This is a genomic window from Alkalilimnicola sp. S0819, from assembly GCF_009295635.1.
Lineage (GTDB): Bacteria > Pseudomonadota > Gammaproteobacteria > Nitrococcales > WHIW01 > S0819.
The window spans coordinates 1-82,999 of sequence record NZ_WHIW01000012.1; the positions used below are offsets into that span (position 1 = coordinate 1).

The following is an 82,999-nucleotide window of genomic DNA, read 5'->3' on the forward strand; positions in this document are numbered from 1 at the left end:
CAAACGAGGCGGATACGGGGCAGAAAGACGCTGAAACGCCGTTTTGACGGCCGAAATAGGTCGAGGCGGTCATTTTTCGAACAATTGATGCTGTGGCGCTGGTTTGTTCAGCGTTTCCCTAGGGGGGGTATTCTGCTGATCCGTGATGCGCCACGAAAGGGTGGTTACTCCTTTAGACCATGCCTCGGCGCGCGGGTTCATTGGCCGGCGAGGCGCCCTCCATGCCGATACCCCCGGCCAGCTCCACGAAGGCGCGCAGATAATCGGTTCGGGCATCCGCCGTGCGGTAGCCGAGGAAGATCTGCTTGGTCACGCCGTCCGGCCCCAGTGGCACCGCCGCCACATCGAAGCGCGCCGCCTGCTCCTCCACCAGCCAGCGCGGCAGCGAGGCCACGCCCCGGCCGCTGGCGACCATCTGCAGCATGATATCGGTGGTCTCTATGGGCTTGTGGCGCCGGGGCGCGGCCCCCGCGGGGATGAGAAAGCGGGTGTAGATATCCAGCCGGTCGCGGGGCACCGGGTAGGTGATCAGGGTCTCTTCGGCGAGTTGTGCCGGGTGCACGCAGGCGGCACCGCGCAGCGGGTGGTCGGGCCCGACCACCAGCACCTGCTCGTAGTCGAACACCGGCTCGAAGGCGAGCCCCGGCTTGTGCAGCGGGTCGGGGGTGACGAGCATGTCGATGTCGTAGCCGATCAGCGCGGCCAGGCCGCCGAACTGGAACTTCTGTTTGACGTCCACGTCCACTGCCGGCCAGGCGGCGAGGTAGGGCGAGACGATCTTCAACAGCCATTGGTAGCAGGGGTGGCACTCCATGCCGATGCGCAGCCCGCCCCGCTCGCCGCGGGAGAACTGCCCCAGCCGCTCCTCGGCATGGCTGAGCTGGGGCAGCAGCCGATTGGCCACCGCCAGCAGGTACTCCCCCGCCTGGGTGGGGCGCAGGCGACGGCCTTCCCGGTGCCAGATGGCCAGCCCCAGCTGCTGCTCGAGCTTGCGCACCGTGTGGCTGAGCGCCGACTGGGTAAGGTGCAGCCGCTCGGCGGCCGCAGTCAGGGAACCGTGCCGGTCCACGGCGCGGATGATCTCCAGATGAGCCCGTTCCAGGGTTGCCATGAAGGGGTTATCCATGATTGCAGCTAATGGGTGGATGAAATAATGCCATTTTTATTCATGGAGTGCCGGCCATAGCCTAGGGAGACACGGCAAACCAACAAAAGGCGTAGATTCCATGACCACCACCCATAACCTCGGCTTTCCGCGCATCGGAGCCCGACGGGAATTGAAGTTCGCCCTGGAGTCCTACTGGAAGGGGCAGAGCGACCGTGAGGAGCTGCACGCCCTGGGCGCCGAGCTGCGTCGGCGCCACTGGCAGCAGCAGTCCGCGCTGGACCTGGTGCCGGTGGGAGATTTCAGCTTCTACGACCAGGTCCTCGACATGAGTTTCACCCTGGGGAATCTGCCCCAGCGGGTGCGGAATTTTGAGGGCGACCCCCTGGACAACTACTTCCGGGTGGCCCGCGGCCGCTCGGCGGAGCCGCCCGAGGCCCACGGCCCGTGCTCTGGCGCTGTGGCCGCCGGCGAGATGACCAAGTGGTTCGACACCAACTACCACTACATCGTCCCCGAGTTCGACGCGGATACCGCCTTCACGCTGGACGCCTCGCGGCTGCTCGAGCAGCTGGCCGAGGCCCGGGCGCAGGGTGTGCCGGCCAAGCCGGTGATCGTCGGGCCGGTCACTTATCTGGCGCTGGGCAAGGCCCGGGACGGCAGCGACAAGCTCGCGCTGCTGGCGCGGCTGCTGCCGGTCTACGCCCAGTTGCTGGAGGCGCTGGCCGATGCAGGGGCCGAGTGGGTGCAGATCGACGAGCCGCTGCTGGTCACCGAACTGGACGCCGACTGGCAGCATGCCTTCAACCTGGCCTATCACCAGCTCAAGAGCTGCCGGGTGAAGCTGCTGCTGGCGAGCTACTTCGGGCCGCTGGCCGAGAACACTTACCTGGCCGCCAACCTGCCCGTGGCGGGCCTGCATCTGGACGCGGTGTACGGCCGCGACAGCGTGCTGACCCTCATCGACCAGCTGCCCTCCCACAAGGTGGTGTCGCTGGGAGTGATCGACGGGCGCAATATCTGGAAGACCGACCTCACGGCGACCCTGGACTGGCTGGAGCCGCTGCATCGGCGCCTGGGCGAGCGGCTGTGGCTGGCGCCGTCCTGCTCGCTGCTGCACGTGCCGGTGGACCTGGCCGCCGAGCGGCAACTGGACGCCGAGCTTGCCGCCTGGCTGGCCTTCGCCCAGCAAAAACTCGAAGAGTTGCAGGTGCTGGCCGTGGCGCTGGATGAGGGCCGGGAGGCGGTGCGCGACGCGCTTTCCACCAACCGCGCGGCCTGCGACAGCCGTCGGCGCTCGCCCCGGGTTCACAGGCCGGCGGTGCGCGAAGCCGTGGCCGCCATCGACGCGGACCTGGCGCGGCGCCGCAGCCCCTACGCGGTGCGTGCCGCCAGGCAGGCCGAGCGCCTGCGCCTGCCGGCTTTCCCCACCACCACCATCGGCTCCTTCCCCCAGACCGCGGAGATCCGCCAGGCGCGCCGCCGCTACAAGGCCGGCGAGCTGGATGCGGCGGATTATCGTGAGGCCATGGAGGCCGAGATCGCCCGCTGCGTGCGCGAGCAGGAAGCCCTGGGGCTGGATGTGCTGGTACACGGCGAGGCCGAGCGCAACGACATGGTGGAGTACTTCGGCGAGCAGCTCGACGGCTACGCCTTCAGCCAGTTCGGCTGGGTGCAGAGCTACGGTTCGCGCTGCGTGAAACCGCCCATCCTGTACGGCGACATCGCCCGCCCCCGGCCGATGACCGTGGCGTGGACCCGCTACGCCCAGTCACTCACCGACAAGCCCTTGAAGGGCATGCTCACCGGCCCTGTGACCCTGCTCAACTGGTCCTTCGTGCGCGACGATCAGCCGCGCGAGGCCACCTGCCGGCAGCTGGCGCTGGCCATCCGCGAAGAGGTACTGGACCTGGAGCGGGCCGGCGTGCGGGTGATCCAGATCGATGAGGCGGCGCTGCGCGAGGGCCTGCCGCTGCGCCGGGCCCAGTGGCGGGGGTATCTGGACTGGGCGGTGGCGTGTTTTCGCCTCAGCGCCAACGGTGTGGCGGACGAAACCCAGATCCACACCCATATGTGCTACTCGGAGTTCAACGACATCATGGCCTCCATCGCCGCCATGGATGCCGATGTGATCACCATCGAGACCTCCCGCTCGGCCATGGAGCTGCTGGACGCCTTCGAGGATTTCCACTACCCGAACCAGATCGGCCCCGGCGTGTATGACATCCACGCGCCCAATATTCCGGATCAGGCGCACATCGTCGGCCTGATGGAGAAGGCCGCCGAGCGCATTCCCGCCGAGCGTCTGTGGGTGAACCCGGACTGCGGGCTGAAGACCCGGCGATGGGAGGAGGTGATTCCGGCCTTGCGGAGCATGGTCTCGGCGGCGAAGAGGCTGCGCGAGAGCATCGCCCGCGCCGCCTGACTGCGGCGAAGAGAGCCAAGGGCGGCCTTGGCCGTGTGTGCGCTGTATTGAAGGCTCATTTACGCCCAGGGCCGCTCCCACGGGGTTGGCGCAGGGGAGACTTCGCATAGCCCTACAAGGATAAGGAAAACCCCGCCAGCGCCCCGTGATCGAGGGTGATCCTCTCTTTCTCGGTGATCCGTCGCGCCGCCTTGGCGTGGCGCGACAGTTCCCGACGCTCACCAGGCTCCCTGTCCCAGCCACGAAAGACAGGGCTGCCGGGAAGGCGGCCATTCATCGAGCGGACCCCGTAGGCGTTGGCAAGCCTTACGGCCGGAGTCGGCTGCCATGGCCCATGCCTGGCGCTGATCGCACTATGCTTGGGGGGTACGCTCATCAAGGGATACGCCATGCCTGTCGAGACAACCCGGAGCTGTTGCGTCTGTTTCCCCCCGCCGGTATCCGGTGGTTTTCGGAGAGCCGGGTGAGCCTGCCAGCCGCCGGCGCCGCGGCCTGGTTCGCACGCCTCGGTTTCGACCCGGCGAGGCTGGGTTTTGGCCTGCGTACGGCGCTGGCTTCCTGTCTGGCCATGTGGCTCGCCTGGCTGGCGGGGCTGGAGCACCCACAGTGGTCGGCCATGACCGTGTGGGCCGCCTCGCAGCCGCTGCGGGGCATGTTGCTGGAGAAGAGCCTGCTGCGCGCCCTGGGTACGCTGCTCGGCATTGGCGTCGGCATCCTGCTCGTGCTGCTGGTGGCGGACAACACCTTGGTGCTGGTGCTGGGGCTGGCGTTGTGGGTGGGGCTGTGCGCCGGCGCCGGTAATGCCTTGAGTGGCCTTCTCGCCTACGGCGCGCTGTTGGCCGGGTACTCGGCGTCCATGCTGGCGCTGCTCCACACCACGGCGCCGACGGGGATCATGACGATGGGCCTGGATCGTCTGCTGACCGTGCTGCTGGGCATCGCCGTGGCGCTGCTGGTCGGCCTGCTGTTCGGCTCCCGCCGGGCCGAGGACGATATCGCCATCCGCGCGCGCCGCTCCACCGCGGTGCTGTTGCGCCACCTGGCGGCGCGGCTGTCGCCTCGGCATGAGGCGCCGCGCATCGATAAGCACGCCCTGCTCAGCGAGATCGCCGCCCTCGAAGAGACGATGGATATCCATGGGGCGGGCTCACGGCGCTCGCGTCATTCGGCCCGTTCCATCCGCGCGGTGCTCGCCGCGGAGGTGGCGGCGATACTCTGGTTGCAGCGGCAGATCGGCTCCCGGCTCGAAGACGAGGCCATCGCGGAGACGCTGGCGGCGGCGGCGCGGGCGCTGGAGGAAACGGCCCCCATCGATCAGGTGCTGCCGGTGTTGGCGCGGGCGAAGCGCGCCGCGCACCGGGTCCCGGGCCTGACCTCGGTCATCGGCCAGTTGTCCGGGGCGTTGGCTCAGCGCCAGCGCTTTCGCACCCGGGGCAGCACCGAGGCGGCCAAGCTCAAAAGACATTTCATCCTGCACCGGGACTGGGCCCACGCGCGGCGCGCGTTGATCAGAACCAGCAGCGTGCTGCTGCTGGTGGGGCTGATCTGGGTCGTCACCGGCTGGCATGCCGGCGCCTATGTGATGCTGAGCACCTCGGTGACGCTGTTCTCCACCTTCGAGAACCCGGCCTGGATCATGCGCATTATTTTCTTCTGGCACGCCGTCGGCGCGCTGGCGGCGTTGCTCTGCCAGTGGCTGGTCTGGCCCGCCGCCACGGCCCAGTGGCAGTTGGTGGCCATGCTGGTGCCGTTCGTGTTGCTCGGCGTGCTGCCCTTTGCCCATCGGCGCACCATGGTGGGTTCGATGGATTACGCCATGATCCTGCTGCTGCTCTCCCAGCCGGTGTATCCGCCGCGCACGGATTTCGGGGCATCCCTGGAAGTGGCGTTGGCGGTGGTGGCCGGGCCCGTGCTCGCCTTTCTCGCCTTCAAGCTGTTGTTTCCGGTGGATGCGCGACGGCGTCGGGACATGCTCAGGGCCATGATGATCCGCGAACTGCAGGCCATGGCGGCAGACCCCCGCGCCCCGGCGCGGGCCGGGATCTGGCGTGCCAGGCTGCATCATCGTGTGTTGAAACTGGTGCACTGGAGCAACCGCGCGGATCTGTCCATCCGGCCGACCACCGCGGGCAGTCTTGCCGTGCTGGAGGTGGGAGAGGCGATCATTGCCTTGCGGGAGCGTTTGCTCGGCCCGCGGCTTTCCTCCTGGCAGGCGCGCCGGGTGCGAGTCGTGCTGCGCCGTATCGAAGGCTTGCGCGAGGATCCGGTGGCCGCGGCGCAGGCCCTGGCACGACTGGCCGCCCGCCTGCGGCGTCAGGGGCTGCCCGCCGCCGAGTTGCTGGCGGGCGCGGCACGCGCCTTGCGCGACAATTGGGCTTTCTTCCGTGGCGATGGGCCGGGTCGGGAGAGCGGCACGCTGAGTTCGGCGCAGGCGAATTGATCGCCCCGGCAGCCTGCAGCGTTCGGTGGGGCCCTCAACGCAGCAGGAGTTTCTCCGCCAGCTGCAGCCATTTCCCCCGAAACGGCGGATACACCAGTCGCATGGGGTTGAAGGGGCCGCGGCGGAACACCGAGCGGGCGTGGGAGAAGGTGCGGAAGCCCTCCAGCCCGTGATAGGCCCCCATGCCGGAATCGCCCACACCGCCGAAGGGCAGGTCGTCCTGGGCGATCTGGACGATGGTGTCGTTCAGGCACACCGAGCCCGAGTGGCTCTGGGCGAGCAGGTATTGCTGCCGGCGCCGGTCCGGGTCGAAGTAGTACAGCGCCAGGGGGCGGGGCCGGGCCCGCACGTAGGCCAGCGCCTCGTCCAGGCTGCGATAGCCGATCACCGGCAGCAGCGGGCCGAAGATCTCGCTGTGGCTGATGTCCATGCTGTCATCGGTGTCCAGCAGCACGGTGAGCGGCAGCTTGCGGCTATCCTCGCGCACCTCGCAGGCGGGCAGTAGTCGCGCGCCCTTGGCCCGGGCATCCTCGCGCAGCGCGAGCAGCCGCTGGTGCTGGCGCTCGTTGATGATGGCGCTGTAGTCGGGGTTGCTGGCCGGGTCCGGGTAGAAGGCGCGAAACCGCGCCAATATGGCCTCGCTGAGGGCTTCTCTCTGGTCCTCATGGCAGAGCACGTAGTCCGGGGCGATGCAGGTCTGGCCGGCGTTCAGTGATTTGCCGAAGGTGATGCGTTCGGCGGCGAGGTTCAGGTCCGCGTCCGGGTGGACGATGGCCGGCGATTTGCCGCCCAGTTCCAGGGTGACCGGCACCAGGTTGTGGCTCGCCGATTCCATGATCTTTCGCCCCACGGCGGTGGAGCCGGTGAACAATAGATGGTCGAAGGGCAGGGCGGCGAAGGCCGCGGCGGTTTCCGCCTCGCCCTCGACCACGGCCAGCTCCGCCTCGTCGAAGGCCTCGGCCAGCGCCGCGCGCAGCGCGGCATTGGTGCGCGGCGTGTACTCCGAGAGCTTGAGCATGGCGCGGTTGCCGGCGGCAAGCGCGCCCGCCAGCGGCCCCAGCGCCAACACCACGGGGTAGTTCCACGGCGAGATGATGCCCACCACGCCCTTGGGCTGGTAGAACACCCGCGCCTGGGCGGGTTGGTACAGCAGGGCCACGCCACGGCGCGATGGGCGCATCCAGCGGCGTACATGGCGCCGGGCATGATCGATGGCCTGCAGCGCGGGCATGATGTCGGCGAACAGGGTCTCGTGGGGCGAGCGGCCGCCGAAATCCTGGTCGGCGGCGTCCTGCAGCGCCTCCCGGTGCTTGAGCAGCGCGGCGCGCAGGCGCCCCAGCGCGCCGCGCCGGGTGCGCCAGTCGGGGAAGGGGTGAGCGTCGAAGGCCTGGCGCTGGCGCACCAGCAGGGCGCGCAGGGTGTCGGGGCTGTGCTTCATGGGCCTGCTCCCAGCATGTAGACGTCGAATCGGGTGCTGCGCCCCTCGATGGCGTGGGAGGGGGCGGGGCCGCTCACCGGCGGCGCCTTGCGGGGGCGCTTGACCACCACTCGCCGCCTCGCACAGCCCAGCGCCGCCGCCAACAGCGGGGCGGGGTCCGTCTCCGGGCCCAGCAGTTCGCGAAACAGCTGCATGTCCTTCTTGGCCGCCGCCGAGCCCTTTTCGCCGGGATACATGGGGTCCAGATAGACCACCTGCGGCCGCTCCGCCGCCGGCAGAGCCGTCAGCCACGCCACGGCGTCCACCGCCTGCAGGCTCATGCGCGCGGCAATCTCCGCCAGCTCCGCCAGGCCCGCGGCCCGGCCCAGGGCATCTTCCAGCAGGGCGGCGATGATCGGCGAGCGCTCCAGCATTCGCAGCCGCGCCCCCAGGGCGGCGAGCACCAGGGCATCGCGCCCCAGGCCGGCGGTGGCGTCCACAATATCCAGCCCCGGCTGGCGGTGCAGGCCCACCGCCCGGGCGATGGCTTCCTTGCGCGGTGATAACTGGCGCAGGCGCCAGGCGGCTTTGCCGGCGGCGAATTCCGCATACACCGCGCCGGGGCCGCGTTCGCCGGCGCGGCGCAGCTCCAGGCGGGATGCGCTGAGGTGCAGGTACAGCCCGGCTTCCGGTGCCTGCGCCGCACGGGGCAGCGACCAGCGCCTGGCCAGTGCTTCGGCCTGATGGGCAAGCTCGGGCGCGGCGTACAGGGGCGGGGTGCCTGAATCGGGCATGGCGGTCTCGGGGCTCTTGCGGTGGCTTGCGTTAAGATACCTCAGGCCCGCGCTGTCGCGGGCCTTGTTCTTTCGGAGGAATCTGTATGTCGCCGCAACGGCGCAGCATGATCGAGCTGAACATTTCCTTGTCCTTGCTCGGTCTGGTGCCCTTGTTCGCCAAGCTGCTGCCGCTGGAGGCGGGGGGCATCATCTTCTACCGCTGCGTGTTCGGCGGCCTGGCGTTGCTGGCGTTCCTGGCCTTGCGGCGTACGCCGCTCGCCCTGCGCCGCCCCCGGGATCTGGGGCTGGTGGTGCTGGGCGGTGTGTTCCTGTCGGTACACTGGGTGACCTATTTCCAGGCGGTGCAGGTGTCCACCGTGGCGGTGGGGGTGACGGCGGTGTTCACCTATCCGGCCATCACCGTGCTCCTTGAGCCGCTGTTCAAGGGACGGCTGCCGGGGCTGATGGACACGGCGCTGGCCGTGGTCGCTCTGCTGGGGGTGGCGCTGATCGTGCCGGCGGTGGATCTGGGGGATGCCACCGTGCAGGGGGTGCTCTGGGGCGTGCTCTCGGCGCTGTTGTTCGCCACCCGCAATGTGATTCACCGTCACTGGCTGCGTGATTACCCTCCCAGCCAGATGATGGCTTGCCAGATGCTCGCCTCGGTGCTCATCCTCTGGCCCCTGGCGGTTTCGCCCGCGCAGATCGGCGGCTACAGCTGGCTGGGCCTGCTGGTGTTGGGCATAGGCTTCACCGCCGTGGCCCATAGCCTGTTCGTGGGCAGCATGCGCCATCTGCCGGCCAAGAGCGTGGCGCTGATCGCCAGCCTCCAGCCGGCCTACGGCATACTGGCGGCGGTGATCCTGCTGGGCGAGGTGCCCGGCGGGCGCACCCTGCTGGGGGCGGGCATCGTGCTCGCCGTGGCCATGGTGGAGGCGCGCCGGGCGCGCGCCTGAGGGGGGGAGTCATGCTCAATGAAGTGCGCTTCGGCCTGCGCATCAGCGCGGAGGAATACCTGCGCTACTACCGGGGGCAGGCGCGGGATGCGCTGGTCACGGCCACCGATGGCCGCAAGGTGCGTTTCCCCGCCGCGGCGCTACGCCGCCACGTGACCCGTGAGGGCATCAGCGGCTTCTTCGTGCTGCGCTACGACAACCGGGGGAAGTTCCACAGCCTGGAGCGGGAAGCTTGAGGAGCCTCCGCGACGGGGCGGCGCGGAGGCGGGAATCAGGCGCGGGTATCCAACAGGGTGCCCAGCATCTCGTCGGCGGCCTTGACCACCTTTACCGAGGCCTGGGCCTGGTGCAGCGCGCTTTGGGATTCCACCAGCGCGGTGTTGAGGTTTTCCGTGCGGTCCACCCGCGCGGTGACCTTGGCCACCGTGTCGGCATTGCGCCGCATGGCTTCGTCGGCCCGATGCAGGCCCTGCAGGCCGCTGCCGAAGGCTCCCAGTGCGTCCACCATGGTGTTCACGCTCCCCGCAAATGATTGAATAAGCGATAGTATAGACCACGTGCCGGCGCATGGCCCCATGCCGTCGGTGGAAAGCGCGAAGCAATTTCCTTGTTCGGTGGCGCGGCTTTCGGTACAAACCCGGCTTCGGCCGGTTTCGTGTTTTTTGGGCAGGTGACGATGGGCAAGCAGTATCTGATCGCCGATGACGGGGTGCGCATCCCCGTGCACGTGGAGGGCAGCGGCCCGCCGCTGGTGGCCCTGCCTGGCTGGACCGGCAGTTGGCAGGATTGGGGCCCGGCCGCCGAGGGGCTGCGCGAGCGGTTCACCTGCTATGCCTGGCACGCCCGCCCCTACCATGCCGACAATGGCGATATCGGCCGCATGGCCATGGATCTGCACAATCTGCTGGCGCAGTTCGAGCTGGAGAAGCCCGTGTTGCTGGGCCATTCCATGGGGGCGGTGAACGCCTGGGAATACATTCGCCGCTACGGCGATGGGGCCTTCTCGAAGCTGGCGCTGATCGATATGTCGCCGAAGCTGCTGGTGGGCGACGACTGGTCCATGGGCCTGTGGGGGCGCTTCACCGCCGAGGAGAACGCCCGCTTCATCCAGGCCTGTCGCGAGGATTTCGCCGAAGCCGTGATCGATCTCATCGCCCACAGCCGGGTGGCGCTGCAGGGCAGCGGGCCGGGCATTCCGAAGGACATTCTGCTGGCCCGGCGCCGGCGGCTGGAAAAGCTGGCCGGCGAGCGCTGGATCACGGCCTGGCAGAGTTTCGTGGGCGAGGATTACCGCCCGGTCCTGCCGCGTATCACGATCCCCACCTTCTGTGCCTTCGGCGCCAAGAGTGCCTACTATGGCCCGGCGGTGGCGGAATACGTGGCGGGGCAGATTCCCCACAGCCACCTGGTCATTTATCCGGAGGCGGGCCACGGCCCGCATGTGGAAGCCGCTGAGCAATTCCTCGCCGATCTGGACGCCTTTCTGGCGACGACAGGCTCGGCGGCCTGAGGCCGACGGTGCTAAAATAACGCGTTTTTCGGGAGCATGACGATGAGCGAGCAGCAGCCCCTGGTCGGGGTGATCATGGGCAGCAAGTCTGACTGGGACACCATGCGCGCCGCGCGCGAGGTGCTGGAGGAATTCGGCGTGGCCCACGAGTGCCGCGTGGTCTCCGCCCATCGCACCCCGCAGCTGATGAACCAGTACGCCGCCGAGGCCGTGGACCGTGGGCTCAAGGTCATCATCGCCGGAGCGGGCGGTGCCGCCCATCTGCCGGGCATGGTGGCCGCCCAGACCACCCTGCCGGTGCTGGGCGTGCCGGTGCAGAGCAAGGCGCTCAAGGGGCTGGATTCGCTGCTCTCCATCGTCCAGATGCCCGGCGGCGTGCCGGTGGCCACCCTGGCCATCGGCCAGGCCGGTGCCCGCAACGCCGGGCTGCTGGCCGTGTCCATTCTCGCCAACGAAGACCCGGCCCTGCGCGAGAAGCTGGATGCCTTCCGCCGCGCCCAGGCCGAGAAAGTCATGGGGGACAGCCTTGAATAAGCGCGCCCCCACGAAACCCATCCTGCCCGGCGCCACCCTCGGTGTGCTCGGCAGCGGGCAGCTCGGTCGCATGCTGGCCGTGGCCGCCCGGCGCATGGGCTACAAACTGCACACCTACTCCCCGGACCAGGGCACGCCCACCGGGCAACTGGCCGATCGGGAAGTGGCCGCTCCCTACGAGGATCTGGACGCGCTGGCGGACTTTGCCCGCGGCGTGGACGTGATCAGCTTCGAGTTCGAGAACGTACCCTACGCCGCCACCGAATGCGTGGCGCAGTACGTGCCGGTGCGCCCGCGGGGCGAGGTGCTGCACACCGCCCAGCACCGGCTGCGAGAGAAGACCTTTCTGCGCGAGCACGGCTTTCCCACCGCGCCCTGGCGCAAGGTGAACAGCCTGGAGGCCCTGCACCGGGCGGTGGCCGAGATCGGCGCACCCGCGGTGCTGAAGACCGCGGGCTTTGGTTACGACGGCAAGGGCCAGGCGAAACTGCGCGCCCCCGAAGGCGCCGAGGCCGCCTGGCGGGCGATTGGTGAAACCGAGGCGGTGCTGGAGGGTTTCATCGACTTCGAGATGGAAGTCTCGGTGGTGGCCGCCCGGGGGCTGGATGGCGAGTTCGTGCATTACGGCGTGCTGGAGAACCAGCACCACAACCATATCCTGGACGTGACCATCCCCGATGCCGAGCTGCCCCCCGAGCTGCGTGAGCGCGCCGTGGAGGTCGCCCGCGGCATCCTGGAGCAGCTCGACGTGGTGGGCGTGCTGTGCGTGGAGTTCTTCGTCACCCGCACCGGCGAGCTGCTGGTCAACGAGCTCGCCCCCCGGCCCCACAACTCCGGGCATTTCACCTTCGATGCCAGCGTCACCAGCCAGTTCGAGCAGCAGCTGCGCGCCGCCTGCGGGCTGCCGCTGGGTTCCACCACGCTGCTGCGCCCGGCGGCCATGGTCAATCTGCTCGGCGATCTGTGGAACGATGGCGAGCCGAACTGGGCCGCGGCGCTCGCCGACCCGGACGTGAAGCTGCACCTCTACGGCAAGGCCGCCGCCCGCCCCGGACGCAAGATGGGGCACATTACCGCCTTCGGTAACGATCGTATGGATGCCCGTGCTCGTGCCTTGGCGGCTCGGGCGCGGTTGGCTGGATAGGTTTTTTACCGCGGAGGCGCAGAGGACGCAGAGCTAAAGGCAATAACCACAGAGGCATGGAGTCACAGAGGGTCACAGAGTCGGGACTGTTCAAGAAGTGACTTCCTTCTTCCTCTGTGAAACCTCTGCGTCTCTGTGGTGATATCTCTTCTCCGCGTCCTCTGCGCCTCTGCGGTTCATCCCCCTTTGTCACACAAGGACCCCAACAACCATGTGGTTCAAGAATCTCTGTGCCTATCGCCTGCAGGAAGCCTTCACCCTGGAGGCCGAGGCGCTGGAAGAAAAGCTCGCCACCAAGGGCTTCGAGCCCTGCGGCCGTATCGACCTCAACAGCCAGGGCTGGGTCTCGCCGCTGGGGGCCGAGGGCGAGATGCTGGTGCACGTCACCAACGGTTATCTGATGCTCTGCCTCAAGGAGGAGAGCAAGATCCTGCCCGCCTCCGTGGTGCGCGAGGGCGTGCAGGAGCGCGTCGCCGAGCGCGAGGAGAAGGAGCAGCGCAAGGTGCGCAAGAAGGAGCGCGACCAGCTGCGCGACGAGGTGACGCTCGAGCTGCTGCCCCGGGCCTTCACCCGCAGCAAGCACATCTATGGCTATATCGACCCGAAGGACGGCTGGCTGGTGATCGACGCGGCCAGCTGGAAGCAGGCCGAGGCCTTCAGCGAATTCCTGCGCGAGACCCTGGGCAGCCTGCCCATCGCCCCGCCGGTGACGGTGGACGCCCCCCAGGCGATCATGACCGATTGGGTGGCCAAGGATCAGCCTCCGGCCGATGTGGAGCTGGGCGAAGAGGCCGTGTTCGAGGACCCGCGCACCGAAGGCTGCGAGATCCGCTGCAAGCGCCAGGACCTGCAGGCCGACGAGATCAAGGGCCACATTACTTCCGGCAAGCACATCCGCCGCCTGGGCGTGAGCTGGGATCAGCGCCTGTCCTGCGTGCTGGACGCCGACTACTCGGTCAAGCGCCTGAAATTCTCCGACCTGGTACAGGAAGAGCTGGGCGACCGTGACCCGGAAAGCGCCGCCGAACGCTTTGACCTGGACTTCGCCATCCTCAGCCTGGAACTGAGCCGCTTCCTGCCGCGGCTGATGGCGATGTTCGGGGGGGAGGAAGCTCGGGGCTGAACAGGGTTTTTACCGCAGAGGCGCAGAGGACGCAGAGTTAAAGGCAATAACCACAGAGGCACAGAGGGTCACAGAGAATCACAGAGGCGAGACGGTTCAAAAAGTGACGTCCCTCTTCCTCTGTGAAACCTCTGTGTCTCTGTGGTGATCTCTCTTCTCTGCGTCCTCTGCGGTCAATCACGTTTTATCGGGAGACGACATCCATGGACACCCTGCACGGTTACTACTTCGAGGACCTGACGGAAGGCCAGAGTGCTTCTTTCAGCAAGACCCTCACCGAAGCCGACGTCACCCTGTTCGCCGGGGTCACCGGCGACTTCAACCCGGTGCACATCAACGAGGAGTTCGCCGCCGCCTCGCCCTTCAAGGGCCGGATCTGTCACGGCATGCTCACCGCCGGGCTGATCTCCACCGTGCTGGGCATGAAACTGCCCGGGCCGGGCTGCATCTATGTCAGCCAGTCGCTGCGCTTCAAGGCGCCGGTGCGCATCGGTGACACCGCCACCGCCCGGGTGACGGTCAAGGAGCTCAAGCCCGCCCGGCGCATGGCGGTGCTGGAGACCGTGTGCCTGGTCGGCGGGCGCAAGGTGCTGGAGGGCGAGGCGGTGGTCATGGTGGATGCCCGCCCGGCATGATCTGAATCAATAATCACCTCGGGGGGCATGGTTAAACTTGCCCCCATGGCCTGCCGGCCCTAGTACTGAGGCAGGGCGCCAAGACACGGAGGTGAGCGATGTTCCGGTCCCTGCTCGGATCCCACGACAGCGCCGAAGTGCATCCGCTGGATCGCGCGCTGCACGGGGGTCTGGGCCGCTTCACCCGGGGGCTGTCGCCGGTGGCGCTCTATATGGCCTGGCTGGATTGGGCCGTGCATCTGGCCAGCTACCCGGGCAAGCAATGCGATCTGGTCGAGCGGGCCATGGGCAAACACGCCCGTTTCGCGGTGTACGCCATGAGTCATCGCGCCTGCGGCCCCGATCACTGCGTGAAGCCCAAGGCCGGGGACCACCGCTTCGATGCGCCGGAATGGCAGCATTGGCCCTTCAACCTCGTCCACCAGGGTTTTCTGCTCAGCCAGGAATGGTGGGAAAGCGCCACCACCAATGTGCGCGGCGTGCAATCCCACAACGAGGCCGTGGTGCACTTCGTCGGCCGCCAGATGCTGGACGTGCTCTCGCCCTCCAATTATCTGTTCACCAACCCGGAAGTGCTGCGCCGTACCTTCGAGGAGCGGGGCATGAACCTGCTGCGCGGCTGGCGCAATTTTCTGGAGGATCAGGAATACCGCTACAGCGGCGAGGGCGTGCCGGGGCGCGAGAACTTTCCCGTGGGCGAGGTGCTGGCCGCGACCCCCGGCAAGGTGGTGTACCGCAATCAATTGATGGAACTGATCCAGTACCGGCCAGCCACCGACAAGGTCCACCCGGAGCCGGTTCTCATCGTGCCGGCCTGGATCATGAAGTACTACATCCTCGATCTGCGTCCGGGCAAATCCCTCATCGAGTACCTGGTGGCCCAGGGGCACACGGTGTTCGCCATCTCCTGGAAGAATCCGGGCCCCGAGGAGCGGGACTTCGGCATGGACGACTATCGCCGCCTGGGGGTGATGGCCGCCCTGGATGCGGTGGGCGCCATCGTCCCCGAGCGCAAGGTGCATGCCCTGGGTTATTGCCTGGGCGGAACGCTGCTCAGCATTGCCGCCGCCGCCATGGCGCGGGATGGCGATGAGCGTCTGAAAACCATGACCCTGCTGGCCGCCCAGATCGATTTTCGCGAGCCCGGTGAGCTGGACCTGTTCATCGACGAGAGCCAGCTGGCGTTCCTGGAGGACACCATGTGGCGCCAGGGCTACCTCGGCACAGACCAGATGGCGGGCGCCTTCCGGCTGTTGCGCTCCCAGGATTTGATCTGGTCGCGCATGGTGCGTAATTATCTGATGGGTGAACGGGAGAAGCTTTTCGACCTGATGGCCTGGAATGCCGACGCCACCCGCCTGCCCTATCGCATGCACAGCGAATACCTGCACCGGCTGTTCCTGCACAACGACCTCGTGGAGGGGCGCTATGATGTGGACGGCGAGCCCATCCATTTCGGCGACATACAGGTGCCGATCTTCGCCGTGGGCACGGTGAGCGACCATGTGGCTCCCTGGGCCTCTACCTACAAGGTGAACCGTTTCGCCCGCACCGAGGTGACCTACCTGCTCACCTCCGGCGGACACAACGCCGGCATCGTTACCCGCCCGGGCCACCCGCGGCGTCAGTACCAATGCCATACGCGACATCCCCGGGAGCCGTTCATCCACCACGATCAGTTTCGCAGGGAGATGGAGCGCCACCGGGGTTCCTGGTGGCCAGCCTGGCAGGGCTGGCTGGCCAAGCGCTCCGGTCAGCCGGTCAAGCACCCGGCCATGGGCGCGCCCGACGCGGGTTACCGGCCTCTGGCCGATGCCCCCGGCGAGTACGTTCTCGAACAATAAGCAGCCATACAGGAAGCAGGAATCATGTCGAAATTCGCGGACCTTTCCGGCAAGAAGGGGCTGGTGGTCGGTATCGCCAACCAGCAGTCCATCGCCTACGCCTGCGCCCGGCATTTTCGCCAGCAGGGCGCGGAGCTGGCCGTCACCTACCTCAATGGCAAGGCCGAGCCCCACGTGAAGCCCCTGGCCGATGAGTTGGAGGCCGCGCTGTTCCTGCCCTGCGACGTGCGTGAGCCCGGGCAGCTGGAGGCGGTGTTCGCGCGCATCGAACAGGAATGGGGCAAGCTCGACTTCCTGCTGCACTCCATCGCCTTCGCCCCGCGGGAGGATCTGCACGGTCGGGTGGTGGATTGCTCCCAGGCCGGTTTCGCCCAGGCCATGGATGTCTCCTGCCACTCCTTCATCCGCATGGCGCATCTGGCCGAGCCGTTGATGAAAGACGGCGGCTCGCTGCTCACCGTGAGCTTCTACGGCGCGGAAAAGGTGGTGGAGAACTACAACCTCATGGGTCCGGTGAAGGCGGCGCTGGAGAGTAGCGTCAAATACATGGCCGCCGAACTCGGCCCACAGGGCATCCGGGTGCACGCGCTCTCCCCGGGGCCACTGCAGACCCGTGCCGCCTCGGGCATAGACCGTTTCGATGCGCTGATGGAAGAGACCGCGCGCCGCGCGCCCCAGCATCAGCTCGCCGACATCAACGATGTGGGCGCCACCGCCGCCTTCCTGGTCAGCGACCACGCTCGCACCCTGACCGGCAACATCACCTACATCGATGCCGGCTACCACGTGGTGAGTTGAATGGCGTAGCGAGCTATCCCCTTTTCAGAGCAACACCATGAGTTACATAGAAAACTATCCCTACGATGAGCTGCAGCCCGGGTACAGCGCCGAGCTGACGGCACGGCTCACCCTGGATGAGCTGCGCCGGCTCGCCACCCGTGCCGCGGCGCTCAACCCCGGCCACATGGACGAGCAGTACGCGGGCAGCGATCTGTTTTACCAGGGCATCAGCCCCACGCTCTGGGGCGGCGCGCTGCTCACCACCCTGATCGCGAGTGAACTGCCGGGTCCGGGCACGGAATTTCTGCAGGAGGATCTGCGTTACCTGCGTCCCTTTCAGCTCGGCGAGAGCGTGACCGCCGAGGTGCGGGTGCGCGAGAAGAACGGGGGCCGCGAAGTGCTGCTGGATTGTCTTTGCCGTGGCGAGGACGGCGAGGAGCTGGTGAGCGGCACCATCCGGGTGCGCGCGCCCGCCGAGAAGCTGCGCCGGGCGCGGGAAGCCCGCAACGGCCAGACCGGACGAGGGCGCCAGCTGCATCGCCTGCTGGAGCGCGCCCGGGAACTTTCCCCGGCTCGCACCGCCGTGGTCCACCCGGTGGATCATCACTCCTTCATGGGCGCCATCGAGGCGGCCCGCGAGGGCTTGATCGTGCCCATCCTGGTTGGCCCCGAGGCGAAGATCCGCGCCGTCGCCGAGCAAGAGGGCGTGGATCTGGCCGACGTGGAGCTGATGGATGTCGAGCATAGCCACCAGGCCGCCGAGAAGGGGGTGGAGCTGTGCCGCGCGGGGGAGGCGGAGATCCTGATGAAGGGCGCGCTGCACACCGATGAACTGATGCGCGCGGTGCTGTTCAAGGAGCGCGGTCTGCGCACCGCCCGGCGCATGAGCCACGTGTGGTGCATGGACGTGCCCAGCTACCCCCGGCCGCTGTTCATCACCGATTCGGCACTGAACATCTACCCGGACCTGATGACCAAGGCGGACATCACCCAGAACGCCATCGAGCTGTGCCATGTGCTGGGCATAGAGCGGCCGAAGGTGGCTATCCTCTCCGCCACCGAGTCGGTGAACCCGGCGATCCCCTCCACCCTGGATGCGGCGGCGCTGTGCAAGATGGCCGACCGCGGCCAGATCACCGGCGGCCTGCTGGACGGCCCGCTGGCCTTCGACAACGCCATCTCGGAAGCCGCCGCCCGCACCAAGGGCATACGCTCCGAGGTGGCGGGCCGGGCCGATATCCTGCTCGCCCCCGATCTGGAAGCGGCGAACATGCTGGGCAAGCAGCTGCATTATCTGGCCGACGCCGAGGCCGCCGGCATCGTCCTGGGGGCGCGGGTGCCCATTGTGCTCACCAGCCGTGCCGATGACGCCATGTCGCGCATGGCCGCCTGCGCCATTGCCCTGTTGCTGGCCGATGAGCGCAGCCGAAAGCTGGAGCTCAGCGCATGAAGGGGCTGCTGGTCATCAACGCCGGCTCCTCCAGCGTCAGGTTCGCCCTCTACGCCCTGGAGGGCGGGGCCTTGAGTCCTTGCCTCAAGGCCCATGCCGAGGGCCTGGGGAGCGCCCCCCGGCTGCATCTGCAGGACGGGGTGGAAAGGACCAGCCTGGATCTGCCCCCCCAGGCCGACCAGCAGGCGGCGGTGGAGGCTGTGCTGGACCGGCTGGAGCAGCGGTTCCCGGCGCTGGAACTGCTCGCCGCGGGCCACCGGGTGGTTCACGGTGGGCCGCGGATGCACCGGCCCTTGTTGCTGGACCAGGCCAGACTGAGGGCGCTGGAGAACTTCTCGCGGCTGGCGCCGCTGCACAACCCGCATAACCTCAATGCTATCCACGCGCTGGCCGAGCGCCGCCCGGACCTGCCCCAGGTGGCCTGCTTCGACACCGCCTTCCACCGCAGCCAGCCGCGTCTTGCCCAGCTCTTTGGCCTTCCCCGGGAGTATGCCGAGCGGGGCATCCTGCGCTATGGCTTCCATGGGCTCTCCTACGAGTACATCGCTTCGGTGCTGCCCGAGTACGCCCCCGAGGCGAGCCGGGTGGTGGTGGCGCATCTGGGCAACGGCGCCAGCATGTGCGCCATCCACGATGGCGAAAGCGTGGCCTCCAGCATGGGCTTCACCGCGCTGGACGGGCTGATGATGGGCCGGCGCTGCGGCAGCCTGGACCCGGGCGTGGTGCTGCATCTGATCGAGCAGGAAGGCATGAGTGCCGCCGAGGTGAGCGATTTGCTCTACCAGCGCTCCGGGCTGTTGGGGGTGTCGGGGGTCGGCTCGGACATGCGGGAACTGCTCGCCAGTGACGCCCCCGAGGCGCGAGAGGCGGTGGAGCTGTTCTGTTATCGCGCGCGGCGGGAGTTGGGGGACCTGGTCGCGGCCATGGGCGGGCTGGATGCCCTGGTGTTCACCGCCGGCATCGGCGAGAACAGTGCCGAGATCCGCGCCGGTATCGCCGGCTCCCTGGGCTGGCTGGGCCTGGAGCTGGATCGCGTCGCCAACGACAGGGGCGAAATGCGGATCAGTGCGGCCGGCAGCCGTGTGTCCTGCTGGACCCTGGCCACCGACGAGGAGGGCATGATTGCCCGCCACACCCTCGCCCTGGTAGAGCCGGTCGGTCGCTGACCGCACCTGCCGCCTGCGTCTTCTTGTGCGATACTGCGTGCCATTGGACGGTACGGGACGAGGCAGAGGCACCAGTGGAGGCAGAGGCACCAGCGCCCGCGGAGCAGGGCAACGACAACAAGGCGCTGCACGACGGCGCTACCTGGGTGGATGCGGGCTGGAAGCAGCCCAACTTCGGCGCCGAGCTGCGATCCCGGGAGGTGGAGGAAGCCACCTCCCGGGAACGCATCCAGGGGCTTTTCCAGCTCAACTACTACGGCCTGTCGGCCACCACGGTCGTCGCTTTGCTGAGCACGCTGGCGCTGAGCCTGCGCGGGATTCTCTGGGCGCTGCCCTGGTGCGTGCTGATGCTGCTGATCGTTGCCGTGCGCTGGTGGGTATGTCGGCGCTTCTTCGCCCAGCCTGCAGCCTTCGAGGCCCTGTCCGGCTGGGCGCGGCGGGCGGTGTTGATGTCCGCGGTGCAGGGCAGTGCCTGGGCGCTGCTGGTGCCCATAGGCTGGTCCAGTGGAAACCCCTACGATTTTGCCGGCGTCATGTTCATTGCGGCCGGCTTCAGCTTCGGGGCGCTGGCCACGCTGGCCGCGCATCTGCCCGCCTACCTGGCCTTTACCACGCCCATTTACCTGGCCAGCGGGCTGATCTTTCTGCTCGAACGCAGCGTAACCGGCGCGCTGCTGGCGCTGGTCGTTGGCGTCTTCGGCTTGATGACGGCCAATGCGGCGGGGGTTTCCACCGGCTTGCTCCTCAGTTCGCTGGCCGCCCGGCACCAGAATCGCGCACTGATTCGCACGCTCTCCGAAGAGAACGAGCGTGTCCAGGTGACGCTCGGCTCCATCGGCGAGGCGGTCTTCGCCACGGACCCCGAGGGGCTGCTTACCTACCTCAATCCCCATGCGGAAACCCTCACCGGCTGGTCACTGGCGGAGGCCCGCGGTCAACGCCTGGCCGAGGTGTTCCGGCTGCTCAATGAGACCAGCCGTGAGCCGGTGGGCGACCTGGTGGCGGACTGTCTGGCGCATGACGGGCCGCTCAGCCCCGATGGCGAAGTGGCGTTGCTGGATCGCAGCGGGGACCGGGAATATTCGGTGGAAGTCAGTGTCTCGCCGATCCGCGACTATGAACGGCGGATTCGGGGTGTGGTCATCGTCGCCCACGATGTGACCGATTTGCGGCACATGGCGCGAATGATGTCCTACCAGGCCAATCACGATCCGCTCACCGGCCTGGTCAATCGCCGGGAATTCGAGCGCCGCCTGCGCGAGGCCCTGGACGAGGCCAATCATGGCGGTCGTGAGCACGCCCTGTGCTACGTGGACCTGGACCAGTTCAAGGTGGTCAACGATACCTGTGGCCACATGGCCGGTGACCAGTTGCTCACCCGGCTGAGCGCGGTGCTGCGCCAGCACGTACGTGATTGTGACACGCTCGCCCGGCTTGGGGGGGACGAGTTCGGCCTGCTGTTGAAGAACTGTGACCTGGAACTGGCCGGGGCGCTGGCGAGCGAGTTGTTGGAGGTCATCAGCGGTTTTCGCTTCAGTTGGGACGACAAGGTCTTCCAACTGGGTGCGAGCATCGGCGTGGCGGCCATTCACCGGGGCAGTACTCCCACCCAGGTGTTGGCGGCCGCGGATTCCGCCTGCTACGTCGCCAAGGACGAGGGGCGCAATCGGGTGCATATCGTTTACCCGGACGACGAGGAGGTGAGCAGCCGCCACGGCCAGATGCGGCTGGTCAGCGAGATCCACCGCGCCCTGGAGGAAGATCGTTTCCAGCTGCGCTACCAGCGCATCGAATCATTGAAGACCCCGGGGCGCTCCCATGCCGAGATTCTGCTCAGCATGCAGGCGGAGGATGGCAGCGTGCTCGCGCCGGGGCAGTTCCTGCCCGCCGCCGAGCGTTACAGCATGATGGCCGGGGTGGATCGGTGGGTGGTGAGCCGCGCCTTCCGGCAGTTGCAGCACAGCCCCGTGCTGCAGCAGGTGGAGCAGTTGGCCATCAACCTTTCCGGGCAGTCGCTGAGCAGCGAGCAGTTCGCCTTTTTCGTGGCCGAGGAACTGGAGCGCAGCGGTGTGGATGCGCGGCGGATCTGTTTTGAGATCACCGAAACGGCGGCCATTGCCAATCTGGCACGGGCGCAGGAGTTTATCCGCACGCTGCGGGCACGGGGTTGTCGCTTCGCGCTGGATGATTTCGGCAGCGGGCTGAGCTCCTTTGCTTACCTGCGCTCCCTGCCGGTGGATTACCTGAAGATCGACGGCGCCTTCGTGCGCAACATGAGCAAGGATGCCATCGATCGGGCGATGGTGGTGTCGATCAATGAGGTGGGCCATGTGATGGGCATCGAGACCATTGCCGAATTCGTGGAGGATGCGGCGACCCGGGAACTATTGCGCGAGCTGGGTGTGGACTACGTCCAGGGCTACGGCATTCACAAGCCCGAACCGCTGCCCTGAGCGCTTTTCCGTCGGGAGCCGCGGTTAATTCACCGCGGCTCCACCGTGAACCCTTCCAGGTACTGCCCCCAGTCGTAATCCGGGTCCCCCACCACCAGAAAATCCGAATTCAACAGGGATTCCTTGCCGTTGTAGGGCAGGGGTTGCAGCGCCAGGTCGGTGACCCGGCCGCCGGCGGCTTCCACCACCGCCTGGGCGGCGGCGGTGTCCCATTCCGAGGTGGGGCCGAAGCGCGGGTAGAGGTCCGCCGCGCCTTCCGCCACCAGGCAGAATTTCAGCGAGCTGGCCATGGACGTGGTTTCGTGCGCCGGCAGGCGCTCGAGCAGGGTTTCGGTGGCGCCGCTACGGTGGGAGCGGCTGACCACCAGGTTCATGGGTGAGGCGACCGGGCGGGTGCGCAGGGCTTCGGTGCCCTGCGCGGTGCCCAGCCAGGCGCCCACGTCCAGGGCGCCGTAGTAGCAGCGATCGAGCACCGGCGCGTAGACCACGCCCAGCACCGGGCGGCCGTGCTCCATCAGGGCGATATTGACGGTGAATTCGCCGTTGCGCTTGATGAATTCCTTGGTGCCGTCCAGTGGGTCGATCAGCCAGTAGCGCTCCCAGTGCCGGCGCTCCTCGAAGGGGACGGCGCGGCCTTCTTCGGAGAGCAGCGGGATGTCTGGGGCCAGTTCGGCGAGCCCCGCGGCCAGGATGTGGTGGGCGGCGCGGTCCGCCTGGGTCAGCGGCGAGTCGTCGTCCTTGTGCTCCACGCCCAAATCGTCCCGGCTATAGACCTCCAGAATGGCGATGCCTGCCCGGTGGGCCAGATGGCATAGCGGTTCCAGCAATTCCTTGCGTCGAGTGGTGTTCATGCTTGTTGTTCTTCCTTTTCCAACAGTTCCCGCGCCAGATAAAGCGCGGCCAGGCTGCGTGCTTCGTGAAAATCCTCGCGCTGCGCCAGCTCGCTGATTGCATCCAACGGCCAGGGCTGCACTTCGATGGGTTCGGGCTCGTCGCCCTCCAGCGGGCTGTGGTAGAGATCCCGGGCGAGGATCAGCTGGGTGCGGTGCGACATATAGCCCGGCGCCACGCTCACCGTGCGCAGGTGAATGAGGCTGCGAGCGCCCAGGCCTACTTCCTCGCGCAGTTCCCGGTCGGCGGCGGCCAGGGGGGCTTCGCCCGGCTCCACGCGGCCCTTGGGCAGGGCGAGCACATAATCATCAGTGCCGGCGGCGTACTCACGGATCAAGAGCACTTCCCGCTCGGCGGTGATCGGCACCACCAGCACCGCGCCCCCGCCGGAGCCGGCCAGCCGCTCATAGACGCGCTCCTCGCCGTTGGCGAAGCGCAGGTCCAGGGCTTCCACATGGAACAGCCGCGATCGGGCGACGCTGCGACGAGCAAGAATGTGGGGCTTCTTTGGCATGGTGTGCATTGTACACTCCGCAATCTTTGTCTGTAGGAGCGGCTGGCTCTGGAGAGGTGACATGCTGGACTGGGCCCATATCGACACCGTGCTGCTGGACATGGACGGCACGCTGCTGGATCTGCACTTCGACAATTTCTTCTGGCTGGAGCACGTGCCTCGGCGCCATGCCGAGCGCCAGGGTTGGAGCCTGGAGCGGGCGAAGGCGGATCTGTTCCCGCGCATGAAGGCGGTGGAGGGCACCATCGACTGGTATTGCCTGGATTACTGGAGCCGGGAGCTGGATCTGCCCATCGCGCGTCTGAAACGTGAGGTGCAGGATCTGATCATGTTCCGGCCCCAGGCGGATCTTTTCCTGCGGCGCCTGCAGCGGGCGAGCAAGCGTCGGGTGTTGGTGACCAATGCGCACCGGGATGCGCTGGCACTGAAACTCGAGCGCACGGAACTGGCCAACCATGTGGACGTGTTGATCAGCTCGCACGACTACGGACTGCCCAAGGAGGACCAGCGCTTCTGGGACGCCTTGCGCGCCCAGGTGCCTTTCGACCCGGCGCGCACGGTGTTGCTGGATGACAGCCCTCGGGTGCTGGCCTCGGCGCGGCGATACGGGATTGCGCATTTGCTGGGGGTGGTGGAGCCGGACAGTAGGGCGCCGGCCAAGGAATGGGTGGAGTTCGCGGCTGTGGAGAGCTTTGCGGCGTTGGCGGAAGGCTTGTGAAAGCGATGGCGGCCTGAGTCGCCGTCCTTGCCATTAGCCCCGCCCGCCCCGGCGCCGGAGGGCGAGCGGTGCGGCGTTCAGCCCCGATTCAGCGGCTCCAATTGCACGCCCTCCGGGGTCATGCGGCCGCGCACCCGCACGGTGCGTGTTTCCCCTTCCTCTCCCGGCCCCAGGACGGATAGCGCCTGACGGCTGGCCGCGTCGGTGGGACGCAGGTCCAGGCTCAGGGTGAAGTCGCCTTCGCGGCCCAGGTTCAGTGCTCCCTGGATCTCCAGGGGGCTGTCGCTGTTGCGGATCTCGCCGCGGCTGCCCTGTTCGGTGGGCTGCAGGCGCAGGCTCAAATTGCCCAGATTCAGGCCCGACCCCATGCGCAGGCGCGCCTCCCGCCAATCCACGACGCCGGCCAATTGCCGAATGACGCCATCGCGCACGCTCAGCTCGCTCAGTTGTGCCTGCAGGCGGCCTTCCACCACCTCGGCGGGTATCAGCGGACTGTTCACCCAGCGCAACACTTCCCCCACGGGCAGATCGGCGCGCAGCATCTGCACATCGGCGCTGTGGCGGTTGGCGCTGCCGCGGGCGCGCAGCTCGCCGCCCGATGCCGTGGCGCGCACTTCGCCGCCCAGCCGGCCGGTCAGCAGATGCCGAGGGGCCAGATCCCAGGAAACGCCATCCAGGCGCAGATTCTGGTGGAGCACCACCGCCGCCTGGCCGGACCAGAGCTTGCCGCTCAGCCCGAAGGCTTCCACCGGCACCTGTCCGCCGAACCAGCGCCAGGCGTGGGCGGCGGGCAGATGCACCAGCAACCCGACCAGATACACCAGCAGGCCGAAAAGAATCAGCGCGATGCCGCGACGCCCCATCTTCATTCCGCGGCCTCCAGGATGAGTTGCGCGTCCACCCGTCCGGTGGCCTCGGCACTGCGGAAGCTTGCCGTACTGGCGCGTATGCCGTGTTCGTTGCGCAGAACCACCAGCCAGCCGATCAGCGGGTCGAAGGGGGTGTTGTCGAAACTGAGCCGCACCTGCCGCTGGCCGCTGGATTCCACCCGCAGGCTCTCCTGCAAGCCGGCCGCCCGGGCGGCGGCATCGATGCGCGCGGCCAGGGAACGGCTGTCCTGCGGCCTTGCACCGTTGCCGGGCCCGCCACCCAGGGCGCGCACTTCCAGGGCGGCCTGGCGCATCCATTCCAGCGTGGCGCGCTCCTCGCGCACCTGTTCGCGCAGGCTGGCCACTTCACGGTGGGCGGGCAGCCACAGGGCGAAGACGTAGACGATCAGCCCCAGGGCGATGCCGCCGAGCAGCAGGGTAAGTTGTTCGCGGCGCTGCAGGCCTTGCCACCATTGCTTCATGAGCCGCTCTCCAGATGCAGCAGAGCCTTGATGCGCTCACCCTCGGATTGCGCCGAGCGGGTCTCGGCGCGCAGGCCTTCCAGGCCGTCCAGGGTCGATTGCAGCGTGTCCAGCTGTTCGATGCCAGCGGCGCTGAGCTCCAGGTCCAGCGCGCCGGCCTGATAGCGCAGCCCCCGCAGGCGCACTTCCCCGGCGCGGTTCAGCGCCGGGCCCGCGGCGTCGAGCATGGGCAGCAGCCCGCGGGACTCGCCGCCACCGCCGCGCAGGGCGGCGAGTCGGCTTTCCATCTGACGGCGCGGGTAGAGCACCCGACTGCTCTCGGGGAAAGCCTGGCGGTAGATGTTTTCCACCTGGGCGGTGAGCTCGCGGTATTCGCCTTGCAGCTTCCAGCGCTCCATCAGGGCGGCCCCGGTGTCCACCAGCGCCCAGGCCAGCAGCAGACCGGCGGCGAGCTTCCAGCGAGCCCATTCCCCGCCTCCCTGGCCGCGCGGCGCATAGGCACCACTGAGCAGGGGGATGGCGTGCTGGCGCTGCAGCCCGGCGGCGAGCAGGGCGTGGGCGTCATCGGTGGGAATGCGCTCCACCCGCAGGGGCAGGTCCAGGGCCAGTTCGTCGGCTTCCCGCAGGGCGTCCACGTGGTAGACATCCAGCGCCTCGGGGGGCTGTTCGCCGGCCTCTTCCAGGGCGCCTTCCAGGAAGAATTTCAGTGTGTCCCGATCGCCGCCGAAACCGGCCTGGGGGGCGGTGCGCAGCAAAAAGCGCTCGCCGTCCAGCAGCAGGCTCCAGTGCTCGGGGGCGAGCGGCAGGGATTGCACGTCGGGGTAGAGCTGCTCCAGGCGCAGGCCGGCCTCGGCGGCGGCGTCGCGCCAGCGCTCCAGCACGCTGCGGGCAATCACCGCCACGGCGTAGCGCTCGTCGGCGAGCTTGGGACCGAGCGCGAAGTGCTGTTCTTCCACGTCGCCGGAAATCTGTTCTTCCAGGGCGTAGGGCAGGGCCTGCAGCACCCGTTGACGGCTCTGGCCGGGGATACGGACGTCGGTGAGCAGCAGGTCGGTGGCGGGCAGCAGGCCGATGACCCCGTGGCCACGGGCCGCCTCGGCGGCCTGTTGCAGGCTGCCCTGTTCGCCGGTGCCCTGGATTTCGCCCTGTTCGTTCAGGGAAAACCAGTGCGCCGCCTGCGTGGGATCGGAGGCGAAGCGGATGATCAGACTCGGCCGCATGTTCTTGTTCTTTCAGGTTCGGGAAAGGGCATTGTGGCGGAAATCCTTCGGCCTCGCCAGCGTGCTGCGTATGGGTGTTCCCTCTCAGATAAGGGGTGCGGGGCGAGGCTACAAGACGCCGGAACCGCGGGCCAGGATCTTCAGCCCCCCCTGGGCGCCGCGCTGGATGTGGCTGGTCAGTTCCGCGCGGCTGCGGCCCAGTTCCACGCTGGCGCGCAGCTCGAAATGCCGAGAGCCGGTGGACAGGCTGTCCGCGGCCACCTGACGCCCGGCGAACACCGCCGATTGCAGCAGGCTGTCCACGGACTCGAAGCCGTTCTCGGGGCGCACTTCCAGCAACTGCTCGCCCTGGGCGAGGTTCAGGTCGTCGGCGAGGCTGGCGAGCAGCGGGGCGCCGGCGGTGTTGATGTTCAGCGTGGTCTGGCCGGGCAGCACGGTGAGCAAGGGCGCCAGGCGCTCGTAGACGCGCGGGGTCACCCCTTCCACCATGCGCAGCTCCGTGAGGCTGCGCATGGGGCCGTTGGCGGGCCGGTAGGCCGGGTCCTTGCGGGTGTAGACATCGTCCTCGGCGCCGCCCGGGTAGCGGGTGTCCTGGTTCGGGTCCAGCCAGTCCACCACCGCATCGGCGATCAGCGGGTCCAGCTCCAGCAGTCGCAGCAGATTGCGAAAGCGCTGCAGCTGGCTTTCCACCGGTTCGCCGGCGGCGTTCACCAGGTTGTTCAGGTTGAAGCGCCCCTGCAGATCTTCCAGATACAGCAGGATGTCCGCGCCCTCGAAGTTCAGCGGCAGCGGCCCCTGGGCCCAGGGTTCGGCCAGATGGTCGTGGGGGCCGGAGCGCAGATCCGCGGCGAGGATGTCCATGGCGAAGCTCTCCGAGGCCAGGGCATAGGCGTAGGCCTGGTCGCGGGCGAAGATGTTCTGGCTGCGGCGTATGTCCACCTGCTGGCGGTCGATCATGGCGATGGCGGCGGTGGCGGCCACGGCCACCACCAGCAGGGCGGTGATCAGGGCGATGCCGGATTGACGTGCGCTGCGCATCAGTAGGCCAAGGGGAACAGACGGGTGATTTCGCCGTAGTCGCTGAGCTCCAGGCTCAGCTCCACGGCACGGGGCAGGGAGGGGGGCGTGCCCTGGGCCACCGGCGGCGGCCAGTCATTGAGCCAGCGCTCATCGCTGGTGAGGAAACGAAATTCCAGCGATTCCACCTGGTCGAGCAGGGCGGATTCGAAATGCTCCGGGTCCATGGATTGGTCCAGTGTGGACCAGTAACCGCGATAGAGCTGCCCGTCCTCCAGGCGGTAGTCCACTCGCAGCAGGCTGCTGCGCGGCAGCTGCAGCGGGTTGGCGCGGCCGGCGCGGGTGAAGCGCAGGGTCTGCAACTCGGTGAGCAGTGCCGGCTGACGGTCGCCGTAACGATCGCGAATGGGGCGGTCTATGGCCTGGCGCAGGTCATTTTCCATGATGAGGAAGGCTTTCTGCAGGGCGCCCAGGCGCTCGGCCTGGGCCTGGCTGCGGTCGCGGGCGGCGAGCACCGTCTGCAAGCCGCCGTAGGCCATGGCGGAGACGAAGCCGAAGATGGCCAGGGCCACCAGCAGCTCGATCAGGGTGAAGCCTTTCGCCCGCCGCAGGATCATGTGGTGGGTTCCCCGTTCGGCTCGGGTTGGCCTTGCGGTGGAGGCTCGCCCTGTTCCGGCGGCTGCCCGCCTTCCTGCTGCGCCGGCGCGGCGGCGGCGTCCCGCAACTGTGGGTTTTCCAGAAAGCCGGTGAGGCTGGCGAGCTGATTGTCGTCATTCTCCGGCGAGTAGACGGTCACCCGTACCCGGCGGACATTGTCGTTGGGGGTTTCCTCGATCTCGATGCGCCATGGCCATTCCCGATCCGCCATTTCGGTGCGGCCGGATTCACGCCCGGTGTCGAAGCGCTCTTCCAGGCGCAGTTCGGCAAGCCGGTCGGTGGCTACCCAGTGGGCGAAGCTGCGCTCGCGCAGATAGCTGCCGTTGGCGGTGTGGGCGGTGACCGACTTGATCACCGCACCCAGGGCGATGGCGAGTATCGCCACGGCGATCAGCACCTCGAGCAGGGTGAAGCCCCGCTCATTCGCCCCGGCTTTGCAGGTCCAGCACGCCATTGATGTCTCCGCTGATGCGGTAATGATCCTCCACCTCCTCGGCGCGGATCAGCAGCTCGAAGGGGGTGAGTTCGCCGGTTTCCATGAAGAGGATCTCCGGCAGCAGACGGTCCTCGTCTTCCTCGCCTTGTGCCAGCAGCCCGGCCGGTTCCGCCGACTGGCCCTCCAGCAACAGTTCCAGGCGCAGAAACTCCGGCAGTGCCCGGGGGCGCAGCTGCGGGTCCTCCTCCAGTACCCGCCAGCGCTGCTCCTCGTACTGCAGGAAGCGGTAGCCCTCCTCGTCGAAACGCAGGCCCAGGGGGCGGGCGGTGAGGATGGCCTCTTCCGAGGCCAGCTGCATGAGCACCGCCAGGCGGCGGCTTTCCTCCTGCAGGCTGTCGGCGCGCCCGCCGCCGAACCCGATCACCGCCATGGAGGTGATGATGCCGATCAGCACCAGCACCACCATGACCTCCATGAGCGTGAAGCCGCGTGGTGGCGGCTTCAGCGTGTCAGGGTGGCGAGCGCTGGGCACTTACTCCCGGTCCAGATTGCTGATGTCCGCGTTCTGGCCGGAGCCGCCCGGGCGGGCGTCGGCGCCCAGCGAGATGATCTGCACCCGGCCGCCGGAATCCTGGGGGCTGAGGTATTCGTACTCGCTGCCCCAGGGGTCCTTGGGCAGGGACTTCACGTAACCGCCGGCCTTGTAGTTGCGCGGCTCGGGCCCGCTGGTGGGCCGTTCCACCAGGGCGCGCAGGCCCTGCTCGGTGGTGGGGAAGTTGAAGTTGTCGAGCTTGTACATCTCCAGCGCGCTCTCCAGGGTGCGGATATCGTGCTTTGCCTGGGTTATGCGGGCTTTCTCCGGGTTATCCATGATATTGGGCACGGCGAAAGCGGCCAGGATGCCCAGGATCACGATGACCACCATGATCTCGATCAGGGTAAAGCCGCGCTGGCGGCGTTGCTGCGTGCGCATGTGCATGGGCGGAAAACCTCGGTCTGTGCGTTTGGGTTGCTTATTAGACGCCAAGCGTTTTGGTCTAAATGTTAATTGGTTCAATTATTTATTGTTCGTCGCCGGGAGGGGACAGGGGTGCCCCGTTCAGCCCACCAGCTGGTTGAGCTGGAAGATGGGCAGCAGCACGGCGAGCACGATCACCATGACGATACCACCCATGCCGAGGATCAGCACCGGTTCGAACACCGCGAGCAGGGAGGCGACCATGCCCTCGATCTCCCGTTCCTGGTTCACCGCGGCGCGCTCCAGCATCTGCTCCAGCCGGCCGCTGCCCTCGCCGCTGGCGATCAGGTGCAGGGTCATGGGGGGGAGCTGGCCGGTGCGCTCCAGGGACTTGGCGATGCCGGTGCCCTCGCGCACCCGCACGGCGGCGTCCTCCACCGCCTCGCGCATGGGGATGTTGGAGATGACCTGGGCGGCGATGCGCAGGGCTTCCAGCACGGGTACGCCGCTGCCGGTGAGGATGCTGAAGGTGCGGGCGAAGCGGCCGGTGTTGAGCCCCCGGGCCAGCTTGCCCACCAGGGGTACGCGCAGGAGCAGCCCGTGCACCCGGCGGCGGAAGGGATAGCGGCGCATGGCCAGCGCGAAGGCGAGCACGATGGCGACGATGATCAGCAGCAGCCAGAGCCAGTAATCGCGCAGGAAGTCGCTCACCGCGATCAGGCCTACGGTGAGGGGCGGCAGTTCCTGGCCGATGTTGTCGAACACCCCGGTGACCTTGGGCACCACCCAGGTGAGCAGGGCGATGACCACGCCGGTGGCCACCAGCAGCAGGCTCATGGGATAGAAGAGCGCCACCTGGATCTTCTGGCGCAGAACCTGGCGGCTTTCGGTGTAATCGGCCAGACGTTCCAGCACCACGTCCAGATGCCCGGTGTGCTCGCCGGCGGCAACCGTGGCACGGTAGAGCTCCGAGAAGCTGCGGGGGAAATCGGCCATGCCGTCGGCCAGGGTGTGGCCTTCCATGACCCGGGAGCGCACCGCGGTCATCATGCTGCGCAGGCGCGGTTTCTCGGTCTGCTGGGCGACGGCGCGCAGGGCTTCTTCCAGGGGTTGGCCGGAGCCCACCAGGGTGGCGAGCTGGCGGGTGAGCAGGGCCACGTCCTTGGCGCTCGCGCCCCGCTGCAGGCCGCGACGGCGGGTGGCGCCACGGCTGCTTTGCTCGGCGATGCCTTCCACATCCAGGGGGATCCAGCCCTGCTCACGCAGTTGCGCGCGCACCTGGCGGGCGGTGTCGCCTTCCAGTACGCCCTTGCGCTCCTTGCCGCGCTCGTCCAGTGCCTTGTATTCGAATGCGCCCATGGAATTATCCGGGTGGGGTGGACGCGGGATCGCGGCCAGGAGCCGCTCCTACAGTGGGTGGTGCCACCCTGTAGGAGCGGCTCTTGGCCGCGATTCCCTTAATCCTCCGTGCTGACCCTTAATACCTCTTCCAACGTGGTTTCCCCCGCCAACACCCGCTGCGCGCCATGCTGGCGCAGACTCGGGGTGCGCTGGCGGGCGCGCTGCTCCAGCGCCAACTCGCCGGCGCCGTCATGGATCAGGGTGCGCATGGCCTCGTCGATCACCACCAGCTCGAACAGCCCCGCCCGGCCCTTGTAGCCGATGTGGTTGCAGTGCTCGCAGCCCACCGGGCGGTACATGGTCACCGGCTCGCCGGGGCTGATGCCCAGCGCCTGGCAATCGGCCTCGGTGGCCTCGTAGGGCTGCTTGCAGCGCGGGCACAGGGTGCGCACCAGACGCTGGGCCAGTACGCCGACCACGCTGGAGGCCAGCAGGAAGGGCTCCACGCCCATGTCCCGCAGCCGGGTGACCGCGCCCACGGCGGTGTTGGTGTGCAGGGTGGAGAGCACCAGATGGCCGGTGAGCGAGGCCTGCACCGCGATCTCGGCGGTCTCCAGATCGCGGATCTCGCCGATCATCACCACGTCCGGATCCTGGCGCAGGATGGCGCGCAGGCCGCGGGCGAAGCTCATGTCCACCTTGGTGTTCACCTGGGTCTGGCCGATGCCTTCCAGGTAGTACTCGATGGGGTCTTCCACCGTGAGGATGCTGCGGCTGGCATCGTTGAGCTCGGTGAGCCCGGCGTACAGGGTGGTGGTCTTGCCCGAGCCGGTGGGGCCGGTGACCAGGAAGATGCCGTGGGGGCGGTGGATCAGTTCGTCGATCTCGCGCTTGAAATGCTCATCCAGCCCCAGGTGCGCCAGGTCCAGCCGCCCGGCCTGCTTGTCGAGCAGGCGCATGACCACCCGCTCGCCGTGGCCCGAGGGCAGGGTGGAGACGCGCACGTCCACCGCCCGGCCGGCGATCTTCAGCGAGATGCGCCCGTCCTGGGGCAGGCGCTTCTCGGCGATGTCCAGCTTCGCCATGACCTTGATACGGGAGGTGAGTAGCGGCGCCATCACCCGCGGCGGCTGGAGGATTTCCTTCAACACGCCGTCGATGCGAAAACGCACCACCAGGCGGGCCTCGAAGGGTTCGATGTGGATATCGGACGCGCCTTCCTTGATCGCCTCGGTGAGCAGGGCGTTGATCAGGCGGATGATGGGCGCGTCGTCCTCGCTCTCCAGCAGGTCCTCCGGTTCCGGGAGGCTGTCGGCGATGCGCGAGAGATCCATGTCGGCGCCGATGTCTTCCATCGCGGCCATGGACTCGCCGGTGCTGGTCTCGTAGCTCTGCTGCAGCAGGCGGTTGAAGGCGTCCTCGCGCACTTCTTCCACCTGCAGGGGGCGCTGCAGGCTGCGGCGCAGTTCGCTCAGGCTGTGGGCCCGGGTGCCGGGGCGGCAGATCACATGGGCCCGGTGCTCGTCGAGTTCGGTGACCAGCAGCCCGTGGCGCTTGGCGAAGCCGAAGGAGGGGCGTCGGCCCAGGCCGCCACCGGCCTCCTGGTCACGGGCATCGGCTTGTTGCAGAACTTCGCTGGTATCTTCCACGGGCGTGACCCTATTCGCTTTGGCCGAAGGGGATCGGCAGCCGGGTGGTCTCGTAATCGGGCAGCAGCGGCGGATCCTGATCGGGCATCAGGCGGATGCCGCGCTCGCGCTGGCGCAATTGTTCCTCACGCATCTGGTTGTACTTGCGGCCGGTGTAGTAGTCCATGGCCCGCTCGCCGCGCATGATCTGCGGGCGCAGGAAGACGGTGAGGTTGCGCTTGCCCTTACTGGCATCGCGGTAGCGGAAAAGTTCCCCCAGCACCGGCACGCCGCCGAGCACCGGCACGCGCTGCTCGCGCTCGTCCACCTGTTCGTCGATCAGCCCGCCCAGCACCACCAGGCTGCCGTCGTCCACCAGTACGCTGGTCTTGATGGTGCGCTTGTTGGTGCGGAAGCCGGCCTCGGTTTCCTGGCCCACGGTGGAGGATTCCTGCTCGATCTCGAGCATCAGGGAATCGCCCTCGTTGATCTGCGGCTTGACCTTGAGGATCAGGCCCACGTCCTCGCGCTCTATGGTCTGGAAGGGGTTGCCCACGCCGGATTCGCTCTCGAAGCGGCCGGTGAGGATGGGGATGTTCTCGGCCACCCGGATCTCGGCCTCCTGGTTGTCCAGGGTGAGGATGGAGGGGGTGGAGAGGATGTTGGTGTCATTGCTGGTGGACAGCGCCCGGATCAGTGCGGCCCAGCGCACCGAGCCGCTGATATCGCCCACCAGCGCGGTCATGCCGGAGCCTATGCTGACGTTGCTCAGATCGCCGCCGGCGAGCACCGCGCTCAGGATGGAGCCGAAGCTGGAGCCGCCGGCGTCGCTGGAGCTGAAGTTGGTGCCCACACCGCCGTAATCGCCGGAATCGTCGGTAGCACCCCACTGCACGCCGAATTCCCGCCCCTGGTTGAAGGCGATCTCGGCGATGGCCGCCTCGATGAGCACCTGGGCGCGGCGCACGTCCAGCTGTTTCACCACCGTCTCCAGCGATTGCAGGATGCTGGGCGGGCCGCTGACGACCAGAGAGTTGGTGGCCTCGTGCGCCTGGATGTTGACTCGCTCGCCGGCCTGGGCGCGGCCTTGCTGGTTGCCGCCTTCCGCCTGCTGGCGGGTCTGCTCGATGTTCTCGCTCACACCGGTGAGCACGGGCACCAGGTCTTCGGCCTTGGCGTACTTCAGATACAGCACCCGGGTACCGCCCTCCTGGTCGAGCGGCTGGTCCAGTTGCGCGATCAGCGCGCGCATGCGGGCGCGGCTCGCCCGGTCGCCGCTGATCAGGATGCTGTTGCTGCGCTCGTCGGCGGCAAGCTTCAGCTGGGCGCTGGGCGGGCCCTCGGCGCCGGGCGCACCGCTTTGCTCCAGCCCTTCGATGATGCCCACCATCTCCAGGGCGGAGGCGTGCTTCAGGGGGACCACTTCGATTTCGTCATCGCTCGCCCGGTCGATGCGGCTGATGAGCTCGCGCATGCGCTCCACGTTGGCGGCGCGGTCGGAGATGATCAGCACATTGGTGGGCGGGTAGGCCGCCAGGTGGCCCTGCTGCGGTACCAGCGGGCGCAGGATGGGGATCAACTGGGCGACGGGGATGTTCTCCACGCTGATGATGCGGGTGACCACCTGATCGCCGGCCCCCGGGGCCTCGCCGGGCTCGGGCCCCAGCTGCTTGGCGTTCACGTCGGGCACGATCTTGGTGACCTCGCCGCTGCGGATGGCCGAGAAGCCATGCACCTGCAGGATGGACTGGAACACTTCGTAGAGTTCGTCGGCGTTCATGGGCCGCTTGGAGACCACGGTGATCCGCGCCTTCACCCGCGGGTCGACGATGAAGTTCTCGCCGGTGATCTCGGAGACGGTGCTGATCAGCGCCGAGAGATCCGCATCCTTGAGGTTGAGGGTGATCTCTTCCCGGGGCGCGGCCTGCTGATCGTTCTGGGCGTGCAGGGTGCCGATGCCGCCCAGCAGCAGCGCCCCGGTGAGCAGGGCGGCGAGGGTGGCGCTCGCGCGGCGCGGCCGCATTGGCTTGTGCTGTTCAATCATGGCTCGGCCTTGTTGTTCCTTACCGAAACTGGACTTGCACGGTCTGGGACCGGCCGTCGCGTTGTATGGTCAGTTGCAGTGAGTCGGCTTGGGCGATGGTGTCTATCATCTCGAAGCCGCGATCCATGGAATCCAGTTCCACGCCATCCACGTGGGTGACGACATCCCCCGCCTGCAGCCCGGAGGCTTCCAGCACCGAGGCGTCCGGGCCGGGGTTGATGCGAAAGCCCTGGAACCGGCCGTTTTCCACCACCGGCTCGGGGCGCAGGTAGCGGGTGATGTTCTGGGGGTTGTCGAGAATCTCGCGGCGGTAGTTGTCCAGCACGCCGGCCTGGGGCTGGGAGGCGCCGGCGTCCGGGGTGGCGGGGCGCTCGCGGGTGGCGGCGCTGCCCTCGGGCAGGGTCTCGCGCGGCAGGCGCAGGGTCTCGAAGCGACCCTCGCGGCGCAGGATCACCCGGTCCGGCTGAATCTGTTCGATCGCGGCATTGCCCGGCACGTCGTCGTCCACCCCGTAGAATTGTTCCTCGCCACCGGCGCCGATGATGGCGAGTGCCTTATCAGGATTGGGGTTGTAGAGGATGCCGCGCAAGGTCAGGTCCAGGCGCGTGTCCGGGGCGTCGATGGTGCGCGCGGCGGGCGCTTCCGTGTCGCGCTCGGCGCGGCCGAACAGATGCAGCGCCGGCAGGCGAGAGAAATCCGGCCCCTGGCGGGCGGCGTCGGTGCTTGGCGGCGCGGGGGGTGGCGGTACCTGCCGGGGTTCCGGCAGCAGGGTCCAGCTCAGCCGGGCCAGGCTCCAGGCGAGCAGGGCCACCAGCACCACGGCGCTCCAACGCGCCGTGCGGTCCAGGGCAGCGGCGCTGGGTCTGGCATCGAGTCTCAACAATGGCTTTCTCACGCAGTGCCCCCGGCGCGGGCGTTGTCTTGTCGCCTGGGGCGTTTTGTTTTATTGTGCGACCCAAGCTTAATGAAGGCGCGGGAGCGCAGCAACAAGCAGGCGCTCCAGAGCCCTTTTCAATTCCGTTGACACTTCACTATGTGGTCGCTAAGGTTGGCGATAAACCCGTGGCGTGATCGTTGCGCCATGCGTCCCGCCTGGGCCGGAAGCCTGCTTTGATTCGGCCCTCCGGCGCCCCCATAGCGAATCCCGAATACCACCGATCCGCATTACCCTGAGCGATACCTGGAGGCAGCCAACCGTGAGCGGCAAGATCGTCCACGTCACCGACGCCACGTTCGAAGACGAAGTCATCAACAGCAGCGAGCCCGTTCTGGTCGATTACTGGGCCGAGTGGTGCGGACCGTGCAAGATGATCGCGCCCATCCTCGACGAGGTGGCCGAGCAGTACGGTGACAAGCTGAAGGTGGTGAAACTGAACATCGACGAGAACCCGGAGACGCCGCCCAAGTTCGGCATCCGCGGGATCCCGACCCTGATGCTGTTCAAGGCCGGCGCGGTGGAGGCGACCAAGGTGGGCGCCCTGTCCAAGTCTCAGCTCTCAGCCTTCGTGGACAGCAACCTGTGAATTCCCCTGACGGCCGCGCCTCGCGCGGCCGTCGGTTTTTGACCGTTTCCTTCCCGACCCCAATCACTCCATCCCCTGAAAAACATCCCGAACCATGAATCTGACGGAACTCAAGCAAAAGCCCGCCACTGAATTGATCGAAATGGCGCAGGCCATCGGCATCGAGGGCATGGCGCGCAATCGTAAACAGGACGTGATCTTCTCCCTGCTCAAGGCGCACGCCAAGAAGGGCGAGGACATTTATGGCGACGGGGTGTTGGAGATCCTGCAGGATGGCTTCGGCTTCCTGCGCTCCGCCGACAGCTCGTACCTGGCCGGGCCGGACGATATCTACGTCTCGCCCAGCCAGATCCGGCGCTTCTCGCTGCGCACCGGGGACACCATCTCCGGCAAGATCCGCCCGCCCAAGGAGGGGGAGCGCTACTTCGCCCTGCTCAAGGTCAGCGAGATCAACTTCGAGAAGCCCGAGAACGCCAAGAACAAGGTGCTGTTCGAGAACCTCACGCCGCTGTTCGCCAAGGAGCGCCTGTTGCTCGAGCGCGGCAACGGCAGCACCGAGGATCTCACCGCCCGGGTGATCGACCTGGCCTCGCCCATCGGCAAGGGGCAGCGCGGCCTGATCGTCTCCCCGCCGAAAGCGGGCAAGACCATGCTGCTGCAGAACATCGCCCAGAGCATCGCCGCCCAGAACCCGGAGTGCTATCTGATCGTGCTGCTCATCGACGAGCGGCCCGAGGAAGTGACCGAGATGGCGCGCACGGTGCGTGGCGAGGTGGTGTCCTCCACCTTCGATGAGCCGGCGAGCCGCCATGTGCAGGTGGCCGAGATGGTCATCGAGAAGGCTAAACGCCTGGTGGAGCACAAGATGGACGTGGTGATCCTGCTGGATTCCATCACCCGTCTGGCCCGCGCCTACAACACCGTGGTGCCCAGCTCCGGCAAGGTGCTCACCGGTGGTGTGGACGCCAACGCGCTGCACCGACCCAAGCGCTTCTTTGGCGCTGCGCGCAACATCGAGGAAGGCGGCAGCCTGAGCATCATCGCCACCGCCCTGGTGGAGACCGGCTCGCGCATGGATGACGTGATCTACGAGGAGTTCAAGGGCACCGGCAATATGGAGATCCATCTGGATCGGCGCATTGCCGAGAAGCGGATTTATCCCGCCATCAACATCAACCGCTCCGGCACCCGTCGGGAAGAGTTCCTGATGAAGCCGGACGAGATGCAGAAAGTGTGGATCCTGCGCAAGCTGCTGCACCCCATGGATGAGCTGGCGGCCATCGAGTTCCTGCTGGACAAGCTGAAGGATACGAAGACCAACGGCGAGTTCTTCGATTCGATGAAGCGCTGAGGCGGCTTCTGGCGGGATAAGAGAAAAGGGGCCGATGGCCCCTTTTTCGTGTCCGGTTTCCCCCTGTAGGAGCGGCTCATGGCCGCGATTCCCGCCCGCTAAAGGCAATCGCGGCCAAGAGCCGCTCCTACAGGTCCTGGATCAGTCGGCCAGCGTGATCGGATCATCCTCTCGCGGTGCCTGGCCGCTCACCAGACGGGCGATGGCCAGATCATTACCCGCGAGGCTCACCACCTCCAGCACCCCCTTGTGCGCGCCCGGCATCCAGGCGGCGACACTGCCCGAGGGGGAGCGGATGATCTTGCCGCCATCGCGCACAGCCAGCCGGTCCCCGGGCTTCAGGCCGGACTCGGCGCCGGCCGCGAGGTAGAAATCCTCACCTTCGGCGGCAAAGGCGCGGGTAAACCAGGGGGCAATCCTGGAGCGTTCCAGGGCGCTGAGCAGGAGTTTGTCACCCAGGGCTTCCAGAGACAGTCGCGGCACCTGTGCGTCTACCACGGGCAGATGCACGGCGTGGGCGGGGTAGTCGATACCCAGGGCGGTGTCGATCTCCTGGATGCGCAGCACCAGGCGATCCTCGTCGCGTTCCGCCAGTTCCACCACGCTTAGTACCCGCAGGCCAGGGTAGAGGGCCAGGGCGCGGGCGCAATCCACGCTGGCCTCACCGCAGCGGGCGTCCCGCAGGGCGCGCTGAAGCTCGGTCTGGCCGACCAGGGAGAGAGGATAGTCCGGTGCAACACCGGCCAGCGCGGCGCCAATCTGGCCGCCCAAGGCCGAGCCGGCGAGTTCCTCGCCCAGCAGGACGCCTACCTTGTTGCGAACACCGGTGAACTCCAGCGCGGCGGTTCGCTCAGGTGTACGGCTGGGGGCGCTGCCTTCGGCGGCGCGGCGGATCAGCTCGCGCTCCAGTTGCTCTATACGGGACGTCTGTTCCGCCAGTTGCTCTTCCTGCTTGCGGTTGCCGAACAGGTCGTCGAACAGGCCGGGTTCGTCGTTGTCCCAGCTGGCCTCGGATTGCAGAAAGGGGTTTTTTGTGTCGGACTTGCCGGCTTGCTGCCTTTCAAGTTCCGTATTCGGGCCGCTGGAGCCGCAGCCGGCGATCAGCAGTATCAGCAGGGCGCTGGCCGCGCTCTTGAAGGGGTGGCGCATCGGGCAACCTCGTGGGCGTGTGTGATGAAGCGCATAGGGTACGAGAAAGCCGAATCGGGCACAAAAAAGAGGCGCCGAAGCGCCTCTTCTTGTGGAACCTGTTGCGACTAACTTAGAAGTTGGTCTTCAGGTTCACGCTGAAGGCATAGGCGTCTTCAGTAGCAGCATTGGCGATCTGGTCGTTCTCGCCGAGCATGCCGGCCGTGGCCCACACGGTGGTGGACGGAGCGACCTGGTAGTGGGCCTGGAGGTCCGCGAACTCGCTGCTGTCGTCGCCGGCCGCGCCGTTATCGACGTCGATGTAGCCCACGGCGCCAACCAGCTTCAGCTTGTCGGTGACGTTGCCGGTGACGCGAAGGGCAATCACGTCGCGGTCCACGTCTTCCTGGCCGAGGCCGCCAATGGCGTACACGCTGGTGGCGGACTGGTTGTTGTCCGGGCTGTTGTTGATCAGCGAGGAGAAGGTGTCGAAGCCGCCACCAACCAGGCCGCCGTCACGGGTGCCGACGTACTGAGCTTCCACCTTGACCGGGCCCACGTCCAGGGCGCCGCGCAGGTAGGCGCTGAGGCTGCCGTCGTCGGTGAAGCCGGGGGTGTCACCGAAGAACTGACCCTTGTCACCGCCCCACAGGAGGTTGAAGCCACCGGTCAGGGTGACGGGGCCGACGGTGCCGCTGACCCAGGGGGAGAATGCCATGACTTCGTGCAGCCAGGCCGTGTCTTCGTGGCCGTCAAAGTAGGCCAGCAGGGCGCCCCAGCTGAGGCCGCCGGCGGAGCCAACGGCGGCGGCGGCATACAGGTCGCCGTCGTCCTGAGTGTTGCCAAGAGCACCTTCAACGCGCTTGTCGGTCAGCAGCACCAGGGTGGTGCCGCCCATCGGCTTGATGAAGCTGATACGGTCACGACGGTCGTCGGAGGTCAGCAGGTGGTTGTTCCAGTTGGCTTCCTGGCGACCCACGCGAACGATACCGCCGAGCATCGGGATCTGCACGAAACCGTAGTCCAGGGAGACGGTGTCACGGCCGGTGTTGGTGTACGGGCCGGCGGGGCCGGCAATGCCGTCACCGGTCCAGTTGCGATCGCTCAGCACCAGACGAGTGTGCACCTGGATGCCGTCGTCGTTCTTGAAGTGGGCACGCACGCGGATGCGCTGGTCGTAGCCCTGCGTGCGCTCACGCGGAGAATCGCCGGTCTGCACGCTGTAACCGCGCACGTCGAAATCGCCGCCGAAGTCGACCTCGGCCTGAGCCGCGGGAACGCCCAGCAGGGCGGCCAGCGCCAGTGCGGAAGTGATCTTTTTCATTAGTGATCCCCTCGAAAGGTTTTTAAAAGTTTTCCCAGGATGGGCTTCGGTCAGAAGACCCCGGGGCCCTTGCCCGGTCGACGGCGAGCCGCCTGTTTTCAGGCCCTGTTGCGCGTCTGCAACACTCTCAGGGCTTCGTAGCATTTAAACCACGTGGGTCTTTCTACCGTAGTCGGTGTGGTAAATCAACACTTGTGTGCGATTTTCTTGTTGTGTTTTTGCAACTGGGTTTAACCGCAGAGGCGCAGAGGGCGCAGAGTTTTCTTTAGGGCTGCGCCGAGGTTTGGTCGGGCAGTGTCAGGAAGGTTATAGAGTCTCGGTACAGAAGGTGGCGGGTGTGACTATGCGTGTGCGATCAATGTGGCGTCTTTGTAGTAGGCCCGCGCGGTGGTCGCCGGTTACAAGGTAGTCGGCTTCGCCCTGGAGGGCCATGGCCAATAGGTAGGAGTCGTCCGGGTCGTCGGCTTCGATGTCGATGGTCAGACGCTCCAGTACAACGGCGCGCTGCAGGTTGTTGATCATCACGCCTACCTTGGCGGGTTGAAGGATGTCCTGGAGCTTGGGGTAGCGGCTGGCTCGGCGAATTTCGTCGAGCTGGATTCGCGATGTGACGACTTCAAAGCGTGCTGCGCGCCAGGCGCGATAAATCGCATCCGGTGCGCCGTGAGGAGAGATCAGCGCGCTGAACAGGATGTTGGTGTCCAGCACGACTCGCATCAGCGTTTGCGGGCCCAGGCAAGGGCTTCGTCAACTGCCTCGGTTATTTCTGCTTCGGTTCGTTCCGCGTTGTCGGCCTTGGCGGCTTCGGCGCTCAGCTCCAGCATGTGTGCTTTAACCGCTTCTTCAATGAAGCGCGATAGGTCACCTTTGCGGCCAGCGCCGCGGCTGGCGAGGAACATCCGCAGCGATTGGTCGGTGTCTGCGGAGACGGCGATGTTCCACCGTGTGGTGTTCATGTGGGCACTCCGTCGTTGGGTGTTTATGTGTCTATACACTGTTCGGCGATGTGAGGCAAGAGCTTAGATGTTGTGCCTGTGTCGTTCATAAGTTTGAAAGGCCAGGTCATACGCGTTGCTTTGATCCGCTGGGCGGTGTTCGCTGGCCGCAAGTCGCCACTCGTTCTCGAGCAAGGCCGGGAAGCGGGTGTCTCCAGCAATGTGCGCGTGTATGCGTGTGAGGTGCACCTGGTCGGCCTGCTCAAGGAACAAGCGGTAGATTTCCTCCCCTCCGATGATCATCACTTCCGCTACATCACCGGCTTCTGCCAGTGCGGCCTCCGGGCTGTCCACCACTGTGCAGCCTTCGGCGCTGTATCCCGGGTTGCGGGTAAGGATGATGTTGTGTCGACCCGGCAGGGGGCGGCCGATGGACTCGTAATTCTTGCGCCCCATGACGATCGGCTTGCCCTGGGTGAGGCGCTTGAAATGCGCCAGGTCCGCGGGCAGGTGCCAGGGCATGGCGTTGTCGCGCCCGATGACGTTGTTCTCGGTGGCGGCGGCGATGAGGGTGATGGTGGGTTTGGGCATGGTGGGGTTAACCGCAGAGGCGCAGAGAGCGCAGAGTTTCGCAGAGGGAGGCCTTGTTTAAAAGCGGTTGGCGACGCGGCGGATGCCGGCGGTGATTTTGACGGTGTTGAAGTTTAGTAAAAGGCCCAGGCGGAAATCGCCGTGGCGGAGGTAGGTCAGGAGTTGTGCGAGATGGATGTCGGCGAGTTCTGTCACCGCTTTTAGTTCAAGTGGCAGACGTTCGGCTACCAGGATGTCGATGCGATAACCGCAGTTGAGGCTGATGCCCTTGTAGCGTACGGGGAGGGACACTTGTCTGCGGAAGCTCAGGTTGCGGAGCTGAAGCTCGCGGCACAGCGCGGCTTCGTATGCAGACTCCAGCAGGCCCGGGCCGAGGGTGCGGTGTACTTCCACGGCGGCGCCGATGACGCGCTCTGTCAGCTCGTTGAGTTCCTGCTGTTCCAGGTTGTGCTGTGATCGCCCGAGGGGATGATTCAGTTGCTTCTCCTTACTGCTGTCGCGCGCCGTGCGTGGGTGATTGCCCGTTTGTATGGCCTGGGCGTTGTTGGCTCAAGGGTTACCGCAGAGGCGCAGAGGGCCGCAGAGTAAAAACAATCCAATCGTCTTTCTCTGCGGCCCTCTGCGCCTCTGCGGTAAAAACCCACCAAGGCGGGCGTGATACGCGCTACACGGCTACAGGCGCCTTGATGTGTGGATGGTGCTCATAACCCTCCACACTGATGTCCTCATAGGTAAAGGCGAATAGATCCTTTACCTGCGGATTCAGACGCAGGGTGGGCAGCGGCAGGGGGCCGCGGCTCAGCTGCAGATCGGCCTGCTCCAGATGGTTCAGATACAGGTGCGCGTCCCCCAGTGTGTGGATGAAATCGCCGGGCTCCAGCTCGCAGGCCTGGGCCACCATATGGGTGAGCAGGGCGTAGCTGGCGATATTGAAGGGCACGCCCAGGAAGATGTCGGCGCTGCGCTGGTAGAGCTGGCAGGAGAGCTTGCCCTCGGCGACATAGAACTGGAACAGGGTGTGGCAGGGCGGCAGGGCCATGTTCTCCACCTCCGCCACGTTCCAGGCATTGACCAGCATGCGGCGAGAGTCCGGGGTGTTTCGGATCTGCTCCAGCACCTGGCTGATCTGGTCGATGTGGCGCCCGTCGGCGGTGGGCCAGGAGCGCCACTGCACGCCGTAGACGGGGCCAAGCTCCCCCTGTTCGTCGGCCCACTCGTCCCAGATGGAAACGCCATGCTCTTTAAGGTAGGCGATGTTGCTGTCGCCACGCAGGAACCACAGCAGCTCGTGGATCACCGAGCGCAGGTGGATCTTCTTGGTGGTGACCAGGGGGAAGCCGTCGGCGAGAGCGAAGCGCATCTGATGGCCGAACACGGACAGCGTGCCGGTGCCGGTGCGATCCGCCTTGCGCACACCGTGCTGGCGTACGTGGCGCATGAGGTCGAGGTATTGCTGCATGTCTGACTATTCACCACAGAGACACAGAGGTTCACGGAGTGACGCAGCGTAACAGGATTCCCCTGCCAATTACCCTCCGTGATAACGGCAGGCACCTGTAGGAGCGGCTCCTGGCCGCGAATGCCCGACAGGCGTGGTCTATCGCATCGCGCACGCCTTGACGTACGTACGTTAACCCGTACAATTGTTGAAGGTTGAACATATCCAGAGGTGCGTCATGACCGGAATCACAGCCACCGAGGCGCGCAGCAGGCTTTATCGCTTGATCGACCAGGCCGCCGAGTCTCACCAGCCGATCGTTATCATGGGGAAACGGAACAAGGCCGTTCTGGTGTCCGAGGAAGATTGGTCCGCGATTCAGGAGACGCTCTACCTGCTCTCCGTTCCGGGAATGCGGGAGTCTATTCGTGAAGGAATGGATGCCCCCGTGGAGGGCTGTGCCGAGGAGCTGGACTGGTGACATGGACGTTGGTCTACACCAGGCAAGCGCGGAAGGATGCGAAAAAGCTGGCCGCCAGTGGCCTCAAGCCAAAAGCTCAGGAGTTGCTGGCATTGATCGCGCAAGACCCCTACCGCAGGCCGCCGCCGTTCGAGCGGCTGATCGGCGACCTTGCGGGGGCCTGCTCACGTCGCATAAATATTCAGCACCGGCTGGTGTATCAGGTGCTTGATGACGAACGGGTAGTGAAAGTGCTCCGCATGTGGAGCCACTACGAATAAGGCGCAGGCTGGCGCGCTCGGCGCCCGAGGTCGAGGTATTGCTGCATGTCCGAGTGTTCACCACAGAGGCACAGAGGGCACAGAGGTTCACGGAGTGAAGCAGCCTGACAGGATACACCGCCCCAAAAACTCTCTATGTATCTCTGTGCCCTCTGTGCCTCTGTGGTTCAAAAAGACGCTTGCCGGGAACGATAAGCCCAGCTCATCAACCCCAGCCCGCCCAGAATCATCGGCAGCGACAACAGCTGCCCCATGGTCAACCAGCCCCAGGCCAGATAGCCGATATGGGCATCGGGCATGCGGGCGAATTCGGCGAGCAGGCGGAACAGGCCGTAGGCGGCGAGGAACAGCCCGGCGACGCTGCCCGCCGGGCGCGGCTTGCGGGAGAAGACCCAGAGAATGAGGAAAAGCAGCAGGCCTTCCATGAAGGCCTGATAGAGCTGTGAGGGATGGCGCGCCAGTTCGCCCAGGGGCGGGTAGACCATCCCCCAGGGCAGATCGGTGGGCTTGCCCCAGAGTTCGCCGTTGATGAAGTTGCCGATGCGCCCCGCGCCCAGGCCGATGGGCACCAGCGGGGCGACGAAATCCATCAGTCGCAGATAGCCCACACCGGTCTTGCGCCGGAACAGCCAGGCGGCGGCGACGACGCCCAGCAGCCCGCCGTGGAAGGACATCCCGCCTTCCCAGATGCGCAGCAACATCAACGGGTTGGCAATGAAGTTGTTGAAATCGTAGAAGAGGATATAGCCCAGCCGCCCGCCGACCACGGCCCCCAGCGCCAGGTAGAACAGCAGGTCGTCAATCTGCGCCGGTCGCACCGGGCTGTGGGCCGTGCGCGCCCGCAGTCTCCCCAGCCACCAGGCGGCGGCGAAGCCCACCGCGTACATCAGCCCGTACCAGTGCACGGCCAGGGGCCCCAGGTTGATGGCCACCGGGTCTATGGCGGGGTATTGCAGCATGGTTCTGGAGTTCCTTCGGTGTAGGGTTTCACCACAGAGGCACAGAGACGCAGGAGGCCATGCGAGTATCGGCTTGGGCGCGAAGACCTGGTATCGCTATCTGGCTGCTATGCGGCGCTGGTCTTTCCGTGCAGGAAGGCCTCTTCCTCTGTGTGTCTCTGTGCCCTCTGCGCCTCTGTGGTTAAACACCTCCCAGCAGTACCCGCGAGAAAGCGGCTTTCAGGTAGCGCGTCTCGGGGATGGCCGGGTTGATCGGATGGTCCGCCGCCTGGCCCCCTGTCTCCACGACCTGCGCCTGCCGATCCAGGTGCCGGGCCGGTTTTAGCAGGGCCTGGAGGAAGTCCTCTTCGGTCAGGTGGGACGAGGAGGAGGCGCTGATCAGCATGCCGTCCTTGCCCAGCAATTGCATGGCCAGTTGGTTGAGCTGGCTGTAGGCCTTGAGGCCCACCTTGTAGTCCTTGCGCCGCTTGATGTAGGCCGGCGGGTCGAGGATCACGGTGTCGAAGCGGTGGCCGTCCTGCTTGAGCGCTCTCAGCGCTTGGGCGGCATCGCCTTCCAGCGCGGCGAAGCGCTCGGCGACGCCGTTCAGCTCGGCGTTGCGCTGGGCGAAGTCCAGCGCCTGCTCGTTGTTGTCGATGCACATCGCTTCCGCCGCGCCCATGGTCAGTGCCTGTATGCCCCAGCCACCGACGTAGCTGAACACGTCCAGCACCTTGCGATCGCGCACATAGGGCGCGAGGCGCGCCCGGTTGGCCCGGTGGTCGTAGTACCAGCCGGTCTTGGGGCCCCCGGTGGCGGGGACGAGAAAGCGGCAGCCGTTCTCTTCCACCGCCAGCTCGCTCGGCCCCTCGTCGCCGGCCCATTGCACGTACTGCTCCAGGCCCTCCAGCTCACGGATGGCGTTGTCCGCCCGCAGCAGGATGCGCCTCGGTGCGAGGGTCTGCTCCAGTGCCTCGACGATCTCGTTGCGCACCGCTTCCATGCCGGCGGTGTTGATCTGCAGCACGCAGACATCATCGAAACGGTCGATGATCAACCCGGACAAGCCGTCGCTATCGCCGTAGATCAGGCGGTAGAAGGGGCGCGGGTAGAGGCGTTCGCGCAGGGACAGGGCGACCTTGATGCGGTGCACCAGCAGCGAGCGGTTCAGTGGCTGCTCGGCGCTGCGGCTGACCAGCCGGGCGAAGATCAGCGACTGCGGATTGACGTAGGCACAGCCCAGCGCCTTGCCGCCGGCCTCGCGCAGTACCACCGACTGCCCGGCTTGGAAAGCCTTGAGCGGTGAGCGTCGGGTGTCCACCTCGTTGCCGAACACCCATAGGTGGCCGGCGCGCAAACGGCGCTCTTCGTGGGGCTTGAGCCAAAGATCCGCTAGCTCGCTCATGGGCGCTCCGTGGGTAAGGGCAAAGGGGCCGCTATGGTACCCGCAAGCGGGCGGGTGGCGAAACTCACGCCGCGCCTACAGCGGCAGGGGGGGCATGCACCGAATCGTGCGGTGTTTCACGGCTTCCGCGCAAGCCGCGCGTTTTGCGCCGTCCCGGCATCCTATACAATCGTTCGCCTCAAATGGTCTAGGTAATAAATGGAGTGAACAAGGTGCTGAAAAAGGGATTGATCCTCTGCTCGCTGCTGCTGGCCCCGGCGGCGCTGGCCGAATACGTCAGCGATCAGCTGGAAATCACGCTGCGCAGCGGGCCGACCAACCAGCATCGCATCACCCAGATGCTGGAAAGCGGCACCCGGCTGCAGGTGATGGAGCGCCAGGCAGGCTGGGCCCGTGTGCGCACCGCCCAGGGCCGGGAAGGCTGGGTGTTGGAGCGTTACCTGATGAGCCAGCCCAGTGCCCGGGACCGGTTGCAGCGCGCCCAGGCGCGGCTGGACGAGCTGCTGCAGGATGACCAGAGCCTGCGCAGCCGTCTGCTTGCCCAGCAGGAGCGCACCGCCGAACTGGAAGCGCAGGTGAGCACCCTGCAGGGCGAGAACAGCGCATTGAGCGACCGGCTGGAAACCGCCTCCCGCGGCCTGACCCTGGCCGACGAGAACCAGGAGCTGCAAAAGCGCATCGTTGACCTGCAGCGGGAAATCCAGGGCCTGGTCAACGAGACCGAGCGCCTGACCGATCGCAGCCGCCAGGACTGGTTCCTGGTGGGCGCGGGGGTGTTGTTCGGCGGCATGATCCTGGGGCTCATCCTGCCGCGCCTGCGCTGGAAGAAGCGCTCCAGCTGGAGTAGTGGTCTGTAGGGCGGAGATGTAACCACAGAGGCACAGAGGGCACGGAGATACACAGGGGAGAATGATGTTCATCGCGGCTGCGCTTTGCGTATGTGCCATGAACGTCATTACCGCACGCCTCTGTGTATCTCCGTGCCCTCTGTGCCTCTGTGGTTTAACCTTGTTCGATCATGCCCCTTGGTGAGGAACCCACCATGAACACCCCGGACCTTCGCCACATGCTCGAAGCCCTGATCGCCACGCCCTCGGTGAGCAGCGTGGACCCGGCGCTGGATCAGGGCAATCACGCGGTCACCGAATTGCTGGCGGAATGGGCCGAGGCGCTGGGCTTTGCGGTGGAAATCCAGCCGGTGCCGGAGGGGCCGGGCAAGAGCAATCTGATCGCCACCTTGGGGCGAGGCGAGGGCGGGCTGGTGCTCGCCGGCCATACCGACACCGTGCCCTTCGACGGCGAACTCTGGGCCAGTGACCCCTTCCGGCTGAGCGAGCGGGATGGCCGCTACTACGGCCTGGGCACCTCGGACATGAAGAGCTTTCTGGCGCTGGCGCTGGAGGCGGCCCGGGGGCTGCGGGCCGAGGACATGCGTCGCCCGCTGGTGATCCTCGCCACCGCCGATGAGGAAAGCGGCATGACCGGCGCCAAGGCGCTGCTGGACGCCGGTCGGCATTACGGGCGCCACGCGGTGATCGGCGAGCCCACCGGCATGCGCCCGGTGCGCATGCACAAGGGCATGATGATGGAGGCCGTGCGCATCGAGGGCCGCTCGGGGCATTCCAGCGACCCCTCCCTGGGGCTCAACGCCCTGGAGGCCATGACCGAGGTGCTCAACGAGATCCGCGCCTGGCGCGGCGAGTTGCAGGGCCGCTATCGTGACCCACGGTTCCAGGTGCCTGTGCCGACCCTGAACCTGGGCTATCTGCACGCCGGCGACAACCCCAACCGCATCTGCGGCCATGCCGAGTTGCACATCGACCTGCGCCCGCTGCCCGGCATGGGGTTGGAAGCCCTGCGCGAGGAGCTCGACCAGCGTCTGCGCGCGCGCCTCGGCGAGGGCATGGGGCGGCTGAGCGTGCGCTCCTTGTTCCCGGGTTTGCCCGCCATGGAAACCCCGGCGGCGGCACCAATTGTGGCGGCCTGCGAACAGCTCACCGGCAGCGAGGCCGGCGCGGTGGCCTTCGGCACCGAGGGGCCGTTCTTCCGGGAGCTGGGCATGGATGTGGTGATCATGGGGCCGGGGGATATCGAGCAGGCCCATCAGCCCGACGAGTACCTGCGACTGGACCGGATCGAGCCCACCGTGGCGCAGTTGCGTAGCCTGATCGAGCGTTTCTGTCTGCGCCCCGAGGAGACGAGCACGTGAACGACCTGCAGGATTACATCAGCTGGTTTCGCCGCAGCTCCCCGTACATCAATGCCCACCGGGGGCGCACCTTCGTGGTGGGCTTCAGCGGCGAGGCGGTGGCCGATCCGGAATTCGACCATCTGATTCATGACCTGGCCCTGCTCAACAGCCTGGGCGTGCAGCTGGTGCTGGTGCCCGGGGCGCGGCCCCAGATCGAGAGCCGCCTCAAGGAGCGGGGCGCGGAGCTGCACACCGTGAACGGCCTGCGGGTCACCGACGACGCCGCGCTGGCCTGTGTGAAGGAAGCCGTGGGCACCGTGCGGGTGGAGACCGAGGCGCTGCTCTCCATGGGCGTGGCCAATTCGCCCATGGCCGGTTACCGGGTCCAGGTGGCCTCGGGCAATTTCGTCATGGCTCGCCCCCTGGGGGTGCGCGATGGCGTGGATTACCGGCACACCGGCGAGGTGCGCCGGGTGGACGCCGCCGCCATCCGCGAGCGGCTGGCCGCCGGGGCGGTGGTGCTGGTCTCGCCGCTGGGTTACTCGCCCACCGGCGAGGTGTTCAACCTCTACGCCGAGGATGTGGCCTTCGCCGTAGCCGAGGCGCTGGGCGCGGACAAGTTGTTGTTCCTGCTGGAAGATGGCCGGCTGGTGGACGAGCGGGGTGAGCTGCTGCGGGAGTTGAGCGCCGCCGAGGCAAGCAGTCGGCTGTCGCAAGGCGAGGACCTGGAGCCGGAAGTGTATCGCCTGCTCGCCGGTGCGGTGCGTGCCTGCGAGCGCGGTGTGGGCCGGGTGCATCTGCTGGAGCGTCGCATCGACGGCGCGCTGCTGCTGGAGCTTTTCACCCGCGACGGTGTGGGCAGCCTGATCAGCGCCGGCTTGTTCGAGACCCTGCGCCAGGCTCAGTCGGATGATGTGGGGGGTGTGCTGGAGCTGGTGCGCCCGTTGGAGCGTGAGGGCGTGCTGGTGCCGCGTTCGCGTGCCTTGCTGGAGACCGAGATCGAGCGTTTCACGGTGATCGAACGCGACGGGATGATCATCGGCTCCGCGGCGCTCTCGCCCCTGGAAGGCTCCGATCTGGGCGAGCTTGCCTGCTTCGCGGTGCACCCGGATTATCGCCGGGGCGGGCGGGGTGACGCCTTGCTCTCGCAGGTGGAGAAGCTCGCCCGGGAGGCGGGCTTGCGCCGTCTGCTGGTGCTGACCACCCGCACCGCGCACTGGTTTCAGGAGCGAGGCTTCGAGCCGGCGGGCCTGGACGATGTGCCGCAAGGGCGCCGGGCCCGCTACGATGCCGGCCGCAACGCCCGCCTGTTCATCAAGACCCTGTAGGAGCAGCTACGGTTTGCTGGCGGCCATTTCGCCCAGCGCCTGTACGGCCCGCTGATCACCGCCCGCCGCGGCCTCGCGAATCAGGGCCAGCGCCTGGGTCCGGTCCTGTTTCACTCCCAGCCCGTAGAAGTACATATAGCCCAGCGCATACTGCGCCTGCGGGTTGCCGCTCATGGCCGCCTGCTGCAGCAGCGGCGCGGCCCGTTCGTAGTCTTCCGCCATGAAGGCGGCGCGGCCCTGCGCCAGCTGGGGTGATTCCGCCCGGGGCCCGGGCTGGGTGTTGGCGCAGCCGGCCAGCAGCAGCGTCAGCCCCAAGGCCATGAAAAATCCCTTGCGATGCATGTACTCTCCTTGGATGGGATGCCTGCGCGCTGCCCGCGCCTAAAGCTTGCGCGCCAGGGTCAGCCCGTCGCCCACCGGCAGCATGGAAAGCTCCACCCGCCGGTCATCCCGCAGCGCCGCGTTCACCTCGCGGATGGCCTGGGTGGTGGGCTCCTGGTCCCGGGGGTCGGCCACCCGGCCGTACCACAGCACATTGTCGATCATCACCAGCCCGCCCGGACGCAGCAGGCGCAGGGCGTGCTCGTAGTAGTTCAGGTAATTGCTCTTGTCCGCGTCGATGAAACACAGGTCGAAACTGCCCTCAACGCCGGCCTGCTCCAGCGCCTCCAGGGTTTCCAGCGCCGGCCCCAGCCGTAGATCGATGCGCTCGGCGACCCCGGCCTCTTCCCAGTAGCGCCGGGCGATGCTGGTCCATTGCTCGCTGAGGTCACAGGCCACCAGCCGACCGTCGGCCGGCAGAGCCCGGGCCAGGCACAGGCTGCTGTAGCCGGTGAAGACACCGATCTCCAGCACCCGGCGTGCCCCCATCAGGCGGGCCACCAGGCTCATGAACTGGCCCTGCTCGGGGGATATCTGCATGCGCGCCAGGGGCAGTTCCGCGGTTTCCTCGCGCAGACGGCGCAAAAGTGCATCCTCCCGCAGGGAAACTTCGCACAGGTAGTCGTATAACGGCGCCGAGAGCTGAAAACTTCGATTGCTCATGTGTTTGCTCCCCGGAGCGTGTCCTCGGTTCGAAATCATTTTGTGACAGGCCGTACAGACCTTGCGGGCTGTTTCGCTATACTGCCCGAAAATCGCCTTGCCTGCCGCCGGTCACATTTGTATGCAGCCTGCCGACGTCGGGCTCAATAAGAACAGGATACCCAGCATGCCCACAGCAGCGACAAGCTACTCCGGCGCGGGGGCGCCCCTGCGGGTGCTGCAGATCACCGACACGCACCTGTATGCCGACCCGGGCGGCCGTTTGGCCGGGCTGGTCACGGAGCAGTCCTGCGAGGCGGTGATCAACGAGGCGCTGCAGCGCAGCTGGCCGGTGGATCTGGTGCTGCTCACCGGGGATGTGGTGCACGACGGCAGCGAAAGCGGCTACCGGCGCGTGAAGGCCCGCTTCGAGCAGCTCGGCGTGCCCACCCTGGTGCTGCCGGGCAACCACGATGCCCCGGTCACGATGCGTCAGGTGTTCCGTGCCGGGCCGGTAAGTTATTGCGCCCATCATGCCCTCGGCGACTGGCAATTCCTGATGCTGGATTCCACCGTGGCCGGCGAGAGCGGCGGGCACCTGGCCGAGGCCGAGCTGCGGCGCCTGGATGAGGCCTTGAGTGCGGACCCGCGCCGTCATGCCCTGGTCGCGCTGCATCACCATCCGGTTTCCATGGACAGTCGCTGGATAGACAGCATCGGTGTCGCCAATGCGGAAGCGCTGTTCGCGGTGCTGGCGCGGCACCCGCAGGTGCGGGTGCTGCTCTGGGGGCATGTCCATCAGGCCTTCGACGAGGTCCGCGACGGCTTGCGTCTACTGGCCACGCCCTCCACCTGCATACAGTTTCGTCCCCGCCAGGATGAGTTCGGGCTGGACGAGCAGCCGCCCGGCTGGCGCCTGCTCGAGCTGCATGCCGACGGCCGGGTGGACACCGAGGTTCAGCGTTTGAACGCCGGTGATCTGGCCGTGGATCTGCGCTGCAGCGGTTATGTCTGAAGTCGAGCGGCTGAAGGCGGAGAACGAGCAGCTCAGGCAGCGCCTGGAGGAAGAGGGGCTGTATTTCCGCGGTGAGCTGGAGGCCAGCCGGCGCCTGCTCCAGGAGCAGAATACACTCTTGCAGGCGGCGGAGGTGGCCAAGCGCCGCCGGGCCGAGGAGGAGCTGGCGGCGCTCAAGGGCCAGCTGCGCGAGGCGCGGGAGCGGGCCGAGGCGAACGAGCGGCGCTGCGCGGAGCTGGAGCGCGCCTTGCAGGCCCAGGCCGAGGATCTGCGCCGTGAAGCCGCCGCCGAGCAGGAACGGCTGCGGCAATCGGTGCAGGCGGCCTGGCAGGACGCCGAAGAGGAAACCCAGCGCCTGGAGCGAGAGCTGTCCCGCAACCGGCTGGCTCTGGCCGAGGAAATGGAACAGCGCCGTGAATTGGAGCGGCGCTTGCGCGACGGTGGCGGTGGCGAGGACGCGGCCTTGAAGATGCTGTTGCGGGCGCAAAAGCGTGCCCTGCGGCAGGTGGACGCGGCCCGCCGCGCCGCCGAGCTGGAACTGGCCGAGCTCAAGGCTGGCGCGCCGGCGCCGCGTTTCGGTGGCGGTCTGAGTGGTGCTTTCGGAAACGCCCGGTCGGCAGATCCGGCGCCTCAGCGCCCAGCCCTGCAAAAGGCGAAAGACAACGAGCTCAACCAGGACGGCGCCTGGGCGAAGGTCACGCTGGGCGAGATGGACGAGGAGTTCAACGAGGAATTCCTGATGATGGGTGCGGATGAGTCCATGGGCGAGGTGCAGCGGCTGGAGGCCGCTGTCGTCGATCGGTCCGAGCGCTCCGAACCGGAGCCGGCCCCCGAAGCGCTGGAGAAAACCGCGCTCAGCGTTCAGCGCCCCCAACCCAGGAAGCCCGCACACACGCCATCGGCGGAAAGCCCCGCAGCCGCGGAGCGGGTGGACCGCAGCCGCTTCCAGTCCCCCGAGCCCGAGTCCGCCGCAGCCGCCAACGCCTGGCTGTGGCCCGTGCTTGGCGCGGCCGGTTTGCTGGGCGCCGGGGTACTGGGCTGGTTGCTGATCTGAGCTAGATCTCGATCATCTCGAAATCGTCCTTGCCCGCGCTGCACTCGGGGCAGGTCCAGGTGGGCGGCACGTCCTCCCAGCGGGTGCCGGGGGCGATGCCGTCCTCGGGCACACCGGCCTCCTCGTCGTAGATCCAGCCGCAGATCACACACATGTACTGCTTGTATTCCATAACGTTCGGGTCTTGTACCGCTGCCTGAAGGGGACGACACTTTACCCAGTCCCCTGTTCCCGTGAAAGCCCGAGTGTGCGCCCATGTCGACCAACCCCATCCGCGGTCTGTATGCCATCACCGACGCTGATTGCCAGCCCCCCGAGCGCTTGCTGGAGGCGGTGGCGGAGGTGCTGGATGCGGGGGCGCGTGTGCTGCAGTACCGCGACAAGAGCGGGAACAGCGCCTTGCGGGAGGAGCAGGCGGCGGGGCTGAGGGCGCTCAGCCGCGGCCGGGCGCTGTTTCTGGTCAATGACGATGTGGAGCTGGCGGCCCGAGTGGGAGCGGACGGCGTGCACCTGGGTGAGCAGGATGCGGCGCTGAGCGCCGCCCGCAAGCGTCTGGGGCCGAATGCCGTGATTGGCATCTCCTGCTATAACGATCTGCAGCGTGCTCGTGACGCCCAGGCCGCGGGGGCGGACTACGCCGCCTTCGGCGCCTTCTTCCCCTCGGGCACCAAGCCGCTGGCGCGCCGAGCCGAGCCGGCCTTGTTACGCGCCGCCCGCGCCGAGCTGCGCCTGCCCCTGGTGGCCATCGGCGGCATCACGCCGGAGAACGCCCCGGCACTGCTCGAGGCGGGCGCCGATGCCGTGGCTGTCATCCGGGGAATCTTCGCCCAGGCTCACCCCGGCGCGGCGGCAGCGGCTTATGTGCGGTGCTTCAGCGGGCGTTTTTAACCACAGAGACACAGCGCGCACGGAGCCTGGATCCATCCGGGCACTTGCAGCCTCTGTCGGCGTCCCTGTACTTCGCGCATCCGCTTTCTCGGTGCAACGCCGGGCCCTCTGTGTCGCTGTGGTGAATCCCCCGGCTCCACCATGGAACCAGCCTTGCTAGAATCCCCTATCCATTTCAAACACTGGAGCAGCACATGTCCCGGTCCCAGGAATTGTTCGAGCAGGCCCAGGCCCATATCGTCGGCGGGGTGAATTCACCGGTGCGCGCCTTCAACGGCGTGGGCGGCGATCCGCTTTTCATCGAGCGCGGTGAAGGTCCCTGGGTGTTCGATGTCGACGGTGCACGCTACATCGATTACGTCAACTCCTGGGGCCCTCTGGTGCTGGGCCATGCCCACCCCGAGGTGCTCTCGGCGGTACAGGAGGCCGCCGCCCGCGGGCTGAGCTTCGGCGCGCCCACCGAGGTGGAGATTCGCATGGCGGAGCAGGTCAAGGCGCTGATGCCCTCCATCGAGCTGCTGCGCATGGTCAACTCCGGCACCGAGGCGACCATGAGCGCCTTGCGTCTGGCCCGGGGTTACACCGGGCGCGACCGTATCGTGAAGTTCGAGGGCTGTTACCACGGCCACTCGGATTCCCTGCTGGTGAAGGCCGGCTCCGGGGCGCTGACCCTGGGCGTGCCCACCTCCCCCGGCGTGCCGGCGGCCATGGCCGAGCAGACCCTGACGCTGCCCTACAACGATGTGGCGGCGCTGGAGCAGGTGTTCGCCGACTACCCGGAGCAGATCGCCGCGGTGATCGTGGAGCCGGTGGCCGGCAACATGAACTGCGTGCCGGGGCAGGCGGCGTTTCTCGCCGCCCTGCGCGAGCAGTGCGACCGCCACGGCACGGTGCTGATCTTCGATGAGGTAATGAGCGGCTTCCGTGTCGCCCTGGGCGGCGCCCAGGCCCACTACGGCATCACGCCGGATCTGAGCTGCCTGGGCAAGGTGATCGGCGGCGGCATGCCGGTGGGCGCCTTTGGTGGCAAGCGCGAGATCATGGCGCAACTCGCCCCGCTGGGACCGGTCTACCAGGCGGGCACCCTGGCGGGTAACCCGGTGGCCATGGCCGCGGGGCTGCGTACTCTGGAGCTGCTGAGCGCGCCGGGGGTGTTCGAAGCCTTGAGCGCGCGCACCGCGCAACTGGCCGAAGGGCTGCGGGAGCGGGCCGCCGCCGCCGATGTGCCGGTGGTGGTCAACCAGCTGGGCAGCATGTTTGGTCTGTTTTTCACCGACCAGCCGGCGGTGACGAGCTTTGCCCAGGTCATGGCCTGTGACGCCGAGCGTTTCAAGCGCTTCTTCCATGCCATGCTGGATGAAGGGGTGTACCTGGCGCCCTCGGCGTTCGAGGCCGGCTTCGTCTCCACTGCCCACGATGAGGCGGCGCTCAGCCAGACCCTGGCGGCGGCGGAGCGGGCCTTCGGGCGGCTCTAGGAGGCGCCGGCCATGGACGGGCTGGAGCCGCTGCTGGAGTGGATACGTCAGCACCCGCACTGGGCGGGTTTCGCGCTTTTCCTGATCGCTCTGACCGAATCCCTGGCGGCGGTGGGCCTGTTCGTACCCGGTGCGGCGCTGATGTTCGGCGCGGGCACCTTGATCGCCGGCGGTCATATGAGCCTGGGCAGCAGCATTGCCTGGGCCATCGCCGGCGCGGTGCTGGGGGACAGCCTCAGTTACTGGCTGGGTAGCCACTATGGTGCAAGGCTTGCCGGACGCTGGCCATTCTCCCGATACCCGCGCCTGCTGGTCCGCAGCGAGCGTTTCTTCGAGCGCCATGGCGGCAAGAGCGTTCTGCTCGGCCGCTTCGTCGGCCCCATACGCCCGGTGATCCCGGCGGTGGCGGGGATGGCGGGGATGCCCCGGGGGCGTTTTCTGCTGGTGAATGTGCTCTCGGCGCTGGTCTGGGCGCCGGCCTATCTGCTGCCCGGTGCCGTGTTCGCGGCCTCTCTCTCCTTGGCGGCCGAAGTGGCCGCCCGGCTACTGGCGCTGCTGGCCGCCGCGGCGCTGGCCGGCTGGCTGGGAGTGTTGGCCTTCAGCGCGTTGCACAGCGGGCTGCGCCGCACCGCGCTGGCCCGCTATCTGGGCCAGCGGCGCGGTTTGTGGCTGGGCCTGGCGGCGGTGCTGATCTGCGTGCCCCTGCTGACCCTGGCGGCCTATACCTGGCAGCTGCGTCAGCCCCTGCCGCCCCGCCTGCTGACCCCGGCCGAGTGGGCCGGGCAGGTCTTGCCCTCATTGCCCGAAAGGCGGCTCGCCCTGGTCGATGAAAAAGACCGTTTCGCTTTCTACTGGGCGGCGGAGGAGCAGCGCCTGGCGGCGCGATTGGTGGCAGCCGGCTGGCTGCCGGGGCGCAAGTTCGACCTGCATGGCATGCTGCGCTGGCTCAGCCCGAACCCCCAGCCCGAGGTGTTGCCACCGCTGCCGCGCTGGCATCGAGCTCAGTTGCCCCGGCACGTGTTCGTGCGCCCGGTGGCCGGTATGGAGCACCAGCGGTGGGTGATGGAGCTGTGGCGCAGCCCGGTCCGAGTGGATGGTCTGGGGCCCGTGTGGCAGGGGCGGCTGGTGCGCGAGCATCTGCGCCCCGGTTGGCCCTTGAGCTGGCAGGAGGCTGATACCGTTGAGCCTTGGCCCTTGCTGGAGAACGTGAAAGGGCTGCGCCTAGGGGATGAGCAGCCGATTCCCCGCCTCTGGTTCGCGCCGCCGCCCTCTCTGTAGGCGCGGCGTGGGGCGATGATTCTCGCTAGCCACGGGCCTTGGAAAAGCATGCGCGGCCATAGGCCGCTCCGGCCTGGGGAGGGGGCTGTCAGGTGTCGTTGGTGGAGGGTACCCGTCCCTGAGTGAGGCTGGCCAGCAGCGCCACCGGGTCATCGAGCGCAAGCAGGGCTTGCTTGTCTTCCAGACGCAAGGGCAGGACTTCCGCCAGGCGGCAACCCACCCAGTAGGCATCGTTGAAACGGAGCGGCTCGGATTCCGGCAGGCAGCCGGATTGAGCAAGGATGCGCTCCAGCCGCGCCGCCAGCGCGCTGTACTCGTCCGGCAGGGCAAGCTCGGGCGCTTCCGGGAGCCATTCGATGTCCCCCATCTGCAGCTCCAGGGCGCCCACATGGACATCGTATATGCGAAAACGCCGCTCGCCGCGCACGGTGATGCCCAGCAGCCCATTGGGCGCGCGCTCCCAGTCGATGATGCGGGCGCTGGTGCCCAGGGCATAGGGCAGGGCGGCGGGGCCGACCTCCAGGCCGCGCTCGATCAGGCACACGCCGAAGGGGGCGTCGTTGCGCAGGCAATCGCGCACCAGGTCCAGATATCGGGGTTCGAACACCCGCAGGCGCAGCAGGCCGCCCGGGAAGAGCACGGTGTGCAAAGGGAAAAGCGGGAGTTGTTCCATGCCTGAACGGAATTCCTTGTTGTCACGGTGCCCGGCCTCCGGCCGTGCAGAGTCGCCGCGCGTAGCGTCGCTGGCCTTCTCCTAGATGGGGCGGGCGCGGGCCCGCTCCAAGGGCGCGTGCCTGCCTGTCCGCAGCTTGGCGCAGCGCCGGGCGGTCTGCAACTCGGTACAGGTCGGCGGTTCAGGCTCTGCCGGAGCGAAGGGTGAGCCGGGTTCAATGTCCGTCGCTGGCCAGGCCGTCCAGCAGCTTGCTGTGGATGCCGCCAAAGCCGCCGTTGCTCATCACCAGAATCTGATCGCCCGGGCGTGCCTCGGCCAGCACGGCGGCCACCAGTTCATCGATGCTCTCGGCGGAGCGGGCCCGCTCACTCAGCGGGGCGAGGGCCTCCTCCACCCGCCAGGCCAGGCCCGGACTCTGCAACACGAAGCTCAGATCCGCCCCGCGCAGCGCGGGGGCGAGCTGGTGTCGGTGCTTGCCCAGGCGCATGGTGTTGGAGCGGGGCTCGGTGACCGCCAGTATCCGTCCCTCGCCGGTTTGGGCGCGCAGTGCCTCCAGCGTTGCGGCGATGGCCGTGGGGTGGTGGGCGAAGTCGTCGATCACCCGTACGCCGCCCGCCTCGCCGCGCAGTTCCAGTCGGCGTTTGATGCCGCGGAAGTCCGCCAGCGCCTGGGCGGACTGCGCCAGTGGCACGCCCACGTGGCGCGCGGCGAGCATGGCCCCGAGGGCGTTGCGGGCATTGTGCTCGCCACCCAGCGCCCAGCGGGCGCTCTGGGGGGCTGCGTTCTCACCCAGCAGGGTGAATTCCCGCTGATCGGCACTCAGCCCCGCCAGCCGCCAGTCGTTGTCGGTGCCAGAGCCGAAGCGTTCCACCGGTGTCCAGCACCCCATGGCCAGCATCTCGGCCACCGCCGGCTGGTCGCCGTTGACGATCAGTCGGCCGCCGCCCGGCACGGTGCGCACCAGGTGATGGAACTGGCGCTGAATGGCGGCGAGGTCCGGGAAGATGTCCGCGTGGTCGAACTCCAGGTTGTTCACCAGCAGGGTGCGCGGGCCGAAGTGCACGAATTTGGAGCGTTTGTCGAAGAACGCGCTGTCGTATTCGTCGGCCTCGATGACGAAGAAATCGGTCTCGCCCAGCCGGGCGGAGAGGCCGAAGTTCGCCGGGACGCCACCGATGAGAAAGCCCGGCGCCAGCCCCGCGGCCTCCAGCAGCCAAGCGAGAACGCTGGCGGTGGTGGTCTTGCCGTGGGTGCCGCTGACCGCCAATACCCATTTATCGCGCAGGATGTTTTCGGCCAGCCACTGGGGGCCGGAGCGGTAGGGCAGACCGCGTTCCAGCACCGCCTCCACCGCCGGGTTGCCGCGGGAGAGTGCATTACCGATCACCACGCAGTCGGGGGCGGGTTCCAGTTGCCCGGGGTCGTAGCCTTGGTGAATCCGGATGCCGTGCGCGGCGAGCATATCGCTCATGGGCGGGTAGACGTTGACGTCGCTGCCGCTGACGGTGTGGCCCGCCTCGCGGGCCAGCAGCGCGATGCCGCCCATGAAGGTGCCGCAGATCCCGAGTATATGTATATGCATGGGGCTCACAGGAAGATCAGGCTGTTGATGAAGAAGTAGGCCAAGGCCACCGCCCAGGCCGCGGGGCGGTGAAAATCCAGGGCGTTGCGGAAGATGTGCGCGCTCACCGCCAGGTACCAGCCGAGGATCCCCAGCAGGATCCAGGCGCCGGCGCCCTGGGCCCCGGCGATATTCAGGGGCAGTGCGGCTATGCTCAGAATCAGATCGGCGCCGAACAGGGCGGTGGCCGTCTGCACGAAGCGCGGCAGGCGGTCACGCAGGTACAGGGCCAGCAGGACGAAGCCCAGTGCCAGACCGGTGCCCAGGGTGAGGATCAGCAGCGCGGCGCTCGCGTCCACGACGCCGCGCAGGGTGATGTAACCCACGAGCAGGTTCAGCGCCACGGTGCGCAGCAGCAAGGACCTTTCGGGGGGCATGTCCTGCGGCCCGAGGCGGAACAGGCACAAATGCAGAAAGGCTCGAAGCAACTGAACGGTATTCACGCGGCGATCGTCCGGTGCCTGAAAAGAGAGAGGAAGAGGGCATAGTAAAGGAGGAGCAGCATGGTAGTCGAAAAGCGCCTGGAAGAGGGCATGCGGGTCGGCAGTTTGCGGGTGCTTTGGCCAAATGGCCGTGCCCGAACCTTCGGGGAGGGCGCGCCACGGGCGGAGTGGGTGCTTCATCGCCCTGAAGCCTTGAAGCGCGTCGCCGCCGACCCACACTTCATGCTCGGCCAAACCTATATGGACGGCGATTGGAGCGCGGGGGAGGGGGGCTTGCCCGCCTTGCTGGAAGTACTGATGCGCAATCTGGGTCGGCCGCCGGGGCGCTCCGGCTGGCGCAAGGGGCTGAGCATGCTGTTGAAGCCCCTGCAGCAGTGGAACCGGGCCGCGGCATCCCGGCGCAATGTGTCGCACCACTACGATCTGGACGAATCACTGTTCCGGCGCTTTCTCGATGAAGACATGCAGTACTCCTGCGCCTATTTCGCCCGCCCCGAGATGAGCCTGGAGGCCGCGCAACGGGCCAAGGTGGAGCATATCCGCCGCAAGTTGCTGCTGGAGCCCGGTCAGCGGGTGCTGGACATCGGTTGCGGTTGGGGCGGCCTGGCCATTTACCTCGCCGAACAGGGCGGGGCGCGGGTGACGGGGCTGACGCTTTCGAAGGAGCAGGCCCGGGTAGCCCGGCAGCGGGTGCGGGAGCGGGGGCTGGAGGGGCAGGTGGAGATTCTGCTCGAAGACTACCGCGAGCACGATGCCCGCTACGACCGGGTGGTCAGCGTGGGCATGTTCGAGCACGTGGGCGTGCCCTATTACGACACCTACTTCAGCGCGGTGCGCGAGCGCTTGACCGAGGAGGGTATCGCCCTGATTCATACCATCGGCCGCAGCTCTCCGCCGGGTCTGACCAATGCCTGGATACGGCGCTATATCTTCCCGGGCGGTTACATCCCGGCCATGTCCGAAATGGCGGCCGCGGTAGAGCGCAGCGGGCTGGTGACCGCGGATGTGGAAGTGCTGCGTCTGCATTACGCGCGCACCCTGGCGCAATGGCTGGAGCGTTTCGGGCGGGTGCGGGAGCAGGTGGCCGCCGAGAAGGATGAGCGCTTTTGCCGGATGTGGGAGTTCTACCTGGCGGCCTGTGAAGCGAGTTTCCGCTTTGCGGATCTGGTGGTGTTCCATTTCCAGCTGAGTCGGGCGCTGGCGGCGGTGCCGGTGACGCGGGATTATCTGTACGAAGAGCCAGCGCCGGAGGCGGGGAGGGCGCGGGTGGCGGGGTAGCGGGTCGGGGGTGTCCTCGATGCCGCTGCGCGGCACCGTGGCGCCGTCGGGTCCTCGCGCCCTCGCGCCCGGCCAGAGGGCCCAGGGAATTGCGCCGTGCCTGCTTAGCGCCTCCGCGCGCTTTCCGTTATCCTTGCCGCGCCCCGGTAAACTCATATCTAAGGAGACCCCATGGCCGAGCCGAAGAATGCCTTCTACGCCCAATCCGGCGGTGTCACTGCCGTGATCAACGCTTCCGCCTGCGGGGTGCTGGAAACGGCACGGCGGCATCCGCGGCACATCGGCAAGGTCTACGCGGGGCGTAACGGCATCATCGGCGCGCTGCGTGAGGACCTGATCGACACCGGTCTGGAGAGCGAAGAGGCCATCGCCTCGCTGCGCTACACGCCCGCCGGCGCCTTCGGTTCCTGTCGCTACAAGCTGAAGGGGCTGGACGCCAACCGCACCGAATACGAGCGGCTGATCGAGGTCTTCGAGGCCCACAACATCGGCTACTTCTTCTACAACGGCGGCGGCGACTCCGCCGACACCTGCCTGAAGATCGCCCAGCTCGGCGAAACCATGGGGTATCCCATTCAGGCCATCCACGTGCCCAAGACCGTGGACAACGATCTGCCGGTCACCGATTGCTCACCGGGCTTCGGCTCGGTGGCCAAGTACGTGGCGGTGTCCACCCGGGAGGCCGGGCTGGACGTGGCCTCCATGTGCGAGACTTCCACCAAGGTGTTCGTGCTGGAGGTGATGGGGCGGCACGCGGGCTGGATCGCCGCGGCCGCGGGCCTGGCCTGCGAGCAGGCCGGTGATCCGCCGCACATCATTCTGCTGCCTGAAGTGCCCTTCGAGCAGCAGCGTTTCTTCGAGCGGGTGCGCGAGTGCGTCGGGCAGCACGGCTACTGCGTCGTGGTGGTTTCCGAGGGGCTGCGCAACCCGGACGGCTGCTTCGTCTCCGAGGTGGGCGGGCTGGATGCCTTCGGTCATCACCAGCTGGGCGGCGTCGCACCGGCCATCGCCCAGATGATCAAGGCCGAGCTGGGCTACAAGTTCCACTACGCCGTGGCCGACTATCTGCAGCGTGCCGCCCGGCACATCGCCTCCGCCACCGACGTGGAGCAGGCCTATGCGGTGGGCAAGGCGGCGGTGGAGATGGCGCTGGAGGGGCGCAGCGGCATCATGCCCACCATCGAACGGTTGTCCGATGAGCCCTACCGCTGGGGTGTGGGTGTCGCCGATCTGGCCGAGGTGGCGAATGTGGAGAAGAAAATGCCCGCCGAGTTCATCAGCGAGGACGGTTTCCACATCACCGAGGCTGCCCGGCGCTACTTCCTGCCGCTGATCCAGGGAGAGGACTACCCCCCTTATCGCGATGGCCTGCCCGCCTACGGCCGGCTGCGTTGCGTGCCGGTGGAGAAGAAGCTGCCGGACTTCGAGCTGCGCTGATCAGTGTCTCCTTGAGGGACGAATTACTTTATAATCCGAACGCTTGCGCTCGCCACCCTGGCCGGGCGCGGTTGTTTTCCAATAAGCCAAGCATGCAGAGGTGACCATGAGCCTGGACCGCGTAACGCCCGGGAAGTCCGTTCCCGACGACATCAACGTCATCATCGAGATCCCGACCCGCGGCGAGCCGGTCAAGTACGAAGTGGACAAGGACACCGGCGCGATGAGCGTGGACCGCTTCATGTCCACGGCCATGCACTACCCCTGCAACTACGGCTACGTGCCCCACACCCTGTGCGGCGACGGCGATCCGGCCGACGTGCTGGTGCTCACCCCGGTGCCGGTGGTTACCGGTTCCGTGATCCGCTGCCGCCCCATCGGTGTGCTGGAAATGACGGATGAATCCGGTAGTGATGCCAAGATCCTGGCCGTGCCGGTAGACAAGCTCACCCCCATGTACAAGGATGTGAGGGAAGCAAGCGATGTGCCGCAGGTGGTGCTGGACAGCATTTCCCACTTCTTCGAGCACTACAAGGATCTGGAGCCTGGCAAATGGGTGAAGGTCGAGGGCTGGAAGGACGCGGAAGCGGCCCGCAAGGAAATTCTGGACGCGGTTGAGCGTTACAACAGCACCGCCGAGAAGCCGAATTTCTGAGCCCGATCGGGGCCCGGAAGGAAGGCCTGTCACGGTGTTCGTGACAGGCCTTTGACACCCGGCGCAAGCTGCCTATAATCCCCGGCACCTTGCGCCGCAGCAATCAGGCCGACACGGGATGTGTCAGGCTCTCTGCGACGAGTCTCGTACGGGTCGTCCGGGTAGGGTAGCCAGGGCACCCCAGTAGAGGTGGCGAGCGATGGCACGGCTGATGACTGTGCAGCAGCTGGCACGAGAGAACCGGGCCTATGCCGGCAGCGGTGGAGTGAGCCGGAACAACCGTGGATACGGTTTCCGGCCGGCCTTCATCGATACCGACACCGGCATTATCTATCTTTCCTGCAACTGCGAAGGTTCCCCCGCGCCCTTTCATTGCCTGGACGGGCTGCCGGAGGAGTTGGTGCTGGAGCGCAATGCCCAGGGCCAGGTCACCGCGGCCAAGCCCAGTGTGGTGGCCGGCTTCGAGCGCGACGGTCGCTTCTACAGCCGCGAGCAGGCGGCCCGGTCCCTGGCCAGCCAGGACTGATGCCTTTTCTGCAATGTGCCCTGGATCTTGAGGCCGCATCCGCCGAAGCGGTGGAGGCGGCCTGGCAAGAGCTGGGCGCCCTTTCCCTGACCCTCGCCGACCCGGGCGGCGACCCGGTGCTCGAGCCGGCCGTGGGCAGCACCCCCCTGTGGCAGCAACTGCGCCTGATCGGCCTGTTCGAGGCTGACCAGGACCCGTATGCCGTGTATCGCGCCGCAAAGCAGGCTCTGGGGCGTGAGCCGTCCGGCTGGAGCGAGGAGCAGCTGGAGGACCAGCCTTGGGAGCGAGCCTGGATGGACAGCTTTCACCCCATGCGCTTCGGGAAGCGGCTCTGGGTGGTACCCACCACCGTCGAGCCCCCGGAACCCGCGTCGGTGAACCTGCGCCTGGACCCGGGGCTCGCCTTCGGCACCGGCACCCACCCCACCACCGCCCTGTGCCTTGAGTGGCTGGACGGTCAGGAGCTCGGCGAGCAGGACGTGATCGATTACGGCTGCGGCTCCGGCATACTCGCCGTGGCCGCCCTGCTGCTGGGCGCGCGTCGCTGCCTCGGCGTGGACAACGACCCCCAGGCCCTGATCGCCAGTCGGGAGAACGCCCAGCGCAACGGCGTCGCGGGGGCGCTGGAACTGGCGCTCCCCGATGGGGCGCCGCCGCGCCAGGCGGATGTCGTGCTGGCCAATATCCTCGCCAATATCCTCATCGAGCTTGCCCCCGTCCTTGCCGGGCGCTGCCGCGCCGGCGGGCGCATCGCCCTGTCCGGCATCCTGCGTGAGCAGGCCGAGGAGGTGGCCCGCGCCTTCGCACCCTGGTTCGAGCTGCAGCCCCCGGTGGCCCGGGAGGAGTGGGTGCTGATCAGCGGCCGGCGGCTATAGCCCGGCTTTACAGCCGGGTCGCGCCCCCCGACAATGCCTGCAGAACAAGACCGAGATACGGGCCGAGCCACCACCATGTACACCCAGTGCCCCAGCTGCGCCAGTATTTTCCGCCTGGCTCCCGCGCATCTGCGCGAGGCCGGCGGGCAGGTGCGTTGCGGGCTGTGCAATGAACCCTTCGATGCGCTGGAAGCTCTCAACGCGGAGTTGCCCGGGCAGGCCGCGGCGGCCCGGTCGACCGCCGGCAGCGGCTCGCCGACCCGCGAGGCGGCCGCCCCTGGGGTGGGGCAGCGGGCCGGGACGGCGCTAGAGGGATCGGCCTCCGTGCCCGGCGGCGCGCCACCCGAGCGCCCCCACGAGCCGGAGGCGCGGGCCGCATCCCCCGTGCCCCTGGTTGGCGCCGCAGCTCCTGCCGAGCCTGCCAGGGCTGCACGGCCCGATATCCGGGACACCACCCATGCCGGTCTGGAGCTTCCGGCGTACGACCCCGAGGACGAGCTGGAAATGCCCGCACCCCGGCGCCGTCGCAGGCCGTTGCTGTGGGGGCTGGCGGGTTTGGTCGCGGTTCTTGCCCTGCTGGTGCAGGGCGCCTATTTGGGGCGCGCCGAGCTGATCCAGTACCCGCAGTTGCGGCCCGCCCTGCAGGCCCTGTGCGCAGTGACCGGCTGTGAGCTGCCCCTGCCCCGGGAGCCGGGTAGAATCGAGGTGGTGCAGAGTGAGGTCAGCGTGCACCCCAGCATCGCCGGCTTGCTCCAGGTGCGCGCTGTCCTGCGTAACCCCATGGAGTATCCTGTGGCGCACCCCTTGCTGCGGCTGCGTTTTACCGATCTGAGTGGTGAGGAGATCGCGCAGCACAGCTTCCGCCCCGCCCAGTATCTGACCCGCCGCGCGCAGGCGAGGGGGCAGGGTCTGATGCCGGGTGAAACCCTGGTGCTGGAGCTGGAGGCGTCCGACCCGGGGGAGCGCGCCGCGGCCTTTGAACTGCGCCTTGAATAGCATTGCGCTCACCCCATTCAAGGCGGGTGCGGCGCAGGTTTTTTCCGCGATACAGGGGCGCGTCTCGCCGCCTTTGTGAGTGAGCGGCTTTAACCCGAGGCGCCCAGGGTTTATGATTCTGCGCCCCGGATGCGTACTAACCCCCGCGCCGCCGGACATTCCGCAGCCCGTGACAATAGCTATGAATAATGCGACCACCAGGAAGACCGTGGAAGCGCTGGAGGCCGAGCAGGCCTGCGGCGTAGGGCCCATCCGCGCCTGCGTGGCGGATGCGCTGGAAGCCTATTTTCGCTGGCTCGACGGCCATGAATGCAGCGGGCTGTACCGCATGGTGCTCGAGGAAGTGGAGCCGCCCCTGCTGGAAGCCGTGCTGCGCCACTGCGGCGGCAACCAGACCCGCGCCGCCGCTCTGCTGGGCATCAACCGCGGCACGCTGCGCAAGAAGCTGCAGCAGTACGGCCTGGAAGGCTGAGCCCCGGTTCCGAACCCGCCTCCTCGCGGCCCCTGCTCGGTGATATAATCGCGGCCCTTTCCCGCAGTCATACCGAGAGGATTCCGCCCCATGTCCGACGCCACCGACTTGCGTCCCGTTCGCCGCGCACTGATCAGTGTCTCCGACAAGACCGGTGTGGTGGAGTTCGGCCGGGCCCTGGCCGCGCGCGGCGTGGACCTGCTCTCCACCGGCGGCACCGCGAAGCTGCTCGCCGGTGAGGGCCTGAATGTCACCGAGGTGTCGGATCACACGGGTTTCCCCGAGATGATGGCCGGCCGGGTGAAGACCCTGCATCCGAAGATCCACGGCGGCCTGCTGGGCCGGCGGGGCGTGGATGACGCCGTGATGGCCGAGCACGGCATCGCGCCCATCGACCTGTTGGTGGTCAACCTCTACCCCTTCCAGCAGACCGTGGCCCGCCCCGGCTGCAGCCTGGAAGACGCCATCGAGAACATCGATATCGGCGGCCCGGCCATGGTGCGCGCCGCGGCCAAGAATCATGATGGGGTGGCGGTGGTCACTGACGCCGGGGATTACGCCGCGGTGCTGGAAGAGTTGGAAGCCGAGGGTGGGCTGCGCCGCAAGACCCGCTTCCGCCTGGCGGTGAAGGCCTACGAGCATACCGCCGCCTATGACGGCGCCATCGCCAATTACCTGGGCCGACTCACCGGTGATGAGGGCGAGACGACCTTCGCGGATACCTTCAACCTGCAACTGGTGAAGCAGGCGGACATGCGCTACGGCGAGAACCCCCACCAGCGGGCCGCCTTCTACGTAGAGCGTGACGCCGCCGAGGCCAGCGTCGCCAGCGCCCGCCAGTTCCAGGGCAAGGCCCTGTCTTTCAATAACGTGGCCGACACCGATGCCGCGCTGGAATGCGTCAAGGCCTTCGAGCAGCCGGCCTGCGTTATCGTCAAGCATGCCAACCCCTGCGGCGTGGCCGTGGCCGAGGACATTCTCGCCGCCTACGACCGGGCCTACGCCACCGACCCCACCTCCGCCTTCGGCGGCATCATTGCCTTCAACCGCCCGCTGGATGCGCACACTGCGCGCACCATCATCGAGCGCCAGTTCGTGGAGGTGATCATCGCCCCCGAGGTGGAGCCGGAGGCGCTGGAAGTCACTGCCGCCAAGCAGAATGTACGGGTGCTTGCCTGTGGCCAGTGGGGCGCGGATGCGGCGCCCCGCTGGGAGTACAAACGCGTCAACGGCGGCCTGCTGGTACAGGATGCCGACCTGCCGCTGCTAGATGAGCAGGCCCTGCGGGTGGTCAGCCAGGCGCAGCCCGATGAGGGGCAGATGCGCGATCTGCATTTCGTCTGGCGGGTGGCCAAGTACGTCAAATCCAACGCTATCGTCTACGGCCGCGACGGCCAGACGCTAGGGATAGGCGCGGGGCAGATGAGCCGCGTGGACAGCGCCCGCATCGGCGTGCGCAAGGCCGCGGATGCCGGCGTACCGTTGATGGGCGCCGCGCTCGCCTCCGATGCCTTCTTCCCTTTCCGCGACGGCATCGACCAGGCCGCGGAAGCGGGTGTGAAGGCCATTATCCAGCCGGGCGGTTCCATGCGCGATCAGGAAGTGATCGACGCCGCCAACGAGCATGGCATCGCCATGGTGTTCACCGGCATGCGCCATTTCCGCCACTGATAACCGGAGCAGTTGCAGCATGAAAGTCTTGATCATCGGCGGTGGCGGGCGTGAGCACGCGCTGGCCTGGAAAGCCGCGCAGTCGGCGGACGTGGAGCAGGTCTATGTGGCGCCGGGCAACGCCGGCACCGCCCGGGAGCCGGGGGTGAGCAATATCGCCATCGCCGCCGACGACGTGGAGGCGCTGCGGGATTTCGCCCGTGAGCAGCGCATCGATCTGACCATCGTCGGCCCCGAGGCGCCGCTGGTCGCGGGTGTGGTGGACCGCTTCCGCGAAGCGGGCCTGCGCTGCTTCGGCCCCAGCGCCGCCGCCGCCGAACTGGAAGGTTCCAAGGTCTATGCCAAGGACTTCCTGCAGCGTCACCGCATTCCCACGGCCGCTTACCGTACCTTCACCGAGATCGACGCCGCGCGGGCCTACATCCGCGAGCAGGGCGCGCCCATCGTGGTGAAGGCCGACGGCCTGGCCGCCGGCAAGGGCGTGACCGTGGCGAGCAGCGTGGAGGAAGCCATCGCCGCCGCCGAGGACATGCTCTCCGGCAACGCCTTCGGCGAGGCCGGTTGCCGGGTGGTGGTGGAGGAGTTCCTCAGCGGCGAGGAAGTGAGCTTCATCTGTCTGGTGGATGGTGACGACATCCTGCCGCTGGCAAGCTCTCAGGATCACAAGGCCCGGGATGACGGCGACCGCGGCCCCAACACCGGCGGCATGGGTGCCTACTCCCCCGCGCCGCTGGTGGACGAGGCCCTGCACGCGCGCATCATGGACGAGGTGATGCGCCCCACGGTGCGCGGCCTGGCCGCCGATGGCCGACGCTACACGGGCTTTCTGTACGCCGGGCTGATGATCGATGCCCAGGGCGGCATCAAGGTGCTGGAGTTCAACTGCCGCATGGGTGACCCGGAAACCCAGCCCATACTGCTGCGTCTGCGCTCCGATCTGGTGGCGCTATGTGGCGCCGCGGTGGACGGGCGGCTCGGCACGATGCAGGCCGAATGGGATCCGCGCCCCAGCCTCGGGGTGGTGATGGCCGCCGGTGGTTACCCCGCCGGCTATCAGAAAGGTTTGCCCATCAGCGGTCTGCCCGAGCAGGAGTTGGCCGATCGCAAGGTCTTCCACGCCGGCACCCGCCTGGACGAAGACGGTCGCGTGCTCACCAGCGGGGGCCGGGTGCTTTGCGTTTGCGCCTTGGGCGAGAGTGTCGCCGAGGCGCAGCAGGCGGCGTACGCGCTGGTGGACACCATCGGCTGGGATGGCGCTTTCTGCCGCCGGGACATCGGTTACCGGGCGGTGGCGCGGGAGCGTGGCGAGCGCTAGGATCGGGATAACCGCCCCTGCAGGGCGATAGGCTCGAACAACACCAAAAAGGATCGCCCATGATCGCCCTCATCGTCTTTCTGGTACTGCTGCTCGGTCTGATCGGCTGGCTGGTGCTGGCCTACAACCGCCTGGTGGCGCTGCGCAACCACGTGCGCAATGCCTGGCGTCAGATCGATGTGCAGCTCAAGCGACGCCACGACCTGATCCCCAACCTGGTGGAGTCGGTGAAGGACTACATGCGCCATGAGCAGGACACCCTGCGCTCGGTGGTGGAGGCCCGCTCCCGGGCGGTGGATACGGAAGGCCAGGGGCCGGAGCGTGCTCAGGCGGCGGAATCCCTGCTCAGCGGGGCGCTGGGCAAGCTCTTCGCGCTGATGGAGAACTACCCGGATCTGAAGGCCGACCAGAGCGTGGCGCAGCTGATGGATGAGCTGAGCGGCACGGAGAACCAGATCGGCTACGCCCGGCAGGCTTACAACGATTCGGTGATGACGCTGAACAATGCCGTGGAGAGCGTGCCGTCCAATATCGTCGCGGGCCTGTTCGGTTTCCGTCAGGCCGACTACTTCGAGGTGGGTGCCGAGGCGCGGGTGGTGCCGCGGGTCAGCCTGCGCTGATGCGGCGCGTCTCAGTGTTAACCAATTCAAGTATTGTCGGTCGAATTGCCCTTATGGTAGCTGTCTGATCGAACGCGCGCTGGCGCGACGGCAACACGTGGAGTTGGGTGATGAGCAAGGGCAGGTGGGTGGCATCGGTCGTCACGGCGCTGATGCTGGGAGCATCCGGGGCGAGCGCGTCCGAGTGGCAGGCGGGCCTGCGCTGGGCGGGGGCGCTCAACAATGATGCCTTCCAGCGCACCGAGCTGGCGGGCCAGCGGGAACTGCCCTCGCTGGGCTGGCGCTGGGAAGACTGGCGCCTGCGCACCGATCTGAGCCTCTCCCTGGGGCGCCTGGAGGCGAAAGGCGAGCACGCCTCGCTGGTCTCGCTGGGGCCGTCGTTCACCGTCCGGCAGGTGGATGCCCCCTGGGCCTTCAGTTTCAGCGTCAGCCCGACACTGATCAGCGAACACGAATTCCCTCACATGGATCTGGGCGGCAGCCTGCAGTTCACCCTGGAGGCGGGTCTGGATTACCGGCTCGGCCCGCGGCTGGGGGTGGGGTACCGCGTGCAGCACATGTCCAATGCCTACCGCTACGAGGCCAACCCCGGGGTGGATCTGCACATGATCCGCCTGGACTGGCGTTTCTAGGCAGGCCCCTGTAATAGCGGTCCGTGATCGGGGTGCCTTCTCGGTGACGGTGGAGGATAACAATCGCGGCCATGAGGCGCTCCCACAGCAGCAGGTGGCGGGAGTCGCTCGGGCACAAAAAAGCCGCCGCGCCCGAGCGGGCGGCGGCGGCCTTTCAGGAAGTCTGCCGGTAGCTTAGGCGGACTTGCGAGCGGCAGCGCGCGGGGCAGCCTTCTTCGGCTGCGCCGCCTCGGCGAACACGCTCACGTTCTCCTGGGTCAGCTGCTGCAGTTCCTGAGCGAAGTCCTTGCCCAGGCCCGCCAGGGTGTTGGCGTCTTCGCCGAGCTTCTTGCTCAGGGTGCTGGCCACGCCGGACTGCTTGCTGACATAGGCCTGCAGACTGTCGACGTCATTGACTTCCAGCGCTGCGCGCAACTGTTCCACGCTCATGTCGGCATAGCTCTTGGCGGTTTCCAGCTGGAAGCGGGTCAGCTTCTCCAGATGGTCCACCAGGGCGCTGTTGAACTTGCGCGCCGGGGCGAACAGGTTTTCGAACTGGGCGGTGCCGTTGTTGAACAGATCCTGGTACATGCGTGTTATCCCTCCGCTGTAATTGCGTTTCCCTACGCCGACGGTGGCGTGGTGCGTTGCACCATAGCATGGCGATTTGTGCATCGCAATACCCCTTGGTGGCGCATAATTATGTGATGTACATCACTTTTTGTATAAAAAAGGGCCGCGTTGCCGTATGCCCCGTTACCGCTGCCGGTGACCGTGGAGCTCGACGGCAGGTGGTATCAGGTGGTGATCTGCGGCACGCAGGTGGACCGGGCGCCAGGCTGGAGCCCCGCCGATGCAGCTTCTGCTACCAGGAAGTGGATGGACAAGGCCCCGGGCGCCCGATGGTCTCGCCCGTGGGGGGCGGCCGCCGGGCGTGCCGCTCCTGTCAGGCAGGCGTCGCCTGCCGCAGGCTGATCACCCGCCAGCCCTCGCGATCGGCATGGGCCTTCAGGTCCGCGTCCGGGTCCACGGCCACCGGGTGGCTGACCCGCTCCAGCAGTGGAATATCGTTGTGGGAGTCGCTGTAGAACCAGCTGCCCTGCAGGTCGTGCGCCGTGTTGCTCAGCCAGGCGTCCAGCGCCTTGATCTTGCCTTCACGGAAGGTGGGTATGCCGCTCACGCGCCCCGTGTAGCGACCGCCGGTGGCCTGCTCCGGCGTGGTGGCCAGCAGCACCTCCACACCCAGCCGTTCGGCGATGGGGGCGGTGATGAAGCTATTGGTGGCGGTGATGATCATCGGCAGATCGCCCCGCTCGCGGTGGTCCGCGATCAGCGTCCGGCCCGCCGACAGAATGATCGGGTCGATTTTCTCCGCGAGAAAAGTCTTGCGCCACTGGGCGAGCCGCTCCGGCGGGTGCTCCGCCAGCGGGCGCAGGGCGAATTCCAGAAAGGCGTGTATGTCCAGCGTGCCCTGCTGGTAATCCCGATAAAAACGCTCGTTGGCGTCGCGGTAGCTGGCCGCGTCCACAGCGCCCTGTTCCACCAGGAATTCGCCCCACAGGTGATCGCTGTCGCCAGCCAGCAGGGTGTTGTCCAGATCAAAAATCGCCAAAGCCACGTTCTGCTCTCCCTTGCCACGGGGTTTGCAGTGTACCTTAAGGTGACACTGATTAGTGGCCTTGGGTCTCGGACCCGCTGGCGCGGGCACCGCCTGGCCGAGGGACGCCTGGCTGGCGCGCCGGACCCTGGGCATTAAACGGGGCACTCCCCGAGTGCAACGGTCCCGCCGTGGGCCGGTTTGCTGCGCTTCCGCAGCCTATGGGAAAATGCCGACAACTGGATAATTCAGATGGGCTTTTTAAGTGATTGACTCGGATGGATTCCGCCCTAACGTCGGGATAATCATCACCGATGGCAGAAGCCGTGTGTTCTGGGCGCGCCGGCTGGGGCAGGACGCCTGGCAGTTTCCCCAAGGCGGAATCAAGCGCGAGGAAAGCCCCGAGGAGGCCCTGTACCGGGAGCTCCACGAGGAGGTCGGGTTGGGGCCCGAACATGTGGAGATCATGGGCTGCACCCGCAGCTGGCTGCGCTACCGTTTGCCCGAACACCTGATCCGGCATCACCGCAAGCCTCTGTGCATCGGCCAGAAGCAGGTGTGGTTCATGCTGCGTTTGCTGGCCGAGGAAACGGTGGTGGATTTTCGCCGTACCGGCCATCCCGAATTCGATCACTGGCGCTGGGTGGACTACTGGCGTCCCCTGCGTGAGGTGGTCTTCTTCAAGCGTCGGGTCTACGACCAGGCGCTGAGCGAGCTGGCTCCCTTGCTGTTCCCGACGGGCGCGCCCAGCCGCCCGCCGCGCCGCGGTCGCCACCCCCACCGCCTGCGTCGGGAGCGTAGCTGATGCTGCAGGTACTCCAGCGCATCGTTCAGGAGGTCAATGCCGCGCGGGATCTGCGCCATGCGCTGGAGATCATCGTCCATCGGGTGCACGAGGCCATGGGCGTGAACGTGGCCTCGGTCTACCTGCGTGATCCGGAGCGGGGCGAGTATGTGTTGATGGCGACCCTGGGCCTCAACCCCGAGGCCGTGGGCAAGGTGCGCCTGAGATCCCGCGAAGGCCTGGTGGGCCTGGTGGGTGAGCGCGAAGAGCCGTTGAACCTGGAGAACGCGGACCAGCACCCGCGCTATCGCTATTTCCCGGAAACCGGCGAGGAGCGTTTTCACTCCTTCCTTGGTGTGCCGATCATCCATTACCGGCGCCTGGTGGGAGTGCTGGTGGTGCAGGAGCAAGACCAGCGCCGTTTCGAGGAAGAGGAAGTGGCCTTCCTCATGACCATGGCGGCGCAACTAGCCGGCGCCATCGCCCATGCCGAGGCGAGCGGCGATATCGTTGATTTGCGCCGCCGCAAGCGCAAGGCGCGCAACAAGCCGCTGATGGGCGTGCCGGGTGCGCTGGGCGTGGGCATGGGGGTCGCGATGGTCGCTTACGCGCCCGCGGACCTGAGCGCGGTTCCCGACCGTCGCGCCGAGGAGCCGGAGCGGGACGCGGAAGCCTTTCGGGCCGCTGTGCAGGCGGTGCGCGCGGAAGTGGAGGATCTCTCCCAGCGTCTTGGGGACACCTTGCCCCGCGATGAACTGCTGCTCTTCGACGCCTATCTGCGCATTCTCGACAGCAGCAGCCTGGTGGATGAGGTCGAACGCCGCATCAAGAAGGGCAGCTGGGCCGCCGGTGCGCTTCGCCAGGTGATCGACGAGCACGTCCGGGTGTTCGACGAAATGGAGGACGCTTACCTGCGGGAGCGGGCGGCGGACATCCGCGACATCGGTCGCCGTCTGCTCATGCGCCTGCAACTGGATGCGGGGGACAAGCGGGAGGTGCCGGCGCGCTGCGTGCTGGTCGGTCAGGAGGTGAATGCCTCGCAGTTGGCCGAGATCCCCCAGGAACGGTTGGCCGGCGTGGTTTCCGCCGGCGGCTCCAGCAGCTCTCACGTGGCCATTCTGGCCCGCGCCCTGGGGGTGCCGGCGGTGATGGGCGTCACCGACCTGAGCCTGGGCGCACTGGAGGGGAAGGACGTCGTCGTCGATGGCTATGCCGGCAGGCTCTACGTGGAGCCCAGCCGCACGGTGCGCCGAGAGTACCGCCGCCTGCTGCGCGAGGAGGCGGAGCTCACCGAGGACTTGAAGCAGCTGCAGGATCTGCCCGGCCAGACGCCGGACGGCAAGCGGGTGTGCCTGTACGCCAACACCGGTCTGATTTCCGATGTGGGCAGTTCGCTGAACAGCGGCTGCGAGGGCATAGGCCTGCATCGCACTGAATTTCCCTTCATGATTCGCGAGCGCTTCCCCGGCGAGGAAGAACAGACCCGTCTCTATACCGAGGTGCTCTCCGCGCTCGCGCCCCGCCCGGTGACCCTGCGCACCCTGGATGTGGGCGGCGACAAGTCCTTGCCGTATTTCCCCATTCAGGAGGAAAACCCCTTCCTTGGCTGGCGCGGTATTCGCCTGACCCTGGATCACCCGGAGATCTTCCTCACCCAGCTGCGCGCCATGCTGCGCGCCAACGTGGGTCACGAAAATCTGCAGATCATGTTCCCCATGATCAGCCGGGTGGACGAACTGGAGCAGAGTATTGCGCTGGTGCAGCGGGCTCGGGAGGAGCTGGCCGAGGAGGGTGTGGCCACCCCCTTGCCGAAGCTCGGCATCATGATCGAGGTGCCATCGGCGGTGTTCCAGATCGACCGCTTGATGGAGAAGGTGGATTTCGTCTCCGTCGGCACCAATGACCTCACCCAGTACATCCTGGCCGTGGACCGCAACAATGCCCGGGTGGCGGATCTGTATACCTCGTACCACCCGGCGGTGTTGCTGGCCTTGAAGCAGGTGGCCGATGCAGGGCTGCGCCATGGAAAGCCGGTGGGGGTGTGCGGTGGCATGGCCGGCGACCCGGGGGCGGCGCTGTTGCTGCTGGCCATGGGTGTGAACAGCCTGAGCATGAGTGTCGCCAACCTGCTGCGGGTCAAGTGGGTGGTGCGCAGCTTCCGCTACGACCATGCTCTGCGCCTGCTGGAACAGGCCCTGCCCATGGATCACCCGGAGCAGGTGCGCGCCCTGCTGCACGATACCCTGGACGAGGCCGGGCTGGGTGGTTTGGTGCGCGCGGGCAAATAATGCGAGCTGGCTCACAAACGCGAACCATTGGCAATTGACACCTGCTCGCATTCGCGTTTAGTCTTCAGATGTACTCACGAGGGTCAGCCATGTACGTCTGTATCTGTAACGCCGTCACCGACAAACAGATCCGCCGGGCCGTAGCCGATGGCGCCCAGTCCATGCGTGAGTTGCGCAAGCAGTTGGGCGTTTGCTCGGACTGCGGAAAATGCGGCCCATGTGCCCGGGAGATCCTGCGCGATGAGCGCCTGGAACAGGCCGCGCTGCTGAACGCCTGCCCCGCCGCCTGACAATCCCGCCCCGGGGCGGCTTTTCCGCCCTCACCCCAGGCGCTTCGCCGTTTGTGTTTTCCTTGTGGCGATCCCTTGGCTAGACTCGGTGTATCTGTCAGCCACGGAACAGGACGTGCCCCATGAAAGGTGATCGCAAGGTACTGGAGTACCTGAACAAGGTTCTGACCAACGAACTTACCGCCATCAACCAGTATTTCCTGCATGCGCGCATGCTCAAGAACTGGGGGCTGGAAGCCCTGGCCAAGAAGGAATACGAAGGCTCCATCGACGAGATGAAACACGCCGATCAGTTGATCGAGCGCATTCTGTTTCTGGAAGGCCTGCCGAACCTGCAGGATCTGGGCAAACTGATGATCGGCGAGGATGTGCGAGAACTTCTCGAGTGCGACCTGAAGCTGGAGCAGGAAGCCTGTCCGCTGCTGCGCGAGGCCATCGCCCATTGCGAATCGGTGCAGGATTACGTCAGCCGCGATCTGTTCCGCGGCATCCTCGAGTCCGAGGAGGAACACATGGACTTCCTGGAAACCCAGCTGGAGCTTATCGACCGGGTCGGGATCCAGAATTACCAGCAGTCCCAGATGTAGTAACCGCCTCCCCTGTGGGAGCGGCCCAGGCCGCTCCCACGGTTCCTAAAACGGTTTCAACACCACCAGCAGCACCACGGCGATGAGCACCAGCACCGGTGCCTCATTGAACCAGCGATACCAGCGGTGGGAGTGGCGGTTGCGATCTTCCCGAAAAGCCACCAGCAGCCGCCCGCACCACCAGTGATAGCCGATCAGCAGCACCACCAGGGTGAGCTTCGCGTGCAGCCAGCCCATGCCGAGCCAGGCCTGCCCCGCGGGCAGCGCCAGCATCCACAGCCCCAGTCCCACCGCCAGAATCGCGCTGGGCGTCATGATGCCCCGATAGAGCTTGCGCTCCATCACCTTGAAGCGCTCGCGGCCTGTCTCGTCCTCGCACATGGCGTGGTAGACATAGAGCCTGGGCAGGTAGAACAGGGCGGCGAACCAGGTCACCACGAAGATGATGTGCAGGGCCTTGATCCAGAGGTACATGGCGCCTCCTAAAAGAACTGATTCTCCAGCTCGCGCTTGGTGACGAGCCCGAAGTAGCGCGTGATGCCGGGTGCGGTGGTTTGTACCACGTAGAGCGCCTCGGCGTCGCGCCGGCGCAGCTGCACGAAGGCCTCGCGCAGGGTGGCGCGGATCTCGATGGGGGCTGGTTGCAGGCGTTGGGCGGGAATCGCCAGCAGGTCCAGCTCCTGCTCATCTTCATGCTCTTCCAGGTAACGCAATACATCGGTGGCCGGCATCACCGACACCGCCTGCTCCTGCTCCTCTTCCCGCAGCAGCAGCCAGCGCGGGTCCTCGGCCAGCGCCTGGTTGAGCGCGGCGCGCTCGATGATTCGCGGCAGCACGGCCAGCCGGCGGTCCATGACCCGGGCCACGCCCAGGCGACTCAAGCCGCTGAGCAGGGGGTTCGGACGCAGATCGTCGCCGCCGTCGCGCAGCAGTTGTGCAAATACCGAATCCTTGCCGAAGCCCTCGGTGCAGGTGAGGGTGGCGGCCACGATGGCCAGCAGGCCGGGCATGATCACGCCCGGGTTGCCGGTCAGCTCCAACATGGCGGTGAGCGCGGCGAGAGGCGCTCGCAGCGTCGCACCCATCATCGCCCCCATGCCGAGCAGGGCGTAGAAGGCCGGCGCCGCGATGGATTCCGGGTTGATCCAGGCCCCCAGATTCCCCAGTGCCCCGCCGGCGGTGGCGCCTATAACCAGGGTGGGCCCTATCAGCCCGCCCGGCAGCCCCAGAGCGATACCCCAGCTGCTGGCCAGCAGCTTGAAAGCGGCGATGGCGATCAGCAGCCCCCAGCCCAGCTCACCGGTGAGCGCGTCGGCGACGGTGTCATAGCCGATGCCCATGATCTGCGGCACGAAGAGAGCGCACAGCCCCACGCCAAGTCCTGCCGCCAGGCCGCGCAGGATCACCGGCCGCCCCCGTCCCAGGGCGCTGAAGTGCTGCATGGCGTGTATGAAACCCGCGGCCAGCACGCCGATCAGGCAGCCGGTGAGCACCACATGGGGTATCTCCGCCAGGCCGCTCAGCTGCAGGGGCGGCACGGCGAAGGCCAGCGTATCGCCGTAGAACACCTGGCTCAGCGCGGTGGCGGCCACGGCGGCGAGCATGATGGGGAGGAAGCCGGCGATGGTGTACTCCAGCATCACCACTTCCATGGCGAAAGCCACCCCGGCCAGTGGCGTGTTGAAGGAGGCCCCTATGGCCGCGGCGGTGCCGCAACCCACCAGTACGCGCAGGCTGTTGTTGGGTAGCCCCAGCGCCTGACCCAATTGGCTGCCGCTGGCCGCGCCCAGATGTACGCCCGGCCCCTCGCGGCCCACCGACTGGCCGCTGATGATGGCGCCCGCCCCCAGCACAAATTGATGCACGGCGTTGCGCCAGGGCATGTAGCCCTGGTGGAAGGCCACCCGGCCCATGACATGGGCGACGCCGAACTCACGCTGGCGGGGTTTGAGCAGGTGCAGATAGACACCGATGAGCAGCCCCCCGCCCAGAGGCAGCAGCAGGCGCCAGTGGGGTGCCAGGGTTTCGAAGTGGTCCTGGGCCGGGAGGAACAATCGCTGGCTGTATTCCACCAGGGCCCGGAAGGCGAGTATGGCCAAGCCGCTGAGCAGCCCGACCAGCAGACCCAGCCCGGCCAGCAGCGGCAGGGCCTCGGCGGCGGACAGGCGCAGCCGGCCTCTCTCCCAGCTTTGCGCCAGGCGAGCGCGGATGTGCTGCATTACAGGCATCGCTACAGTATGCCAAAAGCGCCGCGCAATGGCGGGCGCGTGTTTTGCGGCGGCGCGCAGAGGCCTTAGAATGAACGGTTCGATCACAGTTCGAGGTGCAGGATGATCAAGGCGGGAATCGTCGGCGGGACCGGCTACACGGGGGTTGAGTTGTTGCGCCTTCTGGCGCGCCATCCCGAGGTGGAGGTCAGTGTCATTACCTCCCGCGGCGAGGCGGGTACGCCGGTGGCGGACATGTTCCCCAGCCTGCGCGGTTTCGTGGATCTGGACTTCAGCGCCCCCGACCCGTCCAGGCTCGCCGAGTGCGATGTGGTGTTCTTCGCCACTCCCCATGGGGTGGCCATGAAGGCGGTGCCGGAACTGCTGGAAGCGGGCGTGCGGGTGGTGGACCTGGGCGCCGATTTCCGTCTTCGGGACGTGCCGGCCTGGGAGCGCTGGTATGGCATGGAGCATACCGCCCGCGACTGGGTGGAGCGCGCGGTCTACGGCCTGCCCGAGCTCAACCGTGCCGAGATCCGCGAGGCGCGGCTGGTGGCGAACCCGGGCTGTTATCCCACCGCCGTGGTGCTGGGCTGGCTGCCGCTGCTGGAGGCCGGCCTGGTCGATGAGCGCCAACTGGTGGCCAGCTGCATCTCGGGCGTTTCCGGAGCCGGCCGGCAAGCCAGGGTCGGTACCCTGCTGTGCGAAGCCAATGAGACCTTCAAGGCCTATGGCGCGGGTGGGCACCGGCATCACCCGGAGATCGTTCAGGGCCTGGGCCAGGTGCTGGGTGGTTCGGTGGGGCTGGTCTTCCAGCCGCATCTGGCGCCCATGACCCGGGGGATGCACTGCAGTCTCTACGCGCCGCGCAAGGGTGAGGCGGTGGATCTGCAGGCGCTGTTCGAGCGGCGTTACGCGGATGAGCCCTTCGTGGATGTGATGCCCGCCGGCTCGCACCCGGAGACGCGCAGCGTGCGCGGCACCAATCTGTGTCGGCTGGCGGTGCACCAGGCGCCCGACAGCGACACGGTGACGGTGTTCTCCGTGATCGACAATCTCAGCAAGGGCGCGGCCAGTCAGGCGGTGCAGAACATGAACCTGATGCTGGGCCTGGACGAAAAGGCTGGCCTGGGCGATATTGCGGTACTCCCGTAGCCGGGGGCGAGGCATGGTCCGGCCCGCGCGGCTGCGGCAGGTGCAGTACAATGGAGACATTCACTGGTCTCACACAGAGGGTAGGCCCTCGGAGGAAGCGATGAGCGACGTGGCGGAGCAGTACAGCTGCGAGCTGGATTTCAGCGACAACGCGGCACGCAAGGTGCGCGAGCTGATCGAGGAAGAGGGGAACGAGCAACTGAAGCTGCGGGTGTACATCACCGGCGGTGGCTGCTCCGGTTTCCAGTACGGGTTCAGCTTTGACGAAAATGTGGAAGAGGGCGATACGGTGCTGGAGAACGGCGGCGTGACCCTGCTGGTGGACCCCATGAGCGGCCAATACCTGGAAGGGGCCGAGATCGACTATGTCGAGAACATCGAGGGTGCCCAGTTCGTGATCCGCAACCCCAACGCCAACACCACCTGCGGCTGCGGCTCGTCCTTCGGCGTCTAGTTTTTGGGATGGCCCGGGTACAGGCCGCCGAGTACGCGCGGCCCCCGGGCGCCGGTCACTTGGGGCAGATTGCCTGCCGCTCCCCGCAGATGCGCCCTGGCCAGCCAGGCGAAGGCGCAGGCCTCCACCAGATCCGGGTCCAGCCCCGTCACGCTGACGGGCTCCACGGCTTGCTCCGGCAGCTCCTCGGCGATTGCCTCCATCAGGGCCAGATTATGCACCCCGCCGCCGCAGACCAGCAGGCGACGGCTGTCCGGCGCGTGCTGGCACACGGCTCGTGCGATGCTGACGGCGGTGAGCCGCAGCAAGGTCGCCTGCACGTCCGCCGCCTTCCATGAGGGCGGCAGCCGGGCTTCCAGCCATGCCAGGCTGAAGTGCTCCGGGCCGGTGCTCTTGGGTGCCGGGAGCTGGAAATAGGGGTCGGCGAGGAGTTCGCCCAGCAACTCGGGCAGGCAGTCGCCGCTGGCGCCCCATTGCCCCCGGTCATCAAAGGGTAGCCCGCGATGACGGCTGATCCAGGCATCCAGCAGCGTGCTGGCGGGGCCGGTGTCAAAGCCCAGCCGGGGTGCTTGCGCGCCCGCCGGCAGTACCGTGATGTTGGCAATGCCACCAAGGTTGAGGATGGTTCGGGATTCTTTCGGGTGGCCCAGCACGGCGGCGTGGAAGATGGGTACCAGCGGTGCGCCTTCGCCGCCGGCGGCCATGTCCCGCCGGCGCATATCCGCGACCACCGGGATACCGGTCAATTCCGCGATCAGGTTGGGGTCGGCGCCCTGCACGGTCAGCCCCTCGTCGGGCTGATGCCAGAAGGTCTGGCCATGGCTGCCAATGGCGCGGATGGCGGCGGGTGCCAGGTCTGCCTTGGCGAGCAGCGCCAGGCAGGCTTCGGCGAACAGCTCCCCCAGGGCGTGGTCCAGGCGGGCGGCTTCCAGCAGCGGAGTGTCTGCGCTCAGCGCCAGCAGCCGCTGGCGCAGTGCTTCGGGGATGCTATGGGTGTGACCGGCGATGGTGCGGCAGCGCGCCCCGGCGAACTCGACCAGGGCGGCATCCACGGCATCCCGGCTGGTGCCGGATATCAGCCCGATGTAGTACTCGTTCATCACGTCCTCACCGGGGCGGGGCGCCTAGTCCCCGGTGCTGGCCAGCTCCGTGCCGTTGATCACATTGAGCTGAGCCAGCAAGGGTGAGACCTGGGTTTCGAAGTCGGCGCGCAGGTGCTCGGGGATGGGCTCGGCCTCGGGCAGTTTGACGGTGAGCGGGTTGCGATGAACCCCGTCCACCCGGAATTCGTAATGCAGGTGCGGCCCGGTGGCCAGCCCCGTTGCCCCCACATAGCCGATGGTCTGACCCTGGCGCACTCGGCTGCCCACACGGTGTCCCCGGGCGAAGCGTGACATATGTGCATACAGCGTGCTGTAGCGACTGCCGTGCTGGACGATGACCACATTGCCGTAGCCGCCCTTCACGCCGCGGAAAACGATCTTGCCGTCGCCCGCCGAGCGGATGGGGGTGCCGGTGGCGGCGGCGTAGTCCACTCCGCGGTGGGGGCGCTTGATGCCGAGCTTGGGGTGCAGCCGGTTGGGGTTGTAGCGGGAGCTGATGCGGCGAAAGTCCACCGGTGAGCGCAGGAAGGCCTTGCGCATGCTGCGGCCGTCTTCGGAGTAGTAATCCGCCTCGCCGTCCGGGCGGGTGTAGCGCACGGCGCGAAAGCGACGGTCGCGGTTGATGAATTCGGCGGCGATGATGGCGCCGTTGCGCACTTTCTCGCCATCGCGGTAAAGCTCTTCATAGATGACCGAGAACTGATCACCCCGGCGAATGTCCAGGGCGAAATCCACGTCCCAGCCGAAGATGCCGGCCAATTCCATGATCAGCCCATCGTTCAGGCCGGCGCTCTTGCCGGCAAGGAACAGGGAGCTGTCGATGGTGCCCCGAGCGTGATTGATGCGGGTCTCCAGCGGGTTGGCTTCCAGGCTTGCCAGGTAGCCATCGTCCTCGCGAGCGATATGCAGGGTGACGCTCTCGTCCACCGGGTAGCGCAGACCACCCAGCTTGCCGGCGTCATCCAGCACGTAGTGGATCTCGTCGCCGGGGAAAATGCGCTTGAGTGCCTGGGCGGATTCGCCGGCGCTGAGCACCTCATGCACGTCCCGCGGCCCCAGGCCGATGCGCTTGAAGATCGCCGCGAGGCTGTCACCGGATTTGACGGTCAGCTGTTCCCAATGAGCCGTATCCAGTCGCTCGCTCTCTTCCAGCGCCTCATCCACAGCGACCAGTGCGCTGCCCGTTTGTTCGGATGCGGGCGCCTCGGGCAAAGTGGCGGCGGTGGCGAGCGGCGGTTCCGCCGAGCCGGCCTGCGTTTGCGGCGGCAGCTCCAGTGTCTGCTCGGTGAGTGCGATGGAGGCCTCGCGGGGCAGCTCCAGGCTCTCCTCGGCCTGGCGCAGTGCCTCGGCGTTGTCGGGGGTAGAGGTCAGCAGCACCAGGCCACTGAGCGCGGAGATGGACACGACAGCCAGGTGCAGCCTGCGCATGCGAGTGGCACGGCGCGGCGCGCGGGGCTTGAAATCCATATGGGTAATGCGGTTGCTGGGCACGGGGACTCCCGAGGTGGTTATTCTGTGCGCAACGATAGTCATATCCGCCCGAGGCGGTCAACGGATCTTGATTTGAAGGCTGAAGTATCCAGCTTAAATTACTGGGGTGTCGAGTGCTTTTGGCTTTTCGTGTGCGGGCGTTCGCGTTTTCGGTAGAATCTGCGCGCATCAAAGATCGCTACTGAGTGGAGTCATGACCACAGCCATGGACAAGTCGCAGCCCCTGGATGACGCGCTGGCGCTGATCAAGCGGGGCGCGGATGAGGTTCTCGTCGAGAGTGAGCTGGCGGCGCGCCTGAAGGAAGGCCGGCCGCTGCGCATCAAGGCGGGTTTCGATCCCACCGCGCCGGATCTGCATCTGGGCCACACGGTGCTGATCAACAAGCTGCGTCAGTTCCAGGACCTGGGGCACCAGGTGCTGTTCCTGATCGGTGATTTCACCGGCATGATCGGCGACCCCACGGGCAAGAATGTCACCCGAAAGCCGCTTACCCGCGACGAGGTACTGGAGAACGCTCGTACTTACGAAGCGCAGATCTACAAGATCCTGGAGCCCGAGAAGACCACAGTGGTGTTCAACTCCAGCTGGCTCAATGAGCTGTCCGCCGCCGACATGATCCAGCTCGCGGCCAAGCACACCGTGGCGCGCATGCTCGAGCGGGATGACTTCCACAAGCGCTACCGCGCTCATCAGCCCATCGCCATTCACGAGTTCCTCTATCCCTTGATTCAGGGCTACGACTCCGTGGCACTGAAGGCGGACGTGGAGTTGGGCGGCACCGATCAGAAGTTCAACCTGCTGATGGGCCGGGAATTGCAGAAGGCGTACGGCCAAACGCCCCAGGTCACCTTGACCATGCCTATCCTGGAAGGGCTGGACGGCGTGCAGAAGATGTCCAAGTCGCTGAACAACTATGTGGGCATCCACGAACCGCCGAGCGAGATGTTCGGCAAGCTGATGTCGGTGTCCGATGATCTGATGTGGCGGTATTTCGAACTGCTCAGCTTCCGGCCGCTTGCCGAAATCGCCGCGCTGCGCGACGACGTGGTGGCGGGGCGCAACCCCCGGGATGTGAAGTTCCTGTTGGGGGAAGAGCTGGTGGATCGCTTCCACGGTGCGGGCGAGGGGCGCGCGGCACGGGAGCAGTTCGTGGCACGGTTCAGTCAGGGCGCCATGCCCGAGGAGATGCCGGAGCTCAGTCTGGACAACGGCGGTGAGCCCTTGGGTCTGGCCGCGCTGCTCAAGCAGGCGGGCCTGGTGCCCAGTACTTCCGAGGCCTTGCGCATGGTTAAACAGGGCGCGGTGAAGATCGATGGCCAGCGTGTGGAAGACCGTGGGCTTGAGGTTTCTCCCGGCGAATCACGCGTTTACCAGGTGGGCAAGCGGCGCTATGCCAAGGTGCGTGTGAAATAGTCGTCCCGTGGGGCTTGACCTTTAAGTTTGAACCCCTAGAATACGCCTCCTCGTCGCAGCCAAGGGCTAGTCGGCGAGGCGGTTCAAGGCCACCGAACTGGGGCTTGAACCTTTTCCCAAGGCGCCTATAATGCGCGCCTTCCTTCGGTACCCAGCGGTGCTGAAGGGGCCTCGAAAGAGGGCTTGACAGGGCGGCGCTTCCGAGTAGAATGCGCTTCCCGCTTGAGGCGAAAGGCCTTGAGCTTACCGGGCCAGCCCCGGGATCTTTAACAAGTTG

The 82,999-nt window shown here is 66.9% G+C and carries 84 protein-coding genes; 45 read left to right on the top strand and 39 right to left on the bottom strand.

The window, feature by feature from the left end:
* Positions 1-172: 172 nt before the first annotated feature.
* On the bottom strand, positions 173-1,111 hold the full coding sequence (locus tag GBG68_RS10560; protein ID WP_152147085.1) for a LysR family transcriptional regulator: 939 nt from the start codon (positions 1,109-1,111) through the stop codon (positions 173-175).
* A gap of 115 nt (positions 1,112-1,226) precedes the next feature.
* Here GBG68_RS10560 and metE point away from each other — a divergent pair, with 115 nt between their 5' ends.
* Both metE and GBG68_RS10570 read left to right on the top strand, forming a co-directional pair.
* On the top strand, positions 1,227-3,530 hold the full coding sequence (gene metE, locus GBG68_RS10565) for a 5-methyltetrahydropteroyltriglutamate--homocysteine S-methyltransferase (protein WP_152147087.1): 2,304 nt from the start codon (positions 1,227-1,229) through the stop codon (positions 3,528-3,530).
* 463 nt (positions 3,531-3,993) lie between these two features.
* The gene (locus tag GBG68_RS10570; protein ID WP_193222307.1) at positions 3,994-5,970 is read left to right on the top strand and encodes an FUSC family protein; all 1,977 of its coding nucleotides are present in this window, start codon (positions 3,994-3,996) and stop codon (positions 5,968-5,970) included.
* Between the two features lie 34 nt (positions 5,971-6,004).
* Here the strand turns inward: GBG68_RS10570 and GBG68_RS10575 are convergent, their stop codons facing one another.
* Positions 6,005-7,408, bottom strand: a complete 1,404-nt coding sequence (locus GBG68_RS10575; RefSeq protein WP_152147090.1) for a coniferyl aldehyde dehydrogenase — start codon at positions 7,406-7,408, stop codon at positions 6,005-6,007.
* Complete coding sequence (locus tag GBG68_RS10580) at positions 7,405-8,181, bottom strand: class I SAM-dependent methyltransferase (RefSeq protein ID WP_152147092.1); 777 nt, start codon at positions 8,179-8,181, stop codon at positions 7,405-7,407. Before GBG68_RS10580 ends, GBG68_RS10575 begins: the two co-directional genes overlap by 4 nt.
* A gap of 86 nt (positions 8,182-8,267) precedes the next feature.
* Here GBG68_RS10580 and GBG68_RS10585 point away from each other — a divergent pair, with 86 nt between their 5' ends.
* Together GBG68_RS10585 and GBG68_RS10590 are read left to right on the top strand one after the other, a co-directional pair.
* Positions 8,268-9,119, top strand: a complete 852-nt coding sequence (locus tag GBG68_RS10585; protein ID WP_152147094.1) for a DMT family transporter — start codon at positions 8,268-8,270, stop codon at positions 9,117-9,119.
* 11 nt (positions 9,120-9,130) lie between these two features.
* Entirely contained in the window at positions 9,131-9,355 is a 225-nt protein-coding gene (locus GBG68_RS10590; RefSeq protein ID WP_152147096.1) for a DUF2835 family protein, read from the top strand.
* 35 nt (positions 9,356-9,390) lie between these two features.
* Here the strand turns inward: GBG68_RS10590 and GBG68_RS10595 are convergent, their stop codons facing one another.
* Positions 9,391-9,627 carry a hypothetical protein gene (locus tag GBG68_RS10595; protein ID WP_152765706.1) on the bottom strand — a complete coding sequence of 79 codons (237 nt, stop codon included), beginning with the start codon at positions 9,625-9,627 and terminating at the stop codon, positions 9,391-9,393.
* 168 nt (positions 9,628-9,795) lie between these two features.
* Between GBG68_RS10595 and GBG68_RS10600 the strand changes: the two genes are divergently transcribed.
* The 10 genes from GBG68_RS10600 (at position 9,796) to GBG68_RS10645 (ending at position 21,758) form a co-directional block, all read left to right on the top strand.
* The gene (locus GBG68_RS10600; RefSeq protein WP_152147099.1) at positions 9,796-10,629 is read left to right on the top strand and encodes an alpha/beta fold hydrolase; all 834 of its coding nucleotides are present in this window, start codon (positions 9,796-9,798) and stop codon (positions 10,627-10,629) included.
* Positions 10,630-10,671: 42 nt separating this feature from the next.
* Positions 10,672-11,163 carry a 5-(carboxyamino)imidazole ribonucleotide mutase gene (gene purE, locus GBG68_RS10605; protein WP_152147101.1) on the top strand — a complete coding sequence of 164 codons (492 nt, stop codon included), beginning with the start codon at positions 10,672-10,674 and terminating at the stop codon, positions 11,161-11,163.
* Positions 11,156-12,307, top strand: coding sequence for a 5-(carboxyamino)imidazole ribonucleotide synthase (locus GBG68_RS10610; RefSeq protein WP_226801772.1), 1,152 nt, complete (start codon positions 11,156-11,158; stop codon positions 12,305-12,307). The genes purE and GBG68_RS10610 overlap by 8 nt, the downstream gene beginning before the upstream one ends.
* A 211-nt stretch (positions 12,308-12,518) precedes the next feature.
* A complete protein-coding gene (gene rdgC, locus GBG68_RS10615; RefSeq protein ID WP_152147105.1) occupies positions 12,519-13,430 on the top strand; it encodes a recombination-associated protein RdgC in 912 nt (303 codons plus the stop codon).
* Between the two features lie 203 nt (positions 13,431-13,633).
* Positions 13,634-14,065, top strand: a complete 432-nt coding sequence (locus GBG68_RS10620) for a MaoC family dehydratase (protein WP_152147106.1) — start codon at positions 13,634-13,636, stop codon at positions 14,063-14,065.
* Positions 14,066-14,163: 98 nt separating this feature from the next.
* Positions 14,164-15,909 carry a PHA/PHB synthase family protein gene (locus GBG68_RS10625; protein WP_152147108.1) on the top strand — a complete coding sequence of 582 codons (1,746 nt, stop codon included), beginning with the start codon at positions 14,164-14,166 and terminating at the stop codon, positions 15,907-15,909.
* A gap of 24 nt (positions 15,910-15,933) precedes the next feature.
* On the top strand, positions 15,934-16,707 hold the full coding sequence (fabI, locus tag GBG68_RS10630; RefSeq protein ID WP_152147110.1) for an enoyl-ACP reductase FabI: 774 nt from the start codon (positions 15,934-15,936) through the stop codon (positions 16,705-16,707).
* A gap of 37 nt (positions 16,708-16,744) precedes the next feature.
* Complete coding sequence (locus tag GBG68_RS10635; protein ID WP_152147112.1) at positions 16,745-18,139, top strand: bifunctional enoyl-CoA hydratase/phosphate acetyltransferase; 1,395 nt, start codon at positions 16,745-16,747, stop codon at positions 18,137-18,139.
* Positions 18,136-19,305, top strand: a complete 1,170-nt coding sequence (locus tag GBG68_RS10640) for an acetate/propionate family kinase (RefSeq protein WP_152147114.1) — start codon at positions 18,136-18,138, stop codon at positions 19,303-19,305. Before GBG68_RS10635 ends, GBG68_RS10640 begins: the two co-directional genes overlap by 4 nt.
* A gap of 74 nt (positions 19,306-19,379) precedes the next feature.
* Positions 19,380-21,758, top strand: coding sequence for an EAL domain-containing protein (locus GBG68_RS10645; RefSeq protein ID WP_152147116.1), 2,379 nt, complete (start codon positions 19,380-19,382; stop codon positions 21,756-21,758).
* A 29-nt stretch (positions 21,759-21,787) separates the two neighbouring features.
* Here the strand turns inward: GBG68_RS10645 and cysQ are convergent, their stop codons facing one another.
* Positions 21,788-22,609, bottom strand: coding sequence for a 3'(2'),5'-bisphosphate nucleotidase CysQ (gene cysQ, locus GBG68_RS10650; protein WP_152147118.1), 822 nt, complete (start codon positions 22,607-22,609; stop codon positions 21,788-21,790).
* A complete protein-coding gene (nudE, locus tag GBG68_RS10655) occupies positions 22,606-23,163 on the bottom strand; it encodes an ADP compounds hydrolase NudE (RefSeq protein WP_152147240.1) in 558 nt (185 codons plus the stop codon). Before nudE ends, cysQ begins: the two co-directional genes overlap by 4 nt.
* A 61-nt stretch (positions 23,164-23,224) precedes the next feature.
* Here nudE and yrfG point away from each other — a divergent pair, with 61 nt between their 5' ends.
* Entirely contained in the window at positions 23,225-23,881 is a 657-nt protein-coding gene (gene yrfG, locus GBG68_RS10660) for a GMP/IMP nucleotidase (protein WP_152147120.1), read from the top strand.
* 77 nt (positions 23,882-23,958) lie between these two features.
* Here yrfG and GBG68_RS10665 read toward each other — a convergent pair whose 3' ends face one another.
* From GBG68_RS10665 to gspC, 12 genes are all read right to left on the bottom strand, one after another.
* A complete protein-coding gene (locus GBG68_RS10665; RefSeq protein WP_152147121.1) occupies positions 23,959-24,750 on the bottom strand; it encodes a type II secretion system protein N in 792 nt (263 codons plus the stop codon).
* Positions 24,747-25,232 (bottom strand): type II secretion system protein GspM, encoded by a 486-nt coding sequence (gspM, locus tag GBG68_RS10670; protein ID WP_152147124.1) that lies wholly within the window; start codon positions 25,230-25,232, stop codon positions 24,747-24,749. The genes GBG68_RS10665 and gspM overlap by 4 nt, the downstream gene beginning before the upstream one ends.
* Positions 25,229-26,452, bottom strand: a complete 1,224-nt coding sequence (gspL, locus tag GBG68_RS10675; protein ID WP_152147126.1) for a type II secretion system protein GspL — start codon at positions 26,450-26,452, stop codon at positions 25,229-25,231. The genes gspM and gspL overlap by 4 nt, the downstream gene beginning before the upstream one ends.
* 108 nt (positions 26,453-26,560) lie before the next feature.
* Positions 26,561-27,490 (bottom strand): type II secretion system minor pseudopilin GspK, encoded by a 930-nt coding sequence (gene gspK, locus GBG68_RS10680; protein ID WP_152147128.1) that lies wholly within the window; start codon positions 27,488-27,490, stop codon positions 26,561-26,563.
* Entirely contained in the window at positions 27,490-28,086 is a 597-nt protein-coding gene (gspJ, locus tag GBG68_RS10685) for a type II secretion system minor pseudopilin GspJ (protein ID WP_152147130.1), read from the bottom strand. The genes gspK and gspJ overlap by 1 nt, the downstream gene beginning before the upstream one ends.
* Positions 28,083-28,580, bottom strand: a complete 498-nt coding sequence (gspI, locus tag GBG68_RS10690; RefSeq protein WP_152147132.1) for a type II secretion system minor pseudopilin GspI — start codon at positions 28,578-28,580, stop codon at positions 28,083-28,085. Before gspI ends, gspJ begins: the two co-directional genes overlap by 4 nt.
* Positions 28,546-29,094, bottom strand: coding sequence for a type II secretion system minor pseudopilin GspH (gene gspH / locus GBG68_RS10695; RefSeq protein WP_152147134.1), 549 nt, complete (start codon positions 29,092-29,094; stop codon positions 28,546-28,548). The genes gspI and gspH overlap by 35 nt, the downstream gene beginning before the upstream one ends.
* Positions 29,095-29,535, bottom strand: coding sequence for a type II secretion system major pseudopilin GspG (gene gspG / locus GBG68_RS10700; RefSeq protein WP_152147242.1), 441 nt, complete (start codon positions 29,533-29,535; stop codon positions 29,095-29,097).
* 126 nt (positions 29,536-29,661) lie between these two features.
* On the bottom strand, positions 29,662-30,879 hold the full coding sequence (gene gspF, locus GBG68_RS10705) for a type II secretion system inner membrane protein GspF (protein WP_152147136.1): 1,218 nt from the start codon (positions 30,877-30,879) through the stop codon (positions 29,662-29,664).
* Positions 30,880-30,977: 98 nt separating this feature from the next.
* Positions 30,978-32,489, bottom strand: a complete 1,512-nt coding sequence (gene gspE, locus GBG68_RS10710; RefSeq protein ID WP_226801775.1) for a type II secretion system ATPase GspE — start codon at positions 32,487-32,489, stop codon at positions 30,978-30,980.
* A gap of 31 nt (positions 32,490-32,520) precedes the next feature.
* Complete coding sequence (gspD, locus tag GBG68_RS10715) at positions 32,521-34,512, bottom strand: type II secretion system secretin GspD (protein ID WP_193222308.1); 1,992 nt, start codon at positions 34,510-34,512, stop codon at positions 32,521-32,523.
* Positions 34,513-34,552: 40 nt separating this feature from the next.
* On the bottom strand, positions 34,553-35,428 hold the full coding sequence (gene gspC, locus GBG68_RS10720) for a type II secretion system protein GspC (RefSeq protein WP_152147140.1): 876 nt from the start codon (positions 35,426-35,428) through the stop codon (positions 34,553-34,555).
* Between the two features lie 301 nt (positions 35,429-35,729).
* Here gspC and trxA point away from each other — a divergent pair, with 301 nt between their 5' ends.
* On the top strand, positions 35,730-36,056 hold the full coding sequence (gene trxA / locus GBG68_RS10725) for a thioredoxin TrxA (RefSeq protein WP_152147142.1): 327 nt from the start codon (positions 35,730-35,732) through the stop codon (positions 36,054-36,056).
* A gap of 94 nt (positions 36,057-36,150) precedes the next feature.
* On the top strand, positions 36,151-37,407 hold the full coding sequence (gene rho / locus GBG68_RS10730) for a transcription termination factor Rho (RefSeq protein WP_152147144.1): 1,257 nt from the start codon (positions 36,151-36,153) through the stop codon (positions 37,405-37,407).
* A 141-nt stretch (positions 37,408-37,548) separates the two neighbouring features.
* Here rho and GBG68_RS10735 read toward each other — a convergent pair whose 3' ends face one another.
* The 7 genes from GBG68_RS10735 to GBG68_RS10765 all read right to left on the bottom strand — a co-directional run bounded on the left by GBG68_RS10735 (position 37,549) and on the right by GBG68_RS10765 (position 42,844).
* Complete coding sequence (locus GBG68_RS10735) at positions 37,549-38,556, bottom strand: hypothetical protein (protein WP_152147146.1); 1,008 nt, start codon at positions 38,554-38,556, stop codon at positions 37,549-37,551.
* Positions 38,557-38,668: 112 nt separating this feature from the next.
* Positions 38,669-39,859 carry a hypothetical protein gene (locus GBG68_RS10740; RefSeq protein WP_152147148.1) on the bottom strand — a complete coding sequence of 397 codons (1,191 nt, stop codon included), beginning with the start codon at positions 39,857-39,859 and terminating at the stop codon, positions 38,669-38,671.
* Between the two features lie 306 nt (positions 39,860-40,165).
* Positions 40,166-40,576: a putative toxin-antitoxin system toxin component, PIN family gene (locus GBG68_RS10745; protein ID WP_152147150.1), complete on the bottom strand. Its 411-nt coding sequence runs from the start codon at positions 40,574-40,576 to the stop codon at positions 40,166-40,168.
* Positions 40,576-40,815, bottom strand: a complete 240-nt coding sequence (locus GBG68_RS10750; protein WP_152147152.1) for a ribbon-helix-helix domain-containing protein — start codon at positions 40,813-40,815, stop codon at positions 40,576-40,578. Before GBG68_RS10750 ends, GBG68_RS10745 begins: the two co-directional genes overlap by 1 nt.
* A 63-nt stretch (positions 40,816-40,878) precedes the next feature.
* Positions 40,879-41,385 (bottom strand): type 3 dihydrofolate reductase, encoded by a 507-nt coding sequence (gene folA, locus GBG68_RS10755; protein WP_152147154.1) that lies wholly within the window; start codon positions 41,383-41,385, stop codon positions 40,879-40,881.
* Between the two features lie 57 nt (positions 41,386-41,442).
* Complete coding sequence (locus GBG68_RS10760; protein ID WP_152147156.1) at positions 41,443-41,829, bottom strand: GxxExxY protein; 387 nt, start codon at positions 41,827-41,829, stop codon at positions 41,443-41,445.
* A gap of 220 nt (positions 41,830-42,049) precedes the next feature.
* A complete protein-coding gene (locus GBG68_RS10765; protein ID WP_152147158.1) occupies positions 42,050-42,844 on the bottom strand; it encodes a thymidylate synthase in 795 nt (264 codons plus the stop codon).
* A 217-nt stretch (positions 42,845-43,061) separates the two neighbouring features.
* On the opposite strand from GBG68_RS10765, the gene GBG68_RS10770 reads away from it, so the two are divergent.
* The gene (locus GBG68_RS10770) at positions 43,062-43,304 is read left to right on the top strand and encodes a type II toxin-antitoxin system Phd/YefM family antitoxin (RefSeq protein WP_152147160.1); all 243 of its coding nucleotides are present in this window, start codon (positions 43,062-43,064) and stop codon (positions 43,302-43,304) included.
* On the top strand, positions 43,301-43,564 hold the full coding sequence (locus GBG68_RS10775) for a Txe/YoeB family addiction module toxin (RefSeq protein ID WP_152147161.1): 264 nt from the start codon (positions 43,301-43,303) through the stop codon (positions 43,562-43,564). The genes GBG68_RS10770 and GBG68_RS10775 overlap by 4 nt, the downstream gene beginning before the upstream one ends.
* A 167-nt stretch (positions 43,565-43,731) precedes the next feature.
* Here the strand turns inward: GBG68_RS10775 and lgt are convergent, their stop codons facing one another.
* Together lgt and GBG68_RS10785 are read right to left on the bottom strand one after the other, a co-directional pair.
* Positions 43,732-44,523 carry a prolipoprotein diacylglyceryl transferase gene (gene lgt / locus GBG68_RS10780; protein ID WP_152147163.1) on the bottom strand — a complete coding sequence of 264 codons (792 nt, stop codon included), beginning with the start codon at positions 44,521-44,523 and terminating at the stop codon, positions 43,732-43,734.
* Positions 44,524-44,704: 181 nt separating this feature from the next.
* Positions 44,705-45,907 (bottom strand): class I SAM-dependent rRNA methyltransferase, encoded by a 1,203-nt coding sequence (locus GBG68_RS10785; protein ID WP_152147165.1) that lies wholly within the window; start codon positions 45,905-45,907, stop codon positions 44,705-44,707.
* A 203-nt stretch (positions 45,908-46,110) separates the two neighbouring features.
* Here GBG68_RS10785 and GBG68_RS10790 point away from each other — a divergent pair, with 203 nt between their 5' ends.
* From GBG68_RS10790 to argA, 3 genes are all read left to right on the top strand, one after another.
* A complete protein-coding gene (locus GBG68_RS10790) occupies positions 46,111-46,764 on the top strand; it encodes a TIGR04211 family SH3 domain-containing protein (RefSeq protein ID WP_152765714.1) in 654 nt (217 codons plus the stop codon).
* A 185-nt stretch (positions 46,765-46,949) separates the two neighbouring features.
* On the top strand, positions 46,950-48,116 hold the full coding sequence (argE, locus tag GBG68_RS10795) for an acetylornithine deacetylase (RefSeq protein ID WP_152147169.1): 1,167 nt from the start codon (positions 46,950-46,952) through the stop codon (positions 48,114-48,116).
* Entirely contained in the window at positions 48,113-49,426 is a 1,314-nt protein-coding gene (argA, locus tag GBG68_RS10800; protein ID WP_152147171.1) for an amino-acid N-acetyltransferase, read from the top strand. The genes argE and argA overlap by 4 nt, the downstream gene beginning before the upstream one ends.
* A 6-nt stretch (positions 49,427-49,432) precedes the next feature.
* Here argA and GBG68_RS10805 read toward each other — a convergent pair whose 3' ends face one another.
* Both GBG68_RS10805 and GBG68_RS10810 read right to left on the bottom strand, forming a co-directional pair.
* Complete coding sequence (locus GBG68_RS10805) at positions 49,433-49,768, bottom strand: tetratricopeptide repeat protein (protein ID WP_152147173.1); 336 nt, start codon at positions 49,766-49,768, stop codon at positions 49,433-49,435.
* Between the two features lie 39 nt (positions 49,769-49,807).
* Positions 49,808-50,470: an O-methyltransferase gene (locus tag GBG68_RS10810; protein ID WP_152147175.1), complete on the bottom strand. Its 663-nt coding sequence runs from the start codon at positions 50,468-50,470 to the stop codon at positions 49,808-49,810.
* 166 nt (positions 50,471-50,636) lie between these two features.
* Here GBG68_RS10810 and cpdA point away from each other — a divergent pair, with 166 nt between their 5' ends.
* Together cpdA and GBG68_RS10820 are read left to right on the top strand one after the other, a co-directional pair.
* Positions 50,637-51,464, top strand: a complete 828-nt coding sequence (cpdA, locus tag GBG68_RS10815; protein ID WP_152147177.1) for a 3',5'-cyclic-AMP phosphodiesterase — start codon at positions 50,637-50,639, stop codon at positions 51,462-51,464.
* Entirely contained in the window at positions 51,457-52,518 is a 1,062-nt protein-coding gene (locus GBG68_RS10820) for a hypothetical protein (protein WP_152147179.1), read from the top strand. The genes cpdA and GBG68_RS10820 overlap by 8 nt, the downstream gene beginning before the upstream one ends.
* Before the next feature lies 1 nt (position 52,519).
* On the opposite strand, the gene GBG68_RS10825 is transcribed toward GBG68_RS10820, so the two are convergent.
* A complete protein-coding gene (locus GBG68_RS10825; protein ID WP_152147181.1) occupies positions 52,520-52,690 on the bottom strand; it encodes a rubredoxin in 171 nt (56 codons plus the stop codon).
* Between the two features lie 83 nt (positions 52,691-52,773).
* On the opposite strand from GBG68_RS10825, the gene thiE reads away from it, so the two are divergent.
* The 3 genes from thiE to GBG68_RS10840 all read left to right on the top strand — a co-directional run bounded on the left by thiE (position 52,774) and on the right by GBG68_RS10840 (position 56,159).
* Entirely contained in the window at positions 52,774-53,406 is a 633-nt protein-coding gene (gene thiE / locus GBG68_RS10830) for a thiamine phosphate synthase (protein ID WP_152147183.1), read from the top strand.
* 194 nt (positions 53,407-53,600) lie between these two features.
* Positions 53,601-54,881: a glutamate-1-semialdehyde 2,1-aminomutase gene (hemL, locus tag GBG68_RS10835; RefSeq protein WP_152147185.1), complete on the top strand. Its 1,281-nt coding sequence runs from the start codon at positions 53,601-53,603 to the stop codon at positions 54,879-54,881.
* Between the two features lie 12 nt (positions 54,882-54,893).
* Complete coding sequence (locus GBG68_RS10840; protein WP_152147187.1) at positions 54,894-56,159, top strand: DedA family protein; 1,266 nt, start codon at positions 54,894-54,896, stop codon at positions 56,157-56,159.
* A gap of 88 nt (positions 56,160-56,247) precedes the next feature.
* On the opposite strand, the gene GBG68_RS10845 is transcribed toward GBG68_RS10840, so the two are convergent.
* The 3 genes from GBG68_RS10845 to GBG68_RS10855 form a co-directional block, all read right to left on the bottom strand.
* The gene (locus tag GBG68_RS10845) at positions 56,248-56,832 is read right to left on the bottom strand and encodes an LON peptidase substrate-binding domain-containing protein (protein WP_152147189.1); all 585 of its coding nucleotides are present in this window, start codon (positions 56,830-56,832) and stop codon (positions 56,248-56,250) included.
* A gap of 214 nt (positions 56,833-57,046) precedes the next feature.
* Positions 57,047-58,414 carry a UDP-N-acetylmuramate:L-alanyl-gamma-D-glutamyl-meso-diaminopimelate ligase gene (gene mpl, locus GBG68_RS10850; RefSeq protein WP_152147191.1) on the bottom strand — a complete coding sequence of 456 codons (1,368 nt, stop codon included), beginning with the start codon at positions 58,412-58,414 and terminating at the stop codon, positions 57,047-57,049.
* A gap of 5 nt (positions 58,415-58,419) precedes the next feature.
* Positions 58,420-58,830: a hypothetical protein gene (locus GBG68_RS10855; RefSeq protein ID WP_152147193.1), complete on the bottom strand. Its 411-nt coding sequence runs from the start codon at positions 58,828-58,830 to the stop codon at positions 58,420-58,422.
* Between the two features lie 126 nt (positions 58,831-58,956).
* Here GBG68_RS10855 and GBG68_RS10860 point away from each other — a divergent pair, with 126 nt between their 5' ends.
* The 11 genes from GBG68_RS10860 to GBG68_RS10910 all read left to right on the top strand — a co-directional run bounded on the left by GBG68_RS10860 (position 58,957) and on the right by GBG68_RS10910 (position 69,373).
* The gene (locus tag GBG68_RS10860) at positions 58,957-60,174 is read left to right on the top strand and encodes an SAM-dependent methyltransferase (protein WP_152147195.1); all 1,218 of its coding nucleotides are present in this window, start codon (positions 58,957-58,959) and stop codon (positions 60,172-60,174) included.
* 171 nt (positions 60,175-60,345) lie between these two features.
* On the top strand, positions 60,346-61,611 hold the full coding sequence (locus GBG68_RS10865; RefSeq protein ID WP_152147197.1) for a 6-phosphofructokinase: 1,266 nt from the start codon (positions 60,346-60,348) through the stop codon (positions 61,609-61,611).
* Between the two features lie 106 nt (positions 61,612-61,717).
* Positions 61,718-62,266, top strand: a complete 549-nt coding sequence (gene ppa, locus GBG68_RS10870; protein ID WP_152147198.1) for an inorganic diphosphatase — start codon at positions 61,718-61,720, stop codon at positions 62,264-62,266.
* A gap of 199 nt (positions 62,267-62,465) precedes the next feature.
* Positions 62,466-62,792, top strand: coding sequence for a hypothetical protein (locus GBG68_RS10875; protein ID WP_152147200.1), 327 nt, complete (start codon positions 62,466-62,468; stop codon positions 62,790-62,792).
* The gene (gene prmA / locus GBG68_RS10880; RefSeq protein ID WP_152147203.1) at positions 62,792-63,667 is read left to right on the top strand and encodes a 50S ribosomal protein L11 methyltransferase; all 876 of its coding nucleotides are present in this window, start codon (positions 62,792-62,794) and stop codon (positions 63,665-63,667) included. Before GBG68_RS10875 ends, prmA begins: the two co-directional genes overlap by 1 nt.
* 75 nt (positions 63,668-63,742) lie before the next feature.
* Entirely contained in the window at positions 63,743-64,663 is a 921-nt protein-coding gene (locus tag GBG68_RS10885) for a zinc-ribbon and DUF3426 domain-containing protein (RefSeq protein ID WP_193222309.1), read from the top strand.
* A gap of 181 nt (positions 64,664-64,844) precedes the next feature.
* Positions 64,845-65,135, top strand: coding sequence for a DNA-binding transcriptional regulator Fis (gene fis, locus GBG68_RS10890; protein WP_152147207.1), 291 nt, complete (start codon positions 64,845-64,847; stop codon positions 65,133-65,135).
* A gap of 90 nt (positions 65,136-65,225) precedes the next feature.
* Complete coding sequence (gene purH / locus GBG68_RS10895; RefSeq protein ID WP_152147209.1) at positions 65,226-66,806, top strand: bifunctional phosphoribosylaminoimidazolecarboxamide formyltransferase/IMP cyclohydrolase; 1,581 nt, start codon at positions 65,226-65,228, stop codon at positions 66,804-66,806.
* A gap of 19 nt (positions 66,807-66,825) precedes the next feature.
* Positions 66,826-68,121, top strand: coding sequence for a phosphoribosylamine--glycine ligase (gene purD, locus GBG68_RS10900; protein ID WP_152147211.1), 1,296 nt, complete (start codon positions 66,826-66,828; stop codon positions 68,119-68,121).
* Between the two features lie 59 nt (positions 68,122-68,180).
* Entirely contained in the window at positions 68,181-68,741 is a 561-nt protein-coding gene (locus GBG68_RS10905; RefSeq protein ID WP_152765717.1) for a LemA family protein, read from the top strand.
* A gap of 110 nt (positions 68,742-68,851) precedes the next feature.
* Positions 68,852-69,373 carry an acyloxyacyl hydrolase gene (locus tag GBG68_RS10910; RefSeq protein WP_152147213.1) on the top strand — a complete coding sequence of 174 codons (522 nt, stop codon included), beginning with the start codon at positions 68,852-68,854 and terminating at the stop codon, positions 69,371-69,373.
* A 174-nt stretch (positions 69,374-69,547) separates the two neighbouring features.
* Here the strand turns inward: GBG68_RS10910 and GBG68_RS10915 are convergent, their stop codons facing one another.
* Together GBG68_RS10915 and GBG68_RS10920 are read right to left on the bottom strand one after the other, a co-directional pair.
* On the bottom strand, positions 69,548-69,943 hold the full coding sequence (locus tag GBG68_RS10915; RefSeq protein ID WP_193222310.1) for a phasin family protein: 396 nt from the start codon (positions 69,941-69,943) through the stop codon (positions 69,548-69,550).
* A 355-nt stretch (positions 69,944-70,298) separates the two neighbouring features.
* Complete coding sequence (locus tag GBG68_RS10920; RefSeq protein ID WP_152147217.1) at positions 70,299-70,970, bottom strand: HAD family hydrolase; 672 nt, start codon at positions 70,968-70,970, stop codon at positions 70,299-70,301.
* 244 nt (positions 70,971-71,214) lie between these two features.
* On the opposite strand from GBG68_RS10920, the gene GBG68_RS10925 reads away from it, so the two are divergent.
* From GBG68_RS10925 to bfr, 4 genes are all read left to right on the top strand, one after another.
* Entirely contained in the window at positions 71,215-71,754 is a 540-nt protein-coding gene (locus tag GBG68_RS10925) for an RNA pyrophosphohydrolase (RefSeq protein ID WP_152147219.1), read from the top strand.
* Entirely contained in the window at positions 71,754-74,021 is a 2,268-nt protein-coding gene (gene ptsP, locus GBG68_RS10930; protein ID WP_152147221.1) for a phosphoenolpyruvate--protein phosphotransferase, read from the top strand. The genes GBG68_RS10925 and ptsP overlap by 1 nt, the downstream gene beginning before the upstream one ends.
* Positions 74,022-74,110: 89 nt before the next feature.
* Positions 74,111-74,311 (top strand): bacterioferritin-associated ferredoxin, encoded by a 201-nt coding sequence (locus GBG68_RS10935; RefSeq protein WP_152147223.1) that lies wholly within the window; start codon positions 74,111-74,113, stop codon positions 74,309-74,311.
* Between the two features lie 122 nt (positions 74,312-74,433).
* The gene (bfr, locus tag GBG68_RS10940; RefSeq protein WP_152147225.1) at positions 74,434-74,898 is read left to right on the top strand and encodes a bacterioferritin; all 465 of its coding nucleotides are present in this window, start codon (positions 74,434-74,436) and stop codon (positions 74,896-74,898) included.
* Between the two features lie 45 nt (positions 74,899-74,943).
* On the opposite strand, the gene hemJ is transcribed toward bfr, so the two are convergent.
* Entirely contained in the window at positions 74,944-75,372 is a 429-nt protein-coding gene (gene hemJ, locus GBG68_RS10945) for a protoporphyrinogen oxidase HemJ (protein ID WP_152147228.1), read from the bottom strand.
* A gap of 8 nt (positions 75,373-75,380) precedes the next feature.
* Positions 75,381-77,117 carry a chloride channel protein gene (locus GBG68_RS10950; RefSeq protein ID WP_152147230.1) on the bottom strand — a complete coding sequence of 579 codons (1,737 nt, stop codon included), beginning with the start codon at positions 77,115-77,117 and terminating at the stop codon, positions 75,381-75,383.
* A gap of 111 nt (positions 77,118-77,228) precedes the next feature.
* Between GBG68_RS10950 and argC the strand changes: the two genes are divergently transcribed.
* Together argC and erpA are read left to right on the top strand one after the other, a co-directional pair.
* On the top strand, positions 77,229-78,260 hold the full coding sequence (gene argC, locus GBG68_RS10955) for an N-acetyl-gamma-glutamyl-phosphate reductase (protein WP_152147232.1): 1,032 nt from the start codon (positions 77,229-77,231) through the stop codon (positions 78,258-78,260).
* A gap of 100 nt (positions 78,261-78,360) precedes the next feature.
* Entirely contained in the window at positions 78,361-78,714 is a 354-nt protein-coding gene (erpA, locus tag GBG68_RS10960) for an iron-sulfur cluster insertion protein ErpA (RefSeq protein ID WP_152147234.1), read from the top strand.
* On the opposite strand, the gene GBG68_RS10965 is transcribed toward erpA, so the two are convergent.
* On the bottom strand, positions 78,711-79,814 hold the full coding sequence (locus GBG68_RS10965; RefSeq protein WP_152147236.1) for an anhydro-N-acetylmuramic acid kinase: 1,104 nt from the start codon (positions 79,812-79,814) through the stop codon (positions 78,711-78,713). The genes erpA and GBG68_RS10965 overlap by 4 nt on opposite strands.
* A 24-nt stretch (positions 79,815-79,838) precedes the next feature.
* A complete protein-coding gene (locus tag GBG68_RS10970) occupies positions 79,839-81,308 on the bottom strand; it encodes an OapA family protein (RefSeq protein WP_226801773.1) in 1,470 nt (489 codons plus the stop codon).
* Positions 81,309-81,501: 193 nt separating this feature from the next.
* Here GBG68_RS10970 and tyrS point away from each other — a divergent pair, with 193 nt between their 5' ends.
* The gene (gene tyrS, locus GBG68_RS10975; RefSeq protein WP_226801774.1) at positions 81,502-82,722 is read left to right on the top strand and encodes a tyrosine--tRNA ligase; all 1,221 of its coding nucleotides are present in this window, start codon (positions 81,502-81,504) and stop codon (positions 82,720-82,722) included.
* Positions 82,723-82,999: the final 277 nt, after the last annotated feature.

What these genes read in the sequence shown, in the direction of transcription:
- GBG68_RS10560 (WP_152147085.1), bottom strand. Translation starts at nt 1,111, where the DNA reads ATGGCAACCCTGGAACGGGCTCATCTGGAGATCATCCGCGCCGTGGAC.
- metE (WP_152147087.1), top strand. Translation starts at nt 1,227, where the DNA reads ATGACCACCACCCATAACCTCGGCTTTCCGCGCATCGGAGCCCGACGG.
- GBG68_RS10575 (WP_152147090.1), bottom strand. Translation starts at nt 7,408, where the DNA reads ATGAAGCACAGCCCCGACACCCTGCGCGCCCTGCTGGTGCGCCAGCGC.
- GBG68_RS10580 (WP_152147092.1), bottom strand. Translation starts at nt 8,181, where the DNA reads ATGCCCGATTCAGGCACCCCGCCCCTGTACGCCGCGCCCGAGCTTGCC.
- GBG68_RS10585 (WP_152147094.1), top strand. Translation starts at nt 8,268, where the DNA reads ATGTCGCCGCAACGGCGCAGCATGATCGAGCTGAACATTTCCTTGTCC.
- GBG68_RS10590 (WP_152147096.1), top strand. Translation starts at nt 9,131, where the DNA reads ATGCTCAATGAAGTGCGCTTCGGCCTGCGCATCAGCGCGGAGGAATAC.
- GBG68_RS10595 (WP_152765706.1), bottom strand. Translation starts at nt 9,627, where the DNA reads ATGGTGGACGCACTGGGAGCCTTCGGCAGCGGCCTGCAGGGCCTGCAT.
- GBG68_RS10600 (WP_152147099.1), top strand. Translation starts at nt 9,796, where the DNA reads ATGGGCAAGCAGTATCTGATCGCCGATGACGGGGTGCGCATCCCCGTG.
- purE (WP_152147101.1), top strand. Translation starts at nt 10,672, where the DNA reads ATGAGCGAGCAGCAGCCCCTGGTCGGGGTGATCATGGGCAGCAAGTCT.
- rdgC (WP_152147105.1), top strand. Translation starts at nt 12,519, where the DNA reads ATGTGGTTCAAGAATCTCTGTGCCTATCGCCTGCAGGAAGCCTTCACC.
- GBG68_RS10620 (WP_152147106.1), top strand. Translation starts at nt 13,634, where the DNA reads ATGGACACCCTGCACGGTTACTACTTCGAGGACCTGACGGAAGGCCAG.
- GBG68_RS10625 (WP_152147108.1), top strand. Translation starts at nt 14,164, where the DNA reads ATGTTCCGGTCCCTGCTCGGATCCCACGACAGCGCCGAAGTGCATCCG.
- fabI (WP_152147110.1), top strand. Translation starts at nt 15,934, where the DNA reads ATGTCGAAATTCGCGGACCTTTCCGGCAAGAAGGGGCTGGTGGTCGGT.
- GBG68_RS10635 (WP_152147112.1), top strand. Translation starts at nt 16,745, where the DNA reads ATGAGTTACATAGAAAACTATCCCTACGATGAGCTGCAGCCCGGGTAC.
- GBG68_RS10640 (WP_152147114.1), top strand. Translation starts at nt 18,136, where the DNA reads ATGAAGGGGCTGCTGGTCATCAACGCCGGCTCCTCCAGCGTCAGGTTC.
- cysQ (WP_152147118.1), bottom strand. Translation starts at nt 22,609, where the DNA reads ATGAACACCACTCGACGCAAGGAATTGCTGGAACCGCTATGCCATCTG.
- nudE (WP_152147240.1), bottom strand. Translation starts at nt 23,163, where the DNA reads ATGCCAAAGAAGCCCCACATTCTTGCTCGTCGCAGCGTCGCCCGATCG.
- yrfG (WP_152147120.1), top strand. Translation starts at nt 23,225, where the DNA reads ATGCTGGACTGGGCCCATATCGACACCGTGCTGCTGGACATGGACGGC.
- GBG68_RS10665 (WP_152147121.1), bottom strand. Translation starts at nt 24,750, where the DNA reads ATGAAGATGGGGCGTCGCGGCATCGCGCTGATTCTTTTCGGCCTGCTG.
- gspM (WP_152147124.1), bottom strand. Translation starts at nt 25,232, where the DNA reads ATGAAGCAATGGTGGCAAGGCCTGCAGCGCCGCGAACAACTTACCCTG.
- gspL (WP_152147126.1), bottom strand. Translation starts at nt 26,452, where the DNA reads ATGCGGCCGAGTCTGATCATCCGCTTCGCCTCCGATCCCACGCAGGCG.
- gspK (WP_152147128.1), bottom strand. Translation starts at nt 27,490, where the DNA reads ATGCGCAGCGCACGTCAATCCGGCATCGCCCTGATCACCGCCCTGCTG.
- gspJ (WP_152147130.1), bottom strand. Translation starts at nt 28,086, where the DNA reads ATGATCCTGCGGCGGGCGAAAGGCTTCACCCTGATCGAGCTGCTGGTG.
- gspI (WP_152147132.1), bottom strand. Translation starts at nt 28,580, where the DNA reads ATGGCGTGCTGGACCTGCAAAGCCGGGGCGAATGAGCGGGGCTTCACC.
- gspG (WP_152147242.1), bottom strand. Translation starts at nt 29,535, where the DNA reads ATGCGCACGCAGCAACGCCGCCAGCGCGGCTTTACCCTGATCGAGATC.
- gspF (WP_152147136.1), bottom strand. Translation starts at nt 30,879, where the DNA reads ATGGGCGCATTCGAATACAAGGCACTGGACGAGCGCGGCAAGGAGCGC.
- gspD (WP_193222308.1), bottom strand. Translation starts at nt 34,512, where the DNA reads ATGCGGCCGCGCCGCGCGAGCGCCACCCTCGCCGCCCTGCTCACCGGG.
- rho (WP_152147144.1), top strand. Translation starts at nt 36,151, where the DNA reads ATGAATCTGACGGAACTCAAGCAAAAGCCCGCCACTGAATTGATCGAA.
- GBG68_RS10735 (WP_152147146.1), bottom strand. Translation starts at nt 38,556, where the DNA reads ATGCGCCACCCCTTCAAGAGCGCGGCCAGCGCCCTGCTGATACTGCTG.
- GBG68_RS10740 (WP_152147148.1), bottom strand. Translation starts at nt 39,859, where the DNA reads ATGAAAAAGATCACTTCCGCACTGGCGCTGGCCGCCCTGCTGGGCGTT.
- GBG68_RS10745 (WP_152147150.1), bottom strand. Translation starts at nt 40,576, where the DNA reads ATGCGAGTCGTGCTGGACACCAACATCCTGTTCAGCGCGCTGATCTCT.
- GBG68_RS10750 (WP_152147152.1), bottom strand. Translation starts at nt 40,815, where the DNA reads ATGAACACCACACGGTGGAACATCGCCGTCTCCGCAGACACCGACCAA.
- folA (WP_152147154.1), bottom strand. Translation starts at nt 41,385, where the DNA reads ATGCCCAAACCCACCATCACCCTCATCGCCGCCGCCACCGAGAACAAC.
- GBG68_RS10765 (WP_152147158.1), bottom strand. Translation starts at nt 42,844, where the DNA reads ATGCAGCAATACCTCGACCTCATGCGCCACGTACGCCAGCACGGTGTG.
- GBG68_RS10770 (WP_152147160.1), top strand. Translation starts at nt 43,062, where the DNA reads ATGACCGGAATCACAGCCACCGAGGCGCGCAGCAGGCTTTATCGCTTG.
- lgt (WP_152147163.1), bottom strand. Translation starts at nt 44,523, where the DNA reads ATGCTGCAATACCCCGCCATAGACCCGGTGGCCATCAACCTGGGGCCC.
- GBG68_RS10785 (WP_152147165.1), bottom strand. Translation starts at nt 45,907, where the DNA reads ATGAGCGAGCTAGCGGATCTTTGGCTCAAGCCCCACGAAGAGCGCCGT.
- argE (WP_152147169.1), top strand. Translation starts at nt 46,950, where the DNA reads ATGAACACCCCGGACCTTCGCCACATGCTCGAAGCCCTGATCGCCACG.
- GBG68_RS10805 (WP_152147173.1), bottom strand. Translation starts at nt 49,768, where the DNA reads ATGCATCGCAAGGGATTTTTCATGGCCTTGGGGCTGACGCTGCTGCTG.
- GBG68_RS10810 (WP_152147175.1), bottom strand. Translation starts at nt 50,470, where the DNA reads ATGAGCAATCGAAGTTTTCAGCTCTCGGCGCCGTTATACGACTACCTG.
- cpdA (WP_152147177.1), top strand. Translation starts at nt 50,637, where the DNA reads ATGCCCACAGCAGCGACAAGCTACTCCGGCGCGGGGGCGCCCCTGCGG.
- GBG68_RS10820 (WP_152147179.1), top strand. Translation starts at nt 51,457, where the DNA reads ATGTCTGAAGTCGAGCGGCTGAAGGCGGAGAACGAGCAGCTCAGGCAG.
- GBG68_RS10825 (WP_152147181.1), bottom strand. Translation starts at nt 52,690, where the DNA reads ATGGAATACAAGCAGTACATGTGTGTGATCTGCGGCTGGATCTACGAC.
- thiE (WP_152147183.1), top strand. Translation starts at nt 52,774, where the DNA reads ATGTCGACCAACCCCATCCGCGGTCTGTATGCCATCACCGACGCTGAT.
- hemL (WP_152147185.1), top strand. Translation starts at nt 53,601, where the DNA reads ATGTCCCGGTCCCAGGAATTGTTCGAGCAGGCCCAGGCCCATATCGTC.
- GBG68_RS10840 (WP_152147187.1), top strand. Translation starts at nt 54,894, where the DNA reads ATGGACGGGCTGGAGCCGCTGCTGGAGTGGATACGTCAGCACCCGCAC.
- GBG68_RS10845 (WP_152147189.1), bottom strand. Translation starts at nt 56,832, where the DNA reads ATGGAACAACTCCCGCTTTTCCCTTTGCACACCGTGCTCTTCCCGGGC.
- mpl (WP_152147191.1), bottom strand. Translation starts at nt 58,414, where the DNA reads ATGCATATACATATACTCGGGATCTGCGGCACCTTCATGGGCGGCATC.
- GBG68_RS10855 (WP_152147193.1), bottom strand. Translation starts at nt 58,830, where the DNA reads ATGCCCCCCGAAAGGTCCTTGCTGCTGCGCACCGTGGCGCTGAACCTG.
- GBG68_RS10860 (WP_152147195.1), top strand. Translation starts at nt 58,957, where the DNA reads ATGGTAGTCGAAAAGCGCCTGGAAGAGGGCATGCGGGTCGGCAGTTTG.
- GBG68_RS10865 (WP_152147197.1), top strand. Translation starts at nt 60,346, where the DNA reads ATGGCCGAGCCGAAGAATGCCTTCTACGCCCAATCCGGCGGTGTCACT.
- ppa (WP_152147198.1), top strand. Translation starts at nt 61,718, where the DNA reads ATGAGCCTGGACCGCGTAACGCCCGGGAAGTCCGTTCCCGACGACATC.
- GBG68_RS10875 (WP_152147200.1), top strand. Translation starts at nt 62,466, where the DNA reads ATGGCACGGCTGATGACTGTGCAGCAGCTGGCACGAGAGAACCGGGCC.
- prmA (WP_152147203.1), top strand. Translation starts at nt 62,792, where the DNA reads ATGCCTTTTCTGCAATGTGCCCTGGATCTTGAGGCCGCATCCGCCGAA.
- GBG68_RS10885 (WP_193222309.1), top strand. Translation starts at nt 63,743, where the DNA reads ATGTACACCCAGTGCCCCAGCTGCGCCAGTATTTTCCGCCTGGCTCCC.
- fis (WP_152147207.1), top strand. Translation starts at nt 64,845, where the DNA reads ATGAATAATGCGACCACCAGGAAGACCGTGGAAGCGCTGGAGGCCGAG.
- purH (WP_152147209.1), top strand. Translation starts at nt 65,226, where the DNA reads ATGTCCGACGCCACCGACTTGCGTCCCGTTCGCCGCGCACTGATCAGT.
- purD (WP_152147211.1), top strand. Translation starts at nt 66,826, where the DNA reads ATGAAAGTCTTGATCATCGGCGGTGGCGGGCGTGAGCACGCGCTGGCC.
- GBG68_RS10905 (WP_152765717.1), top strand. Translation starts at nt 68,181, where the DNA reads ATGATCGCCCTCATCGTCTTTCTGGTACTGCTGCTCGGTCTGATCGGC.
- GBG68_RS10910 (WP_152147213.1), top strand. Translation starts at nt 68,852, where the DNA reads ATGAGCAAGGGCAGGTGGGTGGCATCGGTCGTCACGGCGCTGATGCTG.
- GBG68_RS10915 (WP_193222310.1), bottom strand. Translation starts at nt 69,943, where the DNA reads ATGTACCAGGATCTGTTCAACAACGGCACCGCCCAGTTCGAAAACCTG.
- ptsP (WP_152147221.1), top strand. Translation starts at nt 71,754, where the DNA reads ATGCTGCAGGTACTCCAGCGCATCGTTCAGGAGGTCAATGCCGCGCGG.
- GBG68_RS10935 (WP_152147223.1), top strand. Translation starts at nt 74,111, where the DNA reads ATGTACGTCTGTATCTGTAACGCCGTCACCGACAAACAGATCCGCCGG.
- bfr (WP_152147225.1), top strand. Translation starts at nt 74,434, where the DNA reads ATGAAAGGTGATCGCAAGGTACTGGAGTACCTGAACAAGGTTCTGACC.
- hemJ (WP_152147228.1), bottom strand. Translation starts at nt 75,372, where the DNA reads ATGTACCTCTGGATCAAGGCCCTGCACATCATCTTCGTGGTGACCTGG.
- GBG68_RS10950 (WP_152147230.1), bottom strand. Translation starts at nt 77,117, where the DNA reads ATGCAGCACATCCGCGCTCGCCTGGCGCAAAGCTGGGAGAGAGGCCGG.
- argC (WP_152147232.1), top strand. Translation starts at nt 77,229, where the DNA reads ATGATCAAGGCGGGAATCGTCGGCGGGACCGGCTACACGGGGGTTGAG.
- erpA (WP_152147234.1), top strand. Translation starts at nt 78,361, where the DNA reads ATGAGCGACGTGGCGGAGCAGTACAGCTGCGAGCTGGATTTCAGCGAC.
- GBG68_RS10965 (WP_152147236.1), bottom strand. Translation starts at nt 79,814, where the DNA reads ATGAACGAGTACTACATCGGGCTGATATCCGGCACCAGCCGGGATGCC.
- tyrS (WP_226801774.1), top strand. Translation starts at nt 81,502, where the DNA reads ATGACCACAGCCATGGACAAGTCGCAGCCCCTGGATGACGCGCTGGCG.